The sequence below is a fragment of the Streptomyces sp. NPDC021212 genome, assembly GCF_044332925.1.
In the GTDB taxonomy this organism is placed as follows: domain Bacteria; phylum Actinomycetota; class Actinomycetes; order Streptomycetales; family Streptomycetaceae; genus Streptomyces.
In genome coordinates this window covers 1-115,343 of record NZ_JBIRPZ010000004.1, presented here as the reverse complement: position 1 = coordinate 115,343, position 115,343 = coordinate 1, and the positions used below count along the sequence as shown (strand labels likewise).

General features: G+C 71.0%; 92 protein-coding genes, 3 tRNA genes, 1 other RNA gene, 5 pseudogenes and 1 riboswitch (1 of these 102 running past the window's edge). Of the genes and pseudogenes, 59 read left to right on the top strand and 42 right to left on the bottom strand.

The window, feature by feature from the left end; genetic code table 11:
- The 3 genes from ACH4SI_RS11915 to ACH4SI_RS11905 form a co-directional block, all read left to right on the top strand.
- On the top strand, window positions 1–318 hold the 3' portion of the coding sequence (locus ACH4SI_RS11915; RefSeq protein WP_398295444.1) for a caspase family protein. 4,914 nt of this gene lie to the left of the window's left edge; 318 of the gene's 5,232 nt are visible here — the last part of the coding sequence; the start codon falls outside the window, past its left edge; it ends in the stop codon at window positions 316–318.
- On the top strand, window positions 315–1,160 hold the full coding sequence (locus ACH4SI_RS11910; protein WP_398295442.1) for a hypothetical protein: 846 nt from the start codon (window positions 315–317) through the stop codon (window positions 1,158–1,160). The genes ACH4SI_RS11915 and ACH4SI_RS11910 overlap by 4 nt, the downstream gene beginning before the upstream one ends.
- 175 nt (window positions 1,161–1,335) lie before the next feature.
- A complete protein-coding gene (locus tag ACH4SI_RS11905) occupies window positions 1,336–2,595 on the top strand; it encodes a hypothetical protein (RefSeq protein ID WP_398295440.1) in 1,260 nt (419 codons plus the stop codon).
- A 24-nt stretch (window positions 2,596–2,619) separates the two neighbouring features.
- Here the strand turns inward: ACH4SI_RS11905 and ACH4SI_RS11900 are convergent, their stop codons facing one another.
- The 3 genes and pseudogenes from ACH4SI_RS11900 to ACH4SI_RS11890 all read right to left on the bottom strand — a co-directional run.
- A complete protein-coding gene (locus ACH4SI_RS11900) occupies window positions 2,620–2,985 on the bottom strand; it encodes a Crp/Fnr family transcriptional regulator (protein ID WP_398295438.1) in 366 nt (121 codons plus the stop codon).
- Between the two features lie 306 nt (window positions 2,986–3,291).
- Window positions 3,292–3,726 carry a hypothetical protein gene (locus ACH4SI_RS11895; RefSeq protein ID WP_398295436.1) on the bottom strand — a complete coding sequence of 145 codons (435 nt, stop codon included), beginning with the start codon at window positions 3,724–3,726 and terminating at the stop codon, window positions 3,292–3,294.
- 122 nt (window positions 3,727–3,848) lie between these two features.
- A pseudogene (locus ACH4SI_RS11890) lies at window positions 3,849–4,166 on the bottom strand (Tat pathway signal sequence domain protein); the annotation flags it as partial.
- A 116-nt stretch (window positions 4,167–4,282) separates the two neighbouring features.
- Here ACH4SI_RS11890 and ACH4SI_RS11885 point away from each other — a divergent pair.
- Complete coding sequence (locus tag ACH4SI_RS11885) at window positions 4,283–4,444, top strand: hypothetical protein (RefSeq protein ID WP_398295434.1); 162 nt, start codon at window positions 4,283–4,285, stop codon at window positions 4,442–4,444.
- Between the two features lie 43 nt (window positions 4,445–4,487).
- Window positions 4,488–5,759 (top strand): cytochrome P450, encoded by a 1,272-nt coding sequence (locus ACH4SI_RS11880; RefSeq protein ID WP_398295432.1) that lies wholly within the window; start codon window positions 4,488–4,490, stop codon window positions 5,757–5,759.
- A 174-nt stretch (window positions 5,760–5,933) separates the two neighbouring features.
- On the opposite strand, the gene ACH4SI_RS11875 is transcribed toward ACH4SI_RS11880, so the two are convergent.
- Window positions 5,934–6,548 (bottom strand): dihydrofolate reductase family protein, encoded by a 615-nt coding sequence (locus tag ACH4SI_RS11875; RefSeq protein ID WP_398295429.1) that lies wholly within the window; start codon window positions 6,546–6,548, stop codon window positions 5,934–5,936.
- Window positions 6,549–6,998: 450 nt separating this feature from the next.
- Window positions 6,999–10,181: a tetratricopeptide repeat protein gene (locus ACH4SI_RS11870; RefSeq protein ID WP_398295427.1), complete on the bottom strand. Its 3,183-nt coding sequence runs from the start codon at window positions 10,179–10,181 to the stop codon at window positions 6,999–7,001.
- 215 nt (window positions 10,182–10,396) lie between these two features.
- On the opposite strand from ACH4SI_RS11870, the gene ACH4SI_RS11865 reads away from it, so the two are divergent.
- Entirely contained in the window at window positions 10,397–12,517 is a 2,121-nt protein-coding gene (locus ACH4SI_RS11865; protein WP_398295425.1) for an ATP-binding protein, read from the top strand.
- Window positions 12,518–13,012: 495 nt separating this feature from the next.
- Here ACH4SI_RS11865 and ACH4SI_RS11860 read toward each other — a convergent pair whose 3' ends face one another.
- A complete protein-coding gene (locus tag ACH4SI_RS11860) occupies window positions 13,013–14,239 on the bottom strand; it encodes a hypothetical protein (protein ID WP_398295422.1) in 1,227 nt (408 codons plus the stop codon).
- Window positions 14,240–14,648: 409 nt separating this feature from the next.
- Here ACH4SI_RS11860 and corA point away from each other — a divergent pair, with 409 nt between their 5' ends.
- Both corA and ACH4SI_RS11850 read left to right on the top strand, forming a co-directional pair.
- Window positions 14,649–15,743, top strand: a complete 1,095-nt coding sequence (gene corA, locus ACH4SI_RS11855; RefSeq protein ID WP_398295420.1) for a magnesium/cobalt transporter CorA — start codon at window positions 14,649–14,651, stop codon at window positions 15,741–15,743.
- Between the two features lie 15 nt (window positions 15,744–15,758).
- Window positions 15,759–16,125: pseudogene (locus tag ACH4SI_RS11850) on the top strand (TetR/AcrR family transcriptional regulator); the annotation flags it as partial.
- A 356-nt stretch (window positions 16,126–16,481) separates the two neighbouring features.
- Here ACH4SI_RS11850 and ACH4SI_RS11845 read toward each other — a convergent pair.
- On the bottom strand, window positions 16,482–17,903 hold the full coding sequence (locus ACH4SI_RS11845; RefSeq protein ID WP_398295417.1) for an ATP-binding protein: 1,422 nt from the start codon (window positions 17,901–17,903) through the stop codon (window positions 16,482–16,484).
- Window positions 17,904–18,410: 507 nt separating this feature from the next.
- Between ACH4SI_RS11845 and ACH4SI_RS11840 the strand changes: the two genes are divergently transcribed.
- The 4 genes from ACH4SI_RS11840 to ACH4SI_RS11825 all read left to right on the top strand — a co-directional run bounded on the left by ACH4SI_RS11840 (window position 18,411) and on the right by ACH4SI_RS11825 (window position 22,948).
- Entirely contained in the window at window positions 18,411–19,142 is a 732-nt protein-coding gene (locus tag ACH4SI_RS11840; protein WP_398295415.1) for an NUDIX domain-containing protein, read from the top strand.
- Window positions 19,143–20,294, top strand: coding sequence for a purine phosphorylase (locus ACH4SI_RS11835; RefSeq protein WP_398295413.1), 1,152 nt, complete (start codon window positions 19,143–19,145; stop codon window positions 20,292–20,294). It abuts the gene before it with no gap.
- On the top strand, window positions 20,291–22,276 hold the full coding sequence (locus ACH4SI_RS11830; RefSeq protein WP_398295411.1) for a hypothetical protein: 1,986 nt from the start codon (window positions 20,291–20,293) through the stop codon (window positions 22,274–22,276). The genes ACH4SI_RS11835 and ACH4SI_RS11830 overlap by 4 nt, the downstream gene beginning before the upstream one ends.
- 138 nt (window positions 22,277–22,414) lie before the next feature.
- Entirely contained in the window at window positions 22,415–22,948 is a 534-nt protein-coding gene (locus ACH4SI_RS11825; RefSeq protein WP_398295409.1) for a hypothetical protein, read from the top strand.
- Between the two features lie 1,088 nt (window positions 22,949–24,036).
- Here the strand turns inward: ACH4SI_RS11825 and ACH4SI_RS11820 are convergent.
- The 4 genes from ACH4SI_RS11820 to ACH4SI_RS11805 all read right to left on the bottom strand — a co-directional run bounded on the left by ACH4SI_RS11820 (window position 24,037) and on the right by ACH4SI_RS11805 (window position 26,787).
- On the bottom strand, window positions 24,037–24,528 hold the full coding sequence (locus ACH4SI_RS11820) for a hypothetical protein (protein ID WP_398295407.1): 492 nt from the start codon (window positions 24,526–24,528) through the stop codon (window positions 24,037–24,039).
- Window positions 24,529–24,725: 197 nt separating this feature from the next.
- Window positions 24,726–25,034, bottom strand: a complete 309-nt coding sequence (locus ACH4SI_RS11815; RefSeq protein WP_398295404.1) for a hypothetical protein — start codon at window positions 25,032–25,034, stop codon at window positions 24,726–24,728.
- Entirely contained in the window at window positions 25,031–25,513 is a 483-nt protein-coding gene (locus ACH4SI_RS11810) for a hypothetical protein (RefSeq protein WP_398295402.1), read from the bottom strand. The genes ACH4SI_RS11815 and ACH4SI_RS11810 overlap by 4 nt, the downstream gene beginning before the upstream one ends.
- A gap of 17 nt (window positions 25,514–25,530) precedes the next feature.
- Window positions 25,531–26,787, bottom strand: coding sequence for a helix-turn-helix domain-containing protein (locus ACH4SI_RS11805; RefSeq protein ID WP_398295400.1), 1,257 nt, complete (start codon window positions 26,785–26,787; stop codon window positions 25,531–25,533).
- Between the two features lie 152 nt (window positions 26,788–26,939).
- Here ACH4SI_RS11805 and ACH4SI_RS11800 point away from each other — a divergent pair, with 152 nt between their 5' ends.
- Both ACH4SI_RS11800 and ACH4SI_RS11795 read left to right on the top strand, forming a co-directional pair.
- A complete protein-coding gene (locus ACH4SI_RS11800; protein ID WP_398295398.1) occupies window positions 26,940–27,353 on the top strand; it encodes a hypothetical protein in 414 nt (137 codons plus the stop codon).
- Window positions 27,350–27,538, top strand: coding sequence for a hypothetical protein (locus ACH4SI_RS11795; RefSeq protein ID WP_398295396.1), 189 nt, complete (start codon window positions 27,350–27,352; stop codon window positions 27,536–27,538). Before ACH4SI_RS11800 ends, ACH4SI_RS11795 begins: the two co-directional genes overlap by 4 nt.
- 68 nt (window positions 27,539–27,606) lie before the next feature.
- Here the strand turns inward: ACH4SI_RS11795 and ACH4SI_RS11790 are convergent.
- A tRNA-Ser gene (locus ACH4SI_RS11790) sits at window positions 27,607–27,694 on the bottom strand.
- A 74-nt stretch (window positions 27,695–27,768) separates the two neighbouring features.
- Here ACH4SI_RS11790 and ffs point away from each other — a divergent pair.
- The 10 genes and pseudogenes from ffs to ACH4SI_RS11740 all read left to right on the top strand — a co-directional run.
- Window positions 27,769–27,863: signal recognition particle sRNA small type (gene ffs / locus ACH4SI_RS11785), an RNA gene on the top strand.
- A 73-nt stretch (window positions 27,864–27,936) separates the two neighbouring features.
- Window positions 27,937–30,408: a DNA polymerase III subunit gamma and tau gene (locus ACH4SI_RS11780; RefSeq protein ID WP_398295394.1), complete on the top strand. Its 2,472-nt coding sequence runs from the start codon at window positions 27,937–27,939 to the stop codon at window positions 30,406–30,408.
- A 121-nt stretch (window positions 30,409–30,529) separates the two neighbouring features.
- On the top strand, window positions 30,530–30,865 hold the full coding sequence (locus tag ACH4SI_RS11775; RefSeq protein ID WP_009716707.1) for a YbaB/EbfC family nucleoid-associated protein: 336 nt from the start codon (window positions 30,530–30,532) through the stop codon (window positions 30,863–30,865).
- A gap of 311 nt (window positions 30,866–31,176) precedes the next feature.
- Window positions 31,177–31,776, top strand: coding sequence for a recombination mediator RecR (gene recR / locus ACH4SI_RS11770; RefSeq protein ID WP_009716708.1), 600 nt, complete (start codon window positions 31,177–31,179; stop codon window positions 31,774–31,776).
- The gene (locus ACH4SI_RS11765; RefSeq protein WP_398295391.1) at window positions 31,769–32,434 is read left to right on the top strand and encodes a DUF5063 domain-containing protein; all 666 of its coding nucleotides are present in this window, start codon (window positions 31,769–31,771) and stop codon (window positions 32,432–32,434) included. Before recR ends, ACH4SI_RS11765 begins: the two co-directional genes overlap by 8 nt.
- Before the next feature lie 306 nt (window positions 32,435–32,740).
- A complete protein-coding gene (locus tag ACH4SI_RS11760; protein ID WP_398295389.1) occupies window positions 32,741–34,021 on the top strand; it encodes an aspartate kinase in 1,281 nt (426 codons plus the stop codon).
- Window positions 34,018–35,094: an aspartate-semialdehyde dehydrogenase gene (locus tag ACH4SI_RS11755; protein ID WP_398295386.1), complete on the top strand. Its 1,077-nt coding sequence runs from the start codon at window positions 34,018–34,020 to the stop codon at window positions 35,092–35,094. The genes ACH4SI_RS11760 and ACH4SI_RS11755 overlap by 4 nt, the downstream gene beginning before the upstream one ends.
- A gap of 393 nt (window positions 35,095–35,487) precedes the next feature.
- A complete protein-coding gene (locus ACH4SI_RS11750; protein WP_398295384.1) occupies window positions 35,488–36,063 on the top strand; it encodes a SigE family RNA polymerase sigma factor in 576 nt (191 codons plus the stop codon).
- On the top strand, window positions 36,060–37,241 hold the full coding sequence (locus ACH4SI_RS11745) for a hypothetical protein (protein ID WP_398295382.1): 1,182 nt from the start codon (window positions 36,060–36,062) through the stop codon (window positions 37,239–37,241). Before ACH4SI_RS11750 ends, ACH4SI_RS11745 begins: the two co-directional genes overlap by 4 nt.
- Before the next feature lie 154 nt (window positions 37,242–37,395).
- Window positions 37,396–38,280, top strand: a pseudogene (locus ACH4SI_RS11740) (SURF1 family protein); the annotation flags it as partial.
- Here ACH4SI_RS11740 and ACH4SI_RS11735 read toward each other — a convergent pair.
- On the bottom strand, window positions 38,162–40,039 hold the full coding sequence (locus tag ACH4SI_RS11735; protein WP_398296048.1) for a S9 family peptidase: 1,878 nt from the start codon (window positions 40,037–40,039) through the stop codon (window positions 38,162–38,164). The pseudogene ACH4SI_RS11740 and the gene ACH4SI_RS11735 overlap by 119 nt on opposite strands.
- A gap of 128 nt (window positions 40,040–40,167) precedes the next feature.
- On the opposite strand from ACH4SI_RS11735, the gene ACH4SI_RS11730 reads away from it, so the two are divergent.
- The gene (locus tag ACH4SI_RS11730; protein WP_398295379.1) at window positions 40,168–40,551 is read left to right on the top strand and encodes a nuclear transport factor 2 family protein; all 384 of its coding nucleotides are present in this window, start codon (window positions 40,168–40,170) and stop codon (window positions 40,549–40,551) included.
- Between the two features lie 157 nt (window positions 40,552–40,708).
- Here ACH4SI_RS11730 and ACH4SI_RS11725 read toward each other — a convergent pair whose 3' ends face one another.
- Window positions 40,709–41,992: a cytochrome P450 gene (locus ACH4SI_RS11725; protein WP_398295377.1), complete on the bottom strand. Its 1,284-nt coding sequence runs from the start codon at window positions 41,990–41,992 to the stop codon at window positions 40,709–40,711.
- A gap of 303 nt (window positions 41,993–42,295) precedes the next feature.
- Here ACH4SI_RS11725 and ACH4SI_RS11720 point away from each other — a divergent pair, with 303 nt between their 5' ends.
- Window positions 42,296–43,084 (top strand): VOC family protein, encoded by a 789-nt coding sequence (locus ACH4SI_RS11720; RefSeq protein ID WP_398296047.1) that lies wholly within the window; start codon window positions 42,296–42,298, stop codon window positions 43,082–43,084.
- 87 nt (window positions 43,085–43,171) lie between these two features.
- Window positions 43,172–43,558: a VOC family protein gene (locus ACH4SI_RS11715; protein ID WP_398295375.1), complete on the top strand. Its 387-nt coding sequence runs from the start codon at window positions 43,172–43,174 to the stop codon at window positions 43,556–43,558.
- Between the two features lie 103 nt (window positions 43,559–43,661).
- Here the strand turns inward: ACH4SI_RS11715 and ACH4SI_RS11710 are convergent, their stop codons facing one another.
- Complete coding sequence (locus tag ACH4SI_RS11710) at window positions 43,662–44,066, bottom strand: hypothetical protein (protein WP_398295373.1); 405 nt, start codon at window positions 44,064–44,066, stop codon at window positions 43,662–43,664.
- 175 nt (window positions 44,067–44,241) lie between these two features.
- Between ACH4SI_RS11710 and ACH4SI_RS11705 the strand changes: the two genes are divergently transcribed.
- From ACH4SI_RS11705 to ACH4SI_RS11695, 3 genes are read left to right on the top strand one after another with little or no spacing between them, the layout of a single operon-like run.
- Window positions 44,242–44,727, top strand: a complete 486-nt coding sequence (locus ACH4SI_RS11705) for a cation:proton antiporter regulatory subunit (protein WP_398296046.1) — start codon at window positions 44,242–44,244, stop codon at window positions 44,725–44,727.
- Between the two features lie 7 nt (window positions 44,728–44,734).
- A complete protein-coding gene (locus ACH4SI_RS11700) occupies window positions 44,735–45,961 on the top strand; it encodes a cation:proton antiporter (protein WP_398295371.1) in 1,227 nt (408 codons plus the stop codon).
- A gap of 33 nt (window positions 45,962–45,994) precedes the next feature.
- On the top strand, window positions 45,995–47,476 hold the full coding sequence (locus tag ACH4SI_RS11695) for a membrane-associated oxidoreductase (protein ID WP_398295369.1): 1,482 nt from the start codon (window positions 45,995–45,997) through the stop codon (window positions 47,474–47,476).
- A 33-nt stretch (window positions 47,477–47,509) separates the two neighbouring features.
- Here ACH4SI_RS11695 and ACH4SI_RS11690 read toward each other — a convergent pair whose 3' ends face one another.
- Window positions 47,510–49,375 (bottom strand): potassium transporter TrkA, encoded by a 1,866-nt coding sequence (locus ACH4SI_RS11690; protein ID WP_398295367.1) that lies wholly within the window; start codon window positions 49,373–49,375, stop codon window positions 47,510–47,512.
- A 104-nt stretch (window positions 49,376–49,479) separates the two neighbouring features.
- Window positions 49,480–49,929: a MarR family winged helix-turn-helix transcriptional regulator gene (locus tag ACH4SI_RS11685; RefSeq protein ID WP_398295365.1), complete on the bottom strand. Its 450-nt coding sequence runs from the start codon at window positions 49,927–49,929 to the stop codon at window positions 49,480–49,482.
- A gap of 225 nt (window positions 49,930–50,154) precedes the next feature.
- Window positions 50,155–50,386: riboswitch (cobalamin riboswitch) on the top strand.
- A gap of 163 nt (window positions 50,387–50,549) precedes the next feature.
- On the opposite strand from ACH4SI_RS11685, the gene metE reads away from it, so the two are divergent.
- Window positions 50,550–52,859, top strand: coding sequence for a 5-methyltetrahydropteroyltriglutamate--homocysteine S-methyltransferase (metE, locus tag ACH4SI_RS11680; protein WP_398295363.1), 2,310 nt, complete (start codon window positions 50,550–50,552; stop codon window positions 52,857–52,859).
- Between the two features lie 170 nt (window positions 52,860–53,029).
- Here metE and ACH4SI_RS11675 read toward each other — a convergent pair whose 3' ends face one another.
- The 3 genes from ACH4SI_RS11675 to ACH4SI_RS11665 form a co-directional block, all read right to left on the bottom strand.
- Window positions 53,030–53,704: an RDD family protein gene (locus ACH4SI_RS11675; protein WP_398295361.1), complete on the bottom strand. Its 675-nt coding sequence runs from the start codon at window positions 53,702–53,704 to the stop codon at window positions 53,030–53,032.
- A 269-nt stretch (window positions 53,705–53,973) separates the two neighbouring features.
- Window positions 53,974–54,047 (bottom strand) — tRNA-Pro (locus ACH4SI_RS11670).
- Window positions 54,048–54,132: 85 nt separating this feature from the next.
- Complete coding sequence (locus ACH4SI_RS11665) at window positions 54,133–55,062, bottom strand: metallophosphoesterase (protein WP_398295359.1); 930 nt, start codon at window positions 55,060–55,062, stop codon at window positions 54,133–54,135.
- Between the two features lie 77 nt (window positions 55,063–55,139).
- On the opposite strand from ACH4SI_RS11665, the gene ACH4SI_RS11660 reads away from it, so the two are divergent.
- Window positions 55,140–55,610, top strand: coding sequence for a GatB/YqeY domain-containing protein (locus ACH4SI_RS11660; protein WP_398295357.1), 471 nt, complete (start codon window positions 55,140–55,142; stop codon window positions 55,608–55,610).
- 87 nt (window positions 55,611–55,697) lie between these two features.
- Here ACH4SI_RS11660 and ACH4SI_RS11655 read toward each other — a convergent pair whose 3' ends face one another.
- Complete coding sequence (locus tag ACH4SI_RS11655; protein ID WP_398295355.1) at window positions 55,698–57,941, bottom strand: transglycosylase domain-containing protein; 2,244 nt, start codon at window positions 57,939–57,941, stop codon at window positions 55,698–55,700.
- A 396-nt stretch (window positions 57,942–58,337) separates the two neighbouring features.
- On the opposite strand from ACH4SI_RS11655, the gene ACH4SI_RS11650 reads away from it, so the two are divergent.
- Window positions 58,338–58,673 carry a WhiB family transcriptional regulator gene (locus tag ACH4SI_RS11650; protein ID WP_030829787.1) on the top strand — a complete coding sequence of 112 codons (336 nt, stop codon included), beginning with the start codon at window positions 58,338–58,340 and terminating at the stop codon, window positions 58,671–58,673.
- Window positions 58,674–59,199: 526 nt separating this feature from the next.
- Here the strand turns inward: ACH4SI_RS11650 and ACH4SI_RS11645 are convergent.
- Together ACH4SI_RS11645 and ACH4SI_RS11640 are read right to left on the bottom strand one after the other, a co-directional pair.
- The gene (locus ACH4SI_RS11645; RefSeq protein WP_398295352.1) at window positions 59,200–60,570 is read right to left on the bottom strand and encodes an ArsA family ATPase; all 1,371 of its coding nucleotides are present in this window, start codon (window positions 60,568–60,570) and stop codon (window positions 59,200–59,202) included.
- A 163-nt stretch (window positions 60,571–60,733) separates the two neighbouring features.
- Window positions 60,734–61,711 carry an ArsA-related P-loop ATPase gene (locus ACH4SI_RS11640; protein ID WP_398295350.1) on the bottom strand — a complete coding sequence of 326 codons (978 nt, stop codon included), beginning with the start codon at window positions 61,709–61,711 and terminating at the stop codon, window positions 60,734–60,736.
- 72 nt (window positions 61,712–61,783) lie between these two features.
- On the opposite strand from ACH4SI_RS11640, the gene ACH4SI_RS11635 reads away from it, so the two are divergent.
- The 4 genes from ACH4SI_RS11635 to ACH4SI_RS11620 all read left to right on the top strand — a co-directional run bounded on the left by ACH4SI_RS11635 (window position 61,784) and on the right by ACH4SI_RS11620 (window position 64,272).
- Entirely contained in the window at window positions 61,784–61,942 is a 159-nt protein-coding gene (locus ACH4SI_RS11635) for a DUF4177 domain-containing protein (RefSeq protein ID WP_003967454.1), read from the top strand.
- On the top strand, window positions 61,939–62,403 hold the full coding sequence (locus ACH4SI_RS11630; protein ID WP_398295348.1) for a RidA family protein: 465 nt from the start codon (window positions 61,939–61,941) through the stop codon (window positions 62,401–62,403). Before ACH4SI_RS11635 ends, ACH4SI_RS11630 begins: the two co-directional genes overlap by 4 nt.
- 70 nt (window positions 62,404–62,473) lie before the next feature.
- Window positions 62,474–63,445 (top strand): NUDIX hydrolase, encoded by a 972-nt coding sequence (locus ACH4SI_RS11625; RefSeq protein WP_398295346.1) that lies wholly within the window; start codon window positions 62,474–62,476, stop codon window positions 63,443–63,445.
- On the top strand, window positions 63,442–64,272 hold the full coding sequence (locus ACH4SI_RS11620) for an MBL fold metallo-hydrolase (RefSeq protein WP_398295344.1): 831 nt from the start codon (window positions 63,442–63,444) through the stop codon (window positions 64,270–64,272). Before ACH4SI_RS11625 ends, ACH4SI_RS11620 begins: the two co-directional genes overlap by 4 nt.
- 83 nt (window positions 64,273–64,355) lie before the next feature.
- Here ACH4SI_RS11620 and ACH4SI_RS11615 read toward each other — a convergent pair whose 3' ends face one another.
- Window positions 64,356–65,030 (bottom strand): Crp/Fnr family transcriptional regulator, encoded by a 675-nt coding sequence (locus ACH4SI_RS11615; protein ID WP_009716739.1) that lies wholly within the window; start codon window positions 65,028–65,030, stop codon window positions 64,356–64,358.
- Between the two features lie 249 nt (window positions 65,031–65,279).
- On the opposite strand from ACH4SI_RS11615, the gene nth reads away from it, so the two are divergent.
- The 3 genes from nth to ACH4SI_RS11600 are packed head-to-tail and all read left to right on the top strand — an operon-like array spanning window position 65,280 to window position 68,110.
- Complete coding sequence (nth, locus tag ACH4SI_RS11610) at window positions 65,280–66,215, top strand: endonuclease III (RefSeq protein WP_398295341.1); 936 nt, start codon at window positions 65,280–65,282, stop codon at window positions 66,213–66,215.
- Window positions 66,212–66,898 carry an NUDIX hydrolase gene (locus ACH4SI_RS11605; RefSeq protein WP_398295338.1) on the top strand — a complete coding sequence of 229 codons (687 nt, stop codon included), beginning with the start codon at window positions 66,212–66,214 and terminating at the stop codon, window positions 66,896–66,898. The genes nth and ACH4SI_RS11605 overlap by 4 nt, the downstream gene beginning before the upstream one ends.
- Window positions 66,899–66,910: 12 nt before the next feature.
- A complete protein-coding gene (locus tag ACH4SI_RS11600) occupies window positions 66,911–68,110 on the top strand; it encodes a MarP family serine protease (RefSeq protein ID WP_398295336.1) in 1,200 nt (399 codons plus the stop codon).
- A 57-nt stretch (window positions 68,111–68,167) separates the two neighbouring features.
- Here ACH4SI_RS11600 and ACH4SI_RS11595 read toward each other — a convergent pair whose 3' ends face one another.
- The 7 genes and pseudogenes from ACH4SI_RS11595 to ACH4SI_RS11565 form a co-directional block, all read right to left on the bottom strand.
- Entirely contained in the window at window positions 68,168–68,374 is a 207-nt protein-coding gene (locus ACH4SI_RS11595) for a hypothetical protein (protein WP_398295334.1), read from the bottom strand.
- 121 nt (window positions 68,375–68,495) lie between these two features.
- Window positions 68,496–69,422 carry an alpha/beta fold hydrolase gene (locus tag ACH4SI_RS11590; RefSeq protein WP_398295332.1) on the bottom strand — a complete coding sequence of 309 codons (927 nt, stop codon included), beginning with the start codon at window positions 69,420–69,422 and terminating at the stop codon, window positions 68,496–68,498.
- Window positions 69,419–69,880, bottom strand: a complete 462-nt coding sequence (locus ACH4SI_RS11585; RefSeq protein WP_398295330.1) for a phage holin family protein — start codon at window positions 69,878–69,880, stop codon at window positions 69,419–69,421. Before ACH4SI_RS11585 ends, ACH4SI_RS11590 begins: the two co-directional genes overlap by 4 nt.
- Window positions 69,881–69,968: 88 nt before the next feature.
- Window positions 69,969–71,360: a Na+/H+ antiporter NhaA gene (nhaA, locus tag ACH4SI_RS11580; RefSeq protein WP_398295328.1), complete on the bottom strand. Its 1,392-nt coding sequence runs from the start codon at window positions 71,358–71,360 to the stop codon at window positions 69,969–69,971.
- A 217-nt stretch (window positions 71,361–71,577) separates the two neighbouring features.
- Entirely contained in the window at window positions 71,578–73,539 is a 1,962-nt protein-coding gene (gene acs, locus ACH4SI_RS11575; protein ID WP_398295326.1) for an acetate--CoA ligase, read from the bottom strand.
- A 104-nt stretch (window positions 73,540–73,643) separates the two neighbouring features.
- Window positions 73,644–74,516 (bottom strand): annotated as a pseudogene (locus ACH4SI_RS11570) (carbonic anhydrase); the annotation flags it as partial.
- A 367-nt stretch (window positions 74,517–74,883) separates the two neighbouring features.
- Window positions 74,884–75,888 (bottom strand): ATP-binding protein, encoded by a 1,005-nt coding sequence (locus ACH4SI_RS11565; protein ID WP_398295324.1) that lies wholly within the window; start codon window positions 75,886–75,888, stop codon window positions 74,884–74,886.
- A 102-nt stretch (window positions 75,889–75,990) separates the two neighbouring features.
- Here ACH4SI_RS11565 and ACH4SI_RS11560 point away from each other — a divergent pair, with 102 nt between their 5' ends.
- On the top strand, window positions 75,991–76,812 hold the full coding sequence (locus ACH4SI_RS11560) for an oxidoreductase (RefSeq protein ID WP_398295322.1): 822 nt from the start codon (window positions 75,991–75,993) through the stop codon (window positions 76,810–76,812).
- Between the two features lie 325 nt (window positions 76,813–77,137).
- Here the strand turns inward: ACH4SI_RS11560 and ACH4SI_RS11555 are convergent, their stop codons facing one another.
- Window positions 77,138–77,974, bottom strand: coding sequence for an HAD family hydrolase (locus tag ACH4SI_RS11555; RefSeq protein WP_398295320.1), 837 nt, complete (start codon window positions 77,972–77,974; stop codon window positions 77,138–77,140).
- 454 nt (window positions 77,975–78,428) lie between these two features.
- Here ACH4SI_RS11555 and ssd point away from each other — a divergent pair, with 454 nt between their 5' ends.
- The 7 genes and pseudogenes from ssd to ACH4SI_RS11520 form a co-directional block, all read left to right on the top strand.
- Window positions 78,429–79,538 (top strand): septum site-determining protein Ssd, encoded by a 1,110-nt coding sequence (ssd, locus tag ACH4SI_RS11550; protein WP_398295318.1) that lies wholly within the window; start codon window positions 78,429–78,431, stop codon window positions 79,536–79,538.
- Complete coding sequence (locus tag ACH4SI_RS11545) at window positions 79,535–80,701, top strand: TadA family conjugal transfer-associated ATPase (RefSeq protein WP_398295316.1); 1,167 nt, start codon at window positions 79,535–79,537, stop codon at window positions 80,699–80,701. Before ssd ends, ACH4SI_RS11545 begins: the two co-directional genes overlap by 4 nt.
- The gene (locus ACH4SI_RS11540) at window positions 80,698–81,615 is read left to right on the top strand and encodes a type II secretion system F family protein (RefSeq protein WP_398295314.1); all 918 of its coding nucleotides are present in this window, start codon (window positions 80,698–80,700) and stop codon (window positions 81,613–81,615) included. Before ACH4SI_RS11545 ends, ACH4SI_RS11540 begins: the two co-directional genes overlap by 4 nt.
- On the top strand, window positions 81,612–82,499 hold the full coding sequence (locus ACH4SI_RS11535) for a type II secretion system F family protein (RefSeq protein ID WP_398295312.1): 888 nt from the start codon (window positions 81,612–81,614) through the stop codon (window positions 82,497–82,499). The genes ACH4SI_RS11540 and ACH4SI_RS11535 overlap by 4 nt, the downstream gene beginning before the upstream one ends.
- Window positions 82,500–82,574: 75 nt before the next feature.
- Window positions 82,575–82,772, top strand: coding sequence for a DUF4244 domain-containing protein (locus tag ACH4SI_RS11530; RefSeq protein ID WP_398296045.1), 198 nt, complete (start codon window positions 82,575–82,577; stop codon window positions 82,770–82,772).
- Window positions 82,759–83,232: a TadE family type IV pilus minor pilin gene (locus tag ACH4SI_RS11525; RefSeq protein WP_398295310.1), complete on the top strand. Its 474-nt coding sequence runs from the start codon at window positions 82,759–82,761 to the stop codon at window positions 83,230–83,232. Before ACH4SI_RS11530 ends, ACH4SI_RS11525 begins: the two co-directional genes overlap by 14 nt.
- Window positions 83,229–83,543, top strand: a pseudogene (locus ACH4SI_RS11520) (Rv3654c family TadE-like protein); the annotation flags it as partial. The gene ACH4SI_RS11525 and the pseudogene ACH4SI_RS11520, both read left to right, overlap by 4 nt.
- 153 nt (window positions 83,544–83,696) lie before the next feature.
- Here ACH4SI_RS11520 and ACH4SI_RS11515 read toward each other — a convergent pair.
- Complete coding sequence (locus ACH4SI_RS11515; RefSeq protein ID WP_398295308.1) at window positions 83,697–86,153, bottom strand: DEAD/DEAH box helicase; 2,457 nt, start codon at window positions 86,151–86,153, stop codon at window positions 83,697–83,699.
- A 54-nt stretch (window positions 86,154–86,207) separates the two neighbouring features.
- Between ACH4SI_RS11515 and bldG the strand changes: the two genes are divergently transcribed.
- The 11 genes from bldG (at window position 86,208) to ACH4SI_RS11460 (ending at window position 102,456) form a co-directional block, all read left to right on the top strand.
- Entirely contained in the window at window positions 86,208–86,549 is a 342-nt protein-coding gene (gene bldG / locus ACH4SI_RS11510; RefSeq protein ID WP_009716787.1) for an anti-sigma factor antagonist BldG, read from the top strand.
- Between the two features lie 89 nt (window positions 86,550–86,638).
- Entirely contained in the window at window positions 86,639–87,079 is a 441-nt protein-coding gene (locus ACH4SI_RS11505) for an ATP-binding protein (protein ID WP_398295304.1), read from the top strand.
- A gap of 408 nt (window positions 87,080–87,487) precedes the next feature.
- Window positions 87,488–89,935, top strand: a complete 2,448-nt coding sequence (locus tag ACH4SI_RS11500; RefSeq protein WP_398295301.1) for a sodium-translocating pyrophosphatase — start codon at window positions 87,488–87,490, stop codon at window positions 89,933–89,935.
- A gap of 249 nt (window positions 89,936–90,184) precedes the next feature.
- Window positions 90,185–90,751, top strand: coding sequence for a small secreted protein (locus ACH4SI_RS11495; RefSeq protein WP_398295299.1), 567 nt, complete (start codon window positions 90,185–90,187; stop codon window positions 90,749–90,751).
- A gap of 160 nt (window positions 90,752–90,911) precedes the next feature.
- Complete coding sequence (locus ACH4SI_RS11490; RefSeq protein ID WP_398295297.1) at window positions 90,912–92,474, top strand: methyltransferase; 1,563 nt, start codon at window positions 90,912–90,914, stop codon at window positions 92,472–92,474.
- Window positions 92,475–92,721: 247 nt separating this feature from the next.
- Window positions 92,722–92,919: a hypothetical protein gene (locus ACH4SI_RS11485; protein ID WP_398295295.1), complete on the top strand. Its 198-nt coding sequence runs from the start codon at window positions 92,722–92,724 to the stop codon at window positions 92,917–92,919.
- Between the two features lie 209 nt (window positions 92,920–93,128).
- Window positions 93,129–96,044: a type I DNA topoisomerase gene (gene topA / locus ACH4SI_RS11480; protein WP_398295293.1), complete on the top strand. Its 2,916-nt coding sequence runs from the start codon at window positions 93,129–93,131 to the stop codon at window positions 96,042–96,044.
- Between the two features lie 92 nt (window positions 96,045–96,136).
- A complete protein-coding gene (gene tmk / locus ACH4SI_RS11475) occupies window positions 96,137–99,259 on the top strand; it encodes a dTMP kinase (protein ID WP_398295290.1) in 3,123 nt (1,040 codons plus the stop codon).
- Between the two features lie 69 nt (window positions 99,260–99,328).
- The gene (locus ACH4SI_RS11470; protein WP_398295288.1) at window positions 99,329–100,549 is read left to right on the top strand and encodes a DNA polymerase III subunit delta'; all 1,221 of its coding nucleotides are present in this window, start codon (window positions 99,329–99,331) and stop codon (window positions 100,547–100,549) included.
- 194 nt (window positions 100,550–100,743) lie between these two features.
- Window positions 100,744–102,288, top strand: coding sequence for an alpha/beta hydrolase (locus tag ACH4SI_RS11465; RefSeq protein ID WP_398295286.1), 1,545 nt, complete (start codon window positions 100,744–100,746; stop codon window positions 102,286–102,288).
- A gap of 94 nt (window positions 102,289–102,382) precedes the next feature.
- A tRNA-Thr gene (locus ACH4SI_RS11460) sits at window positions 102,383–102,456 on the top strand.
- 64 nt (window positions 102,457–102,520) lie between these two features.
- Here the strand turns inward: ACH4SI_RS11460 and ACH4SI_RS11455 are convergent.
- From ACH4SI_RS11455 to ACH4SI_RS11415, 9 genes are all read right to left on the bottom strand, one after another.
- The gene (locus tag ACH4SI_RS11455) at window positions 102,521–102,805 is read right to left on the bottom strand and encodes a hypothetical protein (RefSeq protein WP_398295283.1); all 285 of its coding nucleotides are present in this window, start codon (window positions 102,803–102,805) and stop codon (window positions 102,521–102,523) included.
- 109 nt (window positions 102,806–102,914) lie between these two features.
- A complete protein-coding gene (locus ACH4SI_RS11450) occupies window positions 102,915–104,333 on the bottom strand; it encodes a DUF6177 family protein (protein ID WP_398295281.1) in 1,419 nt (472 codons plus the stop codon).
- An 81-nt stretch (window positions 104,334–104,414) separates the two neighbouring features.
- Window positions 104,415–108,389 (bottom strand): type VII secretion protein EccCa, encoded by a 3,975-nt coding sequence (eccCa, locus tag ACH4SI_RS11445; protein ID WP_398295279.1) that lies wholly within the window; start codon window positions 108,387–108,389, stop codon window positions 104,415–104,417.
- A gap of 37 nt (window positions 108,390–108,426) precedes the next feature.
- The gene (locus tag ACH4SI_RS11440) at window positions 108,427–109,593 is read right to left on the bottom strand and encodes a MinD/ParA family protein (RefSeq protein WP_398295277.1); all 1,167 of its coding nucleotides are present in this window, start codon (window positions 109,591–109,593) and stop codon (window positions 108,427–108,429) included.
- A 72-nt stretch (window positions 109,594–109,665) separates the two neighbouring features.
- Window positions 109,666–111,021, bottom strand: coding sequence for a type VII secretion integral membrane protein EccD (eccD, locus tag ACH4SI_RS11435; RefSeq protein ID WP_398295275.1), 1,356 nt, complete (start codon window positions 111,019–111,021; stop codon window positions 109,666–109,668).
- 180 nt (window positions 111,022–111,201) lie between these two features.
- Complete coding sequence (locus ACH4SI_RS11430) at window positions 111,202–111,510, bottom strand: hypothetical protein (protein ID WP_398295273.1); 309 nt, start codon at window positions 111,508–111,510, stop codon at window positions 111,202–111,204.
- Between the two features lie 20 nt (window positions 111,511–111,530).
- The gene (locus ACH4SI_RS11425) at window positions 111,531–112,469 is read right to left on the bottom strand and encodes a DUF6508 domain-containing protein (RefSeq protein WP_398295271.1); all 939 of its coding nucleotides are present in this window, start codon (window positions 112,467–112,469) and stop codon (window positions 111,531–111,533) included.
- 18 nt (window positions 112,470–112,487) lie between these two features.
- The gene (locus ACH4SI_RS11420) at window positions 112,488–112,892 is read right to left on the bottom strand and encodes a hypothetical protein (protein WP_398295269.1); all 405 of its coding nucleotides are present in this window, start codon (window positions 112,890–112,892) and stop codon (window positions 112,488–112,490) included.
- A gap of 42 nt (window positions 112,893–112,934) precedes the next feature.
- Window positions 112,935–115,343 (bottom strand): ADP-ribosyltransferase (locus tag ACH4SI_RS11415; RefSeq protein ID WP_398295267.1); only part of this gene is annotated, 2,409 nt, incomplete at its 5' end.

The window sequence follows — 115,343 nt, the reverse complement described above, 5'->3', positions numbered from 1 at the left end:
GCGGGCGACGGACGAGTCCGCTTCTGGGACCTGACGGACCACCACGACCGGGGAATCGACCTGGAACCCTTCCCCTCCGGGGTCGAGGCCATCGAGGCCGCCGACATCGACGGCGTACCGATCCTGGTCGCCGCCGACGGCTTCGGCCTGGTCCGCGTCTGGGACCTGCGGTCCGCCTCCTGGACGGCCGAGATCGACATCGGCAGCAGCATCCGGGATGTGGCCGTCGGCGGCGGGCAACTGTGCGTCGCCACCCACATGGGCGCCGTCGTCCTCGGCCTCGACACCCCCACCGGCGAGGAGCACACCACCCCATGACCCGCGTCGTACTCGTCCACGGCATCGCCCAGCAGGTGAAGGGCGCCGAGACCCTCCTCGCCGACTGGTACCCCGCCCTGTGCGACGGCCTCGCCCTCGCCTCCGGCCCCCGCCCGGAGCGGCACGAGGTCGCCATGGCCTTCTACGGCGACCTCTTCCGCCCCGCGGGCCACCGCGGCCTCGGCGTGCCCGACCTCGACGCCTCCGATGTCGAGGAGGGCCTGGAAACCGACCTCCTGCTCGGCTGGTGGCACGCCGCCGCCCAGCAGGAACCCCGGGTCACCGGCCCCGAGGCGACCACCCGCCTGCGTACCCCGTACGCCGTGCAGCGCGCCCTGAACGCCCTCAGCCACTCCGCCTTCTTCGCCGGGCTCAGCGAACGCCTCATGATCGCCAGTGCCCGCCAGGTCCGCCGCTACTTCACCGAACCCGACCTCCGCGCCCGCGTCCAGGACCGCCTCGCGCGCACCGTGACCGCCGACACCGAGGTCGTCGTCGCCCACTCCCTGGGCACTGTCGTCGCCTACGAAACCCTTTGCGCCCACGCCGAGTGGCCCGGCCTGCACCTCGTCACCCTCGGCTCCCCGCTCGCCGTCCCCCGCCTGGTTCTCGACCGCCTCCTCCCGCCACCCGCCCCGCATCCCCGCTGGCCCGCCCCCGTCACCCGCTGGACGAACATCGCCGACCGCGCCGACGCCGTGGCCCTCACCAAGTCCCTCGCCCCCGCCTTCGACCCCCGCATCACCGACCTCCTCGTCCACAACGGCTCCCAGGCCCACGACGTCCGCCCGTACCTCACGGCCCGCGAAACCGGCGCGGCCGTCGCGGAGGCACTGACATAGGGGTGTAGACACCCCCGCCCTGCCACCGCCACTCGGATACGGCCGTTCCGGTGCCTGCCACCCGGGTGGAACCGGGCACGGCGGTGGCGTGGCGCGGGCCGGGGCGGGTGGCGGGTTCCTAGTGTCGGGTCCACGGCAATGGGCCGACCGTCCAGAAACCACAGGTGGGTGTGGAATGAGCCGCTTCTCCGTACGGCACCGACTGACCGCGCTGGCAGGAATCCTGACGCTGTGTGCGGCCGGACTCGTCTCCGGTCTCGCGTCCACGGCGATGGCCACGGCCGCGCCGTCCGCGCCGTCCGCCCCGCGCGTCGCGCAGCTGTACGTCTCCGAGTACGCGGACAACACGGTGCTGAAGGTCGCCACCGACGGCAGCGGCCAGACCACCGTGCCCACCAGCGGCCTCACCCGCCCCACCGGCCTCGCCCTCGACGCCGCGGGCAACCTCTTCGTCTCCGACACCGGCAACAACCGGGTGGTGACGGTGGCCGCGGACGGCAGCGGCCAGGACACGGTCCCCGCCACCGACCTCTCCCGCCCGATCGGGCTGGCCGTCGACACCTATGACGAAGATGACGAAGGCGACGACGACCTGTTCATCGCCGACAGCTTCAACGACCGGGTGGTGGAGATCGCCACCGACGGCACCGACCAGACCACCGTCCCCACCACCGGCCTCACCCACCCGGACGGCCTGGCGCTCGACGCCCGCGGCAACCTCTACATCGCCGACTTCGTCAACGACCGCGTCGTGGTGGTCCCCGCGGACGGCGGGCCGCAGCGCACCCTCCCCACGACGGGGCTGTCCGAGCCCACCGGGCTCGCGTTCGACCGGGCCGGGAACCTCTACGTCGCCGACTCGGGCAACGACCGCGTGGTGAAGCTGCCCCCGGGCGGCGGCCCGCAGCGAACCGTCCCCGCGGTCGGCCTGAACACCCCGCAGGGGCTGGCGGTCGACACGTACGGCAACCTGTTCATCGCCGACTTCGGCAACGACCGGGTGGTGGAGGTCCCCGCGGACGGCGGCGAACAGACCACCGTGCCCATCGCCGGGCTGAGCAGCCCGGTCGGGCTGGCCGTCACGCCGTCCCGCCCCGCGGCCACCCACCTCAAGGCGAGCGTGGCGACGGTGGAACGGCACACCTCGCCCGCGTCCCTGCGGGTCAAGGGGCTGGCCGTCACTCTGACCACCACCGACGGCACCCCGCTGCCCGGGCAGACGATCGGGTTCACCGACAACACCGGCGCCCACAAACTGTGCGACGCGGTGACGAACTCCCGGGGCAGGGCGCGCTGCGACGCCACCCTCCGCACCGGTTCGCGGACCCGCTACGACGACCTGCGCCACCACGGCTTCCGCGCCACGTACGCGGGCACCGCCCCGTACCGGCCCAGCTCGGCCGCCGGCCCGGTCCACGCCGCCCGCCGGACCTGAGCCCCTGCCGGAGGTCCGGGCGGGTCAGCCCGCGGCGCGGCGCCCCAGCAGCTCCGGGGCGAGCACCGTCACCGTTCCCGCCCGCACCTCGATCAGGCCGTCGCGGCGCAGCCGGGCGAGGGTGCGGATGACCGTGACCCGGGTGACGCCCAGCAGGTCCCCCGGGTCCTGCTGGGTACCCGGCGGCAGGACCCGGCCCCCTTCCGCCGTCGCGGCCTCCTCCAGCAGCCAGGCCGCCGGCCGCGCCTCGGCGGACCCGGTGGCGGTGGCCATGAACCGCTCCTGCTGCCGCCGGGCCTGACCGGCGAGGACGCGCAGGACATGACCGCGCACCGGGGCCGCGTCCGGAGCGGCGTCGTCGACCAGCGCCAGGAAGCGGTCGTGGCGCAACCGGCGGACGGTGCACGGCGTGAGCCGTGAACGTAGCGGTGTGCCCCGGCCGTCGAGCACGGCGATCTTGGCGAGGGCGCACGGACCGGACCACTGGCCGAACCGGACGACCCGACCGATCCCCGCAGCAGCAAGGGGAGATACGCGGCCGGTTCGCCCGCGGCGGCCAGCACCTGCCCGGCCGGGCAGGTGCGCCGCGCCGAAGCGGCCCACAGCGCGCGCAGCCGCTACCGCACCCCCGGTGTGGACATCGCCGCCATCCGCCCCTGGACCCCGCTGTTCGATCCCCGGCGGGGCGGGTGATGGCTATCCGTACCCCACCATGAGCCCACGCCACCACAGGCGGTCCGGGGCGTCGACGTGAAGGATGCCGAGCCGCGCCACGATTCTGGCGTCGAGGGACCACACGAGCGCGCGCAGCTCGCGTGCGCTCTTCTTGGGCAGTGCGTGGATCACGGTTTCGAGGAGCTCGCGGAAGTGCTCGGCGTCCCCGCAGCATCCGCGGATGCCGCACCCGGAGAACGGGTCCACCCCTCGTCGCAGGGGGCGGTTCGCCAGCGCCTTCCACTGCCAGAACGCCTCGTCGACGGCCCCGGGCCGGAAGCGCCTGCGTTCCAGACGGCACAGGTCGGCCGCGCAGGAACCCGAGAGGCGGTCGATGTGGGGAAACCGCCGTCGGGGGTGGAAACGGAAACGTATCGGGATGTCGCCCCGCAGGGCTGAAGGGCGCCTACGCGGCATGGCCCTTTCGGTTGTCGGTCACGGGGGCAACCTATCCCCGGCGGTTCCGTTTCGTCAGCTCACTTTGTCACCCGGCGGTGTGGCCCGTCACCCGGCCGATCCACGTCATGAAGTCCGCGCGTCCCGCCGGCGAAGATGGCGTCGCTCGCGGGGGCCGCGCCCAGTTCCCTGCGGTGGGCGTCGTACAGGGGGCTGTCGCCGGACGCCCCGAGCAGGGCGGACAGGGCGCCTCCGGCGCTGGTTCCGGAGGAGACGGTCCGGGCGGTGTTCCCCGGTATGCGGCCCTTGTTGAAGCGTACGTACCGCACCGCGGCCTTCAGGTCCACGATGGCGGCCGACGCCGCGCCGTAGTACGTGCCGTCCGCGTCGACGAGGGTCCGGCCGCGGGCGCCCGGCTCCACGACGACGTACCCGGCGGCCACCGCCGGCCTGGCGTTGCTGACTTCGGCGCGCGGGCGGCGTCGATGGTGAACGCACAGCCTGCGCGGCAACGGGTTTCAGGCGCCGCGACCGGACTGAAGCCACGCTGAAGCCGGCCGCCCGCACTCTCTACGGCATGACCCAACGAGACGACGGAGCGACGGCGGGCATCGCACCCGCCGTCCTCGCCGCCGCGTACCGGGCCCCCGGTGGCGGGCCCGCCGTGACGCCCGAGGCCCTGACCGTGCACACCCCCGACCTGGACGATGGCGCGACCCTCGCTGACCGCCCCCGCTGAATCCCCGCCCGGCCCACTGCACCTCACCTGAAACGAGACCACGATGCCCGAGAACGCCACCATGTCCGCCAACGCCGTCCACCTCACCCCCGAGCAGGTCGAGGACCCCGTACGCGGCTACGCCAGCCTCCGTACCCGCGACGAACTCCCGCACGTCGTCCTCCCCGGCCTCACGACCCCCGTCCGGCTCGTCACCCGGTACGCCGACGTCAAGGCCGCCCTCACCGAGCCGCGGTTGATCCGCGACCGCACCCGGATCCCGGGCGGAGCCGAAGCGGCCGAAGGGCCCGACGCGCAGGACGAGTTGCTGGAGGCGGCATCCGCCGGACTTCCCGCCGAGTACGTGAAGTACTTCGCCGGACACCTCGCCCTCTTCGACGGCGAGGAGCACGCCCGCCGCCGTGCCCCGCTGACCCGCGCGTTCACCGCCCGCCGCATCGCGGCCCTGCGCGCCTTCGTCGAGCGGACCGCGGACGGTCTGATCGCCGAGGCCGGGGAGCAGGGCGGTACGGACCTTCTGGGCGCCTTCGCCTACCCCCTGGCAACCCACGTGATCTGCGAGCTGATCGGTGTCGAGGAGGGCGACCGCGACCAGGTGTGCACCTGGATGCGGGACTTCGCCTTCGGCGACGGCAGCCGGGCGGGCGAGGCACTCGTCGCGCTCGTCGAGTACGCCAAGGAACTCATCGCCCGCCGCCGGGCCCAGCCCACCGAGGACCTGATCTCCGCCCTCCTCCAGGGCGCACGCGACGACGAGGACCCGCTCACCGAGGACGACCTGATCGGCATCGTCTTCCTGCTCATCAACACCGGGATCACCCCGCCCGCGCTCTTCCTGGCCCACGCCGTCCTCGCCCTGCTCCACCACCCCGAGCAGGCCGCCCGGCTGCACGCCGCCCCCGACCTGCTCCCGCGCGCCGTCCCCGAACTCCTCCGGTACGTCTCCATCGTCCGCATCGGCGCCTCCCTCTACGCCACCGAGGACTTCGACTTCGCGGGCACCGCGCTGCGCAAGGGCGAGACGGTGACGGTCGCCCTGCTTGCCGCCGACCACGACCCGGAGGAGTTCGGCGACGGCGCCGAACGGCTCGACGTGGGGCGGGAGTTCGGGCGCGGGGACGGACACCTCGCCTTCGGGCACGGGGCCCACTACTGCATCGGCGCCGCGCTCGGCCGCCTCGTCACCGGCGTCGTCCTCGACCGGCTCTTCGTCCGCCGGAACGACCTGCGGCTCGCCGTGGACCGCGACGCGCTGGAGTTCGGCCACTGGCCGGGCGACGGCTTCCACCTGCTGCGGCTGCCCGTACGCCTGTGAGTTCCGTCCTCGTCAGCCACCGAGTTCGGACCCGCACTTCGCCTGCTTGCCCATACGTCCTCCCCCTTGCCCGGTCGATACCGTCTCGGGTGAAGGTTCACCGGGCAGGGGTACGGTCGACACCGACCCCGGACATATGCGGCCGAATCCGAGCCCTCCGGGACCGGAACCCGGCTACTCCTCGTTCTGGGGCAGGTGAGTCTTGGCATCCTCATAGGTGGCATCGCCGGTCGCCTCGGCCAGGGCGTAGACCAGGTTCAGCACCCCGGTGCTGAACGTCGTGGACGAGAGCAGCCTCAGCGGGACCGCGCTCTCGCCCTCGTCGAACAGCCGCATGCCCTTGCGCAGGGCAGTCGGATGCACCAGCAAGTGCAACTCGTCCAGCAGTCCGTGCGCCAGCAGCTCCCGGACGACCGAGACCGAGCCGCTCATCGCGATGTCCCCGCCCGGTTCTCCCTTCAGCGCGGTGACGGCATCCACCAGCCCGCCCTTGAGCTGCTCGGAGTTCCGCCAGGTGAACGACAGATCCTGGCGCGACACGACGATCTTGCGGGCGTCGCCGAGCTTCTTCGCGAAGCCGGCGTCCTCACCCCCGGCCGCCTCCCGCTCCGGCCACGCCCCGGCGAAGCTGTCGTAGGTCTTGCGCCCCAGGAGGAGGGTGTCGGCCGCGCTGAACGTCGCATCGACGGCGGCGCCCATCTCGTCGTTGAAGTAGGGGAAGTGCCACTGGTCGGGCGCCTCCACGACCCCGTCGAGCGAGATGAACAGGCTGGCAATGATCTTCCGCATGATGCCCTCCACGCGAGTGCGGTGAACCCTTCCTCCTCTCAGACCGCGGCCACCGCACAAACTCATCGGTGGCAGAGAGAACGTCTCAGGCCGATCCCGCGGGTGGCGGGGGCCCGGGGCGGGCTCATGTGTCCACCCCGGGGAATCACCGACTCATGGCCGTGCCGGGAGCGGCGCTACGTGCGGGGGTGCCCGGAAGAAGGCGCGGCAGGTTTCTTGGTCAATGTGGGCATGCAGGCCGCGGATGCCGTAGCCGTGCAGAGAAACGTTACGGCTGCGGTGACAAAAAGGACATGGGAGATGCGTCGTTTCACGAATTCCGCTAACCCTTTCGACTCATGATCGTTTGAGCGATGAGATTAGCCCATGCGAACGAATCTCGCCAAATGTGGACTGACGTACGAATGCTGATCGATTGTTCGAAAAATTGCGCGCCCGTGGACAGGGTAGTTACTCGCTGGTTTTAAAATCAGTCGCACTTTGGTCGATCTCGGTCAAGCGCTTGCTTATTCTGTCCGCCTCCCGCTCGTCCAGCGAACGCAAGACGCTGAGCGCCTGCCGGAGGAGTTCCCGGGCCGCCCCGGCGTCGCCGCTCGCCAGCCGTGCCTCGGCCAGGACGCTCCGCGCCCTGGCCTCCTCGTCCGGCGCGTTGACCGTGTGCGCGGCGACGATGGCCGCGCCCAGGTGCTCGGCGGCGGAGTCGAGCCGGCCTCCGGTGAGTTCGGCTCTTCCCAATCCGCGCAGTGCCCGGGTAATCTCCTGAGCTGTTCCGATGTCGCGGGCGATGTCGAGGGCCTTCGTGTGGCTTTCGATGGATTCCTCAAGAGATCCGTTCTTGTGCTGTGCTTCTCCCAGCCCGTTGTATGCTGTCGCCTGGCTCTTCCTGTCTCCCAGGGAGCAGAAGTCTTTCAATGCCGCCCGGTGGAGTGTCAGCGCGCCATTGGGTTCCCCGGATTCGGTGAGGATGCTGCCCAGATTGGTGCGCACCATCGCGTACGCGTACAGATTCCCGGTGGACTCCGTCAGCGGGAGTAATTGCTCGAAGGTCTGCTTCGCTTGTGCCAGATCCCCTTTGTGGGCGTACAGGTCTCCCAGGTTGTTGAGCGTTCTGACGAGGCCCCACTGATCGCCCTCGGAGCGGAATCCGGATATCGCTCTCTGGAAATGTTCCAGCGCGCGATCCATGTCCCCCAGGGCGAGCAGGGAGATGGCGATGTTGTTGCGGCACCTCGCCTGGTCCCAGACGTTGCCCGCCGTCGTGCTGATCGCCAGTGCCTTCTGGTGGAGGGTCACCGCCTTCTGGTTCTCCCCCAGATGCCAGTGCAGCACCCCCAGGACGCGGTAGCTTTCCACCTCCGCCCCCCGGTCGCCCGTCGTCCGCGCGATGTCCAGCGCCTGCTCGCCGGTCCGGGCCGCCTGCGGATAGCGGCCGGTGCTCGCGTGGATCGAGCTGAGACAGAGCAGGGCATGACACAGGGCACTGCGGTCACCTGTCCGGGACCAGTGGTCGGCCGCGTGTTGAAGGATGTCGGAGGCGTCCTGCCAGTGACATTCGGCATCGAGGAAACCGGCGAGGGCGTGGGCGATCCCGGCCGCGCTCCGCGGCGAGCCGTGGTGGCGGGCGTGCCGCTCGGCGGCCAGGAGATTGCCGCGTTCAGCGGCGAACCAGGCGCGGGCCTCGTCGGTGTTCCGTAGCGACGGGAGAGCGGAAGGCCGCTGGTCGGCGTGGTGTCCGTCGAGGCGGACCCGGCGCGGATACGCCAGCCGGTCGGCCTGCTCCGCGCTCAGCCGGTAGAAGGTGATGAGCCGTTCCAGCGCCTGCGCGCGCTCCTGGCAGGTGTCTTCCGAGTGGGCGAGCATGACCGCGTACTCGCCCAGCAGATCGTGATACCGGTACCGGTTCGGAGCCGGTTCGCGCAGGAGGTGGCATTCCAAGAGGTCCTCGATGAGGCGTTCGGTCTTGTCGAGAGGCAGATCGAGGAGGACCGCGGCCGCCTCGGCCGTGAAGTCGGGTCCCGGATGCAGGCCCAGGGTGCGAAACGTCCTGCGCTGCGCCTGGTCGAGCGCCCGATAGGAGAGGTCGAAGGCGCGCACCATCTCCTCATCGGCGTTACGGATCTCGGCGAGCGGTCCCGTACCGCGCATCAGCCGCTCGCCTAGTGTGGTGAGCGTCCACGAGGGCCGGGAACGGAACCGGTTGGCCACCAGCTCGATGGCGAGCGGCACATGCCCGCAGAGGCGCACGATCCGGGCGGTCTCCGCGAGGTCCTGCGTCCGTTCCTCGCCCGCGAAGTTACGGAAGAGGGCGACCGCGTCCTCCGTCGGCAGTACGTCGAGGGGGACCGGCAGCGCATGGGGGAGCCCGGTCAGATTGCGGCGGCTGGTGATGATGGTCAGGGACGAGGAGCTGCCGGGGAGCAGCGGTGACACCTGGTCGGGTCCGGCCGCGTCGTCCAGCACGATGAGCGCACGGCGCTCGGCGAGGGTGGTCCGCCACTGGGCGATCAGCTCGTCCAGCCGGACGGCGATCGTCTCGGCGGGGACGCCGAACTGGCGCAGGAGAGTGGCGAGAGCGGCGCTTGGGCTCAGCGGTTCCTGGGTCGGTGCGTGGGCGCGCAGATCCAGGAACACCTGACCGTCCGGGAACTGCGGCGCGAGGAGGCGAGCGGTGGCCAGGGCAACCGCCGTCTTCCCGACTCCCGCCATCCCGCTGACGGTCTCCAGCGTCAGGACCCGCCCCTCTCCCGATGCCGTGTCCACGCACGCGATCAGGGCGTCGAGTTCGGAGCGCCTGCCGACGAGCGGCGGCTGGTAGGGAAGGTTCCGTGGGGGAGACGGGGCGGGCGCGGGCGGTGCGGAAGCGGGTGCGGCGGGGGCGTTCGCTTCGGCGCCCCGGACGAGGCTGTCCACCGGTATCCGGTCGAGGACACCGCGGTGTATCCGGTTCAGCTCGGCACCCGGGCGTGAGCCGAATTCGGCCATCAGCCGTTGTCGGGCCTGCTGGTGAACCCGCAGGGCGTCCGTGTACCTCCCGCTGCCGTAATAGGCCAGCATCAACTGGCCTGCCAGCGTCTCGTCTTCCGGGTGCTGGCGGACCAGGACCGACAACTCCCCGACGGAGTCCGCGAAGCGGCCGAGGCGGAAGGTGGCGGCGATCCGGGAAACCGTGGTGTGGAGGCGCCGTTCGGTCAAGGCCCTGCGTACGGTCTCGGCCCACATACCGGGGAGACCGGCCAGGGCCTCGCCCTGCCAGAGACGGTCCGCGCGGGCGAGGAGGTCCACGATGCGCTCGTCGTCACCGCTCGTCGCGAGCGTCCCGGCGAGATCTGCCAGGCGCTGGAAGTGGTGCAGGTCGACCGTGGCGGGGTCGGCCTCGAGTACATAGGTGTGGGCCCGGCTCGTGATCCGCGGGGCCTCGGGACTCGTACCGGCCAGACGGAGACGCTTGCGCACGCGGGAGATGTACGTGTGGGTGTTCTCCCGGGCGCGCGGTGGCGGCTCGCCGTCCCAGAGCCGGCCGATCAGCGCCTCCATGGAGACGGGACGGCCGATATCCAATACCAGAGCGGCCAGTACCGTGCGTTCCTTGTCGGACCCCAGCTCCAGCCGCTCTCCATCCAGCTGAATCCCCACGGGCCCCAGTACATGGAAGTCCACCAGCGCCCCTCCCGCTGGTCGGTCTGTCCCAGTGAGCATGACACGGTGTGGGGAAAGTCACCATGGGTCCCTGTTGCGCTGGCCGAATCGCGACACGGTCCGTGACCCGGCGCATCGCCGGGGCCCCGTTCAGGGTAGGAGCGGACTGATCTGTGGAGGCGGCGGCCGAAAGCTCGGGGGTGGGTGGACAGATGGGCGAGGCGTCGGAGGGCCCCCATAGAAACACGATCAGCGGTGACGCGCGGCTCCACGGACCCACGATCCAGGCGCGGGACGTGCATGGCGGCATCCATGTGCACACCGACGCGTCCCCCGCTCCGCCCTCGCCTCGTCAGCTCCTGCCGGTACCGGCCCATTTCACCGACCGGTGCGATGACGTCGCGGCCCTGGAGGAGGCGTTCACCGGAGGCGGGCGGGAGGGGGCGTCGAGGAGGCTGATCGTGGTCAGCGGCCCTGCCGGGATCGGCAAGACCACGCTGGTGTGCAAGTGGCTGCGCTCGCTCGGCTCCGAATTCCCCGACGGCCAGCTCTATGCCGACCTGCGGGGGCATTCGGCGGAAGGACCGGCGAGCCCGGGCGACATCCTGGACCAGTTCCTGCGGGCGCTCGGCGCCGGAACCGTACCCCTCGATCTGGCCGAAAAGACGTCGCTGTGGAGGTCCTGGACCGCTGACACCCGCATCGCGGTGGTGCTGGACAACGCCTTCACGGCCGCGCAGGTACGCCCGCTGCTGCGCGCCGATCCGGGCGGCCTCACGGTCGTGACCAGCCGCCGCCGGCTGACCGGGCTCCGGATGGACGGAGCGGCCTTCCGCCAGGTGGAGGCATTGGGGCCGGACGCCGGGGCCGAACTGTTCAGCCGTGCGATCGGCGAGGACCGCGTCGCGACCGAACCGCACGCGGCCCGTCAGGTCGTGGCGCTGTGCGCCGGGCTGCCGCTCGCCGTCTGTCTCGCGTCCGCCCGGCTGGCGTCGCGGCCGAGGCAGCCGGTGAAGGCACTGGCCGACGCCCTCACACGGGATACGGAACGGCTGGCAGCGCTGGAAGTAGAGGGGGAGGCCACGGTGAGCAAGGCACTGGACGCGTCGTACGCCGTACTGAGCGAGGGCACCGCGCTCCTGTACCGCAGACTCGGGCCGCTGCCGGTTCGTACGGTCGACGCCCGGACCGCCGCCGCGGCCTGCGGCGAGTCCCTGGTGTGGGCGGAGGCACGACTCGACGAGCTGGTCGAAGCCAACCTGCTGGAGGACATCGGCCCGGACACCTGCCGGTTCCACGACCTCGTACAGGTCCACGCACACGGCCGAGCGGCCGCCGAGGAGACCGCGCAGGCCCGTGACGAGGCACTGCGGCGCGTCTGTGACTGGTATCTGGAGACCGCGACCGAGGCCGAGAAGCGGCTCACACCGGCGCAATTCACCCTCGCGAGGACCCAAGCCCCTTCAGGTCTGCCCGTGCCGTTCACCGACGACCCGAGCGCGCTCGCCTGGCTGGACGCCCAACGCATGAACCTGATGGCCGTGCTGAGAGCCGCCGCCGAGCGCGAGTGGAACGCGACGGCATGGCAGCTCACCGACGCGATGTGGCCGCTCTTCCTCCGGTTGCGCTACTACGAGCTGTGGATCGAGGCCCACCAGATCGGTCTGGCGGCGGCCCGGAGAGACGGGAACGCGGAAGCGGAGCGTCAGATGCTCAACTCCGGGGCGATCGGACTGAGCGCCGCGCGCCGCCTCGGCGACGCGGCCGAGTGGTACGCACAGTCCCTCCGAGCGGCGCGAGACGCGGGCGACGTGCGTGACGAGGGCCAGGCGCTCCTGGGCATCGGAACCTGCCACCGCGAGGAAGGGCGGGCGGCGGACGCCGTGCCGTACCTGGACCAGGCCATCGCCGTCTGGGAGGCGTGCGGCTACCCGCGCGGAGTGGCCCTCGCGAGGATCGTCCTCGGTGAGATCGCGCTCGCCGAAGACGAACTGGACCGTGCCATCGAGTACTTCGGCCAGGCGCGCGTCGGCCTGCTGGCCGTGAACGACCCGCATGACGCGGCGCGTGCCCTCGTCTTTCTGGGGCGCGCCCGTGCGCGCTCCGGCGATCACCCGGCGGGAACTGCCTTGATGGAAGAGGCGCTTGCCGTCTTCGCCTCCTCCGGGGCCGCCCACTGGCGGGCCCGCGCCCTCGAAATGCTCGGTGACAGCGCCTGGGAACGCGGGGAGACGGCGACCGCCGCGGACCTGCGAGCCCAGGCACTCGTCCTTTTCGAGGTCACGAGCCCCATCGACGCACGTCGGCTGAGGGAGTCGTCGGCTGGGGCCTGACCTGTGGAGAGTCCGCCACGATCTCGCTCAGCGGGAAACCTGCCACCAGCCACGCGTGCAGGCAGGAAACGAAGAGCCAGTGCTGCGACGGCACCCGGCAGAGAAGAGCCACAACCTCCGGATCCGTGCCGCCACCCGCCGCCCAGCCGCCACCGGTGAGCGGCACGGCGGCGAGGCGGCAGCCCGACCTGGAGGACCTGACGTCGGCGAGCCAGCGTGCTGCCTCAGCGGCCGGACGCGGGCGGGTTCCGTAGAGGACATCGGCGCACTCCAAGCGACACCGGTCCTGGCAGACATCGGCGTCCACAGCGAGGTGCTCATCGAGGACTGATGACGTCCGATGGGTGACCAAGGGCCCGGTACGGGCCACCAGCAGTTGTCCACCCGGTGCCTGGCTGGTCGTGAGATACAGACATGACGGGTTCGGCGCCGGTAGTGGTGCCGAAGCGGCTGCGTCTCGTAACTCCACGGTGACGAAGCACCAGTCTGGACGCCTCATGCCGATTCCTCTCCCCTGCCGGGCGCCCATGCGCCCAGCCTCGGCGGATCCGGCAGCGGCAACGTCAGCGGTTCATAGGCCGGCTGGCCGACCCCCATCACCCGGTACATCAGTCGACGCATGTTCCGGTTGAACCGGTCGGGCTCCGAGGTGATACGCGAGGCGATCGCCCTGTATTCCTCCGGGCGGTATTCGGAGGCGGCGTAGGCGAGTTGCTCGGTCAGCGGACGGGCGGGGGACAGGGCGGGCGCGGTGACGGCGAGGGTGGCGGCGGGGGAGGACGGATTGATCTCTTCCTCCGGCGATCCCACCAGGAGCACCGGGGCGCCGGTGAGGGTTCCGTACAGAGTGACCGAGCCGTGATCGCCGATGATGTAGTCGGCGGCGATGAGTACGCAGCGCCAATCCTCTTCGGGCTGCACCACGCCCACTCCGTGCCGACCGTACCCTGCCAACCACGTTTTCATCTGCCATCGGCTGTGGCCGGACCAGACATTGGGGTGGACCAGAAGGGCCGTACGGTACTGACGGGACGGAAGCTCTGCGATCAGACGGGGCAGCAGCGCTTCGAAACGGCCGAAGGACGAGTTGGGTCCCCAGGTGGAGACGGCGACCACCAGCTTCTCCCCATCCGCGAGGCCCAGCGCCCGGCGATACGAGGCGCGTCGGGGCACACTCGCCCTGATCCGGTCGTGGACCGGATCGCCGACCACATGAGCCAGCGAGAGCACCTCAGGGCAATGACGCGCCAGCTCAACCAGATCAGCGTGGTGCGGCACCACCACGGCGGCCGGCAGCGTGCCGCCGGGAAGGAGGTCCCGCCTGCGCAACCCTGCTACGCACGCGTCCCCTGTCCCCGGCACGCGTTTCAGGTAATTGGCGCCGTGAGGCAGGGTGATCAAGGGCGCTCGGATCTTCTCCACGTGCCGCGGCCCCGCCGCCACGGCGAGGTCGAACGCCATCCGTGTGGCCTCTTCCCAGGGGATCCAAGGGCTTCCCAACTGTTCGAGGAAACGCGGTAACTCGTCCCCGAAGACATGGGGCGGTGCGGTGAACACCACCTGGATCCTGAAATCGGCCTCCAGGAGCGACAGGACGTCGAGGATTCGCTTCGTGTAGGTGACGGTGTGGACGACGGCCAGTACCTTCTTCCGGTCCCCCAGCGTCAGCCACTGGCGGGATTCGTCCATCGTGGACGGTGCGACGGTGCTCAACGCCGACATGGCGCCCCCCTGTAGTTCTCTCGTGCGGGTTTCCCCGGACTCAGCCTTTTGAGCCTCTCGTCCGTTCCGATGCCCGGCCCGGCGGGCGAAAGGCTTGCCCGACCCTTGCGGAAACCTTGCGAGGGCGCTGGTATGCCTCCGGGGCGGCACGGGAGGACACACGGGACCGCCGTGGCGGGCCGATGGCCCAGGAGCCAGCGGCCCGCAGGCACCGACCGGCATGCCGCACCTATGCGAGAACCTCGGGACAGCGATCTGCCGAGCAGCTCCCGACACCCCTTTTGTATCCCTATGGCTGCTTTTGGTGAGGCTGCCGCCGCGAAAGGACCGGGTCGTACGCTGTGGGCGCAGCCGGCGCGATCCCCCGGCCGGGGGAGGGGCCGGCCGTAGCTCAGCCGAAGGAGTTCCTATGTCGATGGTCGGCAACCTCCGGAAGGTGGCGCGCCTGGCCCGCCGGCGCCGCCGCGTCGATCTCAACCACCCCGCCCGCTCGCCGCTCGGCACGTCGGTGGTGAACTGCGTGGCCTACGTCGACGGGAAGCGCCAGCCCGGGGACTGCCCGGTCGAGGAGGCGATCGAGCGGGTGCGACGCGCGGGGCGCGGCTTCGTGTGGATCGGGCTGCACGAACCCACCGAGCAGGAGTTCTCCGGGATCTCCGACCTGTTCCGCCTCCACCCGCTGGCCGTCGAGGACGCCGTCCATGCCCATCAGCGGCCCAAACTGGAGACGTACGACGACACGCTGTTCACCGTCTTCAAGACGGTCCGGTACGTCGAACACGACGAGCTGACCACGACGAGCGAGGTCGTGGACACCGGCGAGGTCATGGTCTTCACCGGGCCCGATTTCGTCGTCACCGTACGGCACGGCCGCCACGGATCGCTCGGCCCGATGCGCGAGGAGCTGGAGGCGGACCCGGGCCAGCTGGCCAGGGGCCCCTCCGCGGTCCTGCACGCCATCGCCGACCATGTGGTCGAGGACTACCTCGCGGCCGCCGACGCGGTGCAGGACGACATCGAGCAGGTCGAGACCGAGGTCTTCGCCCCCGAGCCCGCGCTCCGAACCGACCCGGGCCGGATCTACCAGCTCAAGCGCGAGCTGCTGGAGCTGAAGCGCGCCGTGGCGCCCTTGGACCGGCCGATGGAACGGCTCTCCACTCAGCGCCTCCCCGCGGTCGACCTCGACATACAGACGTACTTCCGGGACGTCGCCGACCACCTGGCCCGGGTCACCGAGCAGATCGCGGCCTTCGACGACCTGCTGAACTCCATACTCCAGGCCCACCTCGCCCAGGTGACCGTCGCCCAGAACGAGGACATGCGCAAGATCACGGCCTGGGCGGCGATCATCGCCGTGCCCACCATGGTGTGCGGCGTCTACGGCATGAACTTCGACCACATGCCCGAGCTGCACTGGCGCTTCGGCTACCCGTTGATCATCGTCGTCATCGCCACCGCCTGCTTCGCCATGCACCGAGGCTTCCGCCGCAACGGCTGGCTGTGACGGCCGATCCGGTGCCGCGCCTACCTCGAGGCGCGGCACGAGGAGTGGCGGGGCCAGTATGGAGCAGACCCGGGATCCGCGCGGCGGTGTCCTCGCGGTCTTCGACGCGTACGCCGATCACGCGGTGTCGCCTACGAGCGCGGCTTTCGCGGGTGCGGTCTGCTGAACGCGGCCGCCGAGCTGCCCACCGGGGGACGAGGGGCGAGCCGTGGTGCGCCGCCACAAGGAGGAGGTCGAGGCCCTGCTCACCGGCCATCTCGAGGAACTGCTGCCCGAGTGCTCCGAGCAGGCACGCGCGATGGCGCGCGCCGGTCTGGAGGGCGAGGACACCCGTCTGCGGCACGCCCGCGCGATGGCGTCGGACCTGCTGGACCGGCTGTGAGGCGGCCCGGCGGAAGCGCGGCCGGTTCGGTCGGCGGGGGATCGCTGTGCGTGCTCGCGGCGTCCGTGCTGTGGGGCACCACGGGGACGGTGGCGACCTTCGCTCCGGCCGTGGGGCCGATGCTCATCGGCGCGGTCGCGATGGGGCTCGGCGGACTGCTCCAAGCCCTGATGGCCGCTCCCAGGATCGCCCGCCAGGCCCCGGAGATACGCGCGCAACGCGGCATCGTGCTGCTGGGCGCCGTGGCGGTGGCTGCGATCCGTACGGCGGCCACGGCAGCAGGAAGCCGAGGCAACCGCGGTACGCCAGGGGGCCGTGCCCGCTCCCGAACACGGTCCACTGAGCGGACGACCCCCTCACGCCCTGCGCCAAGCGCTGAGCAGTTCCTCGGGGCCGTACACCGCCTGAAGGCCGGAACAATCGACCCCGCTGCGGGAGACCGCCACGAGCGGTACCGGCTCGTCGGTGATCGCTGCCCGGTGCTTCTGCAGTGCGGCCAGGTCGTGGCTGTCGAACGCGGAGTTCTCCAGCCACTTGACCGAGCCGAGGAAGAGCAACTGTTTGGCCACCGGCTGCCGGTCGGCGCCGACCAGGTCGATTTCGATGTCGTTGCTGCGGGTCCAGTACCCGCCGACCGCCGGGGCGGCGGGCAGGGGCCCGTCCGGCAGGAGCCGGGCGAGGGATTCCCGGACCAGGGGCTCGATCGCGCGGCCACGCCAGCTCGTCCACCGCTCCTTGATCCGGCTCAGCGTGAGATCTCCCCGCATCCGCTCGATCTCCGCCATGTGCGGATCCAGAAACGCGAGCCAGAAGCGCAGGTAGGGGTCGGCCACCCGGTAGCGGCGTTCCTTCGACGGCCTCAGCGAGAGCGGCAGCTCGGCGGCGACGACCCGCTTCTCGGTCAGTACGTCAGTGGCCCGGGTGAGCGTGGTGTGGGCGATGCCGCCCGCCGCGCGAGCGATGTTGGTGAAGGTTCGCTCCCCGGATCCGATGGCCCGCAGGACCTCCCTGCTCATCGCCTGCGGTGGAAACTCCGCGGCCAGCGAGCGCTCGGCGGAGACCAGCAGTGCCGAGATCGGGTTGTCCAGCGAGTCGCGGAGGAATTCCCAGACGTCCGCTCCGGGCCGCCACTCGGCGCAGATCAGGGGGAGGCCCCCGGTGATCAGAGTGGCGTCGAACGCGGCCGCCGGTGACAGGCCGAGCATCTCGCCGATGTCGGCCGGGTTCAGCGGCCCCACGATCATTTCCCGGCCCCGCTGATGGAAGGGACGGTCGTAGCTGTTCAGCGCCTCCATCATGGACAGATCGGACCCGACCAGGAGAAGAAGCACCGGCTTGCGGCTGAGCAGCCGGTCCCATGCCCGCTGGAGCATGCCCTCGAAGGCGTCGATGCGGTCCATGAGATACGGAACCTCGTCGAGGACGACGACGCTGGGGGTGTCGTCGGGCAGGATCTCCGCAAGCAGCCTGAGCGCTGCGTTCCACTGATCGGGGGTCTCCTCCGAGAACAGTCCCCGCTCCGGCAGGGTGGACCTGGCGACGGCGTCGAGCAGCTCCGTCAGTTCGTCCTCCGCCGTGCCGCCCGCCGCCGTGAAGAAGAGGTACGGCGTCTCCGTACGCCGGAGGAACTCCTCGACGAGGCTGGACTTGCCCACTCGCCGTCTTCCTCGCATGACGATGCACTGCCCCGGTTTCGCGGACCCGGCGGCACCCTGAACCGCCTGCAAGGCGTTGCGGAGCACGCTCAGCTCGCGGTCCCGCCCGATGAAACGAAGCACGATAAGCCTCCCGCTAGGGATAGTATCAATGGAGATACTATCCCTAGCGATGCCAACCTACCTCTGGTTCTCAGTCGGGTGTCCGGTCCCAGCCGATGGCTGACAGCGGCCTTGATCGGCACCACTGTGCTTGCCTGATGGGCGGCCCTCGCGCGGTGTGATTCAGTCCCGGGTGGCGCTGCCGGTCATGTGGGCTTGTGAGTCCACTCGACCAGGCCCATGCGCAAAGTAGAGGCCCGGGGCGTCGGTGAACTGCCTGCCGTTGAGCTTGGACGCATGACCAGCTGACCGGTCACGGTGAACGTGCCGGCAAGCCCCGTCCGGGACGAGGCCCAGCCGAGCCCCGCGCGCTCAGCGCTTCAGGGGGCCGGGGACTGTGGCTTCAGCGAGGGAACGGCCCTGACGCTTGCTGCAGAACCAGGCAGATCTCACCCCTGTCACGCCTGGGAGTCGGCCTATCCCGGTACTTCTTGTCAAAGAGACAGTAACTGAAGTACCGTTAGGAACATGCAAGCTGACTCCTGGTCGCCGCCATCCGTGTTGCTCACAGTTGATCTCGTGATCTTGACGCTGCGTGAGGGGCGGTTGTGTGTCCTGCTCGTTGAACGGGGCGAGGAGCCATTTCTGGGCATGCTGGCGCTGCCTGGGGGGTTCCTCAATCATGCTGGCGAGGCGATCCTGGACGCCGCGCACCGCGAGTTGGGCGAGGAAACCGCTCTGGATGCCGGGCGGTTGCATCTTGAGCAGTTGGCCATCTACGGGGACGTGGGCCGGGATCCGCGGGGGCGAGTTGTTTCCGTGGCTCACCTGGCGATCGCGCCAGGACTTCCTGAGCCGGTCGCGGCAACGGATGCCGCGGATGCTTCGTGGGTTCCCGCGGATGCCGTCCTCTCCGGGCAGGTGAGACTGGCTTTTGATCACAGCCGGATCGTGGCGGATGGAGTCGAACGCGCGCGTACGAAGCTTGAGTTCTCGGCGCTGGCCACGGCGTTCTGCGGGGAGCTATTCACCATCACCGAGTTGCAGCAGGTGTACGAAGCGGTGTGGGGCACCGAGCTCGACACACGTAATTTCTACCGGAAAGTCCAGGCCGTGAAGGGATTCATCGTCCCAGCTGGCTCGGGAAGCAGGACCACGGGAGGACGGCCCGCGCGACTGTTCCGGGCCGGACCAAGGACGGTGTTGTCCCCACCACTGATCCGACCTGTGCCGTCCATGACGGAAGAGGAGGGGGAATAGATGCCGAAAGACCTGGTGGTGGTGCTCACCGCCCTCAATCTCGAGTACGAGGCCGTGCGCCGGAAACTGGCCCGGCCGCAGGTGCACCGTCATGAGCGAGGCACGCGGTTCGAGGTGGGGACCGTGCCGGACACGACGTGTCGTGTGGCGCTCGGCCTGACGAACAAAGGGAATCATCCCGCCGCAGTGCTCGCGGAGCGCGCGATACAGGAGTTCTCGCCAGTGGCTGTGTTGTTCGTCGGTGTCGCCGGTGCTCTGCGGGATACCACCGGGCTGGGCGACGTGGTGATGGCCACTCACGTGTACGCATACCACGGTGGGACCAGCGAGGACGACGGGCTCAAGGCGCGTCCCCGGGTGTGGGAGGCGGCGCACGGCATCAGCCAGCTTGGCTCGTATCTGGCTCGCGCAAGCGACTGGGATGACACGCCTGGTGACAGGAACGCGCCACAAGTGCATTTCGGCGCGATCGCTGCTGGTGAGGTCGTACAGAACTCTCGGATTTCCGCCGAGGCAGAGTGGATCCGGCAGCACTACAACGATGCGCTCGCGATCGAAATGGAAGCCGCCGGTGTGGCGCAGGCTGGTCATCTCAATGGGGCACCAGTCGCCATCATCCGCGGCATCAGCGATCGAGCGGACGGTTCGAAAAGCAGCGCGGAAGACCGTAACTGGCAACCACTGGCCGCAGCGAACGCGGCGGCCTTCGCCACGCGGCTGGCCGCAGAACTGGTCGGAGAGCAGGAGCAGATCGCAATGTCCCAGGATGACAGGGCCGACAGTCTCAGGGAACACGTTCGCAACACCGCCCATTCCAGCACCGTTGGGATCATGGCTGGTTCAGTCACCGGAAGCAACGTCTACATGAACGCGAATCCCAAGGTATCCAGTCTGGTGGACCTGGTTGCGGAACTGGACAGCTTCCGTGAGCACCTGAAGCGTCACCACGCTGAGGGCGCCCTCGACGACGACACCTACGAAGAGGCGCAGGCCGAGCTGGACACCGCCAGCCGAGCGGCAAGGGAGAACGCTCCCGAGTCGCCGAAGAGGGTGACCATGGCACTCAAGAGGTTGCGCGGACTGATCGCAGATCTTTCCGAGCTGGCAGCCAAGCTGGCACCGCTGATCATTGCGGTGGGTGGGTTGTCATGACCGATGGCCCCAGTTTCACGCACAATTCGGCCGCATACGACTCCACCGTCGGTATCCAGGCCGAGACCGTGCACAACTCCAACGTGTACTTCACCCACCCGGAAGCATCGCCCCAGGAGAAGTACAAGGTTGGTGTGCGGTTCCTGGAGGACGGCGTACCCAGTCGCGCTCGCGACATGATCAGTGACGCCATCGCCCACGGATACGACGGTGCGGAGGTCCGTTTCCACTGGGTACTTGCCATGCTCAGTAAACGCGCCTACCACGACCTCAGCGCCGAAGAACTCCAGCGACTGCACCAGGCATCCGGACTCGTACGGACCTTCGCCGACGGAGAGTGGAAAACTGCCCTGCACGTCACCTTCGAACTGCTGGAGATTCTCAGCGACACGGACGGCGAAACCGGACCTGTACTGAAGCGGCTGCGAGCCCTGTCACCTCGCCAGCGTGACTCGATCCTCCACCATCTCGACCTCGTGCTCACCGGAGGGATGAAAGACAGCCTGTGGGTGGAAACTCGCGAGCTGGCTGAGACCGCCCGCTTCAGCAATGACCGTGTCCAACGGGTCTGGGCCTACTTCGAACCTGAGCCCATCGGGCCACGGGCGCTCCCGCCCAATGCGAACACCGCCGCCGATGCCCTGGCAGGCCTCGCTGTCTGGGTCGGCCTGTTCACCATCGCCACCGGATCGCTCTGGATCTCGGCACTGGTCGCGGATCCGGTCGCGGCACTCGTCGAGTTGCTGGTGGCGCTTGGCGCCGGCCTCACTGCCGCGCGCTTCGGCCAACAATGGTGGTACCAGGAGCAACGGCTGAAAGCCAAGAACCAGGAGTACCACGCTGCGCAAATGAGCAATCCCGCCTTCGCGGGAGACGGGTTCACCAACCAAGTCCGCCATTCCTTCGACCACTACTTCAGTACCCGCACGCCGGTTGGGATTGCCCCGCAGGAGTGGCTCAATCATACTGCTGGTGTCCGTAATACCCTCGTCGCGGAGATTTCGTTTATCTACCGTGAGAGCAGAATCGGCGTGGACAGGGTCAACTGGCTGATTCGCTACCTGGCTCAGGATGTCCGAGACCGCTTCAACAGCGGGACTTTGGTCGATCATCGTCAGCAATACAAGACACCGCTGAAAATGAAGGCCATATGCGTGATCGCTTTCATCGCCTTCGGTATCACGGCCCTGGCTCTAGTCATGACGGTGGCCACAGCGGCCAGTCCGTTCGATATGCTACTGGCGCTCCTCGCCATAGCCGGTGCCGTCTGGGCCGGACGTAGAGCTGTGTTGTCATGGCTGCATATGCGCAGCGAAGAGCGTCGATTCGCCGAAGAAACCCAAGAATACCATGAGAGCCTGGGTGCGCGACAAGCAGCATATCAGCAATGGAAGGAATTCCTGGACGCCACGCGACCCACCGAGTTGGAAATGGAGACCTGGCTCACCTGCGACAAAACCCTGTTTGTCGACGAAGCGCTCCGCAACTACCAACTCAGCTGGCGCAACATCATCGCCCACACCATCCTCATGACACCTGCGCGTCCCTACAAGCGAGGACGAGAAAAGGGTGGTCCTTGGCGGTACTCGCGCTACAGCCTCTGTCTGTTCCTGGTTACACAGGACGGTGTTCGTGAAATCAACACTGAATACGACTTCACGGACGCGACACGAGCGAACCTGCAGCGAAGCAACTACCGGTTCGACGCGCTGTCCTCCGTGCACGTCACTGAGCGAGTCAATGTCGGCTACGACCTGGAACTGATCCTTTCCAACGGGCCTGCCAGGAGTGTCCGCGTCAAAGACGCCGATGCGCATCAACTTGCTCCTGAAGAAAACGCTCAGGAAATCTCCGAAATCAACCTCAATTCGGCTGGTTTCACCCACACCTTCCGCCTACTGGAAGGGATCGCGGCAGAGGGAAAAGGCTGGCTCGAGCGAAACAACCCCAACAACCCGCCATCCTTTCGCGCTGGCGACTGAGTTTTCCGGGTCTTGAGGTCGGGCAGGGGACTGGCAAAGGGGAGATCACCCAAGTGAATAACTCGGGCATCTCGCAACTTTGCCGGTGCCGTGCCCGCCCACTCCTCAGCCCAGCCACAACTTGAGTTTGGGGATGCTGTGGCCGCCACAGAGGGTGTTACCGAGAGCACACTGCTACTCGCCGAGTACGACCGAATCAAGGAGGAGCAGAAGGCTCGGATCGGCTTTCGCGACAACCTGCTCTACGTCACGCTCGCCGCGTCTACGGCGGCCCTGGCGATCACGGTCCAGGACAGGCACGCTCAGGTATTGCTCGTCGTCCCTGTGATCTGCCTGGTCCTGGGTTGGACCTACCTGGTCAACGACGAGAAGATCTCGACGATCGCCCGCTACATCCGCGACCAACTGGGGCCGCGGTTGGCCGAGGTCAGTGATGCCCGTGGCGCCGTCTTCGGCTGGGAGGCCTACCATCGCGGCGACCCGAGCCGCACTACGCGCAAGCGCCTGCAAACCGCTGTCGATCTGTTCACGTACTTGGCATTGCCGATGACCTGCGTGATCGCATTCTGGTGCTCTCGCGCCGTCCAACCTCTGCTCTTGATCGTTTCCATCCTGCAGATGCTTGCTCTAGCTGTGCTGGGCTGGCAGTTCCTGCGCTACGTCGAGCGCTAGGGTGCGCCCAAGACCGCTCAACTTCTCGGGATCGAGAAGGTCCTACAGCCCGCCGCTGCGGATGTGCCCGAGCGTCGCGCTCTGTTTCGCCACCCCCGCTTCCACTGCGTCCCGTCCCCCTCGGCGATCTCGCAACAGTGCCGCGGTGTCCGCGCCGAATGCCGCAAGCGACTCCAACTCGGCCTCTCGCCACGAAGGGATGTGACCTTCAAAGGCGACCGCCGTCTCCACCAAGTGCCGCCGCGGCCATGAGCCGCAAGCGCCATGGCAGCCTGGCCGAAACTGAGGCCACCGCGCGCAGCCACAGATGACCAATCTGAGACGGTCGGGACCGGTCAGGTGAGCAAGGAATTCCCGCTTTGTAGCGCTTGCCCGCTTATGGCTGCAATGCGTTCTACGTGTTCGCGCAGCCGGGCCAGCTCAGCGGCTTGTGTTCGGGCCGCCACGACCTCGGACAGGGCGGCGATCACGGTTTCCTGGTGGTCGCTGGTGCCCAACACGCGGGCAGCACGGCGGAGCAGAGCGGCATCCACGGAGACCGGGCAAGTCGGCTCAGGCACAGACGGAGTGCCGGGCTCAGGGGCTTGCCTGGACTTGCGGCGAAGTGCGGATGCAGCAAATGGTGTCGGAGCAGGTGTGGGCGCGGCTGTCGGTGAGGGCTCCTGCCCAACGGTGTCAGGGCTGCCGAGTACCTTGACCACCGGTTTTCGATAGCCGACGCTCATTCCCGCCTTTGTCGTGAGGACGACCAGTTCCATGGCGAGGTCGCAGACGGCCAGGGCCTCCCCCTTCGTTCGGCTGAGGTCGGCCTCCGAGTAAGCCGGCGACTCGAGCGGCCACGGCGGCGTCGCCGGTGGTGACACGCCATGCGTCCAGCGCCTGGGGCCGTCCCCCGGATAAACGTCCCTGGTGGAAGAGCCCGACAGGGGCACCTGTGCTCTGTGTCATCTGGGAACCTTGGTAGAACGGACAACAGTCGACGCTTCACCTCTGTGTGCCGGAAAGGTGGCACGTCGCGCGCCACAACGCCGATGACAGGGCGGCGCTCACCATTGCGTCCCCGCCGACCGGGCAAGCGGGGGCGTACTTCAGACCTGCCCGTAGAGGGCCGCCAGGTCGATCAGTCGGATGCCCGGATCGGCTGCCGCTGCGGCGTGCGCCTTATCGTTGTATCCGGCTCCGCTGAAGCAGATGAGTCGTGTGGCGCTCGTGTCGTAGCGTCCGCCCTGCGTGACAAGGTCGCGGATATGCCGGAGGCGGTCGATGTGGGCCAGGCCCATGGTGTCGTTCCACTTGGCCTCCCCGATGGCCAGGAGCGGTGGCTTGGCGCCGTCGGCGATACCGATGACCGCCACGTCGACCTCGTGGCTGGTGCGGGTCTTGGAGTCATGGACGACGCCATGTCCGACGCGGGCGGGTAGCCCGCCAAGGAGTTCGGGGTCGGCGTGATGGAGGGCCCAGTCACGGCAGACCTGTTCGAAATGGGGCCCGAGGACGTTGCTGACGAAGCGACGACGACTGGCCTGCCAGACCCGTGGCGCGCTGCCGGGGCGTTCGAGTTGGTCCCAGACCGGGCGCATGATGGCGTGGTAGAAGCCGATGCTGCCCTCAGAGGTTGCCGAGGCGATCGAGCTCGCTCTACGTGCAGGCTGGGCCCCAGCAACTCCGGGCCGCCTGTTCCACCTCGATCGTCGTGCTGGCTTCGTCTCCTCGCCCTGAGCAAGGCGCGGGAGCTGCCACCTGTTCCGGCAGGGCTGCCCTGTACGTGAGGTGTCCGTCAGGGACCGTGGAGTGCGGTCTCCCACGTCTGAAACGGCGGCTCGACCTGGTAGCCCGGGTCGCAGTGGGCGCGGATCCATTGGGCGGCGCGGTACTGAGCTTCTCCGTCGTTCAGCACTTGACCGCTCTCGTCAATCTCCAGCACGTTGCCGTAGATCGCGAATACCTGCTCCAGGGCAGAACCGAACTGGAAGAGGGCCGGACGGTAGTCGATGCCGTCGAGCAGGTCGACGTCGAGGGTGCCGTTCGCAAGGTAGAAGGCGAAGAACCGAAGCGATGCGCGCACGTCGACAGAAAGATGCCTCATGGCCGCATATCGCGGGTGGCGCCCTTCGGCCAGACCACTCGGGTGGGGACGCCGGTGCGGTCGGCGTAGGTCACTACGTCAGCGGTGCCGCCGTAGCCGTGGGCGGGCTGGCCGTCCCAGACGGCGATCAGTTCGTCCGCGAGGCCGATCAGTATTTCGCTGCCGGTCATGTGGGCTTGTGAGTCCGACTCGATCAGGCCCGTGTGGTGGACCTCCGTTGCCTGTTTGAGGAGGCGGTCGTAGGTCTCGTGGTGCTCCTCCGGCAGACCGTCGCGGTACTTCTCCGCGGGGACTACGACCTCAAGGCGGCCGCCGGCCTTCAGCACCAGCTCGGCGAACCAGGCATCCGGGCCGTCGGCGATGCAGGAGACCGCGACCAGATCGGGGGTGTGGCGGGAGACTTCGTCTTCCAGGGCCAGGCGAACCAACCGCTCCGTCTTCGGGGTCAGACCTCGGTGGCCGGTGATGCCCAGGCGCATGAGTGTTCCTTTCGTGGTCACAGGTAGATGCCGTGCAGACGGTCGTCGAAGTCGCGGACGAGCTTGGGGGGAGTCGGCGACGCGTAGGTCCGCCGGAGTCCACAGGCGCGTTCGATGATCCGGCCGGATCGGTACCGCACGCCGGTCTCCAGCGCGCGAGTGGCCAGGGCGATCGCGCCGTCCAGCCGACCGCCTGTGAGATGCGCGGCGGCGAGGTCGAGCGTCAGCAGCGCGCGTTGTTTTTCGTGGCTTGACGTCAGCGCGGCAGCCGCTGTGTCCTGGGAGGTGGTCACCCACTTCGGCAGGCCGAGGCGCGCGCCACAGGTCAGCCGGGCCGCTGCGACCTTGCTGTGGGTGAAGGTGAACACCCATGGCCACGGGGGTTGTCGGTCGTCAGCCAGGGCGTCGGTGTGGTGGGCGGCTTGGAGTAAGGCTGTGTCCGCGGCGGCGGCGTTTCCGGATGCCGCGTGCGCCTGGGCTTCCACCGTGCTGAGCCACGCTGAGGCGATGGCCGGTGCGTCCTCGCCCAGATGACGACGGGCGCGGTGGACGAGGGACAGGGCCTGGGTGGCATTGCCCGCGTCCGCCTCGAACCCGGCCAGGCTGCCGAGTTGATACGCGAACAGCAGCCGGTCGCCGGAGGTGCGTGCGGCCTTGATGGCCGCGTCGTACCAGGTACGGGCCGAGCCGATGTCGTTCATGTCCCAGGCCAGCCACCCGGCGAGCGACGCCGCTTCGCTGCCCACGGCGGCCAGGCGGGCGCGCTGCTCGGGGGTTTCGGCCTCGCCCGTGATGGTCTGGGTGAGCCGCAGGTGTGCCAGGACCGGTTCGGACAGGTGCCGGGAGGGGGTGGTTCCGTCCAGGCGGCGGAAGGCTGTGGTGGCCATCCGGAGTGCTGCTGCCTGCTCAGCGTCCGTGGGGTGGGGGCGAAGAGTGGGGAGCGCGGGTGTAACGGCTATCGCCGCGGTTCCCGCGAGGAAGTTGCGCCGGTGCACGTCGTGCTGTCCATTCTCGGCGGCATGCGCCGCCGCGTGGTCGGCGAGGCCGACCAGACGCAGGGGAATGTGCAGATGCGTGGCGGCTCTCGCCAGGATGGTCATGTCGTAGGAGGCCGTGCCGCGGCCTTCGAGGCGTGAGACGGCGGACTGGCTGATTCCGCAGGCGTCACCGAGCTGGCGTTGGGAGACGCCGGCAGCACGGCGAGCCAGGCTCACCACCCGGCCGAAGTCACCTCGGCGGGAGGCGTCCCGGATCGCCTGCGCAGACCAGTTCATGCCCACCCCTGTTTCGTACCTGGGTCTCGCCGTTCGTCCGTTGTCCGTATGCGTCGGCCGCATACGGGCATGCGCGGCGCGGGTCGGCCCTGGCCGCTTCAGCATGACGCACGGTTCCGTCTCCTCACTACCCGTAACGGGGAAGGAGACGCATGAGTGCCAATGCCTTGCCGTGGATGCCGCCGCGCGGAGACGACGTGGAGCTGGTCCAAGTCGGGCTGTACTGGGACGCGGTACGGGCCTCGGCGGACATAGGCGAACGCGCCCTGAAGCTGCTCTCCGACACGTCCGGCGCCGTCATCGCCGACTACGGATTGATGTACTGGCTCATTCCGGCGAGCCATGCCCAGGACTGGCGAGGCGTGCAGCAGGTACAGGCCTTGGGCGCGCGGGGTGCCGTGGTTACGTACGTCGGCGTACCGCCAGCGGGCTGGACGGATGGTCCGCGCCTGCACTGGCGTATCCCGGTGGGGCCCGATCGGTATCTGACCGACGCGGCCCGGCTCCGCGAGGTCTTGGTGCGGGTGATTGCCGCTGAGCCCGCCGAGGAGGCGACGGCCCGGTGAGTGTTCAGGTCTGCGCCCGTTGCCAGACGACCACCGGGCAGTCGGTCGTGGTCGCGATCGGGCACGGCGCAAGCGCCGGCGGCGGCACGGTCTACGCCTGCCCCGACTGCGCGCCCACCTTCCCGCAGCAGCGGGACCCGTTCGACGGGACGACAGCCGATTGCTCCAACCGAGACGGAAAGTGAGACGGAAAACGCCGAAGGGCCCCACCGCGAGCGGTGGAGCCCTTCGACATCGTGCCCGGTGAAGGCACTGGCGGAGGATACGAGATTCGAACTCGTGAGGGGTTGCCCCCAACACGCTTTCCAAGCGTGCGCCCTAGGCCTCTAGGCGAATCCTCCGCTGGAGACTCTACAAGACGATCGGGAGTGCTCGCGAACTCGTTCCCACCCCGTTCTATCCGCTAGGGTGGGGGCCAGCCCCTCACGTGGCGCTATCTCACCGAACTCCCCCAGGGCCGGAAGGCAGCAAGGGTAAGTGGGCTCTGGCGGGTGCGTGGGGGGCCCTTTCGTTGTGGGGGCGTTGTGGGCGGGGGGCACCGGGCGGCGTCCGGATGTCGGTGGGCCCCGATATCGTCGTAAGCGTGTCGTCCCTCGCGCTGTACCGCCGCTACCGCCCCGAGACCTTCGCGGAGGTCATCGGGCAGGAGCATGTCACCGATCCGCTGCAGCAGGCGCTGCGCAACAACCGGGTCAACCACGCGTATCTGTTCAGTGGTCCGCGCGGCTGTGGCAAGACGACCAGCGCGCGCATCCTGGCCCGCTGTCTGAACTGTGAGAAGGGCCCCACCCCGGCGCCGTGCGGGGAGTGCCAGTCCTGCCAGGACCTCGCGCGGAACGGGCCCGGGTCGATCGATGTGATCGAGATCGACGCCGCCTCGCACGGTGGTGTGGACGACGCGCGGGAGCTGAGGGAGAAGGCGTTCTTCGGGCCCGCGTCGAGCCGTTACAAGATCTACATCATCGACGAGGCCCACATGGTCACCTCGGCGGGGTTCAACGCCCTGCTGAAGGTGGTCGAGGAGCCGCCGGAGCATCTGAAGTTCATCTTCGCGACCACCGAGCCGGAGAAGGTCATCGGCACCATCCGGTCGCGTACGCACCACTATCCGTTCCGGCTGGTGCCCCCGGGGACGCTCCGCGACTATCTGGGCGAGGTCTGCGGGCGCGAGGACATTCCGGTCGAGGACGGGGTGCTGCCGCTGGTGGTGCGGGCGGGCGCCGGGTCCGTCCGGGACTCGATGTCGGTCATGGACCAGCTGCTCGCGGGCGCGAGCGAGGACGGCGTGACGTACGCCATGGCCACCTCGCTGCTCGGTTATACGGACGGCTCGCTGCTCGACGCGATCGTGGACGCGTTCGCGGCGACCGACGGGGCGGCGGCCTTCGAGGTCGTGAACCATGTGATCGAGGGCGGCAACGACCCCCGGCGCTTCGTCGCCGACCTGCTGGAGCGGCTGCGCGACCTGGTGATCCTCGCCGCCGTGCCGGACGCGGCGGAGAAGGGGCTCATCGACGCGCCGGCCGATGTGATCGAGCGGATGCAGGCGCAGGCGTCGGTCTTCGGCGCGGCCGAGCTGAGCCGGGCGGCCGATCTCGTCAACGAGGGGCTGACGGAGATGCGCGGCGCCACCTCGCCGCGGCTCCAGCTGGAGCTGATCTGCGCGCGGGTCCTGCTGCCCGCCGCATTCGACGACGAGCGGTCGGTGCAGTCGCGGCTGGAGCGGCTGGAGCGGGGTGCCCTGGCGGGCGGCCTGGGCGGTGGCGTCGGTGGTGGCGGTGGCGTCGCCGGTGGGCCCGGGCCCGCTGTGGGGTACGTACCGGGGCCCGAGGCCCACGTCCCGGCCGGGCCGTCCGGCCCGGCGGCCGCCCGCGCGGCGATGGCCGGCGGTCGTGGGCCGGGTGGTGCGGGTGAGGGTGCGCCGGGGGCCCCCGCGCAGCCTGGCGGACAGGGGCAGGGTCAGGAAGAAGCGGCAGGTGGGCCGCCTGCTGGTGGCGGTGGGGGGCCGGCGCCTGGGTACGACGCCTCGGGAGCGGCCGATACGCAGCCCGCGGCGGATGGCGGTGCGGACAGCGGTAGTGGGGACAGTGGTGCGCGGCGGCCCGGTGCCTGGCCCTCGGCGGGCGGAGGCGGAGGCGGCGGTGCGGCCGGGCAGGCGCAGCGGCCCGGTGCTTGGCCCGCGAGCGCGCAGGCAGGCGCGGGTGGCGGTGGCCAGCAGCCCGGCGGTTCGCCCGCGGCGGGCGGCGGGCAGCGGCCGGGGGCCTGGCCCACGAGCGCACAGCCCGGGTCGGGAGCTTCCACGCCCGCGGCTGGTGCGGGGCCGGCAGCCGGGGCTGGGCCGGAAGGGCAGGGGCGTCCTGCCGGTGGGGCCGGGCAGCCTCAGCCGACTCCGGGCATGGCGCAGGGCGCCATGCAGGTGCGGCAGATGTGGCCGGACATTCTGGAGGCGGTCAAGAACCGCCGTCGCTTCACCTGGATCCTGCTGAGCCAGAACGCCACGGTCTCCGGCTTCGACGGCACGACCCTCCAGATCGGGTTCCCCAACGCGGGTGCCCGCGACAGCTTCGCCAACGGCGGCAGTGAGGACGTCCTCCGGCAGGCCCTCAACGACGCGATCGGCGTGCAGTGGCGCATCGAGGCGATCGTCGATCCCTCCGGCGGGCAGGGCGGGTCCGGCGGGTCCGGCGGGCCCGGGGCGGGACCGACCGGCGGCTTCGGCGGAGGCGGAGGCGGCGGAAGCGCAGGCGGAGGATTTGGCGCAGGCGGCGGCTTCGGCGGGGGCGGCGGTCAGCCCGCCCCGCCCCGGCCGCCCGCCCCCGCGCCCCCGGCCGCCCCCGCACCGGCGGCCCCGGCCCCGGCGCCCGCCGCCCCCGCCGACGCGGGGCCGCCTCCCGAGGCGTCCGCGTACCGGGAGCCCGAGCCTCCGCCCATCTCGCCGGAGGACGACATGCCGGCCGAGGACGACCCGGACCTGGACGAGACCGCGCTGAGCGGGCATGACCTGATCGTGCGCGAGCTGGGCGCCACGGTGATCGAGGAAATCGCGAACGAGTAGGCCGCTCGACCCGGATCCCGGGTGCGGTCGTCTCCTCCGTACGGCGTAGGGCAAGGCGCGGTGGGAGCACGTAGGCTCGGGCTATCGAAGAGAACCGCAGTCGACAGCCAGGAGCGAACGCGTGATTCCCGGTGGTGGCCAGCCTGACATGCAGCAGTTGCTGCAGCAGGCGCAGAAGATGCAGCAGGACCTCGCCGCGGCCCAGGAGGAGCTGGCCCGTACCCCTGTCGAGGGGTCCTCGGGCGGTGGGCTGGTGAAGGCGACCGTGACCGGTGCCGGTGAGCTGCAGGGTCTGGTGATCGACCCGAAGGCGGTGGATCCGGAGGACACCGAGACCCTCGCGGACCTCGTCGTCGCGGCCGTCCGCGACGCGAACCACGTGGCGCAGGAGCTGCAGCAGACGAAGCTCGGCCCGCTGGCGCAGGGGCTGGGTGGGATGCCGGGTCTGCCTTTCTGAGGCCGAAGGCATGAGACTGAAGGCCCGGGAGTGGAGGGCCCGGGGCCAAAAGGTCCGGGGCTCAAGGGCCCGCGGCCAAAAGGTCCGGGCTCAAGGGTCCGAGGCCCGGAGGTCCGGGGCCGGAAGGCCCGCGGCTGAGGGCTGAAGAGCCGGAGGGCTGGACCGAGGGCCCGTATACGGTCCGTCGCCTTGGGCCGTGCGGCGGGGCCGGACGGACCGTTCGACGGGCCCTGTGGCCGGTTTCGACCGGCGCAACTGAATATTCATATGAAGTACAGCCACCGCGCGGCGGCGCGAGATTGGATGCAGGCGTGTACGAGGGCGTGGTCCAGGACCTCATCGACGAGTTGGGCAGGCTGCCCGGCGTCGGTCCCAAGAGCGCGCAGCGGATCGCCTTTCACATCCTCCAGTCCGAGCCCACCGACGTCCGACGCCTCGCTCACGCGCTGACCGAGGTCAAGGAGAAGGTGCGGTTCTGCGCGGTGTGCGGGAACGTCGCCGAGGCCGAGCAGTGCCGGGTCTGCCAGGACCCGCGCCGCGACCCCGCGGTCATCTGCGTGGTCGAGGAGCCGAAGGACGTTGTCGCGATCGAGCGGACCCGCGAGTTCCGGGGCCGCTATCACGTGCTCGGCGGGGCGATCAGCCCCATCGAGGGCGTGGGTCCGGACGATCTGCGGATCAGGGAGCTGCTCGCCCGGCTCGCGGACGGAACGGTCACCGAGCTGATCCTGGCCACCGATCCGAATCTGGAGGGTGAAGCCACCGCCACGTACCTCGCGCGCATGATCAAGCCCATGGGCCTGAAGGTCACGCGCTTGGCCAGTGGTCTTCCCGTCGGGGGAGACCTGGAGTACGCCGACGAGGTCACGCTGGGTCGTGCCTTCGAAGGGAGAAGACTTCTCGATGTCTGACGCAACGTTGCACGACGCCCACCCGGACCCGGACGACTTCGCGGTCCAGATCGCCGATCAGATCGAGAGTTTCATCGTCGCGGTCACCGAGGTCGCCAAGGGAGACGAACCGGCCAGCGCCGTGCCGTTCCTGCTGCTCGAGCTCTCCCAGCTGATCCTCGCCGGCGGGCGGCTCGGCGCGCACGAGGACTTCGTACCGGACGAGCGGTACGAGCCGGACACCGGCCCGGAGCCGGACGTGGACGAACTGCGGGAGCGGTTCGCCCGGCTGCTGGAGCCGGTGGACGTCTACTCGGAGGTGTTCGACCCGTACGTACCGCGCAGTGAGCCCGTCCCCTGCCGCATCTCCGACGATCTCGCGCTGATCATCACGGATCTGCGGCACGGCATGGCGCACTACCGCGAGGGCCGGATCAACGAGGCGCTGTGGTGGTGGCAGTTCTCGTACCTCTCCAACTGGGGTACGACCGCCTCCGCCGCCCTGCGCGCGCTCCAGTCGCTCGTCGCGCACGTACGGCTGGACAGCCCGCTGGACGAGCTGAACGGGCTGGACACGGACAGTAGCGAGGGCGGCGACGAGGCGCTGGCGGAGGAGGCCGGCCGGGTCATGGCGGCGGAGATCGCGGAGCCGCTGGGGCTGCGGTCCCTGCGCCCCTAGGGGCGCCCCCGGGAGCCCGCGCGGGCGCCGGTGCGGCCTCCGCGCGCCCTGTGAGCTGGGTTACGTTCCCGTGTGCTTCGCCGGGAAGCGGGCAGGGTTCGTCGCTGAACGAGTGGTACGGGATGCCGGGAGTATCCGCGGTACGGGGACGTTGTGCCGCATGATCCCCCTGGTCCGCCCAGGTCCGTCTGGTCCGGCCTGGTCGGGTGGTGAGGCGTGTGTCTCGCTATCTGATATCAGGAGGGCACTTTCCGGCCGCTCGCTAAACTGAGCCGACCGCATTATTGAGATCTGCGAGGAGCGCACGTGGGCCTTGTCGTGCAGAAGTACGGAGGCTCCTCCGTTGCCGATGCCGAGGGCATCAAGCGGGTCGCCAAGCGAATCGTCGAAGCCAAGAAGAACGGCCACCAGGTGGTCGTCGTGGTTTCCGCGATGGGCGACACGACGGACGAGCTGATCGATCTCGCCGAGCAGGTATCCCCGATTCCTACTGGGCGCGAGTTCGACATGCTGCTGACCGCGGGAGAGCGAATCTCCATGGCGTTGCTGGCCATGGCGATCAAAGACCTCGGTCACGAGGCGCTGTCGTTCACCGGCAGCCAGGCGGGAGTCATCACCGACGCGGTCCACAACAAAGCGCGGATCATCGATGTCACGCCGGGGCGCATCCGCGACGCGCTCGAGCTGGGCGCGGTCGCGATCGTCGCGGGCTTCCAGGGGGTGTCCCAGGAGAGCAAGGACATCACCACCCTCGGCCGGGGCGGCTCGGACACCACCGCGGTGGCCCTGGCGGCGGCCCTGGATGCCGAGGTGTGCGAGATCTACACCGACGTGGACGGAGTGTTCACCTCCGACCCGCGCGTGGTGAAGAAGGCTCGCAAGATCAACGAAATCCCGTACGAGGACATGCTGGAGCTGGCGGCGAGCGGCTCCAAGGTGTTGCATCTGCGCTGCGTGGAGTACGCGCGCCGGTACAACATCCCCATCCACGTACGGTCGTCGTTCTCCGGCCATCAGGGCACCTGGGTGCGCAATCGGCAGGAAGCGGGAGAAGGAGAAGAAGGCATGGAGCAGGCGATCATCTCCGGGGTCGCACACGACACGTCCGAGGCCAAGGTCACGGTCGTCGGGGTGCCGGACAAGCCGGGTGAGGCCGCGGCCATCTTCCGCACGATCTCGGACGCCGAGATCAACATCGACATGGTGGTGCAGAACGTCTCCGCCGCGTCGACCGGGCTGACCGACATCTCCGTCACGCTGCCCAAGACGGACGGCCACCGGGCGATGGAGGCGCTGACCAAGGCGAAGCCGCAGATCGGCTTCGACTCGCTGCGCTACGACGACCAGATCGCCAAGATCTCGCTGATCGGCGCCGGGATGCGGACCAACCCGGGCGTGACCGCGACCTTCTTCGAGGCGCTGTCGAACGCCGGGGTCAACATCGAGCTGATCTCGACCTCCGAGATCCGCATCTCGGTCGTCACCCGCGCCGACGACGTGAAGGACGCGGTCCGCGCCGTTCACAGCGCGTTCGGGCTGGACAGCGACAGCGTCGAGGCGGTCGTGTACGGAGGGACCGGACGATGACCCGGGCCGGCGGCACCGGTGGCCGCAAGCCGACGCTCGCTGTCGTCGGTGCGACCGGCGCCGTCGGCACTGTCATGCTCTCGATCCTGTCCGAGCGGGCCGACGTCTGGGGCGAGATCAGGCTGATCGCCTCCCCGCGTTCGGCCGGGCGGAAGCTGACCGTCCGGGGCGAGCAGGTCGAGGTCGTCGCGCTGGCCGAGGACGCGTTCGAGGGCGTCGACGTCGCGATGTTCGACGTCCCCGACGAGGTCTCGGCCCAGTGGGCGCCGGTCGCGGCGAGCAAGGGTGCGGTCGTCGTGGACAACTCCGGCGCCTTCCGGATGGACCCGGACGTGCCGCTGGTGGTGCCCGAGGTGAACGCGCACGCGGCGCGCGTCCGGCCGCGCGGCATCATCGCCAACCCGAACTGCACCACGCTGTCGATGATCGTCGCGATGGGCGCGCTGCACGCCGAGTTCGGGCTGAGCGAGCTGATCGTCTCCTCGTACCAGGCGGTCTCCGGCGCGGGCAAGGAGGGCGTCGACGCCCTGCGCGAGCAGATCGCGCTGGTGGCCGGTACGGAGCTGGGCACGCACCCGGGCGACGTGAGGCGGGCGGTCGGCGAGACCGGGCCGTTCCCGGCGCCGATGGCGCTCAACGTGGTGCCGTTCGCGGGCTCGCTCAAGGAGGACGGCTGGTCCTCGGAGGAGCTGAAGGTACGGAACGAGTCCCGCAAGATCCTGGGGCTGCCGGGCCTGCGGGTCACCGCGACCTGTGTGCGCGTTCCCGTGATCACCACCCACTCGCTGGCCGTGCACGCGCGGTTCGAGAACGAGGTCACGGTGGAGGCGGCGCACGAGATCCTGGCCGGTGCGCCGGGTGTGGTGCTGTGCGACAACCCGGCGGAGGGCGAGTTCCCGACGCCCGCCGATGTCGTGGGCACCGATCCGACGTGGGTCGGCCGGGTGCGGCGCTCGCTGGACGACCCGAAGGCGCTCGAACTCTTCGTGTGCGGCGACAACCTCCGCAAGGGCGCGGCCCTCAACACCGCGCAGATCGCCGAGGTCGTCGCGGCGGAGCTGACCGCCGCGTAGCGCCCCCGCCCTCGCCCCGTCCCCGCACAGGGGCGCACAGCACAGGATGCGCGCCCTCGATAATGTGAATATCCTGTGATCTGGCTCATGGCCTGGACCAGTTGGTCCGGTCCGATGGCCCGTCCGACGAACCGCTCCCCGCTTGCTGCAACCGGCAGCGAGCGGGGAGCGTCTTTCTGGTCGCCCACCCGTGGGCGCTGTGAAAACTGGGCATTGGGGAGAGTTGGGGCGCATGGGGGGATCTGGTGCAGCGTCAAAAGCGGTGCCTCACGCGTACAACCCTTACAGGGGACAGCGTGTCCAACAGACGTGGCAGAGGTATTCGGCATCGCAACGGTTCCAGGGCGCGGCGGCACGGCAGTGCGGCCCCCGCGTCCGCGCACATCAGGCGGTATGCCGGTGATCGCGCCTTGGTCGACCGCCCGCCCTGCGCCCCTCACGACAGGGCGCGAGGACACTGACGACGCGATGGCAGCGGGGACCACAGTCGATCACCTCACCGAGACCTACCGCGCCCACTACCGGTCGCTGCTCGGGCTCGCCGCGCTCCTCCTCGACGACACCGCCTCCTGCGAGGACGTGGTGCAGGAGGCGTTCATCCGCGTGCACTCGGCGCGCCGAAGAGTCCGCGACCCGGAGAAGACCCTCGCCTATCTGCGGCAGACGGTCGTCAACCTCTCCCGCTCCGCCCTGCGCCGCCGCATCCTCGGGCTGAAGCTGCTCTCCAAGCCGATGCCGGACATGGCCAGTGCCGAGGAAGGCGCGTACGACCAGCTGGAGCGCGACCAATTGATCAAGGCGATGAAGGGGCTGCAGCGCCGCCAGCGCGAGGTCCTCGTGCTGCGCTACTTCGCCGACATGACCGAGGCCCAGGTGGCCGAGACGCTGGGCATATCGCTCGGCTCGGTCAAGGCGTACGGCTCGCGCGGCATCGCGGCGCTCCGCGTCGCCATGGAGGCTCCGGCATGAACCACGAGAACGACACGCCGGGCCCGGAGGACCCCGACCGCGGGGACGACCGGAAGGCCGACCGCGAGCCGCTGAACGCCGCTCCCGGCGAAGCGGATTCGGACGGCGCGGGTTCGGACGGCGCCGGCGACGCGGGTGACATACGCGGTGCGGGCGACGGCGACGTGGACGAGCAGGCGCTACGGCGGATGCTGCACCACGCGGTGGATGACCTGGAGCCGACCGCGCGCTCCCTGGAGCATCTGCGGCGCGCCGTGCCCGCCCGCCGGGCGCGGCGCCGCCAGGCCCTGGTCGGGGCCGTGGCGGCGGTGGTGCTGGGCGGCGCCGCGCTGCCCGCCCTGGTGCACGTCACGTCGGGCAGCAACGCCTCGGAGGACCGCCCGGCCAACGCGGCCAGCAGCCACCACACCCCCGAGGAGGGCGACCACAGCGAGCGCGGCGAGGGCAGCGGCGGCAAGGACCCCGACGGGCCCTCCGACAAGGCCCGGACGGATCACCGCGGCGACAAGGACAAGGACGGCAAGAGGGACAACGACAAGCCGTCCAAGGGCACCTCGGGCGGCGTCTCGGGCGGCACCGCCCCCGACCCCACCAGCACGCTGAACGCCACCTCGCCCACCTGCTCCCGCACCCAACTCGGCGGCAGCGGCGGCTCGGCCGGAGCGGCGGACGCCGAGGGCCGGATCTACGGCTCGTTCCGCGTCGTGAACAAATCCGGGCAGACGTGCATGGTCGAGGGCGACGGCACGTTCGGCGTGACCGCGCAGGGCGGAGCGGATCCCGCGAAGGTCTTCTTCGTCGATCACACGGCGGGTGACGCGGCCACCGGGCTGCCCGACCCGGCCACCGAACCGGGCACGCTGATCCTCCAGCCGGGCCAGGCGTACGAGGTCCGGTTCGCCTGGATACCGGCGTCGGGCGGCGGCACCAGCGGATGCTCCACCTCCGGCGGCACGCCCACCGCCAGCCCCTCCCCGGACGCCGCCGGCGGCCCGGCGGACCAGCCCGGCTCGGGTGACCCCAGCGGCTCCCCGGGCGGCGGCGGTGGCGAGCAGCCCGCCGCGAGTGTCCAGGTCGCCTATACGCCGGAGGCGGGCGAGCCCGCGGTCGGCAGCGTGACCCTGAGCGGCGCCTGCGCGGGGACGGTCTACGGCACCGGCCTGCTGGCACCCTCCTGAGCCGCCTCCCGAGCTTCCTCCCGGGCCGCCTCCCGAGCTTCCTCCCGGGCCGCATCCCGAGCCTCCTCCCGGGCCGCCTCTCCGGCGCCGTCCCGGCGGTGTGATGCCGGGGCCCGCCGCCGGGGGCCCGCCATGGGGCCCGTACCGTGGGGGTGTGTATCGGTTTCTGCTGACACCCCGCTGGTGGGTGATCAACGTGTTCACCGTGGTGGCGATCCCGTTCTGCCTCTTCATGGGCAGCTGGCAGCTCGGCCGCTTCGAGGCGCGCATCGACACGCACAAGCAGCAGCAGGACGAGGCGTCCGGCGCCGAGAAGGCCGCGGCGAAGCCGCTGCGCGACCTGCTGCCGGTCACCACGGAGACCTCCGGGCGGCGGGCGACCGCCACCGGCCGGTATGACACCGAACACCAACTCCTCGTTCCCGACCGGCGGCTCGGCGACCGAACCGGCTTCTATGTGCTGACGCTGCTGCGCACCGACGGGGGGAAGGCGCTGCCCGTCGTCCGCGGCTGGCTGCCCGGGGACGCCTCCTCCAAGGCCGACACCGCCAAGGTGCCCGCGCCGCCGTCCGGGCGGGTGACGGTCACCGGTGCGCTCCAGGCGACCGAGCACGAGGGCAGCGGCGGGGTGAGCGCGAGCGGCACCCTGCCGCGCGGTCAGCTGGGCATGATCAGCGACGCCTCGCTGGTCAACCTGGTGCCGTACACGGTGTACGACGCGTGGATCACCTCCTCCAAGGCGCCCGGGGCCCTGAAGCCGGTGCCCCCCGTCGTGGCGGCGGGCACCGGGCTGGACCTCAAGGCGTTCCAGAACCTCGGCTACACCGGTGAGTGGTTCGTCTTCGCGGGCTTCGTGGTCTTCATGTGGTTCCGGCTTTTCCGGCGCGAGGTCGAGGCCGCCCACGACCTCGCGCTGGGCATCACTCCGGACGGGCCTGCGGCTCCTCCGGCCGGGCCGCGGCCGGACCGCGCCCCGGGCCCGGAAGATTCGGGCCCGGAAGGTTCAGATGACGCTGGGCGAACTCGATCTCCAAGCGCAACTGCTTGATCCGCTCCTCGACCACGAGCGAGCCGTGCCCCGCGTCGTAGCGGTACACCTCGTGCGGGGCGCCGCGCTGCCGCAGCCGCTCCACATAGTTGTCGATCTGCCGTATCGGACAGCGCGGATCGTTCACCCCGGCCGAGATGTAGACCGGCGCCCGCACCTGATCCACGTAGGTCAGCGGGGAGGACGCCTCGAAGCGCTCCGGGACCTCCTCCGGGGTGCCCCCGAGGAGCGTGCGGTCCATCGCCTTCAGGGCCTCCATCTCGTCGTGGTAGGCCGTTACGTAGTCCGCGACCGGGACCGCGGCCAGGCCCAGCGCCCAGGCCCCGGGCTGGGTGCCCAGGCCCAGGAGCGTCAGATAGCCGCCCCAGGAGCCGCCGGACAGCACCAGCCGCTCGGGGTCGGCCAGCCCTGAGGCCACCGCCCACTCCCGGACCGCCGCGATGTCCTCCAGCTCGATCAGCCCGACCCGGTGCTTGAGCGCGTCCGTCCAGGCCCGTCCGTACCCGGTGGACCCGCGGTAGTTGACCCGGACGACGGCGAAACCGTGGTCGACCCAGGCCGCCGGGCCCCCCGCGAAGGAGTCGCTGTCGTGCCAGGTCGGCCCGCCGTGGATGTCGAAGACGGTGGGGAAGGGGCCCTCGCCCTCGGGCTTCTGCACCAGCGCGTGCACCCGCCCGCCCGGCCCGTCCACCCAGGCGTCGGTGACCGGCACCGATACGGGGGCCTTGAGCCCCGGCGGGTCGAGCACGGTCCGCCCGCTCGTCGACCGCACCTGCGGCGGCTGCTCGGCCGAGGACCACAGGAACTCGATCGTGCCGTCCGGCCGCGCGCCGGCGCCCGCGATCGACCCGGCCGGGGTCTCGACGCGGGTCAGCTCGCCGGAGGCCAGCTCATACCGCCACAGCTCGCCGCGCGCCTGGTGGTCGTGGGAAACCAGCAGCGCCGAGCCGTCCGGGAACCAGTCCGCGCCGACATCGCCCGGCAGGTCGATGGCCAGGGCCGTCTCCACCCCGGTCTGCGGATCCCACACCATCGGCTCCCACCGGCCCCGCCGCTGGTGCCCGACCAGCAGCCGGGTGTCCCCGGCGACCGGCGCGAAGCCCATGACGGACAGGCCCAGCTCCTCGGTGCCGCCCTTGGTGTCGTCCAGCTCCGCGACCGCCGTCCCGTCCAGCCGGACGACCCGGATCGCCGAGTGCATGGCGTCGCCGTGCTCGGTGTGCTCAAGGGCGATCAGCGTCCCGTCGTGCGACAGGTCGCCCACTCCGGCCGACTCCCGGTGCCGGTAGATCTCCCGGGGCTCGGCTCCCGGCGCCACCACATGGATCGTCGAACCCTCCTCGTCCGTGGACCGGCCGACGACCGCCGTGCCGTCCCGGCCGAGGACGAGACCCGCCGGATAGGAGGGTGCGAGACCGGGCGCCGCGGGCTCGTCCGCCCCCGTGCTCCCGCCTTCGCCGCTGTCGCCGCCCGTGCCGCCTTCGAAGGGCTGGCGCAGCCACACCCCGAACTCATCACCATCGGTGTCCGAGAACCACCAGATCCACTGGCCATCCGGGGTCAGCACCCCGTCCGTCGTCCCGTTCGGCCGGTCCGTCACCTGCCGTTGCGCGCCGGTCGCGCGATCCCATGCGTACAGCTCGTATGTGCCCGTGGCGTTCGAGACGAACAGCGACCGGTCCGGGGCGTCCTCCGCCCACTCCGGCAACCCCACTCGCGGTGCCCGAAACCGCTTCTCCCAGTCCGGCATGGACTCCGTGCTCTCAGTCATGACCCCATTCTGCGCCGCACCCCGACATCCGCGCTGGCGTCCCCTCGCGCCTGTGGATAACGTTCGCGGCGGGCATGGACGGACGGGCCGGAATGGAGGGGGCGACGATGGGCGACATAGCCGCGACTGTGGAGACATACTGGGCAACGGCCCAGGCCAGAGACTGGAGGGCGTTCGGCGCGACCCTTGCCGACGATGTCCGCTACGAGCTTCCACAGACCCGGGAGCGGGTGGTCGGCCGGGACGGCGTGGTCCGCTTCAACGCCGAGCAGCTCGGCGAGTGGAGCCTGGAGGTCGAGCGCGTGGTCGCCGACACCGCCCAGGCGGTCTCCTGGGTCCGGTTCAGCGACGAGGAGGACGAGGAGGAGGAGACGCAGGGCATCAGCTTCTTCACCTCCGGGCCGGACGGCAGGATCCAGACCATCACCGAATTCTGGCCCCGTGCGTACGAGCCGCCGGCCGGGCGTGATCAACCGACCGAGCGTTTCTGACGGTTCCCCACCCAGCGGTCCTCGATGCAGCAGTTCCCCACCCAGCAGTTCTCACCCGGCAGATCCCCATCTGACAGGCTTCCATCTCCCCGTATCACCCCGTGATTTCCCGCCCTTGCCCCCTTCTTCCCCTTCCCTGGTCCCCTCCGGCGCTCGCCTAGCGCAGCGTCACCGGCAGCGCGTCGACGCCGTAAACGATGGACAGCTTCCGGTACTTGAGCCGGTCGGCGTCGACGGCCAGCCGCATCTCCGGGAATCGCCTGACCAGCGCGGGGTAGGCCGCGCGGAGTTCCATCTTGGCCAGTTCGGCGCCGATGCAGCGGTGAATTCCGTGGCCGAAGGCCAGATGAGACGGTGTCTGCCGGTGCGGATCGACCCGCTCCATGTCCGGGCCCAGCTTTTCGTCGCGATTCGCGCCGCTCAGCGAGCACAGCACCAGATCACCGGCGGATATCTTCGTGCCCGCTATCTCCATGTCCTCGCGCGCGAACCGCGGGAACGCCACCTGGACGACGGAGAGATAGCGCAGCAGTTCGTCCACGAAGCTGTCGACGACCTCTTCCTGATCGCGAATCGCCGCGAACTGTTCGGGGGCCTGGAGCAGCACGAGCGTGCCCAGCGCCAGCATGCTCGCGGTGGTTTCCAGACCGCCCGTCAGCACGCCGTCGGCCAGCCCCGCCAGCTCCTGGTCGTCGATGTCGTCGCCGTGTTCCTTCACCAGCATCCCGAGCAGCCCGTCACCCGGTTCTTCCCGCTGCTTGCGGACGATTCCGTGCAGATATGTCAGCGAATCCGACATGGCGCCGAAGGACGCGTTCGCGCCGCTGCCCAGATCGAATCGTGCCGTGCTGTGCCGCTGGAAGTCCTCACGGTCCTCGTACGGAACGCCGAGCAGTTCGCAGATGACGAGGGCGGGAATGGGGAGCGCGAACATCTCCACCAGGTCGACCGGGCCCTCGGCCGACGCCGCGGCCATGTCGTCCAGGCGTTCCTCCACGATGGCGTGGATGCGCGGGGTGAGCCGGCTGAGCCGTCGCATGGTGAATTCGGGCGTCAGCAGCCGTCGCAGTCTCGTGTGCGTCGGTGGATCGCTGAAGCCGAGGCCGCCGGGATTCTGCTGTTGGGCGAGGCCGACGGTCTTCTCGGCGAGGTTGGTGAAGTCGGAGCTGAACCCCTTCGCCTTTCCGAGCACCGCCTTGGTCTCGTCATAACCGGTGACGAGCCAGCCGTTGATCCCGAAAGGGAGCCATATCTTGCTGATGGGTTCCTTTGCCCGGGTTTTGGAGAGATCGGCCACGGGGTCCAGCCCGTCGCGCTTCAGTGGTGCCAGCGTGGCATCCGGAAGAAACGACATCTTGGACAGATCGAACCCGTTCTTCTGAATCTTCGTGAAGTACTTGCGGCCCAGCCACGTGACGATGTTCGAGCGGAGATTCGACATGGGCGCAATACTGCCCTGCCGCGGAGGGTCGTCCGTCACACGTTGGCGGACGCGTCCCGGTGTGATGTACCACAGCCGCGCCGCGGCCGCCTGCCGGGTCGCTCGGTGATCAGTGCGGTGGCGCGGGCCGGAGGATCGGAGGAAAGTGAAGATATCGGGCATGACGCGCGAGCAATGAGGGCTGCGCGCGGATGCGCGCGGAATGGCCGTGCGTCGCGAGGGATGCGGAGTGAAGGGAGTGAGGTGAGCGGCTTGCGGGAGAGGTTCCGTGCTGTCCAGGGAGCACCCTGCTGGGTGAGCCTGATGGCAGCCGATCTGGACCGCGCGCACGCCTTCTACGGAAATCTCTTCGGCTGGACGTTCCGGCCCACGCGGTACGGGCACGGCCGCTACACCATCGCGTGCACCGACGATGGCGTACCGACGGTCGGCATCGGTGCGTCGGCGCCGTCGGCGGGGGTGACGCTTCCGGTCACCTGGACGACGTACTTCGCGGCGGACAGTGCGGACGAGGCGGCCTGGCGCGTCCAGGAGCGCGGGGGCACGGTCGCGGTCGGCCCGCTGGAATTCGGCAACGGCCGGGTGGCCTGGGCGGCCGATCCGGACGGCGCCGTCTTCGGCATCTGGGAGGGCGATCTCACCTCCGCCTGGTGGGGTGAGCGCAGGCCGGGTGCGCCCGTGTGGCTGGAATTGCGTACGCGTGACGCGTTCGACGCGGCGCTCTTCTACGGCCATGTCTTCGGCTGGGACGCCCAGGCGCGGGAGCGGTGCGACGTCCGCTTCGAGCATGACCGGGTGGTCCTGCACATCGACGGTAAGGCGGTGGCCGGGCTGCGCGGCGGCGCCCTGGAGGCCGCCCCCGATCCGACTGTGCGGCCCCGCTGGCATGCCTATTTCCGGGTCGCGGACGTCGACCAGGTCGCCGAACGCACCGTGGAGCTGGGCGGAAGCGTCATTTCCCCGCCGGCCGACACCCCCTACGGCCGGATCGCGGCACTCCGCGACGCCGAGGGCGGAATCTTCAGCGTGGCGGCGGTCCAGGCCGTCCGGGCTGTTCAGGGAGGCTCGACGGACGAGCGGGGCGGCGCCTAGGGTGGAGATACGGCACCGCGTGTCGGTCACCGGCCGGGTGAGGCATGGAGGTGCCCGTGAGATTGCCTTAATTGGAGGCATTCCACTGTGTCAGTCGAGTTGAACCACACGATCGTCCATTCCCTGGACAAGCGGGAATCCGCCGAATTCCTGGCCACTATTCTGGGCCTGGAGGTGGGGGACGAGTGGGGCCCGTTCATCCCGGTCTCCACCAGCAATGGGGTCACCCTGGACTTCGCCAGTATCCCCGCCGAGTCGATCACCATGCAGCATTACGCGTTCCTCATCTCCGACGAGGAGTTCGACGCGGCGTTCCAGCGGATACAGGAGCAGGGCATCACGTATTACGCCGATCCGCACGGTAAGCAGCCGGGCGAGATCAACCACCACTACGGCGGCCGCGGGCTGTACTTCATGGACCCGGCCGGTCATGGCATGGAGATCATCACCCGGCCTTACGGCAACGAGGAGTAGCCCTTACGAGGGCGGTCCGGTATGGCCGGGGCCCGCGCCCCGGCCATACCGGCACGATCGGGGCCGGTCCCGGGCCCGATCCGGGGCCGGTCCCGGTCCCCGCTCAGTGGTCGCGCGGCGTGATGCGCCGGTAGCCCGCCCGGGCGTTGACGACTCGGGCGCAGGCCGTCCCGACGACGGCCGCGCCGAGCAGGCACCCGAGCCAGGTGCCGTCGCGGCCGCCCGCCCAGGTCAGCTCCCCCGCGGGCGGGATGGCGAAGGCGTTGAGGAACAGCCAGCACAGCACCGCCGTCCCCGGCGCCGCCACGAAGCGCGCGCACAGCCCGAGCACGGCGGCGAACAGCGACAGCGCGATCAGGGCGAGCATCGGCCGACCGTGGCCGCCGAGGGAGTTGAGGACGGCCACCAGCAACAGGGCCCCGGCGAAGGCCGCGGCCCAGATGACCGGGGTGGCGACGGGCTCGGGAACGGGCCGCATGCCGACGCTGAGCTGCCGCCACTCGATCATGATCACCGTCTTTCTCGCGCGTCTCCCGGGCGTACGGACGCCCGAACGCGGATTGTTCCACCGGCCCTCGGATCACTATCCGCCATTACTTACTCTTTACCATTTGTTACGGTGGGCGGACGACACTACGACCCGCGTGACCAGCACGAAGTCGCGCACGAACGAGGGGATCGCTGTGGGTGTTCCGCGGTTGAGCAGCACGCCGTTGCCGGGCATCGGAGTCCGTTACGACCTGACGACGCGGGACCAGGGGCGGCTCTCGGTGGTCGCCCACCGCGACGGCGGACGGACGCTGAGCGCGTACCGCCGCGAGGACCCCGACGAGTGCGCCCTGTCCACCCGGCTCACCCCGGGCGAGGCGGAGGCGCTCATCAGCGCGCTGATGCCCGCGCACCACAGCCCCACGCTGCTCTCCACCACCGAGCTGGGGCTCGTCGCCGAGCGGATCGAGCTGTCCCCGTACTCGCACTGGAACGGGCGAGTGCTGGGCGAGACGCGGACCCGCACCGAGACCGGCACCTCCATCGTGGCCGTGCTGCGCCGGGCGGACGCCATCCCCTCCCCGGCCCCGGACTTCCGGCTGGCCGGAGGCGACATCCTGATCGTGATCGGCACGCGCGAGGGCGTGGAAGCCGCCGCGGCGATATTGGGGCGGGAGTGACAGACAGATGCACTCTTCTGCCGTCTTCCTGATCGAGTTCGGTGCGGTCATCCTCTGCCTCGGACTGCTGGGCCGACTCGCCGGACGCTTCCAGTTCTCGCCCATACCTCTCTATCTGCTCGCCGGGCTGGCCTTCGGCGAGGGCGGGCTGCTTCCGCTCGGGGCCAGTGAGGAGTTCGTCGCGATCGGCGCCGAAATCGGCGTCGTCCTGCTGCTGTTGATGCTGGGGCTGGAGTACACCGCCAGCGATCTGGTCAGCAACCTCAAGACCCAGTACCCGGCCGGGCTGGTCGACGCCACACTCAACGCCCTGCCCGGCGCCATCATGGCGCTGCTGCTGGGCTGGGGGCCGGTGGCCGCCGTGGTGCTGGCCGGGGTCACCTGGATCTCCTCGTCCGGCGTCATCGCCAAGGTCCTCAGAGACCTCGGCCGGCTCGGCAACCGCGAAACCCCGGTCATCCTGTCCATCCTGGTCCTCGAAGACCTGGCGATGGCCGTCTATCTGCCGATCGTCACCGCCCTGCTGGCCGGTGTCGGGCTGGCCGCGGGCAGCGTCACCCTCGCCATCGCGCTCGGCGTCGCGGGCCTGGTCCTCTTCGTCGCCGTCCGCTTCGGCCGCCACATCTCCCGCTTCGTCTCCAGCGACGACCCCGAGAAGCTGCTGCTGGTGGTGCTGGGCCTGACCCTGCTGGTCGCCGGCATAGCCCAGCAGCTCCAGGTCTCCGCCGCCGTGGGCGCGTTCCTGGTGGGCATCGCCCTCACCGGCTCGGTCGCCGAGGGCACCCACAACCTGCTCAGCCCGCTGCGCGACCTGTTCGCGGCCGTCTTCTTCGTCTTCTTCGGCCTGCACACCGACCCGGCCAGCATCCCGCCGGTCCTCCTGCCCGCCCTCGCGCTGGCCGTCGTCACCACCTGCACCAAGATCGCCACCGGCTACTGGGCCGCGCGGCGCGCCGGGATCTCCGTCAAGGGCCGCTGGCGCGCGGGCGGCACCCTGGTGGCGCGCGGCGAGTTCTCCATCGTCATCGCCGGTCTCGCCGTCACCGCGGGCATCGAACCGTCGCTGGGCCCCCTGGCCACGGCGTACGTCCTGATCCTGGTCATCGTCGGCCCCCTCACCGCCCGCTGGACCGAGCCCCTGGCGCGCCGTCTCATCCGCCCCAGGCCCGCCGCGGCCCCCGCGGCCGACACCGCCCCCACCGAGCCGAAGGCCCGCGAAACGCAACGCGGTTGACACCCCGAACCCCGCCACGACACGATCCCGCCGGTGGAGATCACGGACCTGACACCGGCGGAGCGGCGCGTCTGGCGGGCCTTCCCGCTCGATGAGGTCGTCGATTTCCGCGAAGGCGCCGGCGACGATGCCGACGACGATCCCGAAGTCGGCGGCTCCTGGGGCCCCGAGCGGACCATACGAGCCGAGGTGCTGCGCGCGCTGCTGCTCAGCGGCCCCACGCGCGACGGCGAGGTGGCGGGCCTGAAGCTGATCGGCGCGCGCATCACCGGGGAGCTGCGCCTGAAGTACGGGGTGGTCGAGCACGCCGTACGGCTGCGGTCCTGCCACTTCGAGCGGACCCCGCAGCTGTACGGGGCCCGGCTGCGCGTCCTGGTGCTCAGCGACTCCACCCTTCCCGAGCTCACGGCCGGGGCCCTGCACACCGAGGGTGTCCTGCGGATGAGCAGGTGTCGCACGACGGGCCCGGTGCGGCTCGCGGGGGCGCAGATCGCCGGAGGGCTCTTCCTCGACGGGGCGCGCCTGGGCACTCCGGACACCCGCGGCGAACAGCCGATCCTCCAGCTCAACCACGCCGCCATCGGCGCCGACGTCCAGGCCAAGGGCCTCGTCGCCCACGGGCAGATACGGCTCAACGAGGCCACCGTCACCGGCCAGGTGAACCTCGACGACAGCGAACTCCACGTCCCCGGCGGCACCGCCCTGCATGCCGAGAACCTGTCCGTCGGCAACGATCTGCACGCCATGCGGCTACGCGCCCATGGATGCCTCAACGTCAGCGGGGCCCGGGTGCCCCGCCACCTCAACCTCGCCTACGCCCGGCTGTCCCACCCCGGCGGCCAGGCCCTGCGCGCCAGCAGCTGCGCCATCGGCGAGCTGTGGTTCCGCGAGGCCGCCCCCATCGAGGGCGATGTGAACCTGCGCCGCTCCCAGATCGACCTGCTGCACATCCGCCCCGAGGTCTGGCCCGACCGCGTACGGATCGACGGCCTCGGCTACCGCAGCCTCGCCCCGCACCTCCCCGCCGAAGAGCGGCTGCCGCTTCTGGAACGTGAGAAGGAGGGCTATCTCCCCGCCTCCTACGAGCAGTTGACCACGGCCTACCGTGCCGCGGGCGACGAGGCCGCCGCCCGCACCGTCCAGCTCGCCAAACTCCGCCGTCACCGCCGCACCCTCCCGCGCTACGCCCGCGCGTGGGGCCACCTCCAGGACGTCACCGTCGGCTACGGCTTCCGCCCCCTGCGCGCCGCGGGCTGGCTCTTCGCCCTGCTCCTCACCGGCACCCTGGCCTTCGCCCTGCACCACCCGCGGCCCCTGAAATCCGGCGAGGCCCCCGACTTCAACCCGGTCTTCTACACCCTCGACCTGCTCCTCCCCATCATCGGCTTCGGGCAGGAGGACGCCTTCGCCCCGCACGGCGGGTACCAGTGGTTCTCGTACCTCTTGATCGTCACCGGCTGGATTCTGGCCACCACCACGGCGGCGGGCGTCAGCCGCTCCCTGAGCCGCCAGTAGGAGCCGAGCCTGCGAACCGGGGCCGCAGAAGCGTTACTCCTCGGCGAGCACGACGATCGCGTCGCCCTCGTCCAGGACCAGCGGCGCGGCCTTGTCGGGGTTGAGGTGGACGCCGTAGCCGGGCGGCACGTCGGCGTGGCGTGCCAGCCGGTAGCCGAGGGCCGTCTCGCCGCACCGCCGTGCGGCCTCGATGACCGTCGCGAAGTTGGCCTCGGCCCCGGGCTCCAGGTAGTTGGTGGCGGGCTTGAGGTAGATCTCCGAACCCTCCGGGTCGAAGAGGTCGATGAACACCGTGTAGAGGTCGCGGTTCTCGGTCAGCTGGGTCAGCAGCAGGCTGATGACCTTGGTGCTGACGATGAAGTCGTCGGCCTTGGTGACCTGGGCGATCTCCCGGTTGCTGTCGTCGTTCATCTCCGTGACGATCGAGTACGGGTCGCCAAGCCGTACTTCGATGTCGCGCAGGTGCAGCAGCGTCACCAGCGTCCGGTCATCGGCGCGCTTGGGGTCGATGGTGTCGTCGGACAGCACCACGATGTGCTGGTAGCCGCCGAGGTCCAGGGCCTCCAGGGACGACCGGCGGGTCGGTTCGCACCGCTTGTGGCCGACCGTCAGGTTCTTCAGCCCCTCCGGCACCCCCTTCCGCGGCCGCCGCGGCGCCGCGACGTCCACCGCGGAGCCGGGCTCGACGAAGCTGTCCAGCAGCGTGATGAGCTTCGACGCCCGGGAGTTCCAGCCGATCAGCAGGGTGCGGTCCGGTACCGGCGGCCGGCCCGGCGCGGTGGTGATCGCGGACGGGACGATCTCGGGCCGGGTCTCGGCGCGCCGTATCAGCAGATCGTCCTCGGCCATCACCAGCAGCTGGTCGTCGGCCCGGACGACGGTGTCCATCGGCGGGTTGAGCAGCACCTCACCGTCGCTCCTGCGCAGCCCGGCGGCCATGCCCAGCGCGTAGTGGTCCAGGGTGTCCGCGTACGTCGAACCCGCCAGCGCGGGCTGCTCGTGGAAGTAGAACTCGTTGCCTTCGAAGCTGAGCAGTTCGTTGAAGACGCTGGACAGCCCCGACTGCCGGTGCGCCTGGGCGATGAGCCGTACGGCGATGTCGTCGGCGTCGATGATCAGCGCGTTCGTACCGGCGGCGAGACGGGCCGCGGGCAGGTTGTCAGAACTCTCCACCGCCGCCACGACGTTCGGCCGCGGCCCCTTCCACTTCCGGCTGTTGAGCAGCAGGAGCACCTTGATGACGTCCGTGTCGGTGTCGTCCCCGACCGGGGGCAACACCATGATCGACTTGGCGGTGTCCGGGCTCACCAGCTCCAGATCGCCCCGCTCCAGCGGACTTCCGGAGCGGCAGACCACCCGGGTGCGGCCGGTCGCGGGTATCCGGTCGCGGATCTGGTCCTCCATGTCGACCTTGTCGTGGTCGGCGAGGATCACCACACAGGAGCGGCGGGCGCCCTGGTTGGCCTCCACCAGCTCCGCGATCACCGTGAACACCTGGTCCGACCAGCCCAGCACGATCGTGTGGCCGCGCTCGATCAGCCGCGACCGCCCCTTGCGCAGCATCTGGATCCGGTTCTCCAGGCCCGTGGTGAGCACACCGATGAGCGCGCTGACGATGAAGATGCCGCCGATCGTGACCGTGAGCATCAGGACCAGGAACAGCGGTCGCCCTTCGTCCCCGCCCATGGTGCCCGGATCGAGCGTCCGCAGCAGGCTCATCCACACCACGCCCGACCAGCCGCCACTCTTCCGGGTGTCGTCGCGGCTGAAGGCGACCACCAGCGTGGAGACCACGGCGATCAACGCCAGCGAGGCGAGGCCGAGCCAGCCGATCAGGGCGGGCGTCCCGCGGTCCATCGTGCCGTCGAACCAATACCGCAGCCGCTCCCGCAGCCTCATCGCACGTCCTCGTCCCCCCGGCCACCCACCGGTCTTACGGTTTCCCAGAGCAGCTGATCATTCTCGCAGGGTCACGGGGGTGCGGCTGCCGGGCGCCTACGCGCTCACCAGGCGGCGTGGGGCTGTGGGTCGGTCTCGACGGCCGGTTCGCCGCCCGCCTCGGCGAACGCCTGCAGCGCCTCGATCAGATGACGGCGCTGTCCGGCGGGCATGACGTCGACGATGCGCGCGATCTCCTGGCGGCGCCGATCGGTGACCTCGGCCACGATCCGCCGGCCGGCCGGGGTGAGCGAGATCATGCTGGTACGCCGGTCCCCGGGGGCGACGCCACGCTCGACCACGCCCGTCGTGACCAGGCGGTCGATCATGCGCATGGCGGTCGACGGCTGGACGCCCAGCTCCCCGGCCAGCCCGGACAGGCTCAGCGGCCCGCCGGCGTCCAGGACGACCAGCATCCGGAACTGCGGCAGCGTCAGGGACTCCTCCACCGCGGCCAACGACCGGGCGGAGACGGCGACGAGCAGCCGGGACGCGGTCAGCACGGCGGTGACCATCGCCTCGGCGTCGGACGCGGGGGCGTCGGCGTCGGCAGGGGACGGGGAGGAATCGGACGGGGAGGCTTCGGAAGCGGAGCCTTCGGAAGCAGGGGCTTCAGAGGCTTCGGAACCAGAGGCTCCAGAGGCTGAGGAACGGCGCGCCATGAGCCCTTTCTACCTCGTGCCCCTGTGGAAGGGGGGTGCCCCGATCCGGCACCACGGCCTAGGCTGGGCCCCGCAGCTGGTTCGCCCTGTCCGCCAGGCAGGCGCGTCGTAAGAGGGAACCCGGTGGAAATCCGGGACTGCCCCGCAGCGGTGAGCGGGAACGACCGCCGTCATACGCACTGGGTCCGGGAGACGGATCCGGGAAGCGACGGCCAGTAGGTGTCTCGTACGTCACGACGTGACCACGGCGTGACGACGACACGAGGCGTGCCCGCGAGTCCGAAGACCTGCCCGTTGCCCGTGCGCGACCGATCGCGCGCGGACATCCCGGTGACCTCGAGGGCGGGTCGGCGTACCCACCAGGCGGACGCGCGCGTAACCGAACGCGTGGCCGAGCCGCCCGGTTCGTCGCTCCTTCGCGCCCCTGAACCCGCCGGGATCCTCAGGAGAGCACGCTCGCGAAGGAGAGCTACGTGACAGCGACATCCGCGGCCGCGGCGGCACGGGCCACCGTGTACGGCTACCCCCGCCAGGGGCACCACCGCGAACTGAAGAAGGCCGTCGAGGGCTACTGGAAGGGCCGGGTCGGCGCCGACGCCCTCCGGGAGACCGCCGCGAACCTGCGCCAGGCGAACTGGCGGCAGCTCGCCGACGCCGGTCTCCACGAGGTGCCGACCGGCGACTTCTCCTACTACGACCATGTGCTGGACACCAGCGTCATGGTCGGCGCCGTACCGGACCGCCACCGCGCCGCAGTCGAAGCCGACGCGCTGGACGGCTACTTCGCCATGGCGCGCGGCACCCAGGAGGCCGCGCCGCTGGAGATGACCAAGTGGTTCGACACCAACTACCACTACCTGGTGCCCGAACTCGGCCCCGGCACCGTCTTCGCCGCCGACTCGACGAAGCAGATCGCCGAGCTGTCGGAAGCGGTCGCACTCGGTCACACCGCCCGGCCGGTCCTGGTCGGCCCCGTCACCTACCTCCTGCTCGCCAAGCCCGCACCCGGCATCGCGCCGGACTTCGAGCCGCTCACCCTGCTGGACCGGCTGCTGCCGGTGTACGCGGAGGTGCTGGCCGATCTGCGGGCGGCCGGCGCCGGGTGGGTCCAGCTGGACGAACCCGCGCTCGTCCAGGACCGCACCGCCGCCGAGCTGAACGCCGCCGCCCGTGCGTACCGCGAACTGGGCGCCCTCGCCGACCGCCCCCGGCTGCTGGTCGCCTCGTACTTCGACCGCCTCGGCCAGGCCCTCCCCGTACTGGCCAAGGCCCCCGTGGACGGGCTGGCGCTCGACTTCACCGGGCCCGCCGCCGCCAACCTCGACGACCTCGCCGCCGTCGGCGGCCTGCCCGGCAAGCGCCTCGTCGCGGGCGTCGTGGACGGCCGCAACGTATGGATCAACGACCTCGCCGCCTCGCTGGCCACGCTCGGCACCCTGCTCGGCCTCGCCGACCGGGTCGACGTCGCCGCCTCCTGCTCCCTCCTCCACGTCCCCCTCGATGCCATGGCCGAACGCGACATCGACCCCCGGATCGCCCGCTGGCTGGCCTTCGCCCGCCAGAAGACCACCGAGGTCGCGACCCTCGCCCGCGGCATCGCCCAGGGCACCGGCACCATCGCCGCCCAACTCGCCGCCAACCGCGCCGACCTGGCCTCCCGGGCCACCTCCGCGCTCACCCGCGACCCGGCCGTACGCGCCCGCGCCGGGGCCGTCACCGACGCCGACGCCCACCGGCCCGAGCCGTACGCCGAGCGCGCCCCGGCCCAGCGCGCCCGGCTGCGGCTGCCCGCGCTGCCGACGACCACCATCGGCTCTTTCCCGCAGACCACCGAGCTGCGCACCGCCCGCGCCGACCTGCGGGCCGGAACGCTCGACACCGCCGGATACGAACAGCGCATCGCCGCCGAGATCCAGGACGTGATCGCCTTCCAGGAGAAGGCGGGCATCGACGTCCTGGTGCACGGCGAGCCCGAACGCAACGACATGGTCCAGTACTTCGCCGAACAGCTCACCGGCTACCTCGCCACCCAGCACGGCTGGGTCCAGTCCTACGGCACCCGCTACGTCCGCCCCCCGATCCTCGCCGGCGACATCTCCCGGCCCGAGCCCATGACGGTGCGCTGGACGACGTACGCCCAGTCCCTCACCGACCGCCCGGTCAAGGGCATGCTCACCGGCCCCGTCACCATGCTCGCCTGGTCCTTCGTCCGCGACGACCAGCCCCTCGCCGACACCGCACGCCAGGTGGCCCTCGCCCTGCGCGACGAGGTGGCCGACCTGGAGACCGAGGGCACCCCGGTCATCCAGGTCGACGAACCCGCCCTGCGTGAAACCCTCCCCCTGCGCGCCGCCGACCGCCCCTCCTACCTGGCCTGGGCCACCGAGGCGTTCCGCCTCACCACCGGCGGCGTCCGCGCGGACACCCAGATCCACACCCATATGTGCTACGCCGAGTTCGGGGACATCCTCCCGGCAATCGACGACCTCGACGCCGACGTCATCAGCCTGGAGGCCGCCCGCTCCCATATGCGGGTCGCCACCGAACTCGCCGACGCCCACTACCCCCGCGAGGTCGGCCCCGGCGTCTACGACATCCACTCCCCACGCGTCCCCGACCCTGCCGAAACCGCCGCCCTGCTCCGCACGGCCCTGGCCGCCATCCCCGCCGAACGCCTCTGGGCCAACCCGGACTGCGGCCTGAAGACCCGCGCCTGGCCCGAGGTCCGCGCCTCCCTGGACCACCTGGTCGCGGCGGCCCGCGAGGTCCGGTCCACGCTGTGACGGGTTATTGCAAATAACTTGCAATAACTATATGAGTGCAGCAAGCTGCAGATGTACGGGTCGGCCCGACTACCTCTCGGGACCCGCGCCCGGGTCGGTCCGGGCACGCCCTTCCCGAGAGGTGATCGCCTTCTCACACGGCACCCGCCGGACGTTGGCCGACCCCGTCGTCAGCCGACCAGCCCGCCGCGCTCTCGCCCGCCGATCCGGGCGAGCGCGGCGCGGACGCGCCACGCGCCGGTGACCGTGACGCCGGCCAGCCGGTCGGCCAGCGACCTCCGGGACCCGACCGGCGCCAGCACCGCGTCGAGGGCGAAGAACGCCACGGCGACGATCCAGCACACGACCGAGAGGACGATCGCGCCCTCGACCAGCAGGCAGCAGGCCAGCGCGTACCAGCCGACGTCGATCAGCGTGATCACCCCGGCCCGCACCGCACCCCGGCCCTTCCCGGGCCGCCCGCCGCCGGCGCGCCGTACGACGCACAGGCCCGTCAACGCCTGCCCCGGGGTGCGGGCCATCACGGCCAGCGAGATGAAGTGGTAGGCGAAGGTGAACACCACCAGCGCTGCGAATGCCTGCTGGACGGCGCTCACCGCGTCCCGCCAAAGCGACTCTCCGACGTCCCGACCCGCCCCCGCCAGATCGCCCTTGGAAGTGATGACTTCCCAAGCGCTGGTCCCCGCCAGGCTCGTCACATCGGTCACCTCGGCACTGATCCGATGGAAGGTGAACGTGCCGAGCAGCACGGCGACTGCCACGACGACGGCGAAATCCAACGCCCAGGCGCACAGCCGACGCGCCCGCGGGAGGCCGGTCGCCGCCGCCCCCTCTCCAGGTCCCACAGGTGCCGACACCGCTCGTCGAAACATCGATCCCCCAGAAGCCTGATGTCGCGGTGTGCACAGTGTAGGGACGCACCTTGACCCCGCATCAGCCATACGAGGGGCGAGGATCCCCGGAGGGCGGCGGTGCCCTGATCACTGGAGAGCGACGCACCGGTGATCTCCGTCTGGGGCCGGATTCCGAGAATGTCACGCAACATGGCCCCCGGAACGCGTCAGGGGCCCGACCCGCCTTCGCGGATCAGGCCCCTGACCTGGTGTTCCTTCAGTCGGGGTGGCGGGATTTGAACCCACGACCTCTTCGTCCCGAACGAAGCGCGCTGCCAAGCTGCGCTACACCCCGAAGCAACGAGCTCTACTTTAGCGGACCTGTGGCCAGACACGAAATCCGGTTTTCGGGGCCTCGCAGGTCGGAGCGGGGAGATGGGTCAGGGGGCCTGGGGGGTGAGGGTGAGGAGGGTGGCCTCCGGGGGGCAGGCGAAGCGGATGGGGGTGTAGCGGTTGGTGCCGCAGCCTGCGGAGACGTGCAGGTAGGAGGTGTGGTCCCCGGCCTCGTGGGTGGAGAGGCCCTTGACGCGACGGGTGTCCAGGTCGCAGTTGGTGACCAGGGCGCCGTAGAAGGGGATGCACACCTGGCCGCCGTGGGTGTGGCCCGCGAGGATCAGGGGGTAGCGGTCGGCGGTGAAGGCATCGAGGACGCGGAGGTACGGGGCGTGGACGACGGCGAGGGAGAGGTCCGCGCCGGATTCGGGGCCGCCGGCGACCTCGGCGTAGCGGTCGCGCTTGATGTGCGGGTCGTCGAGGCCGGTGAGGGCGATCTCGATGCCGTCCAGCTTGAGCCGGCCGCGGGTGTTCGACAGGCCGACCCAGCCGGCCGCGTCGAAGGCGTCGCGCAGATCCGTCCACGGATTGTGGACGGCGCCGACGACCGGGGGGTTGCCGTTCAGGCCGTGGCGGCCGCTGGCCTTTTCCAGTAGGTAGCGGGCGGGGTTGCGCGGCTTCGGTCCGTAGTAGTCGTTGGAGCCGAAGACGTACGCCCCGGGGAACTCCATCAGCGGGCCGAGCGCGTCGAGGACCTCCGGGACGCCTTCCGGGTCGGAGAGGTTGTCGCCGGTGTTCACGACGAAGTCGGGGCGCAGGCCGGCGAGAGACTGGAGCCAGCGCTGCTTCTTGCGCTGCCCGCTCACCATGTGGATGTCGGAGACCTGCAGGACGCGCAGCGGCCGCATGCCGCGCGGCAGCACGGGCACGGTGATGCGGCGGAGCCTGAAGGACCGCACTTCGAAGCCGACGGCGTAGGCGAGACCGGCTGCGCCGACCGCCGTGATTCCCAGAGGTACTCCGTATCGCGCGCGCATGGTCCCCATGGTCGCAGAACGCCGCCGGGGGAGAAATCTTCGGGTGATTCCCGGCCAGTGCTGGCAGACTCGACGCCATGACCACCACGCTCAAGTCCAGGCTGCGGGACGATCTCACGGCAGCGATCAAGGCGCGCGATGAGCTGCGCTCCTCCACGCTCCGGCTCACCATCACCGCGATCTCGAGGGAAGAGGTCTCGGGTGAGAGCGCCCGGGAGCTGTCCGATGACGAGGTGGAGAAGATCATCGCGCGCGAGGCGAAGAAGCGCCGCGAGGCGGCCGAGGCGTTCGACAAGGGCGGCCGGGCGGCGCAGGCCGAGCGGGAGCGGGCCGAGGGCGAGGTGCTCGCCGGGTACCTGCCGCAGCCGCTGACGGACGACGAGCTGGAGGCCCTGGTCGCCGAGGCGGTACGGGAGGCCGCCTCGGGCGGCGCCGAAGGGCCGCGGGCGATGGGCGCGGTCATGAAGATCGTGAACCCGAAGATCGCGGGCCGGGCCGAGGGCGGCCGGGTCGCCGCCGCGGTGAAGCGGCAGCTCGCGGGCGGGTAAGGGGCAGATCGGATATGAGAGAAGGGGCCCGGACGGTTTGTCCGGGCCCCTTCCGCGTTCAGGCAGCTCAGCCGGCCGCGCGTACCGCTACCGCGGCCACTCGAAGCCGCCGTTCCCCTTGCCGCCGTTCCCGTTGCCGCCGCCGATCACGCCCGGCGGGAGGGAGATGTCCGGCCAGGGGTTGTTGTCCCCGCCGCCGTTCCCGGGCTTGTCGCGGCCGGGCTTCTCCCGGCCCGGCTTCTTGGGCGGGGAGGGCTTGCGCGCGTTGGGGTCCTTGATCGGCACAGTGACGAAGTTCGGCGCGGGCTTGCCGTCCAGCGCGCCGCTCATCGCGTCCTTCCAGATGGGACCGGGGGTGTCCGCGCCGTAGACCTTCTCGTGGTAGGCACCGCCGATGGTGATGTTCTCCATCTTGAGGTCGCTGGCGCCCGGGCCGCCGCCGACCCACACCGCGCCCGCGAGGTTCGGGGTGTAGCCGACGAACCAGGCGGCCCGGCGCTCGTCCGTCGTACCCGTCTTGCCGGCGCTCGCCCGGCTCTGCAGGCCGGCCTTCTTGCCGGTGCCGTCCTCGACCACGCCGCGCAGCAGGGTGTTGATCGTGTCCGCGGTCTTCTCGGACATCGCGCGCGAGCACTTCGACTGCGGCACCTTCAGCTTCTTGCCGCCGGGGCCGGTGATCGAGTCGATGAGGACCGGGGAGCAGTAGACGCCGCGGTTGGCGAAGGTCGCGTACGCGTTGGCCATGGTCAGCGGGGAGAAGCCCTCGGTGCCGAGGGTGAGGGAGGGCACCTGGTGGTGCTCCTTGCCGTCGGCCCGCTCCACGCCCATCTTGTCGGCCAGCTCGGTCACCGGGCAGACGCCGATGTCGCTGATCATCTGGACGAAGTAGGTGTTGACCGACTTCGCGGTCGCCTCCTTCATCCCGTACGGGCCGACCTCGCTCTTGTTCTCGTTCTCGACGGTCGCGCCGTCGCTGTTGCTCCAGGTGCCCTTGCAGGTGCTGACCGGGCTCGGGTACCGCATCTTGTACGGCGAGGAGTAGCGCTTGTACGGCTGCGTGCCCCGCTCGAGGGCGGCCGCCGCGGTGATCGGCTTGAACGTGGACCCCACCTGGAAGCCGTAGTTCGAGCCGCCCATGGAGTGGTCCGCGGAGAGGTTGATCTGGGTCTGGTCCTTGCCGAAGCCGTACGGCTTGGACTGGCCCATGCCCAGGACCTTGCCGGTGCCCGGCTCGACGAGCGAGACGGCGGTGGCGGCCTTGTCGGACTGGTACACATGGGACTTGATCGACTTCTGGACCGACTCCTGCGCCTGCGGGTCCAGCGTCGTACGGATCGTCAGGCCGCCCTGGTTCCAGCGCTTCGCGCGCGCTTCGGCCGTCTTGCCGAAGACCGGGTCGTTGAGGAAGATCTGGCGGACGTAGTCGCAGTAGAAGCCCGCGCCCTTGGTGGCCGTGATGCAGCCGCTGCGCGGCACGCTGACATCGAGACCGAGCGGCTTCTTCTTGGCGGCGGCGGCCTGGGCCGGGGTGATGTTCTTCACGTCGGCCATGCGCTGCAGCACGGTGTTGCGGCGGGCCTTCGCGGTGTCCGGGTTGGTGATCGGGTCGTAGCGGCTCGGCGACTGGACGAGACCGGCCAGCAGCGCGGCCTGCTCCAGCTTGAGGTCCTTGGCGGGCTTGCTGAAGTAGCGCTGGGAGGCGGCCTCGATGCCGTAGGCCTGCTGCCCGAAGTACGTGATGTTGAGGTAGTTCTCCAGGATCCGCTTCTTGCCCAGTTCCTTCTCGACCTTGATCGCGTACTTCAGTTCCTTGATCTTGCGGCCTATGGACTGCTGGGTGGCCTCGGCGAACTTCTCCTTGCTGTCGCCCGCCTCCTCCACGAAGACGTTCTTCACGTACTGCTGGGTGAGGGTCGAGGCGCCCTGTGAGACACCGCCGCTCTGCGCGTTCCGGTTGGCGGCGCGCAGCACGCCCTTGAGGTCGATCGCCCCGTGCTGGTAGAAGCGCGAGTCCTCGATCGCGACGATCGCCTTGCGCATGTAAGGGGAGACGTCGCCCAGCTTCACGATGGTGCGGTCGCGCGAGTAGACCTTCGCGATCTCGCCGCCCTTCGCGTCCAGGATCGTGGTCCGCTGGCTGAGCGGGGGCGTCTTGAGATTGGCCGGAATATCGTCGAATTCCTGGACCGTTTCCTTGGCGGTGAGGCCGAATGCCCCGACGGCGGGAAGCGCGAGACCGGCCATCACGGCGCCGGCCAGCGCGCTGACGCCGAGGAACTTGGCGGCCTGTTGAGCGGTGGACAGCCCTCCGCCCGAGCGCGTGTAACCCATAAGGGGCAGCCTACGTGGCGAATCGCCGGACAGGGGACCGCGTGTTCGCATACGCTGTTTCACGCCAGTCACGCATATGCGGCTGTGCCACATCGCACCCCATCCCCACCGCCGCTCGAGTGAGCGATGAGGCGTGCCCGGATTGTGGTTCCGTGTCCCGAACTGCCCGGCGTTCGCCGGGTGAACTGCCCTGGTTTGCACCAGTAATCGCAAATGTCGTCAGGTCACTCCGTTGGGTGATCTGCCGCGTACCCATAGTCCGTTCGGGCCATCCAAGATTGGGCCCGACGGGGGTGTTGCGCCTTGCTTGCCTTCCGTAACGTCCTCAACTGGCGACGGTGAATATGCCGTTTGTCGCCGTGGGGGAGCTCCGATTCGGGAGAGGACGGCGCCAGCATGGGCTGGGTAACCGACTGGAGTGCGCAGGCCGCCTGCCGCACTACTGATCCAGATGAACTGTTCGTCCAGGGCGCGGCACAGAACAGGGCCAAAGCGGTCTGCACCGGATGCCCGGTGCGCACCGAGTGCCTTGCGGATGCCTTGGACAACCGTGTCGAGTTCGGTGTGTGGGGAGGGATGACCGAGCGCGAGCGGCGGGCGTTGCTGCGCCGCCGCCCGACGGTGACCTCCTGGCGCAGGCTGCTGGAGACCGCACGCACCGAGTACGAGCGCAGCGCGGGCATTCTGCCCTTCGACGACGAAGAGTACGAGCGCTTCGCTGCCGTCGGATAGCGGTCGGCCGGCAGGCCGGTGCGCGACGACGTCGCATCGCATCACAACTTCATCTCACCCACCCTCGTCACGGGCTTGTTCTCTCATCTGCGACGGGACGGGGAGAAGGGTGCACGACACGAGTGCGGCCGCGACTGTGGTCGCGGCCGGTCGTGGCCGGGCGAAGGTGGTTCACGGGCATGGGGGCCTGCGGACCTGGGGCAGCCCGCCACGCCATGGACGACCACGTACATGACACGACGACGTGCATGGACAGATGGGCAGAGCGCGACGGTGCGGACGATTGGGGATCCGCGGCGGGCGCTGTGACCCTCCCGGCCGTGCGCCGTGCCGGGCGTACCAGGGGTACGCCGGAATGCCGCGGCGCCGCGGCCTGGGTCCGCGTGCCATGCGTACGCGGCGATTCGTACGTGCCGCGTCATGCGTACGTGCCCATGGGCACCTGGGTAGGCGTCAGCCTGCCCTGACGGCCTTCGTGTCGGCCGTCCTCACCACAGCGCCACCGCCGCGACCGAGGCCGGGCGTGTCAGCCTGCCGTGCGCTTGGACGGGTTGGACTGGTCGGACTCGGCGGGCTGGTCCGCCGGGGCCGCCGCGAGGCGATCGCCGATAGCCCGCAGCCCTGCCAGGTCGTGTACGTCTCCCGGGAGAGCGGCCACTTGGGCCACCGGCACTTCGGGGTGCAACGCCGTGAAGCGGTCGTGTGTGCGCTGCTCGCGTCCGAGCACCTGCATACGCTCCGCGTGCAGTCGGAGCAGTCCCACGGCCAGCCGCTCCGCCGACGTGGGGGAGACGTCGGGGTCCGCTGCTGAGGAATTGTCCGCTGCTGAGGCGTTCCGGGCTTGAGCATTCCCTGAGTCGGGATCGACAAATCCGTCGGGACCAAGATTTTCCGCGCCCTCGCCGGGGTTGGCCGGAACACTACCCTCCCCCGGCGGATCCGCGACGGCCGAGCCCTTCAGGGACAGCGTCTCCGCCGCAGCCAGGGCCCGTTCCGCCGAGAGCTGTTCGGCGCCACTGCCATGCACCCGGTTCAGTACGAGACCGGCCAGCGGCATCTGATCCGCGGCCAGCCGCTCGACGAAGTAGGCGGCCTCCCGCAGGGCGTCCCGCTCCGGGGCGGCCACCACCAGGAAGGCCGTGCCCGGCGCCTGTAGCAGCCGGTAGGTGGCCTCGGCGCGGGTGCGGAACCCGCCGAACATGGTGTCCATCGCAGCCGCGAACGTTTGCACGTCGCGCATCAGCTGCCCGCCGAGGACCTTGCTGACCGTGCCCGTCATCATCGATACGCCCACGTTCAGGAACTTCATCCCGGCCCGGCCGCCGACCTTCGCCGGAGCCATCAGCACCCGGATGAACTTCCCGTCCAGAAACGATCCGAGCCGCTTCGGGGCGTCCAGGAAGTCCAGCGCCGACCGGCTCGGCGGCGTATCGACGATGATCAGGTCCCATTCGTCGCGGGCCCGCAGCTGGCCGAGCTTCTCCATGGCCATGTACTCCTGCGTGCCCGCGAAGCCGGCCGAAAGCGATTGGTAGAAGGGGTTCGCCAGGATCGCGCGGGCGCGCTCGGGATCGGCGTGGGCCTCGACGAACTCGTCGAACGTCCGCTTCATGTCCAGCATCATGGCGTGCAGTTCGCCGCCCGCCTCGTCCCCGACGCCCTCCACTCGCCGCGGGACGTTGTCGAGCGCGTCGATGCCCATGGACTGGGCGAGCCGACGGGCCGGGTCGATCGTGAGGACGACGGCCTTGCGGCCGCGCTCGGCGGCCCGTACGCCCAGGGCGGCGGCCGTGGTGGTCTTGCCCACGCCGCCGGAGCCGCAGCACACCACGATGCGGGTCTGCGGGTCGTCCAGCAGCGCGTCGGTCTCCAGCCTGGGTGCCACGTCCATGCTCATGCCGCCTCCTGCGTACGGCGTGTGCCGCTTGTGCCGCCTGTGTTGTGCGTGCGGTCCGTACCGGCCCTGGCGTCCGCGTACGCGCCCGTGTGCCTCGTACGCCCCGCACGGCCCGTACGCCCCGTACGCCCGGGGAACCGCGCCGTGCCCGTCCCGCGGCCGCTCACGACGGCCACTGCTTGCGCAGATCCGTCGCCAGCCGGTACAGCCCGGCCAGGTCGACGCCGTCCGTCAGCAGCTCCAGCTCGTGCAGCGGCAGATCGAGACCGGCCAGCTCGGACCGCTGCGCCCGCTCCAGGGCGACGCGCTCCGCGTGCTCGCGCGCCTGCTCCAGCAGCGGGTCGACCAGCCGCTCGGCGAGGCCGCCGCGGCGCGCACCGCCCAGCCCGGCCTGCGAGAGCGCCTTGGCAACGGCCGTGCGACGGCCGTTGGCGGCGGCGTCGACGGCCTCGTGGTCGAGGATCGCGGGCCGCACCATGTTGACGATGACCGCGCCCGTCGGAAGGTCGTCCGAGCGCAGCTCCGCGATGCCGTCCGCGGTCTCCTGGACCGGCATCTCCTCCAGCAGCGTCACCATGTGGACGGCCGTCTGGGGCGACTTCAGGACGCGCATCACGGCCTGGGCCTGGTTGTGTATCGGGCCGGTCCGGGCCAGCCCCGCCACCTCGTGGTTGACGTTCAGGAAGCGGGTGATCCGGCCGGTCGGCGGGGCGTCCATGATCACGGAGTCGTAGACGAAGCGGCCGTCCTTGCCCTTGCGCCGCACCGCCTCGCACGCCTTGCCGGTCAGCAGGACGTCCCGCAGCCCGGGCGCGATCGTGGTCGCGAAGTCGATCGCGCCGAGCTTCTTCAGGGCGCGCCCCGCCGAACCCAGCTTGTAGAACATATGGAGATAGTCCAGGAGTGCGAACTCCGGATCGATCGCGAGGGCATGGACCTCCCCGCCGCCCGGCGCGGTCGCGATCTTGCGTTCCTCATAGGGCAGCGGTTCCGTCTCGAAGAGCTGCGCGATGCCCTGGCGGCCTTCGACCTCGACCAGCAGTGTGCGCCTGCCATCGGCCGCGAGGGCCAGCGCGAGTGCGGCGGCGACCGTGGTCTTGCCGGTTCCGCCCTTGCCACTGACGACATGGAGCCTGCTCACACTGGGGAGCCTAACCAGTCCCCCCACGGGCTACGCACCAGGCCCCGGGAGTGAGGCATTACAGTCGGCTGCATGACGAAGTGGGAATACGCGACCGTGCCGCTGCTCGTACACGCCACGAAGCAGATTCTGGACACCTGGGGCGAGGACGGCTGGGAGCTGGTCCAGGTCGTTCCCGGGCCGAACAACCCCGAGCAGCTGGTGGCCTACCTGAAGCGGGAGAAGGCGTGACCGCCGTCGAGGAGAAGCTCGCCGGGCTCGGTCTGACGCTGCCCGAGGTCGCGGCGCCGCTCGCCAGTTACGTCCCGGCGGTCCGCACCGGGAGTTACGTCTACACCGCGGGCCAGCTGCCGCTGGTCGGCGGGAAGCTGGGCGTGACCGGCAAGGTCGGCGCGGAGGTGACGCCTGAGGAGGCCAAGGAGCTGGCGCGCACCTGCGCGCTGAACGCGCTGGCCGCCGTGAAGTCGGTGGTCGGCGACCTCGACAAGGTCGTGCGGGTGGTGAAGGTCGTCGGCTTCGTCGCCTCGGCCCCGGACTTCACCGGGCAGCCGGGCGTCGTCAACGGCGCGAGCGAGCTGCTGGGCGAGGCGCTGGGCGACGCGGGCGTGCACGCGCGCAGCGCGGTCGGCGTGGCGGTGCTGCCGCTGGACGCGCCGGTCGAGGTCGAGATCCAGGTCGAGGTCGCCGACTAGCCCATCCGTGCGGCCCGGGCCCCGGCCAGGGCCCCTCGAACATCCGCCCGCAAACGCATAGCCTTCGGCCATGTCCACTACGAATGGCCAGTGGTATCCACCCGAGTGGCCAGAGCGCATCCGGTTGTTGTCGGCCGGTGAGCTGAAGCCGGTGACGCCGCGCCGGGCCGCCACCGTGCTGCTGCTGCGGGACGGACCGGACGGTGCGCCGGGCGGGCAGGACGGGGGACACGGGGCGAACGGGGAAGGGTACGGAACGGACGGCGACCGCGGAAGCCATGCGGCCGGGCCCGCCGTGTACATGCTGCGCAGACGCGCCTCCATGGCCTTCGCAGGAGGCGCGTACGCCTATCCGGGTGGCTCGGTGGACCCGCGCGACGAGCGAATGGTCGCCTGGGCCGGGCCCTCGCGCGCCCAGTGGGCGCGGCGGCTGGGCCTCGACGAGAGCGACGCGACGCAGGCGCAGGCCATCGTGTGCGCGGCGGTCCGGGAGACCTTCGAGGAGGCCGGCGTGCTCCTCGCGGGCCCGACCCCGCACACGGTCGTCGCGGACACCACGGGCGACGACTGGGAGACGGACCGGCTGTCGCTGGTCGCCCGGGACCTGTCGTTCGCCGAATTCCTCGACCGGCGCGGCCTGGTGCTCCGCTCCGACCTGCTCGGCGGCTGGGCGCGCTGGATCACGCCGGAGTTCGAACCGCGCCGCTACGACACCTGGTTCTTCGTGGCCGCGCTGCCGCGGGGGCAGCGTACGCGCAACGCCTCCACGGAGGCGGACCGTACGGTCTGGATCCGCCCCGGGGAGGCGGCCGACGGCTACGACCGGGGCGAGCTGCTGATGATGCCGCCGACCATCGCGACGCTGCGGCAGCTGCGGCGGCACGGCACGGTCCACGACGCGCTGGTGGCCGCCGCGGACCAGGACCTCACCCCGGTGCTCGCACAGGCCCGGCTGGAGGGCGACGAGCTGGTGCTGAGCTGGCCGGGCCACGACGAGTTCACCAAGCACATCCCGGGTGCCGCGGGGGAGCGGGAAGCGTGACGAACGCAGCCGACCTGCCGGGCCAGCCGCGCGGGGGCGCGATCGGCGGCCCGGCGACCGACCGCGCCGTATGCGTCCTCGCGCCGAATCCGTCGCCCATGACGCTGGACGGCACCAACACCTGGATCGTCGCCGAACCGGACTCCGACCTCGCCGTCGTCATCGACCCCGGCCCGCTGGACGACGGCCACCTCCGGAACGTGATCGCGACGGCGGAGCGGGCCGGGAAGCGGATCGGGCTGACGCTGCTGACCCACGGTCACCCGGATCACGCGGAGGGCGCGGCCCGCTTCGCCGAGCTGACCCGGACGCGGGTCCGGGCGCTGGACCCGGAGCTGCGGCTGGGCGACGAGGGGCTGGAGCCGGGGGACGTCATCACCACCGGCGGTCTCGAGCTGCGGGTGGTGCCCACGCCCGGCCACACCGCCGACTCGCTGTCCTTCCACCTCCCGGCCGACGCCGCCGTCCTGACAGGCGACACGGTGCTCGGGCGCGGTACGACGGTCGTCGCGCATCCGGACGGGCGGCTCGGCGACTACCTGGACTCGCTGCGGCGCCTGCGGTCGCTCACGGTGGACGACGGGGTCGGTACGGTGCTGCCGGGCCACGGCCCGGTGCTGAACGACGCGCAGGGCGTGGTGGAGTACTACCTGGCGCACCGCGCGAACCGCCTCGCGCAGGTGGAGACGGCGGTCGAGGACGGCCACCGCACGCCCTCGGAGGTCGTGGCGCACGTGTACGCGGACGTGGACCGGTCGCTGTGGCCGGCGGCCGAGCTGTCGGTGCGGGCGCAGCTGGACTATCTGCGCGAGCACGGGCTGATCTGAGAACCCCGGGAAGCTCCGAGAACGTCGAAGGGCCCCTGCTGGGGATTCCGGCAGGGGCCCTTCGGCCTCGTACGCGCTGTGGGTCAGCGGGACCGCTTGGCCAGCCGCTCGACGTCCAGCAGGATCACGGCGCGCGCCTCCAGCCGGAGCCAGCCGCGGCCCGCGAAGTCGGCGAGCGCCTTGTTGACGGTCTCGCGGGAGGCGCCGACCAGCTGGGCCAGCTCCTCCTGGGTGAGGTCGTGGACGACGTGGATGCCCTCCTCGGACTGCACGCCGAAGCGGCGCGACAGGTCGAGCAGGGCGCGGGCGACCCGGCCGGGCACGTCGGAGAAGACGAGGTCGGACATCTGGTCGTTGGTCTTGCGCAGGCGCCGGGCCACGGCGCGCAGCAGCGCGGAGGCGACCTCGGGGCGGGCGTTGAGCCACGGCTGGAGGTCGCCGTGGCCGAGGCCGAGCAGCTTGACCTCGGTGAGGGCGCTGGCGGTGGCGGTGCGCGGGCCGGGGTCGAAAAGCGACAGCTCGCCGATCAGCTCACCGGGACCGAGCACGGCCAGCATGTTCTCGCGGCCGTCGGGAGAGGTGCGGTGGAGCTTCACCTTGCCCTCGGTGACCACGTACAGGCGGTCGCCCGGGTCCCCTTCGTGGAAGAGGGCGTCACCCCGTGCGAGGGTGGCCTCTCCCATGGAGGCGCGCAGCTCAGCGGCCTGCTCGTCATCGAGCGCCGCGAAGAGCGGGGCGCGCCGCAGAACGTCGTCCACGAGTCTCTCCTTGTCGACATGCACAGGGGACCGTCGTCCCCATGATGCCGGACGGTAAAACAGTGCGATCAATCACAAGTTTGACGCACTGGCCCGCCGGGCCGTGCGGCAGGGGTCCGATTGGGCGGGGTCTCGTCGGTGGCCCGGCCGGATGTCGGTGGCTGGGCTTAGGCTGGCCGGGTGTCCAATACGCCGGTGAGAGCACGGGACAAGGGGGCCGAACGGGTGACCGCATCTCGTAATTCCGCTGTGGGCGAACAAGCGCCTGCCGAGCCGACGAAAGCGGCGAAGGTGCCCAAAGCGGCCAAGCCAGCCACATCCGCCGAACCCGCGAAAAATGCGAAGCCCGCCAAGGCAGCCAAGACAGCCGAATCCGCGAAGCCCGCCAAGACGGCCAAGTCCGCGAAGCCCTCCCGGCCGGAATCCCGGACCGCGCTCGTCCGCCGTGCCCGGCGCATCAACCGCGAGCTGGCCGATGTCTACCCGTATGCCCATCCCGAGCTGGATTTCGAGAACTCGTTCCAGCTCCTGGTCGCCACGGTCCTCTCCGCCCAGACCACCGACCTGCGGGTCAACCAGACCACCCCCGCGCTCTTCGCCGCCTACCCGACCCCCGAGGACATGGCGGCCGCCGACCCCGAGGCGCTGGAGCAGCTGATCAGGCCCACCGGCTTCTTCCGCGCCAAGGCCAAGTCCCTGCTGGGCCTCTCCGCCGCGCTGCGCGACCGCTTCGACGGCGAGGTGCCGGGTCGCCTGAAGGACCTGGTCACGCTGCCCGGCGTCGGCCGCAAGACGGCCAACGTGGTCCTCGGGAACGCGTTCGGGGTGCCGGGGCTCACCGTGGACACCCACTTCGGGCGGCTTGTGCGGCGCTGGAAGTGGACCGAGCAGGAGGACCCGGAGAAGGTCGAGGCGGAGATCGCCGCGCTCTTCCCGAAGAGCGAGTGGACGATGCTCTCGCACCGCATCATCTTCCACGGCCGCCGCGTGTGCCACGCCCGCAAGCCCGCCTGCGGCGCCTGCCCGATCGCCCCGCTCTGCCCGGCGTACGGGGAGGGCGAGACCGATCCGGACAAGGCGAAGAAGCTGCTGAAGTACGAGATGGGCGGCCAGCCCGGGCAGCGGCTGCGCCCGCCCTCCGACTACCCGGGGAGCCCGGCCGCCCCGCTGGGAGCCTCCGGATGACGAGCACGTACGGCGGAGGCGTGGGGGTCAGCTCACAGGGGTTGCCCGAGTGGCTGCTCCCCGTGGCCCGGGCGGCCGAGACGATCGAGCCGCACCAGTTGAGCCGCTTCTTGCCGCCGCCGCAGGGCGGCGGCCGCCCCTCCGCCGTGCTGGTGCTCTTCGGGGAGGGCCCCGGCGGCCCCGAGCTGCTGCTGATGGAGCGGTCCGGGTCGCTGCGCTCGCACGCGGGCCAGCCGTCCTTCCCCGGCGGCGCGCTCGACCCCGAGGACGGCGATCCGGAGGGAGCCGGTCCGCTGCACGCCGCGCTCCGCGAGGCCGAGGAGGAGACGGGGCTCGACCCCACGGGCGTCCAGGTCTTCGCCGTCCTGCCGCGCCTCTACATCCCGGTGAGCGGCTTCGTCGTGACGCCCGTCCTGGGCTGGTGGCGGCGCCCGAGCCCGGTCGGGCCGGTGGACCCTGCCGAGACGGCCCGGGTCTTCACGGTTCCCGTGGCGGATCTCACGGACCCGGCGAACCGGGCGACGACCGTTCACCCCAGCGGTCACCGGGGCCCGGCGTTCCTGGTCGGAGGGGCTCTGGTCTGGGGATTCACGGCGGGAGTGATCGATCGCATACTGCACTACGCCGGCTGGGAACGACCATGGGACCGCGCGAAGCACGTCCCACTCGACTGGCGCGCGTGAGACGGTGTCCCGGTGAATGTGCTGGACATCCTGCTGCTGCTCGCCGCCGTATGGTTCGCGATCATCGGCTATCGCCAGGGCTTCGTCGTCGGCGTACTGTCGGTGATCGGATTCATCGGCGGTGGCTTGGTCGCGGTCTATCTGCTACCTGTCATCTGGGACGGCACCACCGACCGGGCGTCGCCCGGCACCTTCGGTGCCATCGTGGCGATCGTGCTGGTGATCGTGTGTGCCTCGGTCGGCCAGGCCGCCACCACCCACCTGGGAAACAAGCTGCGCCGGTACATCACCTGGACACCCGCGCGCGCCCTGGACGCGACCGGCGGCGCGATGGTCAACGTCCTGGCCATGCTGATGGTCGCCTGGCTGCTCGGCTCCCTCGTGGCCGGCACCTCGCTCCCCACCGTGAGCAAGGAGGTCCGCGAGTCCAAGGTGATGTTCGGGGTCTCGCGTGTGGTCCCGGAGCAGGCCAACACCTGGTTCTCCGACTTCTCCACGGTGCTCGCGCAGGGCGGCTTCCCGCAGGTCTTCTCGCCGTTCTCGAACGAGCCGATCCGCTCGGTGCCGCAGCCCGACCCGGCGCTCGCGCAGTCCCCGGTGGCCACCCAGGCCCAGAAGAGCATCGTGAAGGTCGTCGGCACCGCCCCGAGCTGCGGGAAGGTCCTGGAGGGCACCGGCTTCGTCTACGCGCCGAACCGGATCATGACCAACGCCCATGTGGTCGGCGGGGTCGACGACCCGACCGTGCAGATAGGCGGCGAGGGCCGGCTGTACGACGCGAAGGTCGTGCTCTACGACTGGAAGCGCGACATCGCGGTCCTCGATGTGCCTTCGCTGCGGGCCCCCGCGCTCCAGTTCACGCAGGGCGACGCGAAAAGCGGTGACGACGCGATCGTGGCCGGATTCCCGGAGAACGGCGCGTTCGATGTGCGCGCGGCCCGCGTCCGCGGCCGCATCACGGCCAACGGCCCGGACATCTACCATCGTGGCACCGTGCAGCGCGACGTCTACTCGCTGTACGCGACCGTGCGCCAGGGCAACTCCGGCGGCCCGCTGCTCACCCCGCAGGGCAGGGTGTCCGGCGTGGTGTTCGCCAAGTCGCTCGACGACGCGGACACGGGGTACGCGCTGACGGCGGACGAGGTGCGCAAGGACGCCGAGCAGGGGCGTACGGCCGACCAGCCGGTGGACAGCCAGGGATGTGCCCTCTAGCCCCTGATTCCCGGTGCGATCCCGGCGTGCTGGGGACGCGATGCCGGTAGGCGCTGCCTACCGGCTGCGTGGATGGCGCAGCCGCGCCGAGACCCAGCGGGCCCGGCGCCGGATGATGCGGGGGATCCCGACCATATTGGGGTCATGGCCTTGGACAGGCCCGGAGCCGCCTCGCTCGGAAACGCTCAGTGCGGCATTGGCAGCGGCGGCGGCCTCGGGGCCGCGGCCGTTTGGTGCGTCACGGTAGTCGTGCGTCCAGCCCATACTCCGCACTTTGCCCGTGGCCCAAGGTCGGTAATCGCCGGTGGCTGCGGCAATTGGCCTATGCGCCGGGCAAGTGGCTGTTCGAGAAACACTTGTTCGTATGGAGTCTGCCGGAGTCGGCTCAGCGGTCCGGTTCCGGGTCCTTGAGCCAGTTGATCAGCTCCGTGGAGAAGGCATCCGGGTCCTCCTCGTGCGGAAAGTGGCCGAGGCCGTCGAAGAGCCGCCAGCGGTACGGAGCCTCCACGTACTGCCCCGACCCCGCCGCGCTGCGGGTGCGCATCACCGGGTCGAGTGACCCGTGCAGATGCAGGGTCGGCACCCGTACCGGCCGCTTCATCCGGCGGTTGAACTGGAAACCGTCCGGCCGCGCCAGCGACCGCACCATCCAGCGGTACGGCTCGATCGAGCAGTGCGCGGTCGAGGGGATGGCCATGGCCCGCCGGTAGACGTCCACCGCCTCGTCCTCGGGCAGCCGGGGCCCGGCCCACTCCCGGATCAGCCGACCCACGGCCGCCGCGTCATCCGCGACCAGCTGGCGTTCGGGCAGCCACGGCCGCTGGAAGCCCCAGATGTGGGAGCCAGCGGCGCTCTGCCTGACGTCCCCGAGCATCGCCGAGCGCCAGCGCCGCGGATGCGGCATGGAGGCCACCGCGAGCCGTCGCAGCAGCTTCGGCCGCATCACCGCGGCCGTCCACGCCAGGTATCCGCCCAGGTCATGGCCGACCAGGGCGGCGTCCGGCTCACCGAGCGAACGGATCACACCGGTGATGTCGAGGGCGAGGTTGGCCGGGTCGTACCCCCGCGGCGTACGGTCGCTGCCGCCCACTCCGCGCAGATCCATCGCCACTGCCCGGTAGCCGGCGTCGGCGAGCGCGGTCAGCTGGTGCCGCCAGGTCCACCAGAACTGCGGGAACCCGTGGAGCAGCAGCACCAGCGGGCCGTCGCCCAGCTCGGCGATGTGGAAGCGCGCGCCGTTGGCCGCGACGTCCCGGTGGGTCCAGGGGCCGTCCAGCCGAACGACCGACGCGGAGATATCAGGGACGGTCATGCCGACGAGCGTGTCACATCCCGTACGGAGCGGCCGCCGTTCCCGGCTGCCCGCGGATGCGGCTTGACGTTCCCGAGGACGGCCGCCGTCTCCTTGGACGAGGCCATGGACCGCTTCGGCGCCTTGACCTTCTTGAACTTCAGCAGCGCGAGCAGGCCCAGGATTCCGGCGACCAGCCAGTAGATGCCGCCCACGATCAGGAAGCACCAGGCGAGGCCGAGGCCGGTCCAGGAACGCATTCCGTAGGCGAGGGCGAAACTCAGCACCGGAAGCGAGAACAGGATCAGTACCCCGGCCGCCACGCCGGCGCCGCTGCCGACCGCCGCCTTCTTGGCACCCACCCGGAGTTCGGCCTTGGCCAGCGCGATCTCGTCGTGCACCAGCGCGGACAGGTCGGCGGTCGCCGTGGCCACCAGCTGTCCGAGGCTGCGGTCGCCGTCGTCATCGGCTGCGCTCATCGCCATCTCCCTCTGCTCTTGTACGTCTTCCGGTCGTCTTCTGCACTGTTCTGCGGCTTTCAAGCCTCTCAGATCATGGTGTCTCAGATCATGCCGGACCATCGTCACCGGAGCCGTCTGCGGCGGTCACTTCGGCAAGCCGCCGGTGCTCCGCGGCTTTTGCCTCATGGAGGGCGGCCATCCGGAGGTGATATTCGGGGGAGTCGAGTTCATAGATGTCGGGGATGCCGTCCATGTCCTCGTCCCGCTCCTCGTCCCTGTACAGCCGCTGGTAGCGGTTGTTGCGCAGCTTGAGGAGGATGCCGGCGAGCAGCGCCGCGCACAGCGAGCCGATGAGAACCGCCGACTTCACCTCCTCGGCGAGCGCCGGATCGCCGGGGAAGGCCAGTTCGCCGATGAGGAGGGAGACGGTGAAACCGATGCCGGCGAGCGTCGCGACGGCGAACACATCCGCCCACGCCAGATCCTCGTTCAGCTCGGCCCTGGTGAACCGGGCGGCGCACCACGAACCCCCGAAGACCCCGACCGCCTTGCCCACCACCAGGCCGAGGAGGACGCCGAGCGTCTCGGGGCTGGTGAAGACGTCCGCGACGGCGCCGCCGGAGATCGGGACACCGGCGGCGAAGAGAGCGAACACCGGCACGGCGAGCCCGGCCGACAGGGGGCGCATCCGGTGCTCGATGCGCTCGGCGGGGGAACGGTCCTCGCCCTCCCGCACGGTGCAGCGCAGCATCAGGCCCATCGCGACGCCCGCGACGGTGGCATGCACCCCGCTCGCGTGCATCAGCGCCCAGATCGCCAGGGCGAGCGGAAGGTAGATGTACGCGCCGCGTACGCCCTTGTGGTGCAGCAGCCGGAAGAGGGCGAGCCCGGCGAAGGACAGACCGAGGGCGATGAAGTTGATGTCCTTGGTGAAGAAGATCGCGATGATCAGGATCGCGCCGAGGTCGTCGACGACCGCGAGGGTGAGCAGGAACGCGCGCAGCGCGGCGGGCAGGGCGGTGCCGATGACGGCGAGGACGGCGAGCGCGAAGGCGATGTCGGTGGCGGTCGGCACGGCCCAGCCCCTGAGGCTGCCGCCGCCGGTCGCGTTGACGACGACGTAGACGAGGGCGGGGGCGGCCATGCCGCACAGCGCGGCGACCACGGGCAGCGCGGCGGCCTTCGGGTCGCGCAGCTCGCCCGCGACCAGCTCGCGCTTCAATTCGATCCCGGCGACGAAGAAGAAGACGGTGAGCAGGCCGTCCGTCGCCCAGGACTCGACGGACAGATGCAGATGCAGCGCCTGGGGGCCGAAGGAGAAGTCCTTGATGTCGCCGTAGACGCCGCTGAGCGGGGTGTTCGCGAGAATCAGCGCGGCGATCGCGGCGACGAGAAGGATCATGCCGCCGACGGTCTCGGTGCGCAGCGCGTCGGTGATGAACGTCCGCTCGGGCAGCGAGAGGCGTCCAAGGAACGTGCGGCTGGTGGGCGCGGCCACGGGCGGGGCCTCCTGGGTCGTCGGGCGGGTGCGGACACACGTGTGCCGTGTGCCGACCAGACTTCCCGGCGCGCCCTCGTCATCTTGTCGCGTCATCAACGCGGCAGGTACTCACCTTAACCGGAACAAACGAGGGGCGCCCCCGCATGGTGGGGGCGCCCCTCAGCCGACCGCTGATGGGGCAGCCGACTGCTGATCGGGCTGATTCGGCCGCTGGTCAGTCCTCGCTGGGCGCGGACGGCAGCTTGCTCTGGATCAGCTCCATGACGGAGGAGTCGGTGAGCGTGGTGACATCACCCAGCGCGCGGTTCTCGGCGACATCGCGCAGCAGCCGACGCATGATCTTGCCGGAACGGGTCTTGGGCAGCTCGCCCACCGGCAGGATCCGCTTGGGCTTGGCGATCGGGCCGAGCTGCTTGGCGACATGCGCCCGCAGCTCCTCGACCAGACCCTCGTCCTCGGCCGCGCCGCCGCGCAGGATGACGAAGGCGCAGATCGCCTGGGTGGTCTGCGGGTCGGTGGCACCGACGACGGCGGCCTCGGCGACCTTGGGGTGCGAGACGAGCGAGGACTCGACCTCGGTCGTCGAGATGTTGTGGCCGGACACCAGCATCACATCGTCGACCCGGCCGAGCAGCCAGATGTCGCCGTCGTCGTCCTTCTTGGCGCCGTCGCCCGCGAAGTAGCGGTTCTCGAAGCGGGACCAGTAGGTGTCCAGGTAGCGCTGGTCGTCGCCCCAGATGGTGCGGAGCATCGACGGCCACGGCTCGGTGAGCACCAGATAGCCGCCCGCACCGTTCGGCACCTCGTTCGCCTCGTCGTCGACGACGGTGGCGGCGATGCCGGGGAGCGACACCTGGGCCGAACCGGGCTTCGTCGCGGTGACGCCCGGCAGCGGGCTGATCATGATGCCGCCGGTCTCGGTCTGCCACCAGGTGTCGACGACGGGCGTCGTGTCCGCGCCGATGTTCTTGCGGTACCAGATCCACGCCTCGGGGTTGATCGGCTCGCCGACCGAGCCGAGGACGCGCAGCGAGGACAGGTCGAACTTGGCCGGGATGTCGTCGCCCCACTTCATGCACGCGCGGATCGCGGTCGGGGCGGTGTACAGGATGGTGACCCCGTACTTCTGGACGATCTCCCACCAGCGGCCCTGGTGCGGGGTGTCCGGAGTGCCCTCGTAGAGCACCTCGGTCGCTCCGTTGGAGAGCGGCCCGTAGACGATGTACGAGTGGCCGGTGACCCAGCCGACGTCGGCCGTGCACCAGAAGACGTCCGACTCCGGCTTGAGGTCGAAGACGGCGTGGTGGGTGTACGACACCTGGGTGAGGTAGCCGCCGGTGGTGTGGAGGATGCCCTTCGGCTTACCGGTGGTGCCGGAGGTGTAGAGGATGAACAGCGGGTGCTCGGCGTCGAACGCCTCGGGCGTGTGCTGCTCCGGCTGGCGGTCCACGATCTCGTGCCACCACACGTCGCGGCCCTCGGTCCAGGCCACCTCCTGGCCGGTGCGGCGGACGACCAGCACGCTGCGCACGTTCTCGGTGCCGGGACGGGTCAGGGCCTCGTCGACGGCGGGCTTGAGCGCGGACGGCTTGCCGCGGCGGTAGCCGCCGTCGGCGGTGATGATCACCCTGGCGTCGGCGTCCTGGATGCGGGTGGCGAGGGCGTCGGCCGAGAAGCCGCCGAAGACCACGGAGTGCGGGGCACCGATGCGGGCGCAGGCCAGCATCGCGATGACGGCCTCCGTGATCATCGGCAGGTAGATGGCGACCCGGTCGCCCGTCCGGACCCCCAGCTCGGTCAGGGCGTGCGCCGCCTGGGAGACCTCCCGCTGCAGCTCGGCGTAGGTCAGGGAACGGGTGTCGCCCGGCTCCCCCTCGAAGTGGAGGGCCACCCGGTCGCCGAGGCCGTTCTCGACGTGGCGGTCGACGCAGTTGTACGCCACGTTGAGCTTGCCGTCGGCGAACCACTTCGCGAAGGGCGGGTTCGACCAGTCGAGTGTCTCGGTTGGCTCGGTCGCCCAGGTCAGCCGACGGGCCTGCTCGGCCCAGAAGCCCAGGCGGTCCGCCTTCGCACGCTCATACGCCTCGGCCGTCACGTTGGCGTTTGCGGCCAGATCGGCCGGCGGCGCGAAGCGGCGCTCCTCCCGAAGAAGGCTGGCCAGGCTTTCGTTGCTCACGACATCTCCCATTCCCAGGGTGTCCGTTGTGTCCCGGCCATAGCTCATCAGCCTCGGGCAGGCCCTGACAAGGGCTGACGCCGTAAATTGGTTTAGACCTGTATTCAGATGGCCTCCAGCGCTTCCTCGGCCCCTCCTTTTCCGGCCTCCAGGGCGGCGGCCGGACCGGCCGCGCAGATGGTCACCGGGGTGCCGTCGTCCGGCCGAACGGCCAGGAATCTGCCTGATCCGGCGTCCAGGACGTACGCCTGAGCCTCTGCCACATGGAAGTACATCCCGTGCAGCACCAGCCCTCCCTCCGCCACCCGTCGCGCGACGCAGGCGTGCGCCATCAGATGCTCCAATTGCTGCATCACGTTGATCAGCGCCAGCCGCTCCACATCGTCGGCCACCGGCCGGTCGGCCAGGGCGACCTCGCCACGCCCCAGCCGCCCGATCCTCTCCATCCGCGCCAGCCCGGGCCTGCCGTGGCGCAGCCAGCGCGCCAGTGGCGTCTGCGCCCCCGGTGGCGCGGCCGACGAGCCGAGCAGCGCCTGCATCGCCCCGCACCCGGAGTGTCCGCACACCGTGATGCTGTCTACCCTCAGCACCTCCACCGCGTACTCGATGGCGGCGCCCACCGAGTCGCAGGCGGCGTCCTCGCCGGGGGGCGGCACCAGATTGCCCACATTGCGCACGGTGAACAGATCGCCGGGGCCGCTGGAGGTGATCATGCTGGTCACCAGCCGGGAGTCGGCGCAGGTGAGAAACAGCTGGGTGGGCCGCTGTCCCTCCCGGGCGAGCCGCGCCAGCTCGTCGCGCACCAGCGGCGCGGTGTTGCGCTGGAAGGCGCTCACCCCGCCCAGCAGCTGCCCCGCACCCTCTCCCTGCCCGCCGCCGCGTCCGGGTCCGTCCCCGGCCGCCGGGGCGGGGCGGGTGCAGTGGTGGTTGCGCCAGGGCGTCCACGGACGGCAGGCGGGCGCACCGGCCGGCTCGACGGCCGGCTCGGTGGGCGGCCACTGCGGCCGACTGAAGCGGCGCAGCGAGAAGAAGACGGCGACCGCGATCCCGGTGAGCACGACGGCCATCAGTCCGGCCTGCGGCGGGGCTCCCGCGGCAAGCGCGATCTGGTCCAAGAGCTTCAACATTCCCGTCTCCTCCGGGGCTTCGCGGTCGCGGGCAAGGGCGCGGCCGTGGGTCACGGCGTACTGCGGTGCTGACTTCCAAGCGTTGGTAAATGAATCGTAATGCCAGGTAAAGTCAGTGGGAAGCCTTTTGGGGAGGACTGGGCCGTTGTTCCCCCTATGGGGTGAATAGTCAGGTGAGATGACCGGACTTGGCGAGTACCTCTGCGGGTGCGGGTGCCTACGCGGGCGCCGGAGCGGCAGCCGCGCGTCCGGCCGGGGCGGACTCGTCCAGGGTGAAGGCCGGATCGACCTGTGCGGCCAGGTCGGCGCCCGTCTTGGCGTTCCCCCAACTCTGCGCGTTCTTCAGGTGGAAGTGCACCATCTGCCGGGTGTAGCGCTGCCAGTCCCGCCGCTCGTAGGAGGCGTCCACCGCGCCGTGCAGCGTGCGCAGCGCCTCGCGGTTGGGCTCCTCCAGCTCGGCGAAGCGCGGCGCGCGGCCCTTCTCCATCGCCCGGACCCAGTCGGATTGGCCGACGGTGACCAGCAGGTCGTCGCCCACCTCGGCGCGCAGAAAGGCGAGGTCGTCCGGGCCCTGCACCTTGTTGCCGACCACGCGCAGCGCGACGTCGAAGTCGCGGGCGTACTCCTTGTACTGGCGGTAGACCGCGATGCCCTTGCGGGTGGGCTCGGCGACCAGGAACGTCATGTCGAAGCGGGTGAAGAGCCCGGAGGCGAAGGAGTCGCTGCCCGCCGTCATGTCGACGACCACGAACTCCCCGCGCCCGTCGACCAGATGGTTGAGGCACAGCTCGACCGCGCCGACCTTGGAGTGGTAGCAGGCGACGCCGAGATCGGACTCGGTGAAGGGGCCGGTCGCCATCAGCCGCACCTCCCCGTCGTCGAGCGGGACGGTCCGGGCGCACGCCTCGTAGACGGGGTTGTCCTCGCCGATCCGCAGCAGCCGTGACCCCTCGCCGGGCGGCGTTGTCTTGATCATGGTCTCGGCGGAGGCGATCCGGGGGTTCGTCCCGCGCAAGTAGTCCTTGATCAGGGAGAGATGGGCGCCCATGGCGGGCAGCGCGGCGGCCTCCGCCTCGTCGAGCCCGAGTGCCGCCCCCAGGTGCTGGTTGATGTCGGCGTCGACCGCGACGACCGGGGCGCGGGTGGCTGCGAGATGGCGGATGAACAGCGACGACAGCGTCGTCTTGCCGCTGCCGCCCTTGCCTACGAAAGCGATCTTCATGTTCAGAAAGCGTAGGTGAGCGATCCTCTTCCATGAGGGATTTACGTGAAGAAAGCCACTCCAACGAGGGGCACCGGGCGGTGGGTGCGTAGGGTCGTACTCATGAGTACGTCAGCAGATCCGCTCGCCACCCTGGCGGGGCTGCCCGGTGTGGCCGAGTCCGTGGAGGCCGTGCGGACGGCAGTGGACCGGGTCTACGGCCACCGGGTGATGCGCCGCCGCAGCAATGAGGTCACGTCGGAGGCGGCGCTGCGCGGAGCGCGTGGTTCCGCGGCGCTGGCCGGTGCCGACTGGGCGCTCGAAGAGGTCCGCCGCCGCACCGACTTCGGGGCCGAAGGGGAGCCGCACACGGTGGGTGCGGCGCTGCGGGTGACCGCCGAGGCCGGTCAGTTGCTGAGTGTCTGGCGGCAGTCGCCGCTTCGGGTGCTGGCGCGGTTGCATCTGGTCGCGGCCGGTGGGGCGGAAGACGACGAGAGAGTCGGACGGCCGAGGCTGGCGGGCGAAGAGGTGCGGGAACAACTGGTCGGGCCGGAGCCGCCGGACGCCGACGAGGTGGCGGGCCGGCTCGACGGCCTGGCCCGGCTGCTGCTCGCGGGCAGCGAGGCCCCGGCGCTGGTGACGGCGGCGGTGGTGCACGGGGAACTGCTGGCGCTGCGGCCCTTCACCTCCTACAACGGCCTGGTGGCGCGCGCGGCCGAGCGGATCGTGCTGGTCGGCAGCGGGCTCGACCCGAAGTCCGTCTGCCCGGCGGAGGTGGGCCACGCGGAGCAGGGTGCCGCGGCGTGTGTGGCCGGGCTGGAGGGCTATGTCTCCGGGACACCCGAGGGCATGGCGGCCTGGATCGCGCACTGCGGACGGTCGGTTGAGCTGGGTGTGCGGGAGAGCACGGCCGTGTGCGAGGCGATGCAGCGGGGCGCGGCCTGAGGCCGCCCGGCTCCGGGGCGTTCCGGGTCCGGACAGAGTTGCGGCGGCACCGCTGGGGTGCCGCCGCTGGCACGTCCGCCGGGTTACCAGTGCGTGCACAGAAATTCGCCCATCAGGCCGGGATCTTCGCCCGTCACCTGGTGCGGCTGGCCCGTAATCGACGGGTCGGCGTCGCGTGGGTGCCCGGCATCCGTGCTCGGTCCGTGGGGCCTTGGTGCGTCTGGGGAGATCCTCCCGGATACCCCTGGTCTCGCGGGCCGTCGATTCCTTTCTACTCCTGCGTGGAGCCAAGTGGAACCCCTCCACGCAGATCTTTGCGGCATGGTCAAACGCGGGCATAAGGGGCACGTCGTCGGCTGGCGTACCACACCAGACCGGCGGTGGCGGCGGCTGCGCCCACCGCCGCGACCGCGGCCAGCACCGGCCGCGGCGGCATGGACAGCGAGGGCAGCCGCTGCTTCAACCGCACCGGGCGGTCGAAGGAGAGGACCGGCCAGCCGCGGGCGACCGCTTCGCGGCGCAGGGCCCGGTCCGGGTTCACCGCGTGCGGATGGCCGACCGACTCCAGCATCGGCAGGTCGGTCCCCGAATCGCTGTAGGCGTAGCAGCGCGACAAGTCGTATCCCTCGGACTCGGCCAGCTCGGCGATCGCCTCCGCCTTCGTCGGCCCGTAGGCGTAGTACTCGACTTCCCCGGTGAAGACCCCGTCCTCGACGACCATGCGGGTGGCCACCACCCGGTCCGCGCCCAGCAACTCGCCGATCGGCTCCACGACCTCCGCTCCCGAGGTGCTGACAATCACCACATCGCGTCCCGCGGTGTGGTGTTCCTCGATGAGGGAAGCCGCCTCGTCGTAGATGATGGGGTCGATCAGATCGTGCAGAGTCTCCGCGACGATCTCCTTCACCTGCTGGACATTCCAGCCACGGCAGAGTGCTGAGAGGTACTCGCGCAACCGCTCCATCTGGTCGTGATCGGCGCGGCCGGCGAGGAAGACGAACTGGGCATAAGCAGTACGCAGTACGGCTCGACGGTTGATCAGCCCACCCCGGTAGAAGGACTTGCTGAAGGTGAGCGTGCTTGACTTCGCAATGACCGTCTTGTCCAGGTCAAAGAAGGCGGCTGTCCGGGGCAAGGAGTGGTTTTCCACGACGCCGAGCATAGGGCCCACCATTCGGCGTAAGCTGAGGCGCGTGGGTTTGCCTGAGAAGGCTCTCGGGTACACCATGGAAGTCACGGATCGTTCGCGACCGTGCTAACCCGGCCCGACTCCTCCCCCCCCGAGTCGGCCGTGGGGACGACCCCCGCTCTCCCCCCCGGCGGGGGTCGTCGCATGTCCGGACGCCTTTTCGGTCCTTTCACGAGATCTTGCTCCCCTCATCCGGGTCTGGGTGACGCCTGCTCCCCAACAGCCTGAATGGTTACCGTGCGTAATCGCCAGACTGCACTCCGGAAGTCACTGGTTTAGGTGACTGGGATATTCACAACTGATGAGTTGTCCACGGTTTTGGACCAAGATCCCCAAGATTTTCAGGATCGCGACACGGTGATTCTCCGCGTTGTTTGCACTCGCCGTTCGCGTGAGTGAGAGCGCGTAACGATATGGGGAGGGGATCGTGACTGCATCCATCACACCGGAACGGTCATCACCGGCAGAAGGACGGCGCGCCAGACCGCTGATCATCACCGAGGACGAAGAGCTTCTCGACGATCTGCTGAGGCTGTGCGCGGCCGCCGGAGCGGAGGCCGAAGTGGCCCATGGAGCCCCTACCCGCCGCGGCAGTTGGGAGGGCGCGCCTCTGATTCTCGTCGGGGACGACGCGGTGGCCGGGCTCCGCGGCCGCGTCCGCAGAGCGGGCGTGCTGCTCATCGGGCGCGATCTCGACGACCAGGCCATCTGGCGCCGGGCCGTGGATCTCGGCGCCGACAATGTGGCGTTCCTGCCCGATGCCGAGACCTGGCTCGTGGACCGGATCGCCGATGTCGCGGAGGGAGTTGGCCAGCAGGCCCTGACCATCGGGGTCATCGGTGGCCGCGGCGGGGCCGGAGCCTCCACCCTCGCCTGCGCCCTGGCCGTCACGGCGGCCCGCTCGGGCCGGCGCACGATGCTCATCGACGGCGACCCGCTGGGCGGCGGCCTCGACGTGCTGCTCGGCGGGGAGGCGGCGGAGGGGCTGCGATGGCCCGCCTTCGCCGAATCGCGCGGCCGGGTCGCCGGGAGCGCGCTGGAGGAGTCGCTGCCCGAGCTGCATTCCCTGCGGGTGCTCAGCTGGGACAGAGGCGATTCGGTCGTGATCCCGCCCTCGGCGATGCGCGCGGTGCTGGCCGCGGCCCGTCGGCGCGGCGGGGTCGTGGTGGTGGATCTGCCGCGCCGGGTGGACGAGGCGGTGGCCGAGGCCCTCGCGCAGGTGGACCTCGGTCTGCTGGTCGTCCCGGCGGAGCTGCGCGCCGTCGCCGCCGCCCACCGGGTGGCGTCCACGGTGGGCATGGTGCTGAGCGATCTGCGGGCGGTGGTGCGGGGCCCGTGCGGGCCCGAGCTGGGCGACGAGGAGATCGCCCGGCTGCTCGGGCTGCCGCTGGCCGGTCAACTGCCGCCGGAGCCGGGGCTGCTGGACGCGATCGACGGTGGCGAGCCGCCGGGCGGCAGCGCGCGCGGCCCGCTCGGCCGGTTCTGTGCCGAGTTCTGGGCACGGGCCCTGCCCGGCGCGGGGGGTGTCACCGCATGAGCGTCGAAACCCCGGACCTGCTGGACGCGGTGCGGCTGCGGCTGGCGGAGAGCGGTGCGGAGCCGACTCCCGCCCGGGTGGCGGCTGCCCTGCGCGAGGAGGGGCGGCTGCTGGGCGACACCGAAGTGCTCGGCGTGGTCGCCGCCCTGCGCTCCGAACTGGTCGGCACCGGCCCCTTGGAGCCGCTGCTCGCCGCGCCCGATGTCACGGACGTGCTGGTCACCGCACCCGACGAGGTGTGGGTGGACCGCGGCGCGGGGTTGGAGCGGACGGCCGTCACCTTCGCCGACGCGGCCGCCGTGCGCAGGCTCGCCCAGCGGCTCGCCGCGGTGGCCGGGCGGCGGTTGGACGACGCCCGGCCCTGGGTGGACGCCCGGCTGCCGGACGGGACACGGCTGCACGCGGTGCTCCCGCCGGTGGCCGTCGGGTCCACCTGCCTGTCGCTGCGGGTGGTGCGTCCGCGGGCGTTCTCCCTCGACGAGCTGGTGGCAGCCGGGACCGTGCCGCCCGGCGGTGCGGAGCTGCTGCGGGCGATGCTGGACGCCCGGCTCTCGTATGTGGTGAGCGGCGGCACCGGCTCCGGCAAGACGACGTTGCTGAGCACCCTGCTGGGGCTGGTCGGCCGGGAGGAGCGAATCGTCCTCGCCGAGGACTCGGCGGAGCTGAGGCCCGACCATCCCCATGTGGTCCGGCTGGAGACCCGCCCCGCCAACCAGGAGGGCCGGGGCCAGGTCACCCTGCGGGACCTGGTGCGCCAGGCGCTGCGCATGCGGCCCGACCGGCTCGTGGTCGGTGAGGTGAGGGGCCCCGAGGTCACCGACCTCCTGGGCGCGCTGAACACCGGCCACGAGGGCGGCTGCGGCACCGTCCACGCCAACACGGCGGGGGACGTACCGGCCCGGCTGGAGGCGCTCGGCTCGACCGCGGGCCTGGACCGGGCCGCGCTGCACAGCCAGTTGGCGGCCGCCCTGTCGGTCGTCGTCCATCTGGTGCGGGACCGCGGCGGACGGCGCAGGATCGCCGAGCTGCACGTGCTGGACCGGGACCGCGCGGGCTTCGTCACCACCGTGCCGGCCGCTGTATGGAGCCCGCGGGGCTTCGAGCGGGCGGTGGGCTGGCAGCGGCTCCAGCGGCTGTGCGCACGAGGCGGAGGCGCGTCATGACCGGCACCGGAGGGAACCCCGGGCCGGCCCTCGGCGCCGCCCTGCTGTGCGCGGCAGTGGCCGCGTGGCTGCTCTCCGGGCGGGACCGGGAGCTGCGCCGGGCCAGGCTGCTGCTCGCGGGTGGCGGGCACGGAGTGCCCACGGCGCCGGATCCGGCGCGGCGGCTGTCCGACACGGTCGCCTGGCTCAAGGAGCGCTGGCGGGTCAGGTACGGCGGGCGGATGGGGCGTGAGCTGCTGTGCCTGCCGCTGGGCTGCGTGCTCGCGGTGCTCGGTGCGTCGGTCCTGCCGCTGTTCGCCTCGGTGGCGGCCGTGCCGCTCGTCGGCCGGTGGCTGAGGGCCCGGGAGCGCATCCGGACCTGCGACCGGCGTGCGGCGGGGGTGATCGACCTTTGCGGCACCGTGGCGGGCGAGCTGCGGGCCGGGCGGCAGCCCGGCGAGGCGTTGCTGTCCGTGCCCTCGGGAGACCTGGGGGAGCGATGGGGGCTGGTGTCCGCCGCCGCCCGGTTCGGCGGGGATGTGCCGGAGGCGCTGCGCAGGGCGGCCCGGCAGCCGGGCGCGGAGGGGCTGACCGGGGTCGCGGCCTGCTGGCAGGTGGCCGTCGACGAAGGCGCGGGGCTTGCCGCCGGGCTCGACCGGGTGGCTTCGGCGCTGCGTGCCGAGCGCGAGCAGCGGGAGATTCTGCGCGCCAGGCTGGCGGGGCCCAAGGTCACCGTCGCGGTGCTGGCCGTGCTGCCCGTCTTCGGGCTGGTGATGGGCGCCGCGCTGGGCGCCGAGCCGCTGCATCAGCTCCTGCACACCCCGGTCGGGCTGGGCTGTCTGCTGGGCGGCTGTCTGCTGGAGTGGGCGGGGTTCGCGTGGCTCAGACGGTCGATGCGGGCGGCGCTCGCCCCCGGAAAGGCAGTCGGCCGATGAGCGCCACCCTTGTCCACAGGCTGGGGATCGCGCTGTCGCTCATGGCCGCCGTCGCGTATGTAGCGATGGCGGTGGTGGAGGCCCGGCGGGACCGCGCCGCCGTGCGGCGTCTGGCGGCACTGTTGCCGGGCGGGCAAATGGGCCCGGACACAGGCGCGGACAGAGACGCCGCGGCCACCCCCGGCACGGCCCGGAAGCGGGCCCGGGCCTGGGAGCGGGCCCGGGCCTGGGAGCGTTGGCGCGCCCGCGCCGATGAGGGCGCGGTCCTGGGGTGGGCGGCCTCGCTCGGTGTCCTGCTGGCCGGTGTCGTCCTCGTCGGAGGGCCGCTGGGGTGGGTGCTGGGGCCGGCGGCCGCGTACGGCGTTCGGCGGTGGCAGCGGCGGCAGGCCACCGCCGGACGGTCCGGCGGTCGGTCCGGCGGCGCGGGGAGTGAGGCGGCCGAAGCGGCGCGGCAGATCCCGCTGGCGGCCGACCTGCTGGCGGCCTGTCTGGCCGCCGGGGCGGACCCGCGCACGGCGGCGGACGCGGTGGGCAAGTCGCTCGGCGGCCCGGTCGGCGAGCGGCTGGCCCGGACCGCTGCGGAGCTACGGCTGGGAGGAGAGCCGGCCGACGCCTGGGGGCGGCTTGGCGCGTTGCCCGGCGCGAGCGGGCTGGCACGCGCCCTGGAGCACGCCGGGACAACCGGCGCACCCGCGGTGGGGCCGGTCGCCCGGATCGCGGCCGACTGCCGCGCCGAGCAGGGGAGGGAGGCGGGCCGCCGCGCCGATCGGGCGAGCGTGCTGGCCACCGCCCCGCTCGGGGCCTGCTTCCTGCCCGCGTATCTGCTGATCGGCGTGGCCCCGGTGATGACCGGGCTGGCGGGCGGGCTGGCGGGCCACACCTGAGCACGGTGCCTCGGGCCCGGCGTGGCACGGGAGACCGATTTCTGTACGGCAAATGACAGCCAGGAGGGGACCAAAATGATGAAGCAGTGGTGGGCTCGACGGCGCGCGGCGGCGCGTGCACAGGCCGAGGCGGGCATGGCCACCGTTGAGTACGCCATGGGGACGCTGGCGGCATGTGCCTTCGCCGCGGTGCTCTACAAGGTGGTGACGAGCGGAACCGTCAGCGGTGCGCTGCGAGCGGTGATCGGACGGGCTCTCGATGCGCCGTTCTGAGGCACCGTTCACGGCCGGGCTGCCGGACCCGCGGCCCGGGACCCCCGTGCGGAGCGCGCCGGGAGCGGCCCGGGCGGGAGTGGGCCGCACGGGGTCGGACCAGGGATTCGTCACCGCCGAGGCGGCGGTCGCGATGCCGGTGCTGGCCCTGTTCGCCCTGATGCTGATCTGGGGCCTGATGGCCGTGTCCGCGCAGCTGAGTTGTACGGACGCGGCCGGGGCCGGGGCCCGGGCGGCGGCGCGCTCGGAGCCGCGGGACGCCGTGGTGGCCGCCGCCCGGGCGGCCGCACCGCGCGGCGCGCATGTGGACCTGTGGCAGGACGGAGACCTGGTGCGGGTGCGGGTCCGGGCCCATGCCGTCGGCCCCGGCCCGCTGGCGCTCCCACTGGACGCGGAGTCGACAGCCCTCGACGAGGACACGGTGGGAGCGGCCGGGGCGGGGCGGGGGACCAGCTCATGAGGCCTTCCGGGCGAGGGGCGGGGCACGGTCTCGTGAGGCGTTCGGTACGCGGGGCGGGGGACCGCGGGTCGGCGACGGTGTGGGCGGCGTTCGCCGCGACGGCGCTGTGCGCGGTGTTCGCGGTCGTGCTGACGGCCGGGCAGGTCATGGTGGCGCGCCATCGGGCCGGTGGGGCCGCCGACCTGGCGGCGCTCGCCGCGGCGGACCACGGCCTGGAGGGGCCCGGCGCGGCGTGCCGCCTCGCCCGGCGGGTGGCCTCCGCCCAGGGGGCGCGCGTGGTGCGGTGCGCGCTCAGCGGCGAGATCGCGGATCTCACGGCGGAGGTGCGGGCCGGGCCGTTCGCCCTCAAGGTCCGGTCGCGGGCGGGCCCCGCCGACACCCCCGTGCCCGGCCCTGGCGGGCGCTCGGTGGAGCGGACCGTCCGGGATTCGGTGGCGCGCGCCGGGGCGCGGTCAGCCTTACGGTCAGCCTTCGGCGGGCGGCTGGTCCGGGGCTTTGGCCAGGAGTGTCGTCAGCAGGCGGATGGCGGCCCGCTTGTCGAGCGGATCGTTCCCGTTGCCGCATTTCGGGGACTGGATGCAGGACGGGCAGCCCGACTCGCACTCGCAGGCCGCGATCGCCTCGCGGGTGGCGGTCAGCCAACTGGCGGCCGTGTGGAAGGCCCGCTCGGCGAAGCCCGCCCCGCCGGGGTGGCCGTCGTACACGAAGACCGTCGGCAGCAGCGTATCGGGGTGCAGGGGGATCGACACCCCGCCGATGTCCCAGCGGTCGCAGGTCGCGAAGAGCGGCAGTATGCCGATGGAGGCGTGCTCGGCGGCGTGCAGGGCGCCGCCGAGGGCCTGGGGATGGACCCGGGCGTCCTCCAGCTGGTCCTCGGTCACCGTCCACCACACGGCCCGGGTGCGCAGCGTGCGGGGCGGGAGGTCGAGCTTGGTCTCGCCCAGCACCTCACCGGTGATCAGCTTGCGGCGCAGGAAGGAGACGACCTGGTTGGTGACCTCGACCGAGCCGAAGCACAGCCGGGCGTCCCCCCACGGGATCTCGGTGGTCGTCTCCAGGATGGAGATCGCGGTGGTGTCGCGGGCGGTGGTCGAGTACGGCGGACTGGCCTCCTCCACCAGCGCGACCGAGTCCTCCAGGTCGAGCTGCCGGACGAGATAGCTCCGGCCCTGGTGGAGGTGGACGGCGCCTTCGTGGACGGTGGTGTGGGCGGCGGAGGCGTCCACGGTGCCCAGCAGCCGCCCGGTCGCCGCCTCCACGACCTGGACCGGGCTGCCGCCCTCCCCGCGGATGTCGGTGAGGTCGGCGGCGCGCTCGCGGCGGGTCCAGTGCCAGGCGGTCGCGCGGCGGCGCAGCAGCTTGCGCTGCTCCAGCTGCGGCAGCAGTTCCTCGGTGGCGGGGCCGAAGAGGGGCAGGTCCGCGTCGGTGAGCGGCAGCTCGGCGGCGGCCGCGCAGAGGTGGGGCGCGAGGACGTACGGGTTGTCGGGGTCCAGGACGGTGGATTCGACGGGCTGCCGGAAGAGGGCGTCCGGGTGGTGGACGAGATAGGTGTCCAGCGGGTCGTCCCGGGCGACCAGGATCGCGAGGGCGCCCTGTCCCGCGCGGCCGGCCCGTCCCGCCTGCTGCCACAGGGAGGCGCGGGTGCCGGGATAGCCGGCCAGTACGACGGCGTCGAGACCGGCGATGTCCATGCCGAGTTCGAGGGCGGTGGTGGCGGCGAGGCCGAGGAGGTCACCGGAGTGCAGGGCCCGCTCCAGGGCGCGGCGCTCCTCGGGGAGATATCCGCCGCGGTAGGCGGCCACCCGGTCCGGGAGGGACCGGTCGACGTCGGCCAGCCGTTCCTGGGCGATCAGGGCGATCAGTTCGGCGCCGCGCCGGGAGCGCACGAAGGTGACGGTGCGGACGCCCTGGACGGCCAGGTCGGTGAGCAGGTCCGCGGACTCGGCGGTGGCCGTGCGGCGGACGGGGGCGCCCTGCTCGCCGTGCAGCTCGGTCAGCGGCGGCTCCCACAGGGCGAAGACCACCTCGCCGCGGGGCGAGGAGTCCTCGGTGACCGCAGCGACCGGCACTCCGGTCAGCCGGGTCGCCGCCACGGCCGGGTCGGCGGAGGTGGCGGAGGCGAGCAGGAAGACGGGCGAGGAGCCGTAGCGGGCGCAGACCCGCCGGAGCCTGCGCAGCACCTGGGCGACGTGGGAGCCGAAGACGCCGCGATAGGTGTGGCACTCGTCGATGACGACGTAGCGCAACGCGCGCAGGAAGGAGGACCACCTGGGGTGGCCCGGCAGGATGCCCCGGTGGAGCATGTCGGGGTTGGTGAGCACGTAGTTCGCGTACTGGCGGACCCACTCGCGCTCCTCCACCGGCGTGTCGCCGTCGTACACCGCCGCCCGCACGCCGGTGCCGAGCGGGGCGGTGAGATCGCCCACCGCGCGGCGCTGGTCGGCGGCGAGCGCCTTGGTGGGCGAGAGGTACAGGGCGGTCGTGCCCCGCCCGCTGGGCTCCTCCGAGCCGTCCAGCAGGGTGCTGAGCACGGGGGCGAGATAGGCCAGGGACTTGCCGGAGGCGGTGCCTGTGGCCACGACCACGGATTCCCCGCGCAGGGCGTGGGCGGCCGTACGCGCCTGATGGGCCCACGGGCGCTCGATTCCGGCGGCCCGGATGGCATCGATCACTTCCGGCCGGATCGGCGAAGGCCAGTCGGCATGGCTGCCGAGACGCGGGGGCAAGTGCTCCGTATGAGTGATGCGCGCGCCTCGGCCCGCTCCGGTGCCGAGCCGGTCGAGAACGGCCCGGGGCGAGGGGCGTATGCCCGCCTGCCGCGGGAGTTGGTTGTGGGCCATCGACACCGAGTGTGTCACTGGTCTGACGGACAATGGGCTCAAGGCGTCGTGCACGCCTGCTGGTAAGTGATTGAATGCCATCGCGGCTGCCGATCCATGGGGGGCGACCGCTCGATGCAAGGTGCTGGAGGATCCGTGGACCTGTCCCTGTCGACTCGGACCGTTGGCGACCGCACGGTCGTCGAGGTCGGTGGCGAGATTGATGTATATACCGCGCCCAAGCTGCGCGAGCAGCTGGTCGAGCTTGTCAACGACGGTAGCTACCACCTGGTCGTCGACATGGAGGGCGTCGACTTTCTCGACTCCACCGGGCTCGGCGTGCTCGTCGGCGGGCTCAAGCGCGTACGTGCCCATGAGGGCTCACTGCGTCTGGTGTGCAACCAGGAGCGCATTCTCAAGATCTTCCGTATCACCGGCCTGACCAAGGTGTTCCCCATCCACACCTCGGTCGAGGACGCTGTCGCGGCGACTGACTGACCAGTCACCGCGGGAAGACCACCAAGGGGGTTCCGGGCGATTTCGCCCGGCCCCCCGATCTGCACGCCCATACGCCCGAGGGGGATGGCATGGCCACCGTCGAACTCCGCTTCAGCGCGCTTCCCGAGCACGTCAGGACCGCCCGGCTGGTCGCGGCTGCCGTGGCGCGCCGGGCGGGGGTGGACGAGGCCGTGCTCGACGAGGTGCGGCTCGCTGTCGGCGAGGCCTGCACCCGTGCGGTGGGGCTCCACCTGAGCAACGGGGTGGACGCCCCGGTGCGGGTGGCGCTCACCGAGGAGGAGAAGAAGTTCTCCATCGAGGTCGGCGATGAGTCCCCGACCTCGGCGGGGCACACCCCCGGCGCCCACCCGGATGTGGACGACGACGGCACGGCCGAGGCCGAGAGCGAGGACGAGATGGGCCTCGCGGTCATCAGCGGGCTCGTCGACGACGTCGAGGTGACGACGAGCGAGACCGGCGGTGTGATCCGCATGAGCTGGCCGGCCTCGCCCCAGCCCCTCGTGCCGTAACGATCCTCCGCCATTCCGCTCCATCCGCTGTGACCTCCGGGCCGGCCGTCTCCATGACGGTCGGCCCGGTCGTCGTTCGGGACGCGTTCTGGGCGCGTTCGGGACGCGTTCAGGACTTCCGGAAAACACCTCTGAACAGCACTTTTCATAGTGCACTGAGATCGTTTATGGAGATCATTCCACCCCCGTCAGTGAATTGTTGACCTTCCTCCTTCCGGAGGAATTCCCGGGGCTCAAACCTATTGATCTTCGCTGGTGCAGGCGGATTCCTATTCCGGCGCCCTGTTTTGATCGTGTGACGCTACCTACAATCCGTCCACATCTTGAGCTCAGGACGCCTGAGCGTGGCGGCTCTTCTGCGGTCGCAGAACTGCTGCGCGCCCATGTGCCAAACGTCAAGGAGGACGAATGGCGGGGCCTCTCACCCCTCATCAGCTGGATCTCACCACGCCCCTGGCCGCCGCGGAACTGACCGACGACAACCGGGTGATCGTGATGGTGATCGCCGCGGTCGCGATCGCGGCGCTCGCGGTCGCCGTGGTGCTGGTACGACAAGTGCTCGCGGCCGGCGAGGGCACGGACAGTATGAAGAAGATCGCCGAGGCCGTTCAGGAAGGCGCGAATGCGTATCTGGCCCGGCAGCTGCGCACCCTCGGCGGATTCGCCGCAGTCGTGTTCTTCCTGCTCATGTTGTTGCCGGCGGATGACTGGCTGCAGCGCATCGGGCGGTCGGCGTTCTTTCTGATCGGCGCGGGATTCTCGGCGGCCACCGGCTATATCGGCATGTGGCTCGCGGTGCGCAGCAATGTGCGCGTCGCCGCCGCGGCCCGGGAAGCGACCCCCGAGGCCCCCGCCACTCCGGTCAACGGGGATTCCGCCCCGTCCGCTCCCGGGGCTCCCGGCAAGCCGGCCGTGGATCTGACGGCGGTCTCGCACAAGGCAATGAAGATCGCTTTCCGTACGGGCGGCGTGGTCGGCATGTTCACCGTGGGTCTCGGCCTGCTGGGCGCCTCCTGCGTGGTGCTCGTGTACGCGGCCGACGCGCCCAAGGTGCTCGAGGGCTTCGGCCTCGGTGCCGCGCTGATCGCGATGTTCATGAGGGTCGGCGGCGGCATCTTCACCAAGGCCGCCGACGTCGGTGCCGACCTGGTCGGCAAGGTCGAGCAGGGCATCCCCGAGGACGACCCGCGCAACGCCGCGACCATCGCGGACAACGTGGGCGACAATGTCGGCGACTGCGCGGGTATGGCCGCCGACCTGTTCGAGTCGTATGCCGTGACCCTGGTCGCCGCGCTGATCCTCGGCAAGGCGGCCTTCGGCGACGCGGGCCTCGCCTTCCCCCTGCTCGTCCCGGCCATCGGTGTGATCACCGCCATGATCGGGATCTTCGCCGTGGCCCCGCGCCGCGCGGACCGCAGCGGTATGACGGCCATCAACCGCGGCTTCTTCATCTCCGCGCTCATCTCGATGGCCCTGGTGGCGGCCGCGGTCTTCACCTATCTGCCGTCCACCTACGCCGACCTCGACGGGGTCACCAATCGCGAGATCCTCGGCCACAGCGGTGATCCGCGCGTGCTCGCGCTGGTCGCCGTCGCCATCGGCATCGTGCTCGCCGCGCTCATCCAGCAGCTCACGGGCTACTTCACCGAGACCAGCCGGCGTCCCGTGCGGGACATCGGCAAGACCTCGCTGACCGGCCCGGCCACCGTGGTGCTCTCCGGCATCTCGGTGGGGCTGGAGTCCGCCGTCTACTCGGCGGTGCTGATCGGGCTCAGCGTCTACGGCGCGTTCCTGCTCGGCGGCAGTTCGATCATGCTGGCGCTGTTCGCGGTCGCGCTCGCCGGGACCGGTCTGCTCACCACCGTCGGCGTCATCGTCGCGATGGACACCTTCGGCCCGGTCTCCGACAACGCGCAGGGCATCGCCGAGATGTCCGGTGACGTCGAGGGCGCGGGTGCCCAGGTGCTCACCGACCTGGACGCGGTCGGCAACACCACCAAGGCGATCACCAAGGGCATCGCCATCGCGACGGCGGTGCTCGCCGCGGCGGCGCTCTTCGGCTCGTACCGCGACGCCATCGCGGAGGCCGTTTCCGACGTGAACACCTCCGTGGCCGGGCAGATGAACCTCAGCCTGGACATCTCGCAGCCCAACAACCTGGTCGGTCTCGTTCTCGGCGCCGCCGTCGTCTTCCTCTTCTCGGGGCTGGCGATCAACGCGGTGTCGCGGTCGGCCGGAGCGGTGGTCTTCGAGGTGCGGCGGCAGTTCCGGGAGAAGCCCGGGATCATGAACTACAGCGAGAAGCCCGAGTACGGGCGCGTCGTCGACATCTGCACCAAGGACGCGCTGCGCGAGCTGGCCACCCCCGGTCTGCTGGCGGTCCTGGCGCCGATCGCCGTCGGCTTCGTCTTCGGGGTCGGCGCGCTCGGCTCGTTCCTGGCCGGGGCGATCGGCACCGGCACCCTGATGGCGGTCTTCCTCGCGAACTCCGGGGGCGCCTGGGACAACGCGAAGAAGCTGGTGGAGGACGGGCACCACGGCGGCAAGGGCAGCGAGGCCCATGCCGCGACGGTGATCGGCGACACGGTCGGCGACCCGTTCAAGGACACCGCCGGTCCCGCGATCAACCCGCTGCTGAAGGTCATGAACCTGGTGGCGCTGCTGATCGCCCCGGCGGTCGTGAAGTTCAGTTACGGCGACGACGCGAGCCCCGGGCTCCGAGCGGGGATCGCCGCAGTGGCCGTCGCGATCATCGTCGGGGCCGTCTACGTCTCCAAGCGGCGTGGAATCGCCGTAGGTGACGAAGGCAACTCCGAACGCGTCGCGAAGTCGGCCGACGCGGCGGTGGTGTCCTGACCCGGGAGCGGTCACGGGGCCGTGTGAGCCCCCGGCGGCGTGCGGGCGGACGGTGTGCGACGGCATGCCGTCCGCCCGCAGCCGTGCCCGCCCCTCCGCCCGTTGGCCCGGCGGGCGCGATGAGGCGGATGGCACACCGAGCTTGGTTCAAATGGCTCCAAAGATATCCATATAGGATGCTCGGCAGGCGGGCCGAGCGGCTCGGACGTGTATGTTCCGGGGCCGAGAGCCATGGAAGGGACCAATCCGGTGAACAAGAAGCTTGTGGCACTGTCCGGCGGTGCGGCACTCGTACTGGCGCTGAGCGGCTGCGGCGGCGGCGATGACGGGGAGAAGAAGGCCAACGACTGGGCCAAATCGGTCTGTGACGAGGTGCAGCCGCAACTCAAGAAGATCCAGGGCGCCAACGCTTCCATTCGGTCGGCGTCCGAGGAGCAGGACACCAAGAAGCTCCAGCAGACGGACTCCCAGGCGTTCCAGCAGATCTCCGAGTCCTACGCGGCGCTCGCCAGGGCGGTGCAGAAGGCCGGCCCCCCGCCGGTCGACAACGGCAAGCAGACCCAGAAGCAGGCCGTGAAGGAGCTGAAGGCCACCTCCGGGGCGTACAAGGACCTGCAGACGACCGTCGACAAGCTCGAGACCTCGGACAAGTCCAAGTTCGCCGAAGGCCTCAACGGCGTCGCCGGCGAGCTCAAGAAGCTCAGCACGTCGGGTGACAAGGCCCTGCAGCAGCTCCAGGCGGGCGAGGTCGGCACCGCGATGTCGAAGCAGCCCGGCTGCCAGAAGCCGAAGACCGGCGCCACCAGCGCCACGTAAGGCGCGAAGGGCCCACGTAGGGCGCGTGGACCCGGCTGCACGCCCCTGTTGTCGCTGTTGTCGAGTGGGCGTCGAGTGGTCGAGTTATCCACAGGGTGGCTTGTCCCCAGGCCGCCGCCCGTCGTCGCCGACGGTCGGCGGTTGCCCCGACAATGGGGGCGTGAGTACGCACCAGCCCACCTCCCGCCTCCCGATTCCCGACCCCGAGCGCACCGCCCGCCTGCGTGAAGCGCTGCTGGCCGCCTCCTTCACCGCTGACGGCCTGCTGGATCTGCTCGGCGCGCCCGCCTACGCCGCCTTGGCCCGCGGCGAGACCGTCCCCGCGCTGCGCGCCGCCCGGGGCGGCAGCCCGCTGGAGATCCTGGTGCGGCTCTTTCTGCTGCAGCGCCCGGTGCCCCACGAACGGGCCGCCGAGGCCCTGCCGGTGGCGGACTGCCTCACCGACGGCTGGCTGGTGCGGGACGGCTCCGAGGTGCGCGCGAGCGTGGATGTGCGCCCCTACGGTGGCCCCGAGGGCCAGGACTGGTGGATCGTCTCCGACCTCGGCTGCGCGGTCGGCGGCGCCGGAGGCATCGGCGGGCCCGGCGGCACCCACGGGGCGGCGGACCGCTCGCGGCTCGTCCTCGGGGTCGGCGGCGCGTCCACCACGCTGGCCGGCCTCACCATCCGTACGCCAGTCAAGCGCGCTCTCGACCTCGGCACCGGCTCCGGCATCCAGGCGCTGCACGCGAGCCGCCACGCCGCCCACGTCACCGCCACCGACCCCAATCCGCGCGCCCTCGACATGGCCCGGCTCACCCTCGCCCTGTCCGGGGCGCCGGAGCCGGATCTGCGCGAGGGGTCGCTCTTCGAGCCGGTCGGCGGCGAGACGTACGACCTGATCGTGTCGAACCCGCCGTTCGTGATCTCGCCGCGCTCCGCGGAGGGCGACCGGCTGGTCTACCGCGACGGCGGCATGGCCGGGGACGATCTGTGCCGCACCCTCGTCCAGCAGTCGGCCGCACATCTCGGCGACGGCGGCTGGTGCCAGCTGCTCGCCAACTGGCAGCACATCCGGGGCGAGGACTGGCACGAGCGGCTGGCCTCCTGGGTGCCGCCGGGCTGCGACGCCTGGATCGTGCAGCGCGAGGTGCAGGACGTCGCGCAGTACGCCGAGCTGTGGCTGCGTGACGCGGGCGAGCACCTGGCCGGGCCCGAGGCGTACGCGGCGCGCTACGACGCCTGGCTGGACGAGTTCGAGGCGCGCGGGACCACGGCCGTCGGATTCGGCTGGATCACGCTGCGCAAGTCCGGTGCCGACCGGCCGTCGGTGACGGTGGAGGAGTGGCCGCATCCGGTCGAGCAGCCCTTGGGCGAGGCCGTGGCGGCCCACTTCGACCGGCAGGACTTCCTGCGTGCGCACGATGACGCGGCGCTGCTGACGGCCCGCTTCCGGCTCGCCGACGAGGTCGTCCAGGAGCAGGTCGGGCTGCCCGGCATGGAGGACCCCGAGCATGTGGTGCTCCGGCAGAACCGGGGCATGCGGCGCGCGACCAAGGTCGACACGGTGAGCGCGGGGTTCGCGGGGGTGTGCGACGGCACGCTGAGCGCCGGCCGGATCCTGGACGCCATCGCCCAGCTGCTCGGGGAGGACCCGGTGGTGCTGCGCGACCGCACCCCGCAGTCCATCCGGCTCCTGGTCGAGCAGGGCTTTCTGCAGCCCGTGGCAGACGAGGTGCCGTGAGCCCTGCCCGGCACGGCGTGCCCCCGTAGCCGTGGACCCGTAGCCGTGGACCCGGTCCGGCGGATCTTCGCGGGGTCGCCACGACACGGTGCGCGCCGGGCGTGCGCCGGGGGCGCGGCCGCGCGCCCCCTTGCCCCCGCATGGCGGGAAGACGCCGCCGGAGACGTGAACGCGGCCGGAAAGGGCGGCCGCGCACCGTTCACCCGGGGTTCGCGCGTACGCCTCCGGCGCGTGTCACGCTCCGGGCATGGAGAGCGGACCTGCGATCTTCGCCGGAACGGCATTCGTGTTGTTCGGTGCGGCCCTGCTGCTGTGGACAGCGGGGCGGCTGCGGCTGCGTGCGCCGGTCGTCGACGGTGTGAGTCCCGTCGCTTCCGCGACCCTCTCCCTTCTCTTCGCCGTCGCCTCTCTGGGCGGCGGGATCTGGTGCTTCGGTTACGCCTGACAGGGCGCCTTCCGCGAGGCTTGTGCCGGTCCGGGCGGCAGACAGGACGCTTGTCGGGTTACCGTTCGAGTGGCGTTGCGGGCTTTTTCCGTTTGACACGGGGGCGGGATGTACCGTCACACTCCGCAGCGTCACCGTAGAGGGCCGTGTACGCGTTACCCGCGCTGCAGCGTCCGTTCACCGAGCGTCGACCGGAGAGAAGAGCGAAGTTGTCCCCGACCACCAGCGAGACCGCACAGGGCGGCCGCCGACTCGTCATCGTCGAGTCGCCTGCCAAGGCGAAGACGATCAAGGGCTACCTGGGCCCGGGCTACGTGGTCGAGGCGAGCGTCGGGCACATCCGGGACCTGCCGAACGGTGCGGCAGAGGTTCCCGACAAGTACACCGGTGAGGTCCGCCGGCTCGGCGTGGACGTCGAGCGGGACTTCCAGCCCATCTACGTGGTGAACGCGGACAAGAAGAGCCAGGTCAAGAAGCTCAAGGAGCTGCTGGCCGAGTCCGACGAACTCTTCCTCGCCACCGATGAGGACCGGGAGGGCGAGGCCATCGCCTGGCACCTCCAGGAGGTCCTCAAGCCCAAGGTGCCGGTCCGCCGGATGGTCTTCCACGAGATCACCAAGGACGCGATCCGCGAGGCCGTCGCCAATCCGCGCGAGCTGAACAAGCGCCTGGTCGACGCCCAGGAGACCCGCCGCATCCTGGACCGCCTCTACGGCTACGAGGTCTCGCCGGTCCTGTGGAAGAAGGTCATGCGGGGCCTGTCCGCGGGCCGTGTCCAGTCGGTGGCCACCCGTCTCGTCGTCGAGCGCGAGCGCGAGCGCATCGCCTTCCGCTCCGCCGAGTACTGGGACCTGACCGGCACCTTCTCCACCGGCCGGGCCGGTGACGCCAGCGACCCGGGCACCTTCGGCGCCCGGCTGTCCGCCGTCGACGGCCGCCGGGTTGCCCAGGGCCGTGACTTCACGTCGCTCGGGCTGCTCAAGGACGGCGCGAACGTCCTGCACCTGAACGAGGCGGACGCCCGCGCCCTGGCCGCCGGCCTCGCCGACACCGCCTTCACGGTGCGGTCCGTCGAGTCCAAGCCGTACCGCCGCTCGCCGTACGCCCCGTTCCGTACGACGACGCTGCAGCAGGAGGCCAGCCGCAAGCTCGGCTTCGGTGCCAAGGCCACCATGCAGGTCGCGCAGAAGCTGTACGAGAACGGCTACATCACCTATATGCGCACCGACTCCACCATCCTCTCCGACACGGCGGTGGCGGCGGCCCGGGCGCAGGTCACGCAGCTGTACGGCGCCGACTACCTGCCGGACAAGCCGCGCTCGTACGCCGGCAAGGTGAAGAACGCGCAGGAGGCGCACGAGGCCATCCGTCCCTCGGGCGACCGTTTCCGCACCCCGGCGGAGACCGGGCTCACCGGCGACCAGTTCCGGCTCTACGAGCTGATCTGGAAGCGGACCGTCGCTTCCCAGATGAAGGACGCGGTCGGCAACTCCGTCACCGTCAAGATCGGCGGCCGGGCGAGCGACGGCCGGGACGCGGAATTCTCCGCCTCCGGCAAGACGATCACCTTCCACGGCTTCATGAAGGCCTACGTGGAGGGCGCCGACGACCCGAACGCCGAGCTGGACGACCGCGAGCGCCGTCTGCCGCAGGTCGCCGAGGGCGACGGGCTCGGCGCGGAGGAGATCACCGCCGACGGTCACGCCACCAAGCCCCCGGCCCGCTACACCGAGGCGTCGCTGGTCAAGGAGCTGGAAGAGCGCGAGATCGGCCGCCCGTCCACGTACGCCACGATCCTCGGCACCATCCTCGACCGCGGCTATGTGTTCAAGAAGGGCACCGCGCTGGTGCCGTCCTTCCTGAGCTTCGCCGTGGTCAACCTGCTGGAGAAGCACTTCGGCCGACTGGTCGACTACGACTTCACCGCGAAGATGGAGGACGACCTCGACCGCATCGCGCGCGGTGAGGCCCAGGCCGTGCCGTGGCTCAAGCGGTTCTACTTCGGCGAGAGCGTGAACGGCGCCGACGGCGGTGACGCGGTCGCCGCGGCCGAGGCCGGAAACGGCGACGGCGATCACCTCGGCGGCCTGAAGGAGCTGGTCACCGACCTGGGCGCGATCGACGCCCGGGAGATCTCGTCCTTCCCCGTGGGCGACGGGATCATGCTGCGCGTCGGCCGCTACGGCCCGTACGTCGAGCGTCCCGCCAAGACCGAGGGCGAGACCGGCCACCGCGCCGACGTCCCCGACGACCTGCCGCCGGACGAGCTGACCGTGGCGTTCGCGGAGGAGCTGCTCGCCAAGCCGAGCGGCGACTTCGAGCTGGGCACCGACCCGGAGACCGGGCGCCCGATCGTCGCCAAGGACGGCCGCTACGGTCCGTACGTCACCGAGGTGCTGCCCGACGACACCCCGAAGACCGGCAAGAACGCGGTCAAGCCGCGCACCGCCTCGCTCTTCAAGTCGATGTCCCTGGACACGGTGACCCTCGCGGACGCGCTCAAGCTGATGTCGCTGCCGCGCGTCGTCGGCACCGACCCCGAGGGCATCGAGATCACCGCGCAGAACGGCCGCTACGGCCCGTATCTGAAGAAGGGCACCGACTCGCGCTCGCTGGAGCGCGAGGAGCAGCTCTTCACGATCACGGTCGACGAGGCGCTGGCGATCTACGCGCAGCCCAAGCAGCGCGGCCGGGCCGCGGCCAAGCCGCCGCTGAAGGAGCTGGGCACCGACCCGGTCAGCGAGAAGCCCGTCGTGGTCAAGGACGGCCGCTTCGGTCCGTACGTCACGGACGGCGAGACCAACGCGACGCTGCGCCGGGACGACGACGTCGAGACGATCACGGCCGAGCGCGGCTACGAGCTGCTGGCGGAGAAGCGCGCCAAGGGCCCGGCCAAGAAGACCGCGAAGAAGGCGGCCGCCAAGAAGACCGCGGCGAAGAAGGCCCCGGCCAAGAAGACCGCCGCCAAGAAGACCGCCGCCAAGAAGACGGCCGCCAAGACGACCGCGGCGAAGAAGACGACGACCGCGGCGAAGAAGACCACGGCCAAGAAGACGGCCGCGAAGAAGACCACCACGGCCAAGAAGGCCGCGGCGGCCAAGAAGACGGCGGCCACGGCGGAGTAACCGCCCGGCTCGCCCGCACGTCATCCGCGTGCCCCCGTCCGTTTGTTCGGCCGGGGGGACGTGGATTCACGTGATCCGGATAGGCTTGCGGGATGACGCGAGAGCAGCTTTCGGACGTGACCCCCACTTCCGGCGCCCTTGCCGCGGACTCCCGCGAGCGTGCCGTCCGAGCCCTCCTGCGCTATCCGCCGCTACGACGGCTCTGGAGCGCCCAACTCGTCGGCGGCACCGCGGACGCGCTGGCCGTGCTGGTGCTCGTACTGCTGTCGCTGCAGGCCGCGGTGTCAGCGGGCTCCTTCGGCGGGGGCTACAGAGGGGCGGCGCTGGCGGTCGCCGCCGTTCTGGGCATGCGGCTCCTCGCGACCCTGCTGTTCGGGGCGGTGCTCCTCGGCCCGCTCTCCGCGCTCATCGGCCCGTCCGGCCCGCTGGACCGCCGCTGGACCATGATCGGCGCGGACGGGCTGCGGCTCGTCCTGCTGCTCATCGCGCCGCTGTGGATCGACTGGGCACCGGACGACGCCGTCGCGTGGCTGCTCATCACCACCTTCGTCGTGGGCGTCACCGAGCGTTTCTGGACCATCGCCAAGGACGACGCGGCCCCCGCGCTGCTCCCCGCGCCGCCCGTCGAGGGCGCCGCCGTGCGCCCGCTGCCGGACCACATGGACGCGCTGCGCCGGCTCTCGCTGCGGACGAACTTCCTCAGCCTGCCGCTGGCCGCCGCCGGGCTCCTCGTCGTCATGCTCATCGGCAGGCTGCTGGGGACGGGCGTCAGCTGGTTCCACGCCCATCAGGCGGCGCTCGGCAGTTACGTCGGCGCCGGGCTGTTCGCCGCGTCCATCTCGGTCCTCTACTTCGTGGAGCTGCCCGGCGCGCAGACCCCCCGTACGCGCTCCCCGCTCGAAGGGCTGCGCCGTCCGCGCGCCCTCTCCGGTACCGGTGCCGACAAGGGCCGTACCGGCGCCGTACCGCTGCTGATCCTCGCCTGCGCCGGAGTGGCCGCCGCCGTCGCCGCCGCCGTCGGCGTCGCCGCGCTGCAGGCCGTCGACCTCGGCGGCGGCCCGGTCGGCTTCTCGCTGCTGGTGCTCGTGCTCAGTGGCGGACCGGCGGTCGGCATCCGCTGGGCGCCCAAGGTCCTCCCGGGGCTCTCACGGCGTCGGCTGCTCGCCCTGTCGGTCGCGCTGACCGGTCTCGCGCTGCTCGCGGCGGGCCTGGTGCACGACGCGACGACCGTCCTGATGATCGCGCTGCTCGCCGGTCTGTCGGCCGGAGTCGCGGCGAACACCGGCCACTCTCTCCTGGACCAGGAGCTGGAGGAGTCCCGCCGGCCCCGGATGACCGAGCACCTGCAGGCCGTCGTCCGCGTCTCCGTCGGCCTCGGCGCCGTCGCCGCCCCGCTGCTCGCCGCAGTGATCGGGCCGCACCGGCTCGGCAGCGGCGACTTCGTGTTCGCCCACGGCGGCGCGGCCTTCACGCTCATGCTCGTCGGCGCGCTGCTGCTGCCCATCGCCGCGCTGGTCCTCGGCCGCACCGACGACCGGCAGGGTGTCCCGCTGCGGCAGGATCTCCGCGAGGCGTTGCTGCGCGGCGGGGGCGCGGAGGAGGCCCCGGCCGCGACAGGCTTCTTCATCGCCGTCGAGGGCGGTGACGGCGCGGGCAAGTCCACGCAGGTCGAAGCGCTGGCCGAATGGGTCAGGGCCAAGGGCCACGAGGTGGTGGTGACCCGCGAGCCGGGCGCGACCGCCATCGGCAAGCGGCTGCGCTCGATCCTGCTCGACGTCTCGTCCGCGGGGATCTCGCACCGCGCGGAGGCGCTGCTGTACGCGGCGGACCGCGCCGAGCACGTCGACTCGGTGGTCCGTCCGGCCCTGGAGCGCGGCGCGGTCGTCATCTCCGACCGTTACATCGACTCGTCCGTCGCCTACCAGGGCGCGGGCCGCGACCTCGCCGCGACCGAGATCGCCCGCATCTCCCGCTGGGCGACGAACGGCCTGGTGCCGCATCTGACGGTGCTGCTCGACGTTTCCCCGGAGACCGCGCGCGAACGCTTCACCGAGGCCCCCGACCGGCTGGAGTCCGAACCCGCCGAGTTCCACCAGCGGGTGCGCTCCGGGTTCCTCGCCCTCGCCGCCGCCGACCCGGCCCGCTACCTCGTCGTGGACGCCGGACAGCTGCCGGAGGCGGTCACCTCCGTCGTACGCCACCGCCTGGACCAGATGCTGCCGCTGTCGGAGGCGGAGCTGACGGCCCAGGAGGAGGCACGGAAGGCGGCGGAGGAAGAGGCGCGCCGCAAGGCCGAGGAGGAGGCCGCCCGCAAGGCGGAGGAGGAGCGGCTGGAGCGCGAGCGCCAGGAGGCGCTGGCCAAGGCGCGTGCCGAGGAGGAGGAGCGCAAGCGCCGCGAGCTGGAGGAGGCGCGGCAGCGCGAGGCCGAGCGGCAGGCGGAGGAGGCCCGTAAGCGGGCCGAGGACGCGCGCCGACGGGCCGAGGAGGACCGCAAGCGCATCGAGGCCGAGGACCGCGCCCGCGCCGCCGAGCAGGAGCGGCTCCGCCGCAAGGCGGAGGCGCAGGCCCTGGAGCGGGCCGAGGCGGCGGCGCGCCGCCAGGAGGAGCAGCGCAAGGCGGAGGAGGCGCTGCTGCGGGCGGAGCAGGCGCGGCTGGCGGCCGACGCTCCGACCGTGGAGACCGAGATTCCGACGCCGCCCGACGGGACGCCCGATGCGCCGTCGGATACGGCGGCCGGGACGGCTGGGACGGCATCCGACGCGGACGCCGACGAGACCGCCGTCCTTCCGCGGGTGCCGCCGGGGCGCCCCCGGCAGGATCCGGACGCCGAGGAGACCACGCTCCTTCCCCGGCCGCAGGCGCCGGAGCAGTCCGCTCCGGGGTCCTCCGCGACCGATGAGACGGCTGTCCTGCCGCCCGTACGGGACGACCGGCCCGCAGGCGAGGAGCGGCCCGCCGATCCGGCCGACCGGGTTCCGCCGTGGATGTTCCGCGAGGAGGAGCAGGGGCAGGCGCAGGGGGACGACCGTACGCGCGAGCTGCCGCAGTTCGACCAGGCCCAGGGCCACGACCAGGGCCAGGACCAGCCGCGCCGTCGGCGTCCGCGCCCGGACTGGGCGGAGGAGACCCCGCTGGACGACCTCCCGACGCTCGCCGACGAACTCCTCGGCGACCGCGACCGTGACGACGAGGGCGGCGGCGGCCGCCGCCGCTGACCGCCTGGCGGCGTTGTCGGTGGGGTGCCCCACAATGGGACGCGTTGGGCAGATAAGGCGGAGGCAGCCATGGCGGTATGGGACGACCTGGTCGGACAGGACCGAGTAGCGGCCCAGCTGACCGCTGCCGCGCGCGACGCGGACGCGCTGGTCACGGCCGGTGCGTCGGCCGAGCCCGACTCCGAGCCCATGGCGTCGTCCAAGATGACCCACGCCTGGCTGTTCACCGGACCGCCCGGTTCCGGCCGGGCCACGGCCGCCCGCGCCTTCGCCGCCGCGCTGCAGTGCGTGAGCCCCGACCGGGCGCTCGGCGGCGTCCCCGGCTGCGGCTTCTGCGACGGCTGCCACACCGCCCTGGTCGGTACGCACGCCGATGTGGAGGTGGTGCGTACGGACATGCTCACCATCGGCGTCAAGGAGACCCGCGAGCTCGTCCGCCGCGCCCAGCTCTCCCCCGCGGGCGGGCGGTGGCAGGTGATCGTCATGGAGGACGCCGACCGGCTCACCGAGGGCGCGGGCAACGTGCTGCTGAAGGCCGTCGAGGAGCCCGCGCCGCGCACCGTATGGCTGCTGTGCGCGCCCTCCCTGGAGGACGTGCTGCCCACCATCCGCTCCCGCTGCCGCCTCCTCACCCTCCGTACGCCCCCGGTGGACGCCGTCGCGGACATCCTCGTCCGCCGTGACGGCATCGACCCCGAGCTGGCCGCCTCCGCCGCCCGCGCCACCCAGGGGCACATCGGCCGCGCCCGGCGGCTGGCCACCGACGAGCGGGCCCGGACCCGCCGCAAGGCGGTGCTCAAGCTCCCGCTGCGCATCGACGACGTGGGGGGCTGCCTCAAGGGGGCGCAGGAGCTGGTCGACGCGGCGGCCGAGGACGCCAAGCAGGTCGCCGAGGAGGTCGACGCCAAGGAGACCGAGGAGCTGCGCGCCGCGCTCGGCGCCGCCGCCGGTACGGGCGGGCGGCTGCCGCGCGGCACGGCCGGGGCCATGAAGGAGCTCCAGGACCGCCAGAAGCGCCGCGCGACCCGCACCCAGCGCGACAGCCTCGACCTGGCCCTGACGGAGCTGACGGGCTTCTACAGGGACGTGCTGGCCCTCCAGCTCGGCTCCCAGGTCGCGCTCGCCAACACCGACGTGCGGGACGCCCTGGAGCGGGTGGCGTCGGGCTCGAAGCCGGAGCGGACGCTGCGCCGGATCGAGGCGGTCTCGGCCTGCCGCGAGGCGCTGGACCGCAATGTGGCGCCGCTGCTGGCGGTGGAGGCGATGACCATGGCGCTGCGCGCGGGTTGAGGCGCGCGGGTTGAGGCGCGCGGGTTGAGGCGCGCGGGCTGAGGCGCGCGGGTTGAGACGCGCCGACCCGCGGGCCGCTTCCTGACCCGTAGCCCGTACGAGTGAGCCCGTGGCCGCATGGAGCGTAGTCGGGCGGATACGCTCCGTGTCGTCGGCGGCTCCTCGCCGGCACCCGCGACCCGAGGGATCCGCCGATGGCCACCCGCCGTAGCAGCACGCTCACCACCATCGGCGTCACCGTCGCGGGCGCCGCCCTGCTGTTCTCCGGCTGCTCCGCCGGAGCCTCGGCGCCGCGCGCCGCGTCCCTGCCGAAGACCGTCCCCACCGCCCTCAGGCCGTACTACGAACAGACCCTGACCTGGCACAAGTGCCCCGGCGGCGCGGGCTTCGACTGCGCCACGCTGAAGGCCCCGCTCGACTACGCCAGGCCCGGCGCCGGCCGGGACCTGAAGCTGGAGGTCTCCCGTAAGAAGGCGACCCGCTCCGCGCGTCGCATCGGCTCGCTCCTGCTGAACCCCGGCGGCCCGGGCGGCTCCGCGATCGGCTATCTGCAGAGCTTCGCCGCGATCGGCTACCCGGCGCCGGTCCGCGCCCGGTACGACCTGGTCGCGATGGACCCGCGCGGCGTGGCCGGGAGCGAACCCGTCACCTGCCTGAACAACCGGCAGATGGACACCTTCACCCGGACCGACCAGACCCCCGACGACTCCGCCGAGACCCGTCGGCTCGTCGCCGCGTACAAGAAGTTCGCCCGCGGCTGCGCGGCCCGCTCCGGCCGCATCCTCGGCCACGTCTCGACCGTCGAGGCGGCGCGCGACATGGACCTGCTGCGCGCCGCCCTCGGCGACCGCAAACTCGCCTACGTCGGCGCCTCGTACGGCACCTTCCTCGGCGCCACCTACGCCGACCTCTACCCGGCCCGCGTCGGCCGCCTCGTCCTTGACGGCGCCCTCGACCCCACGCTGACCTCGCGGCGCATGAACCGCGACCAGACCGCCGGCTTCGAAACCGCCTTCACCGCCTTCGCCCGGGACTGTCTCCGCCGCTCCGGCTGCCCCCTCGGCACCGGCACCGTGGCGGGCGCCCGCAAGCGGCTCAGCGCCCTCTTCCGCCGCATCGACTCCCACCCGGTGTCCACCGGCGGCTCCCGCACGCTGACCGAATCCCTCGCCACCATCGGCGTGATCAGCGCGATGTACGACGAGGGCGCCTGGCCCCAACTGCGCACCGCCCTCCGCGCGGCGCAGCGCGGCGACGGCGAGGGCCTGCTGAACCTCGCCGACCTCTACTACGAGCGCGACACCGACGGCCGTTACGCCAACCTCATGTACGCCAACCCCGCCGTCAACTGCCTCGACCTCCCACCGGCCTTCCGCACCCCCGCCGACGTCCGGGCGTCCCTCCCCGCCTTCGAGAAGGCATCCCCCGTCTTCGGCAGGTCCCTGGCCTGGTCCGCCCTGAACTGCGGCTACTGGCCCGTCCCCCCGACCGGCCACCCCCGCCCCCTCCGGGCCAAGGGCGCCGCCCCCATCGTCGTCGTCGGCACCACCCGCGACCCCGCCACCCCGTACCGCTGGGCCCGCGCCCTCGCCTCCCAGCTCACCTCCGCCACCCTCCTCACCTACGACGGCGACGGCCACACCGCCTACGCCCGCGGCAGCCGCTGCGTCGACACCGCGATCAACACCTACCTCCTCACCGGCCGACCCCCCGCCCCCACCCACCGCCGCTGCACCTGACCCCCGCCCGCCGCCCCGGAACCCCGTACGGAGCACCCCCCGGGACTGTGTAGACTTGGCGAAGCTGCTGCTGCCGATCAGGCACCACCAGCACGCCGCCTTAGCTCAGTCGGCCAGAGCGACGCACTCGTAATGCGTAGGTCAAGGGTTCGATTCCCTTAGGCGGCTCAATCGAAAGCCCAGGTCACACTCCGTGTGACCTGGGCTTTTTGGTGGGCGTCCCGCGTTCTCTTCAGCCGCCCCCACCACCGCCACCGCCGCCGCCTCCGCAGCCGCCGCCTCCTCCGCCTCCACCGCAGGACGAGCCTCCGCCGCAGCCGCCGCCTCCGCCGCACGAGGACCCGCCGCTGCAGGAGGATCCGCCGCTGCCTCCGGCCCACCAGCCGCCGGAGCCGCGGCGGCGTCGGTTGCCCCCGAGGGGGCTGTCCCTCGATCCGGTCTTGGATGCTTTCGCGAAGAGCATGATGATCACCACGAACGGCACGGCGATCATCACCGCCTTGAGCAGGGAACTCATCGAGCCCTCACCTTCCTTAGCTGGTCACCGTCGTAGACGAGTGGGGGAAGGCCGGTGGTTCGCCGTGAAGTGGGGCCGTTGCGTGAAGGGTGCGACGGGGCTGTGGCGGTCAGGCTCCCTTCAGGTGGCGCATCAGACGCTCGAAGTCCTGCCAGCCCGAGAGGTCCGACGGGTCACCCGGGAGGGGGTAGTACAGGGCGGGGAGGGTTTTGGGGCCGAGCTGGATCGGGGTGTCGGACAGGGGGGTGCGGCGGGCGCGGTCGCCGGGGAGTTGGCGGACTTCCTCCGCCCCGAGGACGAAGGCCAGGGGGACGCCGGGGCCTTCGAAGCGGGGCGGGACGGCGAGGTCGCGGCGGGCCTTGCGGAGCTGGATGAGCATCGACTGGAGATTGTGGCGGGTGGCCAGGATCTCGGCGGCCCGGGGGAGGGCGTCCAGCGGCGGCTCTTCGTCAGGTCCGTAGCCGAAGGCCAGGGTGACGTCCTCCTCCACGCCCGCCGTCGTACGGCTGATGCGGATCGTGGCCAGGCCGGGGCGGGCGGGGGTGCCGACGACCACGAGCCAGGTGGGCTCGGGGGCCCGGTCGTGCGCCAGGTCGGTCAGCTGACGCAGCGACCAGGGGAGGTTGGCCGGTTCGGCCGTGCCCCAGCCTGCCGGGGGTTCGCCGGTGAGTTCGCGCCAGACTGCCTCCAGGGCGCCGCCGAGGACGAGGCGGTCGTCGGCGGGGTGGACCGTGCGGTAGGAGATGGCCAGTTGGCGCTCGCCGGTGTCCGCGACCTCCTGATAGGAGGCGGCCACTTTGGTGTGCGGGTCGTCGGCGGTCGCCTCGTCGGACTCGACCGTGGCGAAGAGGCCGTTCTGCCAGGCCAGTACGGCCCCGGACAGCCCGTCGTAGAAACCCTCCCGCTCGTCCTGCACGACCCAGCGCGACGGCCAGCCGCTCAGGCTGTTGCGGACGGCGGGGGAGAGGACGGTGTCCGGGGAGGTGACGATCTGGAGGCCCAATTCGGCGTTGGCCGCCGCTCGGTAGGCGTCCGAGAGCCAGGCCGTCATGGAGACCACCGGGCGGTCCTGGATGATGACGGCGACTTTGTCGGTGAGGGCGTCGACGGCGGGCTGCGCCGCCGCCGGCGTGGGCGCGACGCTCACGCCGTCGGTCTTCACCACGGCGAGGGAGCTTGCGGCCTCCGGCGGCCACGCAGAGCCGCCGGTCAGGGAGATGATCCGGGCGGCGAAGGTGCCCGCGAGCCGCTCGGCCTCCTCGACGCCGGTGGTGGCCCGGACCTCCGTCCACCAGAACGGAACCGGGGGCGCGGCGGCCCCGAGAAGCCGTTCGGCCTCGCCCGCGACCTGCACGAGCACCGGCGCCTCGACCGAGACGAGGGGGCGGCCCTCCGTGTCGCAGAGCTGTACGACGGCGTCTTCACCCGTCGTCCCGACCAGCTTGTCGGGGCCGCCGGAGAGCAGACCGGCGAGCACGCTCAGCGGGGCGGGCATGTTCGGGGTGAGGGTGATGACGTCCTTGGTCATGGGTCCCGTCCGGTCCTTCGTGGTCCGTAGCGTCGTCCGTGGAAGCCTCGGTGGCGTGCGTGTGCGAGCGACCCGGTGCCCTCACCCGTCCGTGTAAACCGTCTGGATCAGGCGGTTCGGACGGCCCCTGCGGATGAACACGCCACGGCCCGCCGGCTGCTGGCCGGCGTACACGCCGGGGAACAGCTGGCCCTCGCTGCGGTCGCCCGACATGAGGACGGCCGAGGCGCCCGACTCCCGCAGGCCCAGCATCAGCGGCTCGTACATGCCGCGCGAGGCGCCTGCGACGCGGCGCGTCACGACGAAGTGGAGGCCGATGTCGGCCGCTGAGGGGATGTAGGGCAGGAACGGCGTCAGCGGTGCCTGCCCGGCGGTGGTCAGTACGTCGTAGTCGTCGACGAGGACCACGATCCGCGGACCGCTGCCCCAACTGCCCGGCTCCAGGTCCTCGGTGTCCGCGCTTTCGTCGGGCAGCCGCTTCTCCAGCTCGGTGGCGATACCGGTGGCGAGGCCCGCGCACATCTTGGCGTTGTACGCGTAGCCGCCGCGGAACTCCTCGGGGATCGCGCCACGCAGGCTGCGCCGCGGGTCCATGACGGCGAAGACCAATTCGTCCTCGCTGTAGCGCTCGATGAGGCCCTGGGAGATGGTCTTGAGGAGGTTCGTCTTGCCGCATTCGCTGTCGCCCAGGACCAGCAGATGCTGGTCGTACTCGAACAGGTCGAGAAGGACGGGAGCGAGCGCCGTCTGGTCCAGGCCGATGGGCACCTGCTGCGGCTCGGCGGCCGGACCGGGCAGCAGATGCGGCTCCAGGACGCGCGGCAGGACCCGTACGGGCTGGGCCACGTCACCGCTCCAGGTGGCGCGGACGGTGCGGGCGGTGCGCTCCAGGACCGCCCCCAGGTCCGCGGTGTCGGCGAGGCCGTCCGTACGGGGCAGTGCGATCTGTGCGAACAGCTTGCCGTCGGTGAGGACGCGGCCGGGCTCGTCGGGCGACAGCGTCTGGGCGAGCTTGCGGTCGATGCTGGACTCGCTGGGGTCGTTCAGGCGCAGCTCGACGCGGGTACCGAAGTTGGACTGGGCCGCGATGCGGACGTCGTTCCAGCGCAGCATGCCCGCGACCACGTGGATGCCGTATCCACTGCCGCGCTTGAGGATGTCCATGACGGCATCGTCCAGCTCCTCGAAGTCGTCCCGCAGCGCGCCGAAGCCGTCGATGATGAGCACGATCTCGGCCGAGGCCAGCTGGTGCAGCCGACCTGCCGCGTGCAGGGTACGAAGCTGCTCGACGGAGTCGATGCCGTGTTGGCGGAAGAGTTCCTCGCGGGCCGCGAGCATGTTCCGCACCTCTTCGACGGTGCGCCCGGCGCGCTCGCGGTCGGCGCGGCCCGCGACGCCGCCGACGTGCGGCAGCCCGGACATCGCCTGGAGGCCGCCGCCGACCAGGTCGAGGCCGTAGACGCCGACCTCCTGCGGGGTGTGGGTCAGCGCGATCGAGAGGGCGAGGGTGCGCAGCAGGGTCGTCTTGCCGGACTGCGGGCCGCCGATGACGGCGGCGTGACCGCCCGCCACGGTGAGGTCCAGGTACCACTGGCCCTGCCACTGCTTGGTGGGGTCGTCGAGCAGGCCGAGCGGCACCTGCAGCGGGCCGCGGCGCGTGGCGAGCTGCATGCCGCGCGCGCCGACGTCCACCGGGCCCGCGGCCTTGTCCAGGGTGATCGCGGCGGGCAGCGGGGGCAGCCAGATGCGCCGGACCGGATCGGCGGCGTTCTCCAGCTGTCCGACGACGACGTTCATCTCGGTGGGGCCGGTCTCGCGGCGCCGCACCGACGGTTCCCCCTCGCCCGGGGCCTCCGACGTGGCGAGGGTGTTGAACGCCTCGTACTCCAGCGCGAGCGGACCGGTGTCCTCTTCCTCGTCGCGCTGTACGGGCCCCCGGTAGGCGCCGGAGACATAGCTTGCCTTGAAGCGCTCGTAGTGGGTGGTGTCGACCTTGAGGTACCCGAAGCCGGGCAGCGGCGGCAGATGGAAGGCGTCCGTGGTGTCCAGGACCGTGCGGGACTCGTCGGCGGAGAAGGTGCGCAGGCCGAGCCGGTACGAGAGATAGGTGTCCAGCCCCTTGAGCTTGCCGCCCTCGATGCGCTGGCTGGACAGCAGCAGGTGCACACCGATGGAGCGGCCGATGCGCCCGATGGACAGGAACAGGTCGATGAAGTCCGGCTTGGCGGTCAGGAGTTCACCGAACTCGTCGATCACCACGAACAGGTGCGGCAGCGGGTCGAGATCGGGACGCTTCTCGGCCCGCAGCGTGGCGTAGTCACCGATGTCGGCGACGTTGCCGGCGTCCTTGAGCACCTGCTGCCGGCGCTTGACCTCGCCGGCCAGCGAGGCGTGGACGCGCTCCACGAGACCGGCCTGGTTCTCCAGGTTGGTGATGACACCGGCCACGTGCGGCAGGTTCGCGAACGGAGCGAACGTCGCACCGCCCTTGTAGTCGACGAGGACCATGGCGAGGTCCTCCGGCGGGTGCGTGGCGACCAGGGCGAGGACGAGGGTGCGCAGCAGTTCCGACTTGCCGGAACCGGTGGCGCCCACGCACAGCCCGTGCGGGCCCATGCCCAGCTCGGACGACTCCTTGAGGTCGAGGAGCACCGGTTCGTGGGAGTCGCTGATACCGATCGGCACACGCAGGAAGGCACGTTCACCGCGCGATGCCCACTGGCGCGAGAGGTCGAGCTCTGCCACGTCATCGATGCCGAGCAGCCCGGCGAAGTCGACGGGCCCGGACAGGGGGGCGTCGACGAGCGACTCGGCGGAGAGCCGCATCGGCGCGAGCATGCGGGCCAGGCCCTCGGCGAACGGGATGCTGACCTCGTCCACGGTGCCGTGGGCGTTGACCGGTTCCTCGGCGCGCAGGTCCTCGATGACCACCCGGCCGTCGTCGACGGTGATCCGCACGCTGACCTGACCCGGCTCCTGGACCCGCTCCTGGAGCAGGTGCAGGACGGTGACGCCCATGTCGCGCAGGCCGACCGCGTCGTCGGGACGCGGCAGATCCACCGCGTCCTCGCCGTGCCCGTCGGAGACGACGACCAGGCGGGACGTCATGGCCAGGGCGTCCTTGCCGGACAGACCCCGGCGCACCTCGGCCGCGTACGAGGCGCGGCGACGCAGCTCCGCGCCGATCTGCTGGGCGAGCTGGGGCGGCGAGGGGGCGATACGGCGGGCGGCGACGGGGCCGTCGAACTGCTCGGTGTCGAGCAGGTGCGGCATCCACTTGGCCCACTCCCAGTCGCCGAGCCGCTCGCCCGGCACGGCGAGCGCCATGCCCACGTCGTCCGGCGCGTGGGTGGCGGCGGTCTGCACGAGCAGTGCGCGGGCGACGCGCAGGCAGTCCTCGCGCGGGCCGATGACACTGACGTTGCCGACCCGGTCGAGGGGAATGGTGAGCGGGAGTTCGGTACCGGTGCGGAAGCGGTCCATCAGCGCCGACGCCTCGTTCAGCATGAAGCGGTCGGGCGGGGTGAGGACCGACGAGCCCTGCTGGGCGACCTTCAGGTCACGTACCGGCATCTCGCCCGTGCCGACCCGCACGCGCAGGAAGTCCCCGTCCACCCGGCGGCGCTCCCACAGCCGGGCCGGGTCGCGCACTATGTCGTACAGGGCGTCCGGCGGCGGGTTGAGGACGTCGGCCTTCTCGCGCCCCTCGCGTTCCTCCTTGGACAGCTCCTCGCGCAGGTCCTCGAGGTACGAGAGGTACGCCTCGCGCTGGGTGCGGCGGGTGCGCTGGGCCTTGCCGCGCTGCGAGAAGGCGAGGCCGAGGGTACCGATGAGCGTGACGACGACGATGATCGCGCCGAGCCCGGCGAACTGGCTGTTCCGTACGACCGTCATCATGATCACGGACGACAGCACACCGGCGACGGGCAGCATCGACATCGCGATGTTGCCCGACTTCCCCTCGGGGAGGTTGGGCGGCGCTTCGATGGTGCGTGCCTCGGGGGCGACCTGGGGCCGGGCGGTCCTGGCCGGGCGGTGGATCAGTCGGGTACTCATCGGCGTCCGTCACTCACGGTCGGGCTCGGCATGGGGATCAGTGGCGCTGCTGGGAGAGCCGGAACGCGTCCGCGGCGAGGCGGGTGGCGGCTTCCCTCGTGGAGTGCGCGAGGAGTTCGGTACGGATCGCGCCGCCGGCCGCGAGGTGCCGGTCGTACGGCAGGGTCCGAACGGTCGCCCCGGTGGACTTCAGCTTCTTGACCGCCTCGTCGAGGTCGAGCCCGCTGTGCGGCACGAGCTCGGTGAGGACCACCACCGTGCCGGCGATCACGTGCGGGGGCAGCCCCTGCATCCACTGGAGCACCGCATACGTGCTGGTGATGCCCTCCAGCGTGGCGGGCGCGGTCAGCACGCGGGCCTGGGCGGCGGACAGCGCGACCCGGGCGACCTCGGCCGGCAGCGTCTCGCAGTCGACGACGGTCACGCCGAAGTACCGGCGCAGCGAGACCATGACCCGCTCGTACGCCCTGGTCTCCAGCATCGCGCCGATCTGCCCCTGGCTGCCGGGCAGCAGCCAGGCGTTGTTGGGGAGCTGTACGAGATAGCCGGTGACGTCCAGAAGCGACATCTGCGGCTCGACGATGCCCGCCAGGTCGCCGGTGGTCCAGCGCAGCGTCTCGGCGCCGAGCCGCAGCGGCAGCGAGCCGAGCGACGGGTCGGCCTCGACGAACAGGACCGGGTCCTGGCGGTAGTGCGCGTACGCCGTGCCGAGCAGCGCCGCGACGGTCGACTTGCCGGAGCCGCCCCGGATGGACGTCACGGCGATCTGCCGGCCGGTGGTCACGGGCTGCTGGAGGACCTCGGCGCTGGCGGTGGTGTCGGCGACCTCGCGGGCGGCCGAGGAGGCGACGGTGCGGCGCAGGTTGCGCGTGGCCCGCGCGGCGAAGGACTCGCCGTGCCGCGGCTTGCGGCCGGTCACGGCGAGCCCCCGGTCCACCACGGGCCGGGAGTCGGGGGTGCGCTGCGGGCGGGCCGGGGCGTAAGCGGCCTGGCCCGGCTGGTACTGCTGCTGCGGCCTGGCCGGGTGGTCGGCGGCCTGCTGCTGGGGCGCGGGGCTCCCGGGGGCCGGGTGCGGCCCCGCCTCGTACGCGGGCGCGCCCTGTGCGGGGACGCCGTACGCCCCCTGCTGCGGCGCTCCCTGCGGCGCGGCCCCGCCCCGCAGGTCACGCAGCACGTCGCCCTGCCAGTTGTCTCCGTTCGGCATGTCAGCCCTTCTTTCCCGTCCTGCTGCCCCGCTCGGAGCGCCTGCGCGTCGACTCGGAACTTGTGAGGAGCATCAGAACTTGTTGAGCAGCTGTCCGTACACGCCGAACGCCCCGACGGCGAGCGGGAAGAGCCCCACCACACCGATGGACTCGACCATGTCGGCGATGCGCCGCAGCCGCACCTGCACATGCTCGGGTGGCTGCACGGCCAGGATCAGCAGTGGCAGCACCGCGGCCGCGCACAGCACGGCGAGCGGCCCGGCGCCCCCGGCGTGCTGCATCCACACCATCACCAGGCGCACGACGAGGACCGCGGCAGCGGCGAAGAGCGCCACGACCTCGGCGACCAGCGGGAAGGCGCGCGCCCGCGAGAGCAGCACCAGGGCCACCAGCGCCGGGAGCGCCACGGTCCACACGGACGGCGTCGTGGCACGGGTGAGCAGCCAGCTGCCGGCCGTCGCGGAGGCCGCCGTGACGATCGTGGCCAGCGCGAGGCCGCGGTGCGTGGCCGCGAGGGCGTTGCCCACTTGGTGGCGGCTGACGGAACTGCCGCCGGAACGGCGGTCGTCGAGCGCGGTGAGGCCCGAGGCCATCAGCGCGAGCCGCGGCAGCAGGCCGAGCAGGATCACGGAGAAGACGGCCATCACGGCACCGAGCCGGACCGGGTCACCCTGGATCGCGGCAACCGCCTCCCACACCACGGCCAGGCCGGCGGTGGCCGCGGCCCCGATGAGCCCGCCGCGGCCGAGCGGCGAGAAGTAACCGAGCAGGAGCAGCATCACGACCAGCGCGCCCGTGACGCCGGCGAGCCGCGCCGTCCCCGACCAGTCGTAGGCATCGGCGGCGGTCCACGCGGTGAGCAGGCCGAGGCCGCCGGCGGCGAGCAGCAGCGCCGTGGCCAGCCCGCGGTTGCCCTCCCCCACCTTGGCGACCAGGGCGCCGGCAGCGAGGAGGACGAACGCGACCGCGCCGAGGGCACCCACGAGGGAGCCGAGCGCGAACTCGTCACGCGCGAGCACCGCGGCGATCACCGCGAAGACGACCGTGGCCACGCCCGCGCTGATCCGGCGCGCGGCGGGCCGCCAGCGCCAGGCCTGCAGGTCGAGGTCGTCGGCCACCAGGTCCGTGACGTCGTGCACGACGGGGGCCGGCGGGGCCGAATGGGCCCGTACGAGGCGGAGCACGGCACCGTCGGCGACCTCGGCCGACGACAGCGTGCTGTCGTGCGGCAGTGCGGAGCCGTCGGACGTGATCAGCTGCCTGGTCATCGGACGCGACGCGGCCCGGTCGTCCAGCAACTGCAGGATGTCCGGCAGCAGTTGCCCGATCGGAGTGTCGGAGGGCAGGACGATGTCGGCCCGGCGTCGCTCGCCGACCAAGGTCACCCGGCTTAGCTGCGCCCGGGATGTCGTTGCTGTGCTCACCACTTACGGGAACCTATCGTCGCGACTTGAAGACTCGGGGCCTGTTCGGCATGCTCATGTTACTAGTGCCCTGCACATTTTCCTCTTGCGTGGAATTCCTGGCCGAGGTGCCGGAATCCCCTTACGGGTACGTGAGTTGCGGGGAGTTGCGGAACTGCCGAGATACCGAGAAGATTACGAACTTCAAGAATTCTTCGCACTCTTCCCGGAATCTCCCGGTTTCGGTGTTTGTGGCGGCTGCTCGTATTGCTGTTCCTGGCGCTGCTGCTTCTGCTGCTCGGCCTTCTGCTTCGCCAGCGTGTGCTGGAGGAAGGACCATCCGACGCAGCCCGCGCACAGCACGGCCGCGATGGCGATCCCGGCGAACACCTTGCCGAGCCGCTCGTCCGCCGTGCGCCGCGCCCGCTGCGCGCCGAACAGCAGCGCGTCCCGCATCCTGCGCCGGCGTACCGCCACCGACTCCAGCAGCTGGCTGTCGTAATCCCGTGCCATCCGTCTTGTCGTCCGTTGCCTCAGTCGTGCGTTGCGTGGGTCGTGGTCTCTGGAACATATGGCATGGGTGAGTTGGCAGTACACCCCGGAGGCGGGGCCGGCGGCCCCGGCGCGGGGCGCGGAAGCTTGCTGATCTTGCGGCGCGCGGCGAGATTCCTGATGACCGTGAACGGCTGGGAAATGAACCGCGAGAACGGGCTCCGCCGGCCCTGCCCGGACCGCTGGGCGTACGGGTTGGTGCTCGGCGGCGTGGCACCCTCCGTGTCGTACCAGGTGCGGAGCGACTCGACGGTGGCGTCCAGGAGGCCGCTCTTCACCGCGTCGTCGATGATGCCGTCGCTGACGCGTTCCCCGAGCACCAGCATCATGCCCGCGCGCACGGCGTCGGCCGGAGAGAGCCGTCCGTCCGGCGACAGCCGGGGCGGGGGATTGGCCGACCACCGGTACTCGGCGGTGAGGACACCTATGCCCCGCAGTGCGTGCACGGCGCGCCAAAGCGCCTCGCTGTAGAGGGGATACGGCATCTGGATCACGCCTCTGGCGTTCTTCTCGCCCCCGCCCCACTTCACGTCCCGGTCCTCGTCCGTCAGCGCGTCGTAGGCGGCGGCGAGCTCACGCCAGGCCGCCGCGTTGTCCCGGTCGAGCGCGGCTATCAGGCGCTGGTCGTCGGCCGGGGTGGCGGTACGGGCGAGCTCCTCGATCGCGGCCACATCGGGGGCGGCGGTGACGGGACCGACGCCGGGCTCGCGGGTGAGGAGGTCGAGGACGTCGAGCGGTGCGACGCCGCGTTCCCGTGCGGTACGCACCTTGGCGTCGTACCACTCCTCCCCTGCCGTGTAGGCGTCGCGACTGCTCGCCTTGCGGTCCACCCAGCCGCCATCGGCGGAGTCACCCCAGGCGTACCCCATCACCTGTCCGTCGGGCGCGGCGACGGCGATGTAGCGCACGGGTTCGGGCATGTTGCTCAAGGTGCCTTGTCAGCCCGTCTTGGCGAGGGCCTCGACCGCGGCGGCGTTCGGGGCGTCGGCAAGGGAGCCGGGGAGGGGGCGGCCCATGCCGGGCGGTTCGGGGTTGCCGTAGAGCTCGGTGAGGGTCTGGCTCGGGCGGAGGCCGCGCGCCTTCGCGTCGCGCAGCTGCTCGATCCACACCATCCCCTCGTTCGCCGCGCGGGAGCCACCTGCCTCACGCGGTTCGTAGGCGGCGGCGTCGTCCTCGTCCCCGGCCCACACATACCCGAGGACCGACCCGTCCTTCTTGTTGACCACGGTGAAGTACCGCACGGGCTTCTCGGTCCAGTCCTGGTAACGCGCCGGACCGCCCGGCTTCTCCCTGAACTGCAGGTCTTCCTCGAAGCGCGACGGCTTCGGCTGCTCACTACTCACAAGTCCACATTCCTTGAGTCGTCTGCCCGGCCCGGGGTGCGGTTACGGCTTCGCCCTGGGCAGGACCTCACCGTAGACCTGCCACTGTCCGCCCTCGTCCTGGAAGACGCGCGTCACCTTATATTCCGTACCACGAGCGAGGAGCAGCTCCCGCTCCCCCTTGTTGGCGGAGATGTGGTCGATCCAGAGAGCAGGTGTGTCCTTCGGCACCCGCAGATGCATCTGCACAGGCTTCCAGTCCATGGCCGAGTCCTTGCCGAGCGACGTGGAGGTGTATCCGAGGTCGTCGTAGACATTGCCCTGCATTTCGAGCGGCGACCGCAGGTCGAGGTGGCTGACGTTAGTTCCTCGTACGACCATGATGGGCTCGGGTACGGGACGGGAGCCCATGACCCGGTCGATGTCGTCCACGATTTTTTGGACGTTGGGGTGCACATCCAACCCTTGCCGAAGCGGGCCGTTGGTCTGTGTGTAGTAGAAGTCGCTGTACAGGTGCAGCGCATTGTGGGCGTCCGGGTCGAGGTCGTCGAGGAAGTCGTTCCAGTATGCGTTGCCGTACGCCTCCCCGGCCTCGTTGGAGGCGCTGGGATGGGGGTTCGTGCCGGGCGCCAGTTCGGCCTGGGCCACCGCGTGCCTCTCCGCGTCGGTGGCCAGGTTGTTGAAGTCGGCCGCCGACATGTGCGGCTTGTACTCGAACGGCTCCGCCGCACCGCTGCCCGGTACGTCCGTGCCCCCGTGGCCCGGGACGGTCGGCGCGTCGGCGCCGTGGTGCGGGACGCCGTCCCCGAGGTCCACGTGGTCGCCGGCGTGCGCCGCGTCGTCGCCGTGGCCGAACGCATCATCGCCGTGTCCGCCGTACGAACCGTCGTGTCCGTGCGCGCCGGGACCGTCGTGGCCCGGCCCGTGCGGGGTATCGGGCGTGTGCGGGTGCCCGGTGCCCGGAACGTCGTGGGCGGGGACGTGCGGGCCGGCCTGGCCCGGTACGTGGCTGCCCACCTCGCCCGGCACATGGCCGGCCGGGGTTCCCGGGACGTGGCTACCCGGAGTCTGGTGGTACCACGGCGTCGATGTGCCATGGCCGCCCGCGGGTACGTGGCCGGCGTTGCCGCCCGCGGCGTTGTCGAAGGACGAGGGGGCGGGCCCGAAGGAGCCCGGCGCGTGCGCGGGACCGCCGGTCGGTATGTGACCGCCGGGGTTGGCGTGGCCGCCCGGTACGTGATCGAACGAACCGCCCGTGGGCCCGAAGGAGCCTCCCGGCACATGCCCGCCTGTGGGAACCGGGGCGCCCGGATGCGGCGCACCGGGAACGCCGGCTCCGGCGTGGCCTCCCGGCTGCTGGATTTGCCAGGACTCCGGCAGGCCGGAGGCGCCGTGGCCCGCGCCGTACAGGCCCGGGGGCGGCGGAGGAATGAGGTTGCCGTTCGGCTCCAGAGCGGCTCCGTTGGGCAATTCCACCGCGCCGTCGGGCAGATGGGGGACATCGACCTTCCCGATGCCCTTGAGTCCCTTGGTGATGTCGCCGATTTTGGACAGGCCGGCTCCGGCGCCTTTGGCGACGTAGGTCATGGGGTCGATGACGCGGCCGGCTTTGCCGGCGACGGAGAGGGCTTTGGCGACGGCGCCGGCTTTGCCGGCGCCTGCGGCTGCTCCGCCGGCGCCGCCGGTGAAGACGGTGGTGACGACGTTGAAGGTGACCGCTCCCGCGGCCCGGCCCGGATTCTTGCCCCATTCGTCCCAGGCGACGAGGGCTTTCCCGGTCTGTTTCATGGTGTTGCGGGAGTCGCGGAGCCAGGAGGGGAGTTTGTCATCGGGCAGGCCCCAGAAGGCTTCCCTCGCTCCGGGGATGGTGCTGATGGCCAGGCCGGTGCCCAGTTGGGCAAGGCCCTTCCACGCTTGGCCGGCCGCGTCCCAGCCGTCGACGCCGACGAGGGTGCCCAGGCCTTTGATGGTGCCCCAGACGCCGTCGACGATCAGGCCGTCCCAGACGAAGGATTTGACCCAGTGGCCGACTTCCCAGACGTGGTGTTTTTCCTCGACCGGGTCGCCCCAGGGGAGTTTGGCGTTCTTCAGGTCGTCGGCGTTGAATCCGTACTGGTTCTTGGCCTTTGATCCGTCGCCGGCGACCATCTGGGTGCCGCCGAAGAGGGCGGTGATCTTGTTGTGGCAGGTGCGCTCAGCCGCCCAGAACGCGGCGACGGTGGCGGTGATGTCGTCGCGGAGCTGGTTGTGTTCGTCGACCTTGTCTTCGTCGTATTCCCAGTCGTCGTCGTCTTTGTTGTCGTTGACGAAGGTGGTGGCCTTGGTTTTGAGCTGGGCCAGTTTGGTGACCAGGGGGCGGATCTCGGTGGCGTACTCGGACAGGGCGGTGGAGACCGTGCCCAGGTCGTCGGCGAAGGTCTCCGCGCGGTCCTTGACCGGTTTGGTGCTGGCGAAGAGCCGTTCGGCCTCGGG

Bases quoted from the DNA above. Each gene is read 5' to 3' on its own strand.
- ACH4SI_RS11910 (WP_398295442.1), top strand. From the start codon at position 315: ATGACCCGCGTCGTACTCGTCCACGGCATCGCCCAGCAGGTGAAGGGC.
- ACH4SI_RS11905 (WP_398295440.1), top strand. From the start codon at position 1,336: ATGAGCCGCTTCTCCGTACGGCACCGACTGACCGCGCTGGCAGGAATC.
- ACH4SI_RS11895 (WP_398295436.1), bottom strand. From the start codon at position 3,726: ATGCCGCGTAGGCGCCCTTCAGCCCTGCGGGGCGACATCCCGATACGT.
- ACH4SI_RS11885 (WP_398295434.1), top strand. From the start codon at position 4,283: ATGACCCAACGAGACGACGGAGCGACGGCGGGCATCGCACCCGCCGTC.
- ACH4SI_RS11880 (WP_398295432.1), top strand. From the start codon at position 4,488: ATGCCCGAGAACGCCACCATGTCCGCCAACGCCGTCCACCTCACCCCC.
- ACH4SI_RS11875 (WP_398295429.1), bottom strand. From the start codon at position 6,548: ATGCGGAAGATCATTGCCAGCCTGTTCATCTCGCTCGACGGGGTCGTG.
- ACH4SI_RS11865 (WP_398295425.1), top strand. From the start codon at position 10,397: ATGGGCGAGGCGTCGGAGGGCCCCCATAGAAACACGATCAGCGGTGAC.
- ACH4SI_RS11860 (WP_398295422.1), bottom strand. From the start codon at position 14,239: ATGTCGGCGTTGAGCACCGTCGCACCGTCCACGATGGACGAATCCCGC.
- corA (WP_398295420.1), top strand. From the start codon at position 14,649: ATGTCGATGGTCGGCAACCTCCGGAAGGTGGCGCGCCTGGCCCGCCGG.
- ACH4SI_RS11840 (WP_398295415.1), top strand. From the start codon at position 18,411: ATGCAAGCTGACTCCTGGTCGCCGCCATCCGTGTTGCTCACAGTTGAT.
- ACH4SI_RS11835 (WP_398295413.1), top strand. From the start codon at position 19,143: ATGCCGAAAGACCTGGTGGTGGTGCTCACCGCCCTCAATCTCGAGTAC.
- ACH4SI_RS11830 (WP_398295411.1), top strand. From the start codon at position 20,291: ATGACCGATGGCCCCAGTTTCACGCACAATTCGGCCGCATACGACTCC.
- ACH4SI_RS11820 (WP_398295407.1), bottom strand. From the start codon at position 24,528: ATGCGCCCGGTCTGGGACCAACTCGAACGCCCCGGCAGCGCGCCACGG.
- ACH4SI_RS11815 (WP_398295404.1), bottom strand. From the start codon at position 25,034: ATGAGGCATCTTTCTGTCGACGTGCGCGCATCGCTTCGGTTCTTCGCC.
- ACH4SI_RS11810 (WP_398295402.1), bottom strand. From the start codon at position 25,513: ATGCGCCTGGGCATCACCGGCCACCGAGGTCTGACCCCGAAGACGGAG.
- ACH4SI_RS11805 (WP_398295400.1), bottom strand. From the start codon at position 26,787: ATGAACTGGTCTGCGCAGGCGATCCGGGACGCCTCCCGCCGAGGTGAC.
- ACH4SI_RS11800 (WP_398295398.1), top strand. From the start codon at position 26,940: ATGAGTGCCAATGCCTTGCCGTGGATGCCGCCGCGCGGAGACGACGTG.
- ACH4SI_RS11765 (WP_398295391.1), top strand. From the start codon at position 31,769: ATGTCTGACGCAACGTTGCACGACGCCCACCCGGACCCGGACGACTTC.
- ACH4SI_RS11755 (WP_398295386.1), top strand. From the start codon at position 34,018: ATGACCCGGGCCGGCGGCACCGGTGGCCGCAAGCCGACGCTCGCTGTC.
- ACH4SI_RS11750 (WP_398295384.1), top strand. From the start codon at position 35,488: ATGCCGGTGATCGCGCCTTGGTCGACCGCCCGCCCTGCGCCCCTCACG.
- ACH4SI_RS11745 (WP_398295382.1), top strand. From the start codon at position 36,060: ATGAACCACGAGAACGACACGCCGGGCCCGGAGGACCCCGACCGCGGG.
- ACH4SI_RS11735 (WP_398296048.1), bottom strand. From the start codon at position 40,039: ATGCCGGACTGGGAGAAGCGGTTTCGGGCACCGCGAGTGGGGTTGCCG.
- ACH4SI_RS11730 (WP_398295379.1), top strand. From the start codon at position 40,168: ATGGGCGACATAGCCGCGACTGTGGAGACATACTGGGCAACGGCCCAG.
- ACH4SI_RS11725 (WP_398295377.1), bottom strand. From the start codon at position 41,992: ATGTCGAATCTCCGCTCGAACATCGTCACGTGGCTGGGCCGCAAGTAC.
- ACH4SI_RS11720 (WP_398296047.1), top strand. From the start codon at position 42,296: ATGGCAGCCGATCTGGACCGCGCGCACGCCTTCTACGGAAATCTCTTC.
- ACH4SI_RS11710 (WP_398295373.1), bottom strand. From the start codon at position 44,066: ATGATCGAGTGGCGGCAGCTCAGCGTCGGCATGCGGCCCGTTCCCGAG.
- ACH4SI_RS11700 (WP_398295371.1), top strand. From the start codon at position 44,735: ATGCACTCTTCTGCCGTCTTCCTGATCGAGTTCGGTGCGGTCATCCTC.
- ACH4SI_RS11690 (WP_398295367.1), bottom strand. From the start codon at position 49,375: ATGAGGCTGCGGGAGCGGCTGCGGTATTGGTTCGACGGCACGATGGAC.
- ACH4SI_RS11685 (WP_398295365.1), bottom strand. From the start codon at position 49,929: ATGGTCACCGCCGTGCTGACCGCGTCCCGGCTGCTCGTCGCCGTCTCC.
- ACH4SI_RS11665 (WP_398295359.1), bottom strand. From the start codon at position 55,062: ATGCGCGCGCGATACGGAGTACCTCTGGGAATCACGGCGGTCGGCGCA.
- ACH4SI_RS11660 (WP_398295357.1), top strand. From the start codon at position 55,140: ATGACCACCACGCTCAAGTCCAGGCTGCGGGACGATCTCACGGCAGCG.
- ACH4SI_RS11655 (WP_398295355.1), bottom strand. From the start codon at position 57,941: ATGGGTTACACGCGCTCGGGCGGAGGGCTGTCCACCGCTCAACAGGCC.
- ACH4SI_RS11650 (WP_030829787.1), top strand. From the start codon at position 58,338: ATGGGCTGGGTAACCGACTGGAGTGCGCAGGCCGCCTGCCGCACTACT.
- ACH4SI_RS11645 (WP_398295352.1), bottom strand. From the start codon at position 60,570: ATGAGCATGGACGTGGCACCCAGGCTGGAGACCGACGCGCTGCTGGAC.
- ACH4SI_RS11635 (WP_003967454.1), top strand. From the start codon at position 61,784: ATGACGAAGTGGGAATACGCGACCGTGCCGCTGCTCGTACACGCCACG.
- ACH4SI_RS11625 (WP_398295346.1), top strand. From the start codon at position 62,474: ATGTCCACTACGAATGGCCAGTGGTATCCACCCGAGTGGCCAGAGCGC.
- ACH4SI_RS11605 (WP_398295338.1), top strand. From the start codon at position 66,212: ATGACGAGCACGTACGGCGGAGGCGTGGGGGTCAGCTCACAGGGGTTG.
- ACH4SI_RS11595 (WP_398295334.1), bottom strand. From the start codon at position 68,374: ATGGGCTGGACGCACGACTACCGTGACGCACCAAACGGCCGCGGCCCC.
- ACH4SI_RS11590 (WP_398295332.1), bottom strand. From the start codon at position 69,422: ATGACCGTCCCTGATATCTCCGCGTCGGTCGTTCGGCTGGACGGCCCC.
- ACH4SI_RS11585 (WP_398295330.1), bottom strand. From the start codon at position 69,880: ATGAGCGCAGCCGATGACGACGGCGACCGCAGCCTCGGACAGCTGGTG.
- ACH4SI_RS11565 (WP_398295324.1), bottom strand. From the start codon at position 75,888: ATGAAGATCGCTTTCGTAGGCAAGGGCGGCAGCGGCAAGACGACGCTG.
- ACH4SI_RS11560 (WP_398295322.1), top strand. From the start codon at position 75,991: ATGAGTACGTCAGCAGATCCGCTCGCCACCCTGGCGGGGCTGCCCGGT.
- ACH4SI_RS11555 (WP_398295320.1), bottom strand. From the start codon at position 77,974: ATGCTCGGCGTCGTGGAAAACCACTCCTTGCCCCGGACAGCCGCCTTC.
- ACH4SI_RS11545 (WP_398295316.1), top strand. From the start codon at position 79,535: ATGAGCGTCGAAACCCCGGACCTGCTGGACGCGGTGCGGCTGCGGCTG.
- ACH4SI_RS11540 (WP_398295314.1), top strand. From the start codon at position 80,698: ATGACCGGCACCGGAGGGAACCCCGGGCCGGCCCTCGGCGCCGCCCTG.
- ACH4SI_RS11535 (WP_398295312.1), top strand. From the start codon at position 81,612: ATGAGCGCCACCCTTGTCCACAGGCTGGGGATCGCGCTGTCGCTCATG.
- ACH4SI_RS11530 (WP_398296045.1), top strand. From the start codon at position 82,575: ATGATGAAGCAGTGGTGGGCTCGACGGCGCGCGGCGGCGCGTGCACAG.
- ACH4SI_RS11525 (WP_398295310.1), top strand. From the start codon at position 82,759: ATGCGCCGTTCTGAGGCACCGTTCACGGCCGGGCTGCCGGACCCGCGG.
- ACH4SI_RS11515 (WP_398295308.1), bottom strand. From the start codon at position 86,153: ATGGCATTCAATCACTTACCAGCAGGCGTGCACGACGCCTTGAGCCCA.
- ACH4SI_RS11505 (WP_398295304.1), top strand. From the start codon at position 86,639: ATGGCCACCGTCGAACTCCGCTTCAGCGCGCTTCCCGAGCACGTCAGG.
- ACH4SI_RS11500 (WP_398295301.1), top strand. From the start codon at position 87,488: ATGGCGGGGCCTCTCACCCCTCATCAGCTGGATCTCACCACGCCCCTG.
- ACH4SI_RS11485 (WP_398295295.1), top strand. From the start codon at position 92,722: ATGGAGAGCGGACCTGCGATCTTCGCCGGAACGGCATTCGTGTTGTTC.
- tmk (WP_398295290.1), top strand. From the start codon at position 96,137: ATGACGCGAGAGCAGCTTTCGGACGTGACCCCCACTTCCGGCGCCCTT.
- ACH4SI_RS11470 (WP_398295288.1), top strand. From the start codon at position 99,329: ATGGCGGTATGGGACGACCTGGTCGGACAGGACCGAGTAGCGGCCCAG.
- ACH4SI_RS11465 (WP_398295286.1), top strand. From the start codon at position 100,744: ATGGCCACCCGCCGTAGCAGCACGCTCACCACCATCGGCGTCACCGTC.
- ACH4SI_RS11455 (WP_398295283.1), bottom strand. From the start codon at position 102,805: ATGAGTTCCCTGCTCAAGGCGGTGATGATCGCCGTGCCGTTCGTGGTG.
- ACH4SI_RS11450 (WP_398295281.1), bottom strand. From the start codon at position 104,333: ATGACCAAGGACGTCATCACCCTCACCCCGAACATGCCCGCCCCGCTG.
- eccCa (WP_398295279.1), bottom strand. From the start codon at position 108,389: ATGAGTACCCGACTGATCCACCGCCCGGCCAGGACCGCCCGGCCCCAG.
- ACH4SI_RS11440 (WP_398295277.1), bottom strand. From the start codon at position 109,593: ATGCCGAACGGAGACAACTGGCAGGGCGACGTGCTGCGTGACCTGCGG.
- ACH4SI_RS11430 (WP_398295273.1), bottom strand. From the start codon at position 111,510: ATGGCACGGGATTACGACAGCCAGCTGCTGGAGTCGGTGGCGGTACGC.
- ACH4SI_RS11425 (WP_398295271.1), bottom strand. From the start codon at position 112,469: ATGCCCGAACCCGTGCGCTACATCGCCGTCGCCGCGCCCGACGGACAG.